Raw genomic sequence first — 112,886 nt, forward strand, 5'->3', positions numbered from 1 at the left:
GAAGGTGTCCGCGTCGATCATGGTGCCCGAGCAGACCCAGTCGACCCGGTCGGGGGTCGCGGGGTTGTCGTCGTTGTCCCAGGTGGCGACGAGAGCGCCGACTTCCGTGCGCTCCGGCGCGGGCGTCGCGTTGTACGAGTTGATCGCTGAGGACGGCAGAGCGGCGCCGAACACCAGGGCGCAGGCCGCGGCGGTGACGGTACTCAGGCGTACTGGAACGGCAGTCAAGAGAAGCCCTTCGGTATGAGGGAACTGGGTTCTCCTGTGGGGGTGAGCGACAGTGAAGCGCGCGGGTGGCCGATGCGGCAAGAGTGCCGGGAATCCTTGGCTGTTGCTTGACGGATCTCCTGTTGCGTACGGGGTGTCGCAGCAAGGTTTGCGCTGACCGGTACCGGCCCAAGCGGACGAGCGCCGTGCCCTGGTGAGGGCCCGGGCGCCCGGACTCCGCAGGGCATTACGGGACGGGGGAGGCCGCCTTCTCCAGCGGTTCCGGTTCGGGCGCCCGGCGCAGCGCCTGACGGGCCGACCACACGACGGACACCAGCGGTACGGCCACCACCGCGCCCAGGATCCCGGCCGCGATGGCACCGCCGATGACCGTGAGCGCGACCACCACCGGGTGCAGCCGAACCGCCCAGCTCATCACGATCGGGTGCAGGAGATGGCCCTCGATCTGCCCGATGATCACGATGAGCGCGATGACCAGCCCCGCGATGAGTGGACCTTTCGCGGCCAGGGCCACCACGGCGGCGACAGCCAGGGCGATGGGCGAGCCGATGAGCGGAATGAAGGCCGCGAAGAACTCCAGCAAGGCCAGCGGGAGCGCGAGCGGCACGCCGAGGATGAACAGGGCCACCCCGACCAGGACGGCATTGGTCGCGGCCACCAGCACGATGCCGTGCGTGTAGCCGGTGAAGGTCCGCCATGCCGCACGGCCCGCGATCGAAACCCGTTCCCGGGCGGCCACCGGAAGCTGCTCGCAGAACCAGCCCCACTGCCGGTCGCCGGAGTGAATGAAGAAGACCGAGCAGAACAGGGCCAGCGCGAGCACCGTCAGCACCTCGACCAGCCTGTGCGCGCCGCTCATCGCCGTACTGATGAGGGTGGAGCGGTGGCTCGACAGGAACTCCCCGATCCGGGACTGGAGGTCGGTGAGTGCGTCGGGGTTGAGCCGGAACGGCGGCTTCTCGAGCCAGCGCTCGATCCTTCCGATGCCTGCCTCGAACTCCCGTTGCAGTCCGGCCCGCTCTCCCGCCACCGACTCGCCGATCAGGACCAGCACCCCGAGGACGATGACGATGCTGCCGAGCAGGGACACGGCGACCGCGAGCGGTCGCGGCATCACAAGCCCCAGCAGGTCGGCCACCGGCCGCAGCATCGCGGTGACGACCAGGCCGAGAAAGACGGCCACGGCGATCTCGTGGAACCGTCCCAGCACGGAGAAGACGGCATAGACGAGCCCGCCCACCACAAGGATCCGCCAGGCGTACGAGGCTGCCGTCTGCAGGGCGGGATGCACCGGCAGCCGGTCGCCGGGCCGGGACCGGGACAGCGGCCCCCCGCCCGGGTTCCCGGCCGCGGGGCGGCTGACGCCGTGCAGGGCTTGACGCGTCGCAGTGCGGATCCGGCGCCGGCGCCCGACGGAGGGCCGGCCGGGGTCCGGGCTGCTGGACTGCGGATCCGATGGCCACATCCACAAGCACGTACCACCAGGGGCGCGCCCTGCCACGCCGCCGGAGCGGTATTCGCCCGAAGGCACCCCGATCCATGGCACCCGGATCCCTGCCCGGCAGGGGTCGTGGCGCCCGGTCCCGCATCCCGATGGGGCAGGGCCCTGCCGGGTGGCGCCCGAACACGAGATATCTTGATGTCGAGCAATGTTGCAGACGTGGAGTGGAGTATCCGGTGACTGACTCGACCATCATCTATACGCACACTGACGAGGCCCCCGCCCTGGCGACCTATTCGTTCCTGCCTGTGGTCGAGGCGTACGCCGCGACGGCCGGTGTCAGGGTGGAGAGCCGTGACATCTCCCTGGCCGGCCGGATCATCGCGAGTTTCCCCGAGCGGCTGGAGGAGGGGCAGCGGATCGAGGACGCCCTCCACGAACTGGGCGAGCTCGCCAAGACTCCCGGCGCGAACATCATCAAGCTGCCGAACATCTCGGCTTCGATTCCGCAGCTGAAGGCCGCGATCGCCGAGCTGCAGCAGCAGGGCTACGCGCTGCCCGACTACCCGGACGACCCGAAGACCGACGAGGACAAGGACGTCCGCGCGCGGTACGACAAGGTCAAGGGCAGTGCCGTGAACCCGGTGCTGCGCGAGGGCAACTCCGACCGCCGTGCCCCGGCATCGGTGAAGAACTACGCCAAGACCCACCCGCACCGGATGGGCGCCTGGACCGCCGACTCGAAGACGAACGTCGCGACCATGGGCGCCGGTGACTTCCGCTCGACCGAGAAGTCCGCGGTCATCGCCGACGCCGGCTCGCTGCGTATCGAACTCGCCGGTGACGACGGCAGCACCACCGTCCTGCGCGACTCGGTGCCGGTCCTCGCGGGCGAGGTCGTGGACGCGTCCGTCATGCGCGTCGCCGAGCTGCGCGAGTTCCTCACCGCGCAGATCGCCCGCGCCAAGGCCGAGGGCGTGCTGTTCTCCGTGCACCTGAAGGCCACGATGATGAAGGTCTCCGACCCGATCGTCTTCGGTCACGTGCTGCGTGCCTTCTTCCCGACGACGTTCGCCGAGTACGGCGAGACGCTGGCCGCGGCCGGTCTCAGCCCGAACGACGGTCTCGGCGCCATCTACCAGGGCCTGGAGTCGCTGCCCGAGGGCGCGAAGATCAAGGAGTCCTTCGAGGCCGAGCTCGCCGCCGGTCCCGAGCTGGCCATGGTCGACTCCGACCGCGGTATCACCAACCTGCATGTGCCGAGCGATGTCATCGTCGACGCCTCGATGCCGGCCATGATCCGCACCTCCGGTCACATGTGGGGCCCGGACGGCCAGGAGGCCGACACCCTCGCGGTCCTGCCCGACAGCAGCTACTCCGGCGTGTACCAGGTCGTCATCGACGACTGCCGCGCGAACGGGGCCTTCGACCCCTCGACCATGGGTTCCGTACCCAACGTCGGTCTGATGGCGCAGAAGGCCGAGGAGTACGGCAGCCACGACAAGACCTTCGAGATCCCCGCCACGGGCACCGTGCGGGTCGTCGATGGCAAGGGCGATGTCGTTCTCGAGCAGACGGTGGGCGCCGGCGACATCTTCCGTATGTGCCAGGCCAAGGACCTGCCGATCCAGGACTGGGTCAAGCTCGCCGTCACCCGCGCCCGCGCGACCGGCGCCCCGGCGGTGTTCTGGCTCGACGAGAGCCGCGCGCACGACGCGCAGCTGATCAAGAAGGTCAAGTCCTACCTCGCCGACCACGACACCGACGGTCTGCAGATCGAGATCATGTCGCCCGTCGAGGCGACCAAGTTCTCGCTCGAGCGCCTCCGCCGCGGCGAGGACACCATCTCGGTCACCGGCAACGTGCTGCGTGACTACCTGACCGACCTGTTCCCGATCCTGGAGCTCGGCACGAGCGCCAAGATGCTCTCCGTCGTCCCGCTGATGAACGGTGGCGGTCTGTTCGAGACGGGTGCCGGCGGCTCGGCGCCCAAGCACGTCCAGCAGCTGGTCAAGGAGAACTACCTGCGCTGGGACAGCCTGGGCGAGTTCTTCGCCCTCGCGGCCAGCTTCGAGCACCTCGCGCAGACGACGGGCAACGCGCGCGCCCAGGTGCTCGCCGACACCCTCGACCGTGCGACGGCCACGTTCCTCAACGAGGACAAGTCGCCGACCCGCCGCGTGGGTGGCATCGACAACCGTGGCAGCCACTTCTACCTGGCCACGTACTGGGCCCAGGAGCTGGCCAGGCAGACCGACGACGCGCAGCTCGCGGGGGCGTTCGCGGCTCTCGCCAAGACGCTCACCGAGCAGGAGCAGACGATCGTCGGCGAGCTCCTGGCGGTGCAGGGCTCCCCGGCCGACATCGGCGGCTACTACCAGCCCGACGCGGCCAAGGCCGCGGCGGTCATGCGTCCGTCGGCGACCTTCAACCAGGCCGTCGCGACACTCGGCTGACGCGAAGGCCGCGGCACGGAGAGCCTCCGTCCGCACCTGTTCCGCCCCGGTCGGCACTCATGCCGACCGGGGCGGCTTCGTTGTCCGAGCCGTGGAGCCGAGCTGGGCGGATGCGCTGTCCAGCAGCATGTCGAGTGCCGTGGGATACGCGCTGTGGTTCATGCGGGCGACGAGCAGGTGCGCCGTGGCCGCGATGTGGGGATGCGTCGTCGCGGGCAGCCGGGCGTAGGTGGCCCGCCAGACCTTCTCGTCCGCCTCGCGCGCCGCGGCAGGCAGCGCCAGTGAGGCCGCGTCCAGCGCGGCGAAGGCCAGGGTCTGGTCGATGAACGCCTGATAGATCCGGACGGCATCGGCGTCCGTGAAGCCCGCCGTACGCAGGACCCCGAGGATCGTCTCGTCGGCCGCGACTTCGTGCGCCCTGCCGGACACCCGGCTCGCGGTGAGGACGGCCGCCTGCGGGTGCCCGAGGTACGCGGCGTGGATGCGCAGCCCCAGTTCCCGCAGGTCGGCTCGCCAGTCACCGGTGCTCTTCCAGCCCGCCACGGCCCGCCCGACGAGCACGTCCCCGATGGCGAGCGTCAGGTCGTCGATGCCGCTGAAGTACCGGTACAGGGTGCTCGGGTCCGCGCCGAGGGCAGTGCCCAGGCGGCGCACGGTCAGGCCCGCGCTGCCGTGCTCCCGCAGCATGCGCAGGGCGGTCTCAATGATCAGCTGCTCGGAGAGCACCGCGCCGTTCTTGGTGGGACGACGGCGTCGCCGGGCCTCTTCCGGCACGACGGGCTTGGCCACAGCACGCTCCTTCCACGGTGACCGTCCGGACCACGGCGAGCTTATGCCAACACCATTGACGTGAAAAGGGGCGCGAGCGTTGGATCGATGACAACGGGCGCCGCGACCGGAGCGGCATCCTGCCCGTTATGCCCGTATCTGCTGTGCCTGCTGTGCCTTGGAAACGGAGTTCTGTCATGCGTGTTCTGCTCGTGGGCGCCGGTGGCGTCGGTACCGCCATCACCCGGATCGCGGCCCGCCGATCCTTCTTCGACCACATGGTCGTCGCCGACTACGACCTCTCCCGCGCCCAGGCCGCCGTCGCGGCCCTGGAGCCGGACGGCCGCTTCCGTGCCGTGCGGATCGACGCGAGCGACGAGGGAGCCGTCACCGCTCTGCTGAAGGAGCAGCAATGCGACGTGCTGCTCAACGCGACCGACCCACGCTTCGTGATGCCGCTGTTCCAGGCGGCCCTGGCCGCCGGGGCGCACTACCTGGACATGGCGATGTCGCTGTCCCGCCCGCACCCGGAGCGCCCGTACGAACAGTGCGGGGTCAAGCTCGGCGACGCCCAGTTCGAGCGGGCCGGGGACTGGGAGAAGGCCGGAGCGCTCGCCCTCGTCGGCATCGGCGTCGAACCCGGCCTGTCCGACGTCTTCGCACGGCACGCCGCCGACGAACTCTTCGACGAGATCGAGGAGATCGGCATCCGCGACGGGGCGAACCTCACAGTCGACGGCTACGACTTCGCGCCCTCGTTCAGCATCTGGACCACCATCGAGGAATGCCTCAACGCACCCGTCGTCTACGAGGCGGGCCGCGGCTGGTTCACCACCCCACCCTTCAGCGAGCCCGAGGCCTTCGACTTCCCCGAAGGGATCGGACCCGTCGAGTGCGTCAACGTCGAGCACGAGGAGGTTCTGCTGGTGCCGCGCTGGGTGGACGCGGGACGCGTGACCTTCAAGTACGGCCTCGGTGAGGAGTTCATCCGTACGCTTCAGACCCTGCATCTGCTGGGCCTGGACCGCACCGATCCGGTGCCCGTGCCCGCGGCGGACGGGTCGGGCACGGTCCTCGTCTCCCCGCGCGACGTGGTCGCCGCCTGCCTGCCCGACCCGGCAACCCTCGGGGAGCGCATGCACGGCAAGACCTGCGCGGGCACCTGGGTGAAGGGAACCAAGGACGGCCGTCCGCGCGAGGTCTACCTGTACCACGTGGTCGACAACCAGTGGTCCATGCGTGAATACGGCTGCCAGGCCGTCGTATGGCAGACCGCGATCAACCCGGTCGTGGCCCTGGAACTGATGGCCGCGGGCACCTGGACCGGCAGTGGTGTGCTCGGCCCCGAGGCGCTCCCCGCCCGGCCCTTCCTGGACCTGCTGACCGAGTACGGATCGCCGTGGGGCATGCGGGAGCAGTGAGGGCGCCCGCCGGCGTTCTTCGGTCCGCGCCAACGCCCCGCCGAAGCCGTACTCCTGACCCGTAACAAAACAATCTCGGTTCGAACTGAGCAGAACAGTCCCCGTCTCCGTATCCCTGTGCGTCGTGCTGTGCCCTCCGCCCGAGCGGGTGAGGGCGCGGTCCGACTCGGCCGAGGGCACGAAGTCCCGGCACGACGACCACAGAGGGGCGGCCCAGTGAGGTACAGGCAGAGACACAAGCGGTCCAGATGGATCGGCATCACGGTTGCCGGAGTGGCGGCTCTGGCCGTCGGGGGCGGGGCGCTGCTGATGACCGACAACAACGCCTCGGCCGCGCGCAGCTCCTGGGGCGGGCAGGCCGCACAGGCGCCGATGACCATCAACTGCCCTGACGTCGCGGTCCGTTTGTCGAACGTTCCGGAGCAGGCACGGCCGGCCGTGGACAATCAACTGGCCCAGCTGGACACTCAGGTCGCGGATGCCTACGAGCAACTCGCGGCGGGCGCCACGCAAACCGATCGGAACTGGGTGCGCACGCGCGTGCTGGACCCGCTCTCGTCCCAGCGCCGCAGCACCCTGGACCGTATCGCCACCGAGATCGAGCGCGTCTCGAACCGGCCCGAGGGTCTGGACTCGATGGCCTCCTGCACCGTCAAGAAGGACGACGTGGCCCCCGCTGCCGCACCCGCGTCCGGCTCCGCGGCTCCCAACGCCCCTGCTCCGAGCGCCTCCGCCCCCGCCAACGGCGACAAGGCGCAGACCGGCCCCCGCAGGTCGGACTTCGTGGACATCCGCAGAGTGCGGCCCAATGTCGCGGCGCCGCGCCTCCAGGCCAACGCCTCGCGCGGCACGTTCAAGTCCCGCTGCGGGCGCAACGAGAACAAGCACTTCAACCCCGACAACGTGATCGTCGCCCCCGGCGTGAGCAACGGCGCCCACCACATGCACGACTACGTCGGCAATCTCGAGACCGACGCCTTCGCCACCAACGACGACCTCGCCGCGGCCGGGACGACCTGCACCAACGGCGACCGCTCCACCCACTACTGGCCGGTCCTGCGACTGCGCAACGGAAAAGTCGAGAGCGACGCGAACCTCCCCGGCGGAGGCCAGGACGGCAACGTCGGACGCATTCTCCAGCCCGCTTCCGTACAACTCACCTTCCGCGGCAGCCCCGTCAGCAAGGTGACGGCGATGCCCACGTTCCTGCGCATCATCACCGGCGACGCCAAGGCGTTCACCAACGGAACGGCCAACGCCAACGCGTCCTGGAGCTGCACCGGCTTCGAGAACCGGCAGCTGAAGGAGAAGTATCCGCTCTGCCCGCAGGGCAGCGATGTGGTGCGTACGTTCAACTTCCAGAGCTGCTGGGACGGCAGTAACACCGACAGCGCGAACCACCGCACGCATGTGGCCTTCGCCCGCCCCAACGGCACCTGTCCCAAGGGATTCAGGGCCATACCCCAGCTGGTCCAGCGGATCACCTACAAGATCGCGCCCGGCTCGGTCTTCGCCGTCGACAGCTTCCCCGAGCAGTTGCACAAGCCCGGTACGGACCACGGTGACTTCATCAACGTGATGTCCTCGTCGCTGATGAGGAAGGCGGTGAGCTGCATCAACAGCGGCCGCAGGTGCGGCTGAGGCCGGGTGGACCCGGCACGGCGAAGCGCGCCGCTGCCGGGTCCACGGCGGGCCCGCATTCGTAAGCCCCGGCGGTTTCAGAGTCCGCCGGGCGGGAGGGGCAGTTGCGGGTCCGTGATTCCGCCCGGAGAGGCGAAGTGGCCGACGTCCCAGCCCGCGCGCCGGGCACCGCCCTGGTACGCGCTCTCGTAGAAGGCGAGGACGACGGCACGAGGATCGCTCTCGGCGCGTGCCGCGTCGTAGGGCAGCACGGCCAGGTGGGTCTTGTAGCGCGGTGCCCAGTACGCCGACGCGGGTTCAAGGGGTTCCTCGGTCAGTCCCGCGGGTTCGGGCGCCGTGTAGGAGTAGAACGCCGGCTCGGGAAACATCTCGTCACCGAACCAGAATCCGAAGCTGATCAACTCCCGCGAGTACGCCTCTCGCGTCACCGGATCGACTTCCGGCGGCTGGTCGGTGTGCCGCCCCGAGAACCGGGTGTGGGCGATGTCGAGCGAATGCCAGAAATGATGGACGGGGCTGGCCTTTCCCGCGAAGCCGGCGGCGAACTCCTCCAGTACAGCGGCCACCTGGCTGAGGAGCCGCCAGTAGCCGTTGGCCAGAGCGGGATCGTAGGCCGCGTGCTCGGTGTCCTCGGCGAACGGCCGGCCTGAATCGGGCAGCCCGTAGGGCCTGGGAAGGCTGATTCTCACCCCGAGGCCCAGGGCGGCCAGAGCATCGAGCGTGTTGTCGTAGAAGGACGCGACGGACTGGCCCACGAGTGGGAACGACCTCGCTCTGCCGTCCAGCGTCGACACGACGAGTAGGTGGTCGACGAAGTCGAAGTCGACGGTGAAGACCGAGGTGCCGTCGACGTCTCTCATCGGACGTGTGGTGATGCCGCGACCGGTGAGATGGAAGGGAACGTTCCACCAGTGGTTGCGCCGGGGACTCGCGGCGAGGCGGATCTTGCCGACGATCTGCTCGAATCGGTGCAGAGTCTCCTTGGTGTCCTGCCACTGACTTAGCGGCATCGGCGGGAACAGCTCCATCGCGGCACCCTTCCTGCCCGGCGCGCCCGCTGGCCAGGCCCTCCCATCATGACCACGCCCGGCACGTACGGCATCCTGCCGCACCGCGAGACACGAACCTAGGGGCGCTCGAAGAGCTGCAGTACGCCGCCGACCGAGAAACATGCAGCGCCGGTCATGGTCCCCCAATTGGCGACGGCGGCGTTGATCACATCCCCGGTGCTCGGGTTGGTGAAGTCGGCCAGTGCCGCGACCAGGAACAGCACCGAGCCGAACTGGTTGACGGCGACGATCCACCAGCCGAGGTTCCGTACGCGCAGGCGGGGAGGGCCGTGGCTGATCTCGACAAGGGCGAGGTGCCCGGAGATGAGGAAGAGCAGGCATCCGATGAGGTCCGGCGTCCAGATCAGCCGGTTCACCTGCTGGGAGGAGAGCCCCTTGAGGAAGGAGTCCAGAAGGTTGACGCCGAACACCAGCGTGCCCGCGAACAGGACGAACGTGCTCAGCCAGTCGATCTGCAGGGGCTCGTAACTCCACCACCGCCACCGATGCGTGACCAGGGTGCCGGCGTCGCCGCGGCGCCTCGGGGCGTTGACCGTCTGCAGCAGGGAGGCGTACGCGCCGGCGGTGAAGAACAGGCCCCCGACGAGGTAGACCGTGGCGCTCAGCGTCGGATCGCCGGACCCGAACTGGGCCAGTGCGGCGCCGAGGACGAACAGCGCTCCACCGATCGTGAACGACACCGCGGCCACCGCGTTGAGGACGCGAAGCCGGTGGAGGGCTTCCTCGTCGGCGTACTGCGTGACGGCCTCGGCTCCCTCGGGCCGGACCGTGAGCGTCCCGCGTTTGCGGGCCGCGCGTGATTCCCAGACCGCAGTGCCGCCCTCGGCGAAGCGCCAGGTGAGACGCGTGGTGAACGGTCCGGCGCCCTCGGCGCGCACTTCGCTGTGAGTCACGTGCCGAGCCTACGAGCGAGTGCACGCCGGGACGTGGACCCCTTGGCTGGTCCGGGTGGCGGGGGAGTGGGACCCTATGAGTGGGGTGTCTGCCGAGGGGACTCGGGAGGGCCGATGGGACGAGACGTCCCGGCGCTGGTATTCACCCGTGACGACCGCCGCCGGTACCGGATCAAGATGCAGGAATGCCTCGATGCGTTCGCGCAGATGCTGCGTGAGTCGCGATTCGAGTTCGAGCGCCCCCAGGTGGGTCTGGAGATCGAACTCAATCTGGTGGACGCGAGCGGCGAGCCCACCATGCGCAACACCGACGTGCTGGAGGCGATCGCGGATCCCGCCTGGGCGACCGAGCTGGGCAGATTCAACCTGGAGATCAACATTCCGCCGCGGCGTCTGACGGCCGGTGGTCCCGACGCGTGGGAGCAGGAGATCCGGGACGCGCTCAATCACGCGGAGGGCCGCGCCGCGGAGGTCGGCGCGCATCTGATCATGGTGGGAGTCCTGCCCACGCTGCGCCAGCCGGACGTGAGTGGGGCGGCGCTGTCGGAGAACCCGCGGTACCGGCTGCTGAACGAGCAGGTGTTCGCGGCCCGGGGTGAGGATCTGCGGATCGAAGTGGACGGCGTGGACCGGCTGCGGACGTACGCGGACACCATCACGCCGGAGGCCGCGTGCACCAGTACCCAGTTTCACCTGCAGGTCTCGCCCGACGAGTTCGCGGGCTACTGGAATGCGGCACAGGCGATCGCGGGGGTTCAGGTGGCCCTGGCCGCGAACTCGCCGTTCCTGTTCGGCAAGGAGCTCTGGCACGAGACGCGTATCCCGCTCTTCGAGCAGGCCACCGACACCCGCTCGGAAGAGATCAAGGTGCAGGGGGTGCGACCACGGGTGTGGTTCGGAGAGCGCTGGATCAACAGCGTCTTCGATCTCTTCGAGGAGAACGTGCGCTACTTCCCCGCGCTGCTGCCCCTGTGCGACGAGCAGGATCCCCAAGACACCCTGGACGGCGGCGACACTCCTGAACTGGCCGAACTCACGCTGCACAACGGCACGATCTACCGCTGGAACCGCCCGGTCTACGCCGTGGCCCACGACAAGCCACACCTGCGGGTGGAGAACCGCGTGCTCCCCGCCGGCCCCACGGTCGCCGACGTCCTCGCCAACGGCGCCTTCTACTACGGGCTCACGCGCGCCCTGGTCGACGAGGAACGGCCGGTCTGGTCGCGGATGTCGTTCTCGGCCGCGGAGGACAACCTGCACGCCGCGGCCCGCAACGGGATCGACGCGCGGCTGTACTGGCCCGGGATGGGCGAGGTGCCCGCGTCGGAACTCGTACTGAGACGCCTCCTGCCGCTGGCGCACCGGGGACTGGAGCAGTCGGGAATGGATGCCGCGTGGCGCGAGCCGCTGCTGGGGATCATCGAACAGCGGTGCGTCACCGGCCGCAACGGCGCGGTGTGGCAGAAGGAGATGTTCCACCACATCGATGCCACCGCCCATGTCAGCCACCATGAGTCGCTGCGGCGGATGACACGGCAGTACATGGAATACATGCATCTCAACGCGCCTGCGCACACCTGGCCCGTCGAGTGATGCAACTGCGCTGTGCCACTTCGGCTACCGTTTGTCACTGAAATGCCCGCATTTCGGGCATGGTGACTTCACGGCGGAAGGACGCACGCATGACTCCGATCCTGGCCGGCGCTGTGGTCGGCGCGCCCGGTTCCGTGCCGGCATGACGACACCGGACCCGGACCCGGAACCGCGAGGCGGCGCCGTCGAGCAGAGCACCGCCGCCACCGCCGCCCGCGCCGGCGACACCGCGGCCGCACGACTCAAGGAACGGATCTACGCGACCATCACCCTGACCGCGGTGGTGGTGACTCTCTCGGAGGCAGACACGCACGACCCCGAGGAGGCGGCGCTCACCGTGGCAGGGGCAGCTCTCGGGGTCTGGCTGGCAACGCTGGTCGCCGATGAGCAGGCGCACCGTGCCGTGAGCAAGCGCGGCGCGAGCCGGGCGGAGATCCGGACGGCTCTGTATGTCTCCGCTCCGTTGCTGCTGAGCGCGGTGGGGCCACTGGTGCTGATCGGTGTGTCGGCGCTGGGCGCGATGGATCTGGGCACCGCGCTGCTGATCAGCGCCGGGGTGGAAGTGGCGACCCTCTTCCTGTGGGGCTGGCGAACCGGCCTGCGAATGGGCAACGGGCCGCTGAGCGCACTCGTCTCAGGTTTGCTGGACACGGCGATCGGCGTAGGGGTCGTGGGCGTGAAGTTCCTCGCGGGCCACTGAGCCGGGCGGCGATGTCCGTCAGGGCTGCAGGCGGGTGGCGCTCCAGCCGTTCGGTGTGCGGTCGTAGCGGAGTCTTTCGTGCAGCCGGTCGGTGCCGTTCGCCCAGAACTCGACGGCGTGCGGGACCAGTTCGAGGGCGATATAGGTCAGCGGGCGTGGCTGCGGTCCGGCCTGGGCGAGCGTGTGGGCGCGGGCGCGCAGGGCGGGCACGTCGTCCAGGGGCTCGCTCTGACGGGATGCGGTTGTCATCGCGTGGGTGAATACCGGCCTCTCGGCCCACAGGGCTTCGGTATCGGCGTCGGACAGCTCTCGCACCGGGCCGCCGAGGCTGACCTGCCGGCTGGTCTCGCGCCAGTAGAGCAGGCCGGAGGCCCAGGGGTTCGCCCGTAGTTCGCGAGCCTTGCGGCTGGTTCGGTGGGTGGTGAAGACCAGCCCGCACTCGGTGAGCCGATTGACCACCACAGTGCGAAGGGAAGTCCGGCGCTGGGTGTCGGCGGTGGCCAGAGCCAGAGCTCTCGGTTCACGTACACCGTGAGCGTGCGCGTCATCAAGCCAGCTGTGCAGCAGAGCGATCGGGTCGGGCGGCGGCGCCGCGTACTCGGGGAAGGCGATGTTGATGGTCGCCGTAAGGGATTCGGAGCCGGGCTGGATGCCGGGGCGAGCGTTCATGGGCAGGTCAGACATGGAGGGTCCCCTGGGCCGTGATCACGCCGTCGCCGCCGACCTCGACCGACTCGATGTGGGTTCCGATTCCTTCGGCGCGGGCGAGCATGCGGGAGGGGCGGCCCATCTCGACGCCCTGCATGATCTCGATGCAGCGGCCGCGGGTGAGAGCGCCGTGCCGCAGAAGGTGGACGACCAGCGGGCCCGCGGCCGAGCCGGTGGCCGCGTCCTCGGTCACGCCGTAGGCGGGCGAGAACATCCGGCTGCGCCAGTGCGCGCCGTGGCCGGCGAAGCAGTTGGTCGCCATGTCCTCGAAGGCGGCCAGCGCGCGGTGGTCGGGATTCAGCGCGGACAGTGCGCTCACGCTGTCCAGACCGACGAAGACGTGCCGGGGCCCGTTGTGGTAGATCTCCACGGGCAGCGTCGAGGCGGCCACACCCAGCGCGTCGAGAAGTTCCTCGGTCCGGTCGAAGGGTTCCCAGGTGGGCAGCGGCTGTTGCATCCGGGCGGTGACCACCCGCCCGTCCTTGCGGTCCAGTTCGAAGGGGATGACGCTGACGGCGGTCTCCAGCTGGAGGCGGTCGCCCGGGATGCGGCGGGCCAGTGCGAGGGCGGTGCCCAGCAGCGGATGCCCGGCGAACGGCAGCTCGTTGACCGGCGTGAAGATACGGATCCGGGCGTCACCGCCCTGACGCGGGCGCAGGACGAAGGTGGTCTCGGAGAGGTTCATTTCGCGGGCGATGCGCTGCATGAGCTCGGGGCTGAGGTCGTCGCTGTCGAAGAAGACCGCCACGGGGTTGCCGAGCAGGCGTTCTCGGGCGAAGACGTCCACGACGACGTAGGGGTGCATCCGATGTCTCCAATCACCGCTGGGAGCAGTGGCTTCGGGGTCAGGCAGGCACGGCGGCCGGGCGCCCGGTATTGCCGGCGGGTGCGAGGGTGGGGCGCATCGCCCGGCGTACGGCCTGTACGACGAGACGGACTCCGTGCTGGGTGAGGACGGACTCGGGGTGAAACTGCATCGACGTGAAGTGAGGGCCGCGCAGCGCGTGGACCTCGCCGCTCGCCCGGTCGCGGGAGACGTCCACCCTGCCGACACCGTCGATGTGTGCCGTGTCGTGGCGGCTGTGTGCGGCGTACGTGTTGTAGAAGCCGACCCGGACCCGGTCGCCGAAGAAGTCGATCTCCTGTTGCGCGCCCTGGTTGGGATGGTCGCGGCGCTCCAGACGGAAGCCGAGCCGCAGACTGAGGACCTGATGGCTCAGGCAGACGGCGAGGAACGGCCGCCGCCGCGCCAGCAGCATCTCCACCGCCGAGCGCAGGGCGTCCATGCGGGGGTGGCTCCCCTCGCCCGGGTCGCCGGGTCCGGGTCCCAGCACCACCAGGTCGTAGCCGTCGAAGGTGTGTGCCTCATCGAACCGGCGGACGGTCACCACCAGCCCGAGGGACCGGAGTTGATGGGCGATCATGGAGGTGAAGGTGTCCTCCATGTCGATGACCAGCACGCTGCGTCCGGTCAGGTCGGGCGGGGACCCCTCCCGCGGCGTGTCAGGCCGCAGCCAGAACGACGCGAGGGTGTCGTTACGGCGCTCCAGCGCGGCGCGGACACTGGGATGCGCGGCAAAACGGGCGACTGCGCCGGTGTGTGTCTCGCGCGGTGCGGCGGGTCCGGATTCCAGGGCGGCGATCAGTCCGGCCGCCTTGGCCCGTGTCTCGGCCGCCTCCGCACCCGGGTCGGAGTGGCGTACGAGGGTCGAGCCGGCCCCGATCCGCACGCGCCCGGCCGGGCTGATGTCGGCGGTGCGGATGAGGATGGCCGAGTCCAGGGTGCGGCCCCCCTGCTCGTCGCGGCCGATGAGGGCGGCGATTCCGCTGTAGTAGCCGCGGCCCTGCCGCTCGTGCCGGGCGATGACGCGGCAGGCGCTCTCCAGCGGGCTGCCGGTCACGGTCGGCGCGAGCAGCGTCTCACGCAGGATGCTGCGCACATCGCGGGTGGTGCGCCCCCGGATGTAGTACTCGGTGTGTGCGAGCCGCGCCATCTCCTTGAGATACGGGCCGGTGACGCGGGTGCCCGGCTCGCAGATCCGGGCCATCATCTTGAGTTCTTCGTCGACGACCATGCACAGTTCGTCGCTCTCCTTGGGGTCGGCGAGGAAGTCCATGACGCCGGTCAGGCTGGGGCCTGCGGCCGGGTAGCGGTAGGTGCCGCTGATCGGGTTCATCACCGCCGTCGCGCCTCGTACGCTGATGTGCCGCTCCGGCGAGGCCCCGACGAAGGTGCGCGAGCCGGTGTGAACGACAAAGGTCCAGTACGCGCCGCCCTCGCTCTCCAGCAGTCGGCGGAAGAAGGCCAGGGCGCTGTGGGGCCCGTAATCGGTGATGTCGGCCACGAAGGACCGCTGGATGACGAAATTCGCCCCGGCGCCCGTGCCGATCTCGTCCGTGATTACCTGCTTGACGGTCTGTGCGTACGTGGCGTCGTCGCTGTCGAAGCGCCCGCCGGACAGGGAGGTCGCCACGCGCGGCAGCAGGCCGAGCGCTGCGCCGAGCGGCAGGGTCTCCTGCTCGGTCACCGTCATCGAGATCAACGGGGAGTGGTCGTCGTGGCAGGCGAATCCGCGTTCGGTGATCTGCCGGTAGGGGATGAGCACGAGTGTTTCGTGGCGGCCGGGCGTGGCTGTGCGCGGGAGCGGGATCCGGTCGAGCGTCGCGGGGTGCGTCACGCTGCCCCTGAGGATGTCCAGTTGGCCCGGGCTCGTGCTGTGGGGGCGGTGGAGGATGGCGTACGCGGGTGGGGGATCGCGGAGGATCCGGTCCAGCAGGATGGTCATGCCAGGGCCTCCTTGGTGGTGATGACCATGGCGCAGCACCGGGCGGCGTAGCTGAGAGCCATGCGGTGGTCTTCGAGGGAGAAGTCGGCGACGGCGTCGGAGACCAGGAAGGTCTGAATGTCGTGGCTGAACGCGTCGGCCGCGGTCATGAGGACGCCGATGTGGGCGTACACCCCGCACAGGATCAGCTGGTCGCGGCTCAGCCGGCGCATCCACTCCAGCAGCCGGGAGCGGTGGAATGCGCTGTAGCGCCACTTGGTGAACACCATGTCGGCGCCGGTGGGCGCCAGTTCGCCGGTCACGCTCTGCTCGCCGGGTGTGGTGCGCATGCCGGGACCCCAGAAGTCCCTCAGCAGGCCCCGCTGTTGGTCGTCCATGCTGCCGGGCTGGGCGGTGTAGGCGGTGGGGATGCCGCGGGCTCCGCAGTGTGCGCGCAGGAGTGCGGCGTTGTGGACGAGTTCGCTGCGCAGTGGGTGGGGGAGTGGTGCGAGGAAGTAGCGCTGCATGTCGTGGATGAGCAGTACGGCACGGTGGGGATCGACGCTCCAGCGGGCGGTGTTGGCGGGCGGCTCGGCAGCGGCTGCCATGAGGTAGGGCCCGGTGGGCGCCATGCCGGTCACGGGTGTCCTCATGCCGGGTCCTTGTCCGGGTCCTGGTCCGGGTGGGAGCGGCCGGGGGAGAAGGCGGAGACGACGGACAGGGCCTGGTCGAGGTTGAGGCGGGGGTCGCACAGGCTCGTGGAATGGCGCTCGCCTGTCCTGGCCAGGTCTCTCTCCTCGCTGACGCACTCCAGGACATCGTCCGGAGTCGTCTCCGGGTGCAGTCCCCCGGCGATGCCCCCGCCGGCCCGGACCGCCTGCCGGAACGCGATGACCTCGCGGACCGCGTGCTGGACGACACGGGTCTTGGTGCCGTTGGCCGTCTGCACGGTATTGCCGTGCAGCGGGTCGGTCAGCCAGCTGACGGGGTGGCCGGCGGCGCGGACCGCTGCGACGAGGCCGGGCAGACGATCGGCCACGGTGTCGGCGCCCATCCGGGCGATCAGGGTGAGCCGGCCGGGCCGGCGCTCGGGGTCGAGGCGTTCGCACAGGGCGAGGAGCTCGCCCGCGCCGACGGTGGGGCCGACCTTGCAGGCGACCGGGTTGGCGATGGCGGCGAGGAGGGCGACATGGGCGCCGTCCACCTGACGGGTGCGCTCGCCGATCCAGGGCCAGTGGGTGGAGCCGAGATACAGCCGGCCCGCTTCGTCCCGGCGGAGCATGGGCACCTCGTAGTCGAGGAGCAGCGCTTCGTGGCTGGTCCAGACGGACGCATCGATACGCGTGCTGCCGGGCGGTGCTGTCCAGCCCAGGTGGGTCATGATGTCGCTCGCGGCCATGTAGCCGGTGAGGATGCGCAGGGGGTCGGGCCTGCGGCTGTCCGGCGTCGGCTGTGGCCCGTTGACCATGTGCCCCTGGTAGGAGGGGAGTTCGAGGTCGCCGACCTGCTCCGTCCGGTGCGTACGCGGCTTGGCGAACTGTCCGGCGATCCGGCCGGCGCGCAGTACCGGCCGGGCAGTGGCCATACGCAGGGTTCCGGCGAGCAGTTCCAGTACGGCGATCTTGCGGCTGACGTGGACGGGCGTGCACTCGCCGGGGTCTTCCGAGCAGTCGCCGCACTGCACGACCAGGCACTGTCCGGCCGCGACCTGGGCCAGCAGACCGGAGAGGGTACGAAGGTCCTGGGGCCGTACGAGTGCGGGGCGGGCGGCGAGGGCGTGGCGCAGCCGTCTTACTTGTACGGGGTCGCTCCACTGCGGCTGGTGCAGCGCGTTGTCGAACCGGGTCTCGCTCAGCAGGTCTTCCATCACATCGCCCCTCGATCCCGGCCGGCCTTCAGGTGGGAAGTCCTTCGCGCTTGACCTGGGGCACTGGGATGCCGAGCGCGCGCAGTTGCTCGCAGGGGTTCATGAACTCGCGGTTCTGCCTGATCTTTCCGTTGTCGAGCAGGAAGGAGTGGAGGAAGCGGTTGTGGTAGTAGCCGTCCGGATAGCCCGGGAAGAGGATCTTTCCGCGGCCTTCGCACTCGACCCAGAAACGGTTCGGGTCCTGCGTCTCGAAAATCTGGATGTTGTACCACTCCCAGTCCGGGAAACAGGCCAGCGACCAGACGGCATGCTCGGCCAGCCGGTCCCGGCCGCTGATGACGATCGGCTCCCCGGTGTCGGTGGTCCACAGGCCCCCGCTGCCGTCGGCGGTGAACAGCTCGTGCCGGCGCAGCCGGTCGGGTCCTGTGGTGTGCATGTACTTCTCGACGGTGGCGCGGTTGGTGCGGCGCAGTTCGGCCGCATCGGTGAAACCGTGCGTCACGACGGCGTCGGACATGGCTCTTCCCCCTTGAGGCGTGGACGGGCGCAGCGAGCGGTCGGTCATCGCGATCGTCCAGGTGCGCGCTCGGGATCTGCTCGGCGCCGGCTCGGAGCTGACCTGAGGAGCGCTGGATTCCGGCCCGCTCGACGCGTGCCACCGGGCCCTGGTCGCAGACAGACGGCAGAGGGCCCCGACCGTCTGGCGGTCGGGGCCCTCAATGCTGTCCGGTCCGGGTTCGCGCCCGTCCCGCTGTCGGTCAGATGCGCGTCGCTGTGCCGAGCTGCACGGACGCCGATTCGAGCGGGGTGAGGACGGGGGGAGCGACGGGTGCCGGGGTGGCATGGCAGGTGAAGCCGAGGCGCGTGAGCGCCCTGGTGACTTCGCCGGCGGTGAAGTCACGGCGGTCCTGGCCGGTGATCACCTCGCCGACCTGCTTGACGGGGAAGACGCGGCGGCCGATGGTCACTGACTCACCCGTGACGGGTTCGGGCTTGATGCCCTTCATCGATTGCTGCACGTCACTCTTGACCAGGTCGAAGGGGAAGCGGGCGATGACGCAGCGCATAGTGCCTCAACAGGGTTGGAGGGAAGGGCGGACACGGATGCCGACCAGGGGGAGATCAGTTTCTGAGAGCGAGGACGCCGAGGATGTACCCCTCTTCGTCGACCACGGGCGAGGAGCCGAGGGATCGGGCCCGCATGGCGTATTCCGCCTCGGGCAGCGAGGTCTCGGACAGGGTGAACGGTCCTCGGTCGTGGACGATGTCCCGCAACCGAGTGTCCTCGGTGTACCACGAGCCGCCGCGGTACGCGGTGAGCTGGGCGCGAGAGACAAGACCGGCACAGCGGTCGTCCTCACCACGGATGATCAGGTGCCCCACGCCGGCGCCGATGAGGACGGAGAGGGCGACGTCGACGATCATGTCGTCGCCGACCTGCGGTCCGGGTGCGGTCATGGCGTCGGCGGCAGTCAGCCCGATGCGGTCCGTCTGCCGTGGCTGCGTGAGAATCAGCGTCAAAGGACACCTTTCGTGTTCTGCGGGTCGACCGGCAGGGTGTGACTGCCGGCTTGCGGTGTCATACGGCCCTCTTGAACGAGGACTGGCGCTGCGAGGTGCCTGCTCGCCCCTGGGACGCGGTGCGGGAGCGGCGGGCCTGGGAGGGACGGCTGCGCTTGCCGCGGGAGGACGAGGAGCCGCCCTTCGCACGCTCGGCCACCGGTGCGGTGATGGTGACGGGAACACCCGAGGGCGCCTGGGCTCCGGTGATGCGGCTCAGTTCGGCCTCGCCGGAGCGCACCTGTGCGACGTGCGGGGTGATGCCGGCGTCGGCCATCAGGCGGGTCATTTCGCGGCGCTGATTGGGCAGGACCAGCGTGACGACACTGCCGGACTCGCCGGCGCGGGCGGTGCGGCCGCCGCGGTGCAGGTAGTCCTTGTGGTCGCTGGGGGGATCGACGTTGACGACGAGGTCGAGGTTGTCGACGTGGATGCCGCGGGCCGCGACATTGGTGGCCACCAGCGCCGTGACATGGCCGGTCTTGAACTGGGCAAGGGTGCGGTTGCGCTGGGGCTGGGACTTGCCGCCGTGCAGGGCCGCGGCCCGTACGCCGCTGCTCAGCAGGTGCTTGGTGAGCTGGTCCACGGCGTGCTTGGTGTCCAGGAACATGATCACCCGCCCGTCGCGGGCTGCGATCTCGGTCGTGGTCGCGTGCTTGTCGGCGCCGTGGACGTGCAGTACGTGGTGCTCCATGGTGGTGACCGCGCCGGCCGACGGGTCGACGGAGTGGACCACCGGGTCGTGCAGGTAGCGGCGCACCAGAAGATCGACGTTGCGGTCCAGGGTGGCGGAGAAGAGCATCCGCTGGCCCTCGGGGCGTACCTGGTCGAGCAGCTCGGTGACCTGCGGCATGAAGCCCATGTCGGCCATCTGGTCGGCCTCGTCCAGCACGGTGATGCCGACGCGGTCCAGACGGCAGTCGCCGCGCTCGATGAGGTCCTTGAGCCGGCCGGGGGTCGCCACGACGACCTCGGCCCCGCCGCGCAGCGCGCCGGCCTGGCGGCCGATCGACATACCGCCGACCACCGTGGCCAGCCGCAGCTTCAGCGACCTGGCGTACGGAGTGAGCGCGTCGGTGACCTGCTGAGCCAGCTCGCGGGTCGGAACCAGGACCAGGGCCAGCGGCTGACGGGGCTCGGCGCGCTTGCCCTCGGTCCGCGCCAGCAGCGCCAGGCCGAAGGCGAGTGTCTTGCCGGAGCCGGTGCGTCCGCGGCCCAGTGCGTCCCGGCCGGCCAGTGTGTTCGGCAGGGTGGCCGCCTGGATCGGGAACGGCACGGTCACGCCCTCGGAGCGGAGCGCCGCCAGCAGGGGTGCGGGCATCTCCAGATCCTCGAAAGCCTCGACAGCCGGCAGCGCCGGGGTGATGGTGGTGGGCAGGGCGAACTCTCCCTGGCGCGCCGCGGGGCGGCGCCCGTAGCCTCCGGAGCGGCTGGGGGCCGCCGAGCGGCCCGGGGCGCCCTGGCGTCCCTGCGACTGCGTACGGAAGCCGCCGCTCCTGCCGGAGCCGGCGTTGCCCCTGCGGGAGTAGCGGTCGTTCGTGCGAGCTGTGCGGTTCATGCAGAACCTTTCCTCGATGCGGCACGTATCGAGGGGTTCCCGGCAGCAGAAATGAGCAGCCATGAGAATCGCAAGAACGAGCCGGAATGAAAACGAAGACGAAGTACGGCCGCCGGCGAAAGCGGAGGGCCGATACGTCAAAATGAGTGACATGCGCCGGAGCGGCTGCGATGCCGAATCATGGGGGATCGGGCGGACGTGAGTCCGGCAGGGGCAGGGGGGCGGATCGACCGCCCTGCGGCGTGAAAACGTATGACGTCCCGCCGCGTATGACGTCACTGCGGCCTTGCCAAACCCGGAAAAAGCAACGAGCCGGGGCCCGCACCCCAAGGTGCGGGCCCCAGCTGCGTTGTGCGTTTCAGCCTCAGGCGGGAACGATGTTCTCGGCCTGCGGGCCCTTCTGGCCCTGCGTGACGTCGAAGTTCACCTTCTGGCCTTCCTGAAGCTCACGGAAGCCCTGGGTGGCGATGTTCGAGTAGTGGGCGAAGACGTCGGGGCCGCCACCCTCCTGCTCGATGAAGCCGAAGCCCTTTTCCGCGTTGAACCACTTGACGGTGCCAGTAGCCATGTCTTATCTCCTTCGGGGCAGTGCCGGGGCCCGCACTGTGCGAGCTCCGCGTCGCCTTGATGATTGCCCCGTCCGGAAATGCATCCGGAAATACATAAGTGCACGATCCGGCATTGATACCGGTCCGGGCACTTGAAGTCTTTGGGAACCACAACTGCAACTGAGAACAACGGTAGCACGACGCAAGCGGCCGGGCGCGGCGAGTAATATCACTCCGCCCGTCGCATCATAAACCCTCATCGCCCGTTGCTCGAATATCTATGCCTGCCGCGACAGATATCGGCTGTACGCCGAGCTTGGGGGGCGCCGTCAGGAGTCGGCCGCCCCGCTCGAGTCCGCCGTGGACCGTCGCAGTTCTTCATTGAGTCGCAGGGCTTCCTCGAGCTGGTCCTCCAGAATGACGATGCGGCAGGCCGCCTCGATCGGCGTCCCTCCGTCGACGAGCTCGCGCGCCCGGGCGGCGATGCGCAGCTGGTAGCGGGAGTAGCGGCGATGGCCGCCCTCGGACCGCAGCGGGGTGATCAGCCGGGCTTCGCCCACGGCCCGGAGGAAGCCGGGCGTGGCGCCGATCATTTCGGCGGCGCGGCCCATGGTGTAGGCGGGGTAGTCGTCATCGTCGAACCGGTCGGCGGCGGGCGAGGGGGTTTCTTGGGGCATTCGCACCTCTTCTGAAACGCGTCGAGGGGCCCCGGTGCGTACACACCGGGGCCCCGAGGGGTATCAACACCATCTGCCGGCGCTGTGCGCTGGCTTTCGTATTCCGCTGGTCCGTCGTTGAGACCGGACGTGCGGGGATCGCGGATGCGTGACCGGGGACCACCTTCCAATCGGGGTCTGCGGTACCCGGGCGAACCGGAGTCTCGCCCGGGCGATCTTGATGGCGCCTGCTCCTCTCTTTCTTCGGGGTGTGCTGCTCTGAACATCTGGTGCCGCACACGGCCTCGCGTGCGCTGGCGCCGGTCGGCTGTGTTGCGTATCGCCGACGTGATCGGCTACGCAAGAAACTTTAGCCGCGTGGCCATCCAATTTCTACCTTGACGGCCATAGATTTTGGGGACTCGGAAGACTAGGCGGGCAGGGCGACGCCGATGGACTCGGCTCCCATGGGCTTGGGCGCACCCTTGTCGTAGAACACGTCCAGTTCCGAGATCGTGAACCCCGCGCTGGTCAGCATGTCGACGATGGGCCGGGTGAGGTGACAGCCGCCGAAGAGCCGCTTGTTCACCGGCTCGAGGCGTCGTTGCCAGCGGCGGACGTTCTCGTCCCCTTCAGGAGCCAGCCCGTGTTCGACGAAATGCAGGGTCCCACCGGGCTTGAGGACGCGGCGTATTTCGCGCAGGGCGGCGTCGGCATCGGGAATGGTGCACAGCGTCCACGTGGACAACGCGGCATCGAAACTGTCGTCCTCGAACGGCAACGACTGCCCGTCAAGCCCGGCGCGCCGCACCGGGATCCGTGACGCCCTGACGCGCTCGCCGGCAATCCTCCACCCGACATCGGAGGGCTCGACCGCAGCCACGCCGGTGACGGTACCCGGGTAGAAGGGAACGTTGTGCCCCGTCCCGAACCCGATCTCGACGACTTCGCCCTTCAGGCCCTCGCAGACTCGGCGTCGCAGCGGCTGGGCGGTCTTGGCTCCGCAGGCGACGTTGACAACCCGCGGCAGGACCCGCTCGGCGTAGAACCCCATGGCGACCTCCGCCTGTCTCGTCCAGCATCGCACCGGAGCAGCTCGGACGCAGTGCCGGGCGGGCTGTTCGCCAGCCTCGGAACGGCGCCCCAGCGAAGCATGGGCGGGATCGACTGCTTCCCGCCGTGGCGGGCGAGTTGAGAGTCAGGGGTCCGTCTCGCCGCGAGCAGCGACTTACCCGCGGAAACACCTTTCGCTGACGTGCCGACTGCCTCACTATGGGCTCTTGTTTCTTGCCGGTAACACTGGCGCGTTTTCCACTGGGCAGCGGGTCGCTCGCGCTGTAGTGAACGAGGAGTCAAGAGGGTGCCAGAGCTCCACCAGATCGGTCCCGGTCCCGCGGACGAGAAGCGGGTCTACGCCGTCCTGTCGGACGCGGAGCTCACCGAACACATCCGCGCCGGTGCCCCGGCCGCCCATCCCGCCGCCCAGGAGCTCAAGCGCCGCCACCTGCCCGCTGTCCTCACCTACGCCCGGCTCTGCGGACGCCATCAGGCAGCCGGGTACCAACTGGCCGTGCAGGCCTTCGACCTTGCCGTTCAGGAGGCGTGCCGGGGCATCGAACCCCGGGGGAACTGGCGGCACCATGTGCTGATGCTCGTTCAGCGGGTGGGGCTCGCCTGGGCCGTCGGCAGCCGCCGGGACCGGCTCGAACCCGACTTCGCCGCATGGATCGACGAGACGGCCGACTTCACCGCACCGGATGTGCCCATCTCCCGGCTCCGGTTCGAGGCGTCGTCCGCGATGCTCACCGGCTTCTACCGGCTGCCGGAGCTGACTCGGGGCATCCTCTGGTACGCGGTGGTGGACTCGGAACCCGACGCCACGGTCGCCACCTTCCTCAGCGTCAAGCCGGAGTTCGTACCGGAGCTGCGGGAGAAGGCACAGGACGCCATGCGGCAGGCCTATCTACGGGCCTATCTGGAGCGTGGCGGGGACAGGAAGTGTCTGGGCTTCCGCCGCATCATCGAGGCGGCGGCGCGGCCGGGGGACCGGCGGTACAGCGAGGATCTGACGCTCCACCTGGCGGAATGCCCCAGCTGCACCCGGCTGCTCGCGGAGCTGGCGCGGATGGGTGACGGCCCCCGTACCGTGTTCGCCGAAGGGCTGCTCGGCTGGGGCGGATCGGCGTACGCGGCCCGCGGTCCGGTGCGCGGGCTGCTCGATGCCGTACCGGCGCAGCTCGACCGGTCGAAGGCCACAGCCACCATGCCGGCCTACGCCGCTCCCGGGATGCTGCCGCGGCGCGACGGGGCCTCGCGGAAGGGCGTGAGCCGGCCGTCGCGGACCGTCGTCCTCGTCGCTGTAGCGGTCGCGGGCGCCGTCGTCGCCGGCACTCTGCTGGGATACGCCTCCGAGGATTCCGATCCGGCACGCGTGCGCGCGCAGGAGCCCCCACCCAGGGAGAGCTGGCCGGCGTTTGCCGCGCCCGCCCCCGCCCCGACGAAGAGTCCCACCCGGCAGCCGTCGAAGAAGCCTTCCCCCTCGCCGAGCCCCACCGCCTCGGCCGCCGCCCCCAAGACCCCGGCACCCACCGCCTCGAAGAAGCTCCCGCCCCCGCCGTCGCCGATCGTCGCAGGGGGCGGCTTCACCCAGGTCGTGAACGCGGATTCCGGGCTGTGCCTGGACATCGTGAACGGCGTGATGGAGAACCGTACCGACGTCGTCACCGCCCGCTGCAGTGGCGCCCCGACCCAGAAGTGGAGCCTGGACTCCATCGGACTCCTGCACAGTAAGGAGGACCCCGACTACTGCCTGGACTCGCGCGGTGACACCGACCGTGGCGTCGGCATCTGGTCCTGCGCCTCGGTCGACGGCCCGAACGGGCTGAATCTGCTCTTCACCGTGGATGGATCGGGAGCCATACGGCCACGCATCGCGGGTGACTTCGCCCTTGAACCCCTGGGCGGCTCCGTGGGCGCTCCCCTCGACTTCGACCCCGCGGACGGAGACAGCGACCAGCGCTGGACCACGGGTGTTGCCTGAGCGACGGGCTGGTCAGCTCCGGCAACAGGAGGACCCCGTCAACCAGTTCGCCCTTCCCGCGTACGCTTCCCGCGCGGGCGACCCCGGTGCTTGAACACAAACCGCAGGCGGGCCGTACACATGGGCGCGGCCCCGGCCTCACGAGCCTGGTCCGCCGTGTCACCACCCGGCTTCGTACGGAAGGACCTCCGGCGTGTCGCTCTTCACGCGCTCCAGCCAGCTGCCGCCCGCGGATACGGCATCCGCAGAGGAGGGCCCGGCGCCGGACGGCCCCTCGGAGCGCACGCCGGACGAGGACGCCGCGGGTGGGGACGCCACCGCAGTCGATGCCGTCGGCGACGACCGGGACGAGCCCTTCGCCGACGGCGGCCGGCGGGGCAGGCGCCCGGCCGCGGCGCGTGCGGTGGCGTGGACGACCACCGCCCTGGCCGCCCTGCTCGTGTTCTTCGCCCTCCTCATGCCGCAGGACGCCGCCCGCCTCACGCCCGGCACGTTCATACGCATACCCGTGGAGGGGATACTCGGCGCCGCCGTACTGCTTGCCCTGCCGACGAGGGCGAGGCGTGCGGCGGCGGTTCTCGCCGGGGCGGTCCTCGGCATGCTGACCCTCCTCAACTTCCTCGACATGGGCTTCCACGAGGTCTTCGGCCGAGGGTTCAACCTTGTGCTCGACTGGATCCTGCTCGACGACGGCGAGTCGTTCCTCCAGGACTCGATAGGCCGGGCGGGCGCGATCGGTGTCGTCGTCGTGGTCGTGATCCTCGTGCTCGCCCTGCTCGTCCTCATGACGCTGGCGGTCGTCCGGCTCAGCAACCTCCTGGCCCGGCACAGCGCCGTGGCGACCCGTACGACTCTGGTCCTCGGCACGGCCTGGATAACCTGCACGGCGCTCGGCCTGCAACTCGCCGGTGCGCCGGTCGCCTCCAGGAACACCTACGCGCTCGTGCACAACCGTGCGGCCCTCGTGAAGGCGACCCTGAAGGACGAGAAGGCGTTCGCCAAGGAGGCGGCTGTCGACGCCTTCCGCGACACCCCGCCCGACCAGTTGCTGACCGGACTGCGCGGCAAGGACGTCATCTTCACCTTCATCGAGAGCTACGGCCGCAGCGCGGTCGAGGACCCGTCGATGGCGCCGCGAGTCGACGCGGCACTCGCGGACGGGACCAGGCGGCTGCGCGCGGCCGGGTACTCGGCAAGGAGCGGCTGGCTCACCTCTCCGACGTACGGCGGCGGCAGCTGGCTGGCCCACTCCACCTTCGCGTCCGGCCTGTGGATCGAGAACCAGCAGCGCTACCGCACCATCACCGCAGGGGACCATCTGACCCTCCCCGGCGCCTTCGGGCGCACGGGTGCCTGGCGGACGGTCGGCATCATGCCGGGCGTCACCAAGAACTGGCCGGAGGGCAAGTTCTACGGCTTCGACAAGGTCTACGATTCGCGGCATCTCGGGTACGAGGGCCCGGAGTTCAGCTGGTCGACCATGCCCGACCAGTACGCCCTGAAGGCCTTCGAGCGCCTGGAGCACGGCAAGAAGCACGACAAGCCGCTGATGTCGGAGATCATCCTGACCTCCAGCCACAACCCCTGGGCGCCCCTGCCCAAGACCCTCGGCTGGGACGAGATCGGTGACGGCTCCGAATACGACGCCATCGAGAAGGCGGGCAAGGACCCCGTGGACGTGTGGAAGGACTCCGGCGAGGTGCGCGCCGAGTACGCCAAGTCCATCCAGTACTCGCTGGAGAGCCTGATCTCCTACGTGGAGAAGTACGGCAACAAGAACACCGTGCTCGTCTTCCTCGGCGACCACCAGCCCGTGTCGAAGGTCTCCGGCGACCACGCCAGCCGGGACGTACCGATCGCGATCGTCGCCCACGACCCGGCCGTGCTGGACCGGATCTCCGGCTGGGGCTGGCAGGACGGCCTGAAGCCCGACCCGAAGGGCCCGGTCTGGAAGATGGACGACTTCCGCGACCGCTTCCTGACCGCGTACGGACCGAAGCCCGGCCCCAAGCCCGGCCCCAAGCCCGGCCCCAAGCCCGGCCCTACGCCGTCCCCGACGGTCCGGTGACGGGACTCTGGGGACCCGGCCTGGTGCGCCCCGGTGATCAGAAGTCCGGCTCTCCGATGCCCAGCATGTTCCCCTCGCTGTCGCGGAACCAGGCGCCGCGTTCACCCCGTGCGCCCTTGCTCGGGTAGTTCCCGTCGATCTCGGCGATCCCGCCACTCGTACGCAGTCCGGGAAGGTCGACCTCCTCGAACACCACGCCGCGTCTCCTGAGTTCTGAAACGACGGCCTCGATGTCGTCCACCTCCCACCCCATCTGGGTGAAGGTGCCGGGTGACGATCCCGCGGACTGGAACAGGGCGAAGTCCACGCCCCCGCAGCGGTACAGCAGCCCGCCGGGCCGCTCGTCGACCGGTTCGAGCCCGAGCGTCCCGGAGTAGAACTGCCGCGCCCGGTCCAGGTCCTGGGCGGGAAGCCTGGTCGCCACGCGTGCGTCGGCGAGAATGCTCGTTTCGTTTGCGTTCATACGTCCCACTGTGCCGTGAGCCATGGCGAAGGGGCAGCTGCGACGAAGGCCGTCCGCCTGGTTTCTTGTGGCGGACGGCGCGTCGTGATGTTCAGAGATCAAGATCGGCGACGGCACGTAAGTGTCCTTGGCCGCTGGACGACACCGGCGCGAGCCGGCGGCGGGATTCGAACCCGCGTTTCCCTCTTGACAGGAGAAGTAGCCGCAGCCTGCGCACCTGAACGAGCATCACAGTAGCTCCGGAGGGGCCGCGCGAGCACGCGAATTATCGTCAGGCCAGCAGGGGCCGGTCCGTCGGGGCGACCGGAGCCGGGAGCACGGTGGAGCCGGTCAGATAGCGGTCCGTCGCTGCCGCGGCGGAGCGCCCCTCCGCGATGGCCCACACCACCAGGGACTGGCCGCGTCCCGCGTCGCCCGCCACGAAGACTCCGTCCCTCCTGGTGCGACCCGTCGCCCCGGCAGGCTCCGTCGCTTCGGCCGCGAAGGCGGCGTCCCGCGCGAAGTTCCCCCGCTCGTCCAGCCAGAGCCCCAGCTGCTCCATCAGACCTGTGCCCCGTTCCGGACCCGAGAAGCCGAGGGCGAGCAGGACCAGCTCCGCCGGGATCACCCGCTCGGTGTCCGGCCGCGGCTTTCTGTGCCCGGGTTCTACTTCCGACAGGCGCAGCGCGCGCACCTGTCCGGCCGGGTCTCCTTCGAAGCGGAGTGTGGCGGAGGCGAAGACCCTTGGATCCGTGCCCTCCCGCCCCCGGGCCTCCTCATGCGCGTGGGAGATCCGGTAGACCTTCGGATACGTGGGCCAGGGCTCGGCGTCCGGCCGGGAGCCGCCCGGCTCCGGATTGATGTCCAGCTGCACCACGGAGGCCGCGCCCTGGCGCAGAGCGGTGCCCAGACAGTCCGAACCGGTGTCCCCGCCACCGACGATCACCACGTGCTTGCCCTCGGCGGTGACGGGGGGCGAGGCGTAGTCGCCTTCCCTGACGCGGTTGCCGAGGGTCAGGTAGTCCATGGCCTGATGGATGCCGTACAGCTCGCGGCCGGGGACGGGGAGCTCCCGCTGCTGCGTGGCTCCGACGGCGACGACCACGGCGTCATAGCGCCTTCTGAGCTCGGTGGCGTCGAGATCGCTGCCGATGTCCACCCCCGTGCGGAACTTGGTGCCCTCCGCCCGCATCTGCTCGATGCGGCGGTCCAGGTGCCGCTTTTCCATCTTGAACGCGGGGATGCCGTAGCGCAGCAGCCCGCCGATGCGGTCGGCCCGTTCGTAGACGACGACGGTGTGACCGGTACGGGTGAGCTGTTGCGCGGCGGCCAGTCCGGCGGGTCCGGAGCCGATGACGGCGACGGTCTTCCCACTGAGCCGCTCCGGCGGCTGCGGGGAGGCGTACCCGTGCTCCCAGATCTGGTCGGCGATGGCCTGCTCGACGTTCTTGATCGTCACCGGATCGGCATTGATGGCCAAAACGCAGGCGTCCTCGCACGGCGCCGGACACAGCCGCCCCGTGAACTCGGGGAAGTTGTTCGTCGCGTGCAGCCGTTCGGCCGCGGCCCGCCAGTCACCGTGCCTCGCATACGCGTTCCACTCGGGGATGAGATTTCCCAGCGGGCAGCCGCTGTGGCAGAACGGTATGCCGCAGTCCATGCAGCGACCCGCCTGCTCGGAGACGAGCGGAAGCAGGACCTGCCCCGCGTAGACCTCGTTCCAGTCGCTCAGCCGCTCCTCGACGGGGCGCGCGGGGACGGGTCGCCGGGGGGTCTTGAGGAAGCCGAAGGGGTCGGTCATGCGCCGCGCCTCCATCGTTCGTTCGCGGTGCAATGGGGCGTTCTGGCCAGCCTACGCCTGCTTTGTTCCGCCTCCGTCGGCCGTCCGTCGAGCGGGAACGGTTCGGCTGCGGGTGAACCTCGCTGCGGCGACCGGACCCCTCACGTAGGTTCCGGCCATGGTTGATCATCATTCCGTCGACGTCGGGGGCACCCGGCTGAGCTTTCAGGTCTCGGGTCCGACGGACGCTCCACCCGTCGTCCTGCTGCACGCGCTGGGCGAAGACGCGACCGACTGGGATCTCGTCGCTGTCGCGCTCGCGGCCGGCCGGCGTGTCTACGCCCTCGATCTTCGCGGTCACGGCCGGAGCGACTGGCCGGGGGAGTATTCGCTGGAGCTCATGCGGGCCGACGTCATCGGCTTCCTGGACGCGCTCGCGCTCGACCGGGTGGACCTGATCGGGCATTCGATGGGCGGGATCGTGGCCTGTCTGCTCGCCGAGGACCATCCGCGGCGGGTGAACCGGCTCGTCCTGGAGGACGTTGCGGCTCCACGTCCGCGCGCGAAGACGACCACGACGAGGCCGGAAGGCGAGCTGACCTTCGACTGGGACATGGTGCTCGCCATCAGGAAGCAGATCGACGAGCCTCCCCGTGCGTGGCTGGAGCGGCTGGGTCTGATCACCGCGAAGACGCTCGTCGTGGGCGGTGGTCCGCGCAGTCATGTGCCTCAGGACGGCGTGGCCGAGTTGGGCCGGCTGATCCCCGGCGCCCGGGTTGTCACCATCGCGGCCGGGCACCTGATCCACAGGGTGGAACCGAAGGCGTTCACGGAAGCAGCCGAGACGTTCTTGCGATGTGCCGTCAAGGAGGACCAACAGTCATGGTGAGCAAGCGAGTTGTTCTCGTCACCGGCGGAGGTACGGGGATCGGCGCTGCCACGGCCCGTCTGCTGCGCGAGGCCGGGCACCACGTCGTTGTCTCGGGACGCCGGCCGGAGCCGTTGGAGCGGCTCGCGAAGGAGACCGGAGTCCTTGCCCACCCGTCCGACATCGGTGATCCCGACGCCGTGCGGGATCTCGTCGCGGCTTCCGTGGCCGCCTACGGCCGACTCGACGGTGTCGTGCTCAATGCCGGCGTGGGGAGAGGCGGAGCGGTCGGCGACCTGTCGGTCGAGGACTGGGACACCGTTGTGCGGACCAACGTCACCGGCCCCTTCCTGCTCCTGCGCGCCGCACTCCCGCACCTGCTGGAGGCCCGGGGCTCCGTCGTCGCCGTCGCCTCGGTCTCCGCGCTGCGCAACGGGTCGGCCAACGCCGCGTACGCAACGTCCAAGGCGGCCCTCCTTCAGCTGTGCCGCTCGCTCGCCGTCGACTACGGGCCACAGGGGCTGCGCGCCAATACGGTGTGCCCCAGCTGGGTGCGCACCGAGATGGCTGACCGGCGGATGGTGCGCTTCGCCGAAGAGGCGGGGCTGGGAGAGGGCGGCGCCGATAGGGCGCACGGCGTCGATGCGGCGTACGAGGAGGCAACCCGGCTGCTTCCCGCAGGCCGCCCCGGAGAGCCGCGCGAGGTCGCCGAGGCCATCGCCTGGCTGCTCTCGCCCGCCGCGTCGTTCGTCAACGGGGCGGTGCTCACCGTCGACGGCGGGGCGACGGCGCTCGACCCCGGGACCGTCGCCTTCAACTTCCGTGTCGAGCCCCGTGCCGAAGGCAGCTGATCTCCCTCGCTGATCGTGAACCGGCGGCACCGGCGCGCGATGATTCCGTGCCGCAGGGGGAGTCTTCCTTCCGACCGCACTCTCGAGAAGGTGGACCGATGACCAACCTGCACGACACTCTTCAGGCAAGCGTCAGCAACGGATCGGTGCCGGGCGCGGTGGGCCTGGTGGCCCGCGGTGACCGCGTCGAGGTGGCGGCCGTCGGTTCCGTCGACGTCGACGGCACCGCACCGATGGCCAGGGATTCGATCTTCCGTATCGCTTCACTCACCAAGCCCGTGGTCGCCGCGGCGGTCATGATGCTGGTAGAAGACGGCCGCATCGCCCTGGACGACCCGGTCGGCCAGTGGCTGCCGGAGCTGGCGAAGCCGACCGTCGTCCGCACGCCCGGCAGTCCGGTCGACGACGTGGTGCCTGCAGCGAGGCCCATCACCGTCCGCGATGTGCTCAGCTCCCGCGCCGGGCACGGCTTCCCGTCGGACTTCTCGCTCCCCGCGGTCCAATTGCTGTTCAGTGAACTGAAGCAGGGACCGCCGCAGCCCCAACTCGTCGCGGCGCCGGAGGAGTGGATGGCGGCGCTGTCCCGTATTCCGCTGCTGTACCAGCCGGGGGACGCGTGGCTCTACAACACCTCCTCCGACATTCAGGGCGTTCTGATCGCCCGGGTCTCGGGCCGTCCGCTGCCCGAGTTCCTGGCTGAGCGGCTGTTCGAGCCGCTCGGCATGACCGACACCGGATTCGAGGTCCCGGCCGACAGGCTCGACCGGTTCACCAGCTACTACCGAGCGGATCCGGCGGGCGCTCTCGAACTGGCCGACGCCCCCGACGGACAGTGGAGCAGCGTCCCGGCGTTCCCGTCCGGCGCCGGCGGTCTGGTCTCGACGCTCGACGACTGGCACGCATTCGCCCGGATGCTGCTCGCCGAGGGGACCGCCGGTGGCCGCCCGCTGTTGTCGCCCGAGTCGGTGCGGCAGATGACCACCGACCAGCTGACCCCGTCCCAGCGTGCTGCGGGCACGTTGTTCCTGGAGGGCCAGGGCTGGGGCTTCGGCGGCTCGGTCGACGTCGAGGCCATCGACCCCTGGAACGTCCCGGGACGCTACGGATGGCTGGGCGGCACCGGAACGGCAGCGCACATCACGGCGTCCACCGGCGCGGTCACCATCGTGCTCAGCCAGCGTGCGATGTCCGGGCCGACTGCGCCGGATCTGATGCGGGACTTCTGGCGGTACGCGGCCGCCGCCTGAGGCCGCCCGCGAGTGCCCCGGACGCGAGGCGTAGCTGCTGGTCGGCGGGCCTGTTTGCCTTCACTTAGCTAACGAATCAGCGCCGTTGCTATCTCGTTAGGATTGTACTTCTTGACGCTTTTATGGGGCTGGAGTTGACTTCCAGCCACCTCGGCCGTAGTGACGCGGTCGGTCAGGGAGGTTGAGTTCCACAGATGAACGCACTACTGCGTCGTTCCGCCGTTGCTGTCGCCGTATCCACCATGGCTGTCTCGCTCGCTGCCTGTGGCGGCGAGGAGGGCTCGGGCGTGAGGATGAGCGACGACATCACCGTCGGTCTGCTCCTTCCGGAGAACGAGGCTGCTCGCTACGAGAAGTTCGACCTGCCGGTCATCAAGGAGAAGATCGGACAGCTGACGAACGACAAGGGCAAGGTGGTCTACGCCAACGCGAAGCAGGACGCGGCGCTGCAGAGCCAGCAGGTCGAAACGATGGTCGCCGACAAGGTCGATGTACTGATCGTGGACGCGGTGGACTCCAAGGCCATCGCGGGCTCGATCAAGAAGGCTCACGACGCAGGCATCCCGGTCGTCGCCTTTGACCGCCTCGCCGAGGGGCCGATCGACGCCTACACATCTTTCGACAACGAAGAGGTCGGCCACGTCCAGGGCAAGGCGCTGCTCACCGCACTCGGCGCCAAGGCCAAGGACGGCCGGATCGTCATGATGAACGGTGCCGTCACCGACCCGAACGCCGCCATGTTCAAGAAGGGCGCGCACACGGAGCTCGACGGCAAGGTCGACATCGGCGAGGAGTACGACACCAAGGACTGGAAGCCGGAGAACGCCACCGCGAACATGGAGGCGGCGATCGACTCGATCGGCAACGACAAGATCATCGGTGTCTACTCCGCCAACGACGGCATGGCGGGCGGCGTGATCGCCGCCCTGAAGTCGGCCGGAATCTTCCCGATCCCGCCGGTCACCGGCCAGGACGCCGAGCTCGCCGCCGTGCAGCGCATCGTCGCGGGCGAGCAGTACGCCACCGTCTACAAGCCGTACGCACCGGAGGCCGCCGCCGCCGCCGAGATGGCCATCCTGCTGGCCAGGGGCATGGAGCTCGGCATGGCTCAGACGGACGTCGACAGCCCGACCACCAAGGCCATTCCCTCGGTGCTGGTCCCTGTCATCTCTGTGACCAAGGAAAACATCGGGGAGACGGTCATCAAGGACGGCGTCTACACGGCCGCCGAGATCTGCACCCCGAAGTACAAGGCAGCCTGCGCCGAACTCGGTCTGAAGTAGGAACCTCACCCGGCAGCGGCACCGCGACTCCAGCGGTGCCGCGGGCCGGGGCTCAGTGGGCCGATCTGCCCTCAGCCTGTGTCGCCGGATCCTTCCTGGTCGCCGCTCTCTCTGTCGGCCGCGCTGTTGAGCACCTTGAAGTCCTTGTCCAGATGGACATCCGTCTGCTTGCCGTTGGTGAGCATGACCTCGACCTCGTAGTAGCCCTCTTCGTCGCCGACCTCGGTGCCGGTGACCTTGCCGCCGCCGGTGTGGGCGAGCGCGGCGCTGCTTGCCCTGCCGAGGGCGGGTCCGGTGATGGCCGGTGTGCTGTCGTCGTCCCCGGAGCCGGCCACGGCAATGCCCGTGCCCGCGCCGATGAGGGCGGCCGCGGCCGTCGCGCCGACGATCCACATGGTCCTGCGGTTCATGGCTGCTGCCTCTCGCCGAGGGTTGCCGTGCAGAGTCATGATGCGCCGGCCCACCTGAAGGGAAGCTGAACCGGCCGACGCCGGTGGGCCCGCCCAGTTGGGCATTCGCATCGCTTTCGTGATCGATGCGGCGCATCATGGGGGGCATGGCGAAGCCGACCATCCTGACCGTCGATGACGATCCGGGAGTCTCCCGAGCCATCGCCCGTGACCTCCGACGCCGGTACGGCGACCGGTATCGGGTTATTCGCGCGCCTTCGGGCGAAGAGGCGTTGGACGCCTTGCGCGAGGTCAAGCTGCGGGGCGAGCCGCTCGCAGTGATGATCGCCGACTACCGCATGCCGACGATGAACGGCGTGCAGTTCCTCGAAGCGGCCATGGACCTCTTCCCGCTGGCCAGACGGGTGCTTCTGACGGCGTACGCCGACACGGGCGCGGCCATCGACGCGATCAACATCGTCGATCTCGATCATTATCTGCTCAAGCCGTGGAGTCCCCCGGAGGAGAACCTCTATCCGGTGCTGGACGCACTGCTGGACGTGTGGGCGAGCGCACCCGACCCGGGGGTGGGAGAGACAAGGATCGTCGGCCACCGCTGGTCGGCGCCGTCCTTCGCGGTACGGGAATTCCTCGCCCGTAATCTCGTCCCCTACCGCTGGATCGCCGCCGACGAGCCCGAAGGCGGGCGGCTCCTGGACGCGGCCGGCCTCAGCGCCGATGACGTGCCCCTGGTGATCACGGCCGACGGCAAGACCCTGCAGGCGCCGACCGAGGCCGAACTCGCCGCCCAGGTGGGGCTGAGCACCACCCCCGCGGCCGACTTCTACGACGTTGTCGTCATCGGCGCGGGCCCCGCAGGTCTCGGCGCCGCCGTCTACGCGGCCTCCGAGGGCCTGCGCACAGTGCTGGTGGAGCGGAGTGCGACCGGCGGGCAGGCCGGTCAGAGCAGCCGTATCGAGAACTATCTGGGCTTCCCCGACGGAGTGTCCGGTGCGCAGTTGACGGACCGGGCACGTCGGCAGGCCACCCGTTTCGGCGCCGAGATCCTCAGTGCGCGGGAAGTGGTCTCGCTCGAGGCGGCAGGGGCAGGCCGGTTGCTGCGCTTCAGCGACGGGACCTCGATCGGGGCGCACACCGTCGTCCTGGCCACGGGCGTCTCCTACCGTCGGCTGGAGGGGCCGGGCCTGGACGAGTTCACCGGAGCGGGCGTGTTCTACGGCTCGGCATCCTTCGAAGCGGCCAGCTGCATCGGGGAAGACGTGTACATCGTCGGAGGAGCCAACTCCGCGGGCCAGGCCGCCGTCTACTTCTCCCGCTACGCCGACCGCGTCCATCTCCTCGTGCGCGGCCCCGACCTGACCCGGGCGATGTCGCACTACCTGATCCAGCAGATCGACAGCATCCCCAGCATCCAGGTGCACCCGCACACCGAAGTGGCGGGCGGCGAGGGCGAGTCGCATCTTGAGCGCCTGGTACTGCGCGACAACCGCACCGACGCTCTCACCACGACCGCCGCCTCATGGCTCTTCGTCTTCATCGGCGCCGAACCGCCCACGCAGTGGCTGGAAGGCGTCGTTTCCCGTGATGAACGGGGCTTCGTGCTGACCGGCCCCGACCTGCTGTCCGAGGGGGCGCGCCCCGCGGGATGGCCGCTGGCACGGGACCCGTACCACCTCGAGACCAGCGTGCCCGGGGTCTTCGCCGCCGGCGACGTACGGGCCGACTCGGTCAAACGGGTCGCATCCGCGGTGGGGGAAGGCGCCATGGCCGTCTCCCTGGTGCACCGCTACCTGGAGGCGCAATGAATGCCCCGATCCGCGACAGCCTCAGCCCGGCCGAACTGCAGACCCTCTTCCTCTTCGACGCCCTCGACGACAAGCAACTGGCCTGGCTCTCCGAGCGCGGCCGCGTCGAAGCACGTCAGGGCGGAACGCCCGTCTACTCCCAGGGCGAGCCCGCCACCTGCTTCTTCGTGCTTCTCAGTGGCACGGTCGCCGTCGTGCGCCGCCTCCACGGCGACGACATCGAGTTCGGCCGTACCGACCAGGTGGGCGTCTACAGCGGAGCCACTCAGGCCTACCTCGGGGACCGGGTTGACCAGGTGTACCCCAACACGCTCAAAGCCGTCACCGACGTCGAACTCTTCGTGCTGCCCGCCGAGGAGTTCGCCCACGCGATCCGCACCTGGTTCCCCATGGCCCTGCATCTGCTCGAAGGCCTCTTCTTCGGCACCCGTGCCAGCAACACCATCATCGGGGAACGCGAACGCCTGGAGGCCCTCGGCTCACTCACCGCCGGACTCACCCACGAGCTCAACAACCCCGCGGCCGCGGCCGTACGAGCCACCGACACCTTGCGCGACCGGGTCACCAAGATGCGCCACAAGCTCGCCCTCATCGCCGACGGCCGGGTCGACGGCACCCGTCTGCACCATCTGGTCGAGATGCAGGACGAGGCCGTCAAGCGCGCCTACAACGCCCCCAAGCTGTCGGCGATCGAGGCCGCCGACGCCGAGGACGAGGTCACCGACTGGCTGGAGGACCACGACATCGACCGGTCCTGGGACATCGCGCCCGTCCTGGTCGCCGGTGGCATCGACCCCGCATGGCTGTCGGCGGCCACCGACAGCCTGGGCGACGAGAACCGGCAGGCCGCGGTGGGCTGGCTCATGTACACCATCGACACCGAACTGCTGATGGGGGAGATCGAGGACGCCGTCAGCCGCATCTCCGGGCTCGTGGAAGCGGCACGCCAGTACTCCCAGCTCGACCGCGCCGCTCAGCAGCCCGTCGACGTCCACGAACTCCTCGACGCCACGCTGGTGATGCTGCAGGCCAAGATCCCCTCGGGCGTACGGGTGGTGAAGGAGTACGACCACGACCTGCCGGCCGTCCCGGCGTACGGCGCGGAGCTCAACCAGGTCTGGACGAACCTCATCGACAACGCGCTCGGCGCGATGAACGGCGACGGCACCCTCACGATCGCCACTTGGCGCGACGGCGAACACCTCTTCGTCGAGGTCCGCGACACCGGTCCCGGCATCCCGGCCGATATCCGTCCGCGGATCTTCGAGCCCTTCTTCACCACGAAGCCGGTCGGCGAGGGCACCGGCCTGGGCCTCGACATCTCCTACCGCATCGTGGTCAACAAGCACCACGGCGACATCAGAGTGGACTCGCAGCCGGGCGACACGAGATTCCGCGTATGCCTGCCGATCACACCACCCGCGGACGCCGAGGAACCGCCGCCTGCCGCTGCCGACACGTCCGGCGCGTCCCCGACTTCCCCCACTTCCCGAACCGAACCTGCCTCCGGATGAGCGAGGAGAGAACTGATGGCACACGACCAGATTCCGGGCATCGACCTCGCAGCCAGGCCGAGCGGTGACGGGTGCGCCGAGTGTCTGGCCGGTGACGGTCCAGGCTGGTGGTTCCACCTGCGGCGCTGCGCCGAATGCGGGCACATCGGCTGCTGCGACTCGTCGCCCTCGCAGCACGGAACGAAGCACGCCAAGCAGGTGGGGCACCCGTTCATCACCAGTTTCGAGCCCGGGGAGAGCTGGTTCTGGAACGTGAACACCGAGGAGTACTACGAGGGGCCGGAGTTGGCTCCCCCCACCTCGCATCCGATGAGGCAGCCGACACCGGGCCCTCAGGGCGCGGTTCCCGCGGACTGGGAGCGGCACCTGCACTGACACGCGGGCCGAACCGGCCTCGTCCGCCTCGTTGGTGTCCCGGACGCGGCCCAGGGGCGATCATGACCGGTCGGCCGGAGAATGGGGCGTGGCGGCTTCGCCGTCAGGCGATGGCGTGCCCCGAGGTTTTGGGGTCTGGAGGTCGTGGGCCATGCAGTCTGTGACAGTCCGGAGCGCAGCACGGGCCTCGACCGTGCGCGTCCGGAAAGCGCAGGGGGAACAAGGGATGGTCGGGCTGCCGCCCCCAGATGCCGGGCCGGCGTGGCCATGACCGCCGAGTCCTTCGAAGAAGAAAGTCGCTCTCCCGGCCTGGTGGACGGTGGGCGTCCGGCTCCCGGCCTGGTGGACGGCGGGCGTCCGGCAACGCAACCGAGCTTCGCGCCACGCTCCTCGCAAGACGAACTCGTGGCCATTCAGAACGTGGCGGCGCGCCTGATAGCCGCCTACCCTCAGGCCGACGCGGCCACTGTCGAGGCGACGGTCGGGACCGCATACGGCTCATTCCGCCAGGCCAGGGTGCGAGCTTTCGTCCCGATCCTGGTCGAACGCCGAGCCCGGACGGTTCTCGGTGCCGCTGCCCGTGCGGCGGTGGTGGAAGCGACGACGCTCCGGCCCCCGCCGGCGGCGGGGAGCGGGCCGTGACCGTGGCGGGGTCTCGGGACGTGCTGCGCTCGCCCTGAACGGAAAGAGGGGCTGATCGGTGATGGCGGACGAGAGAGCCGAACGTATCGGGGAGTTCATCAAGCCGCTGCGGGTCAGACCGGGGTCGAAGGTGAACCTGGGCCGGGACTTCGATCCTCGCTTCAAGGCCGGCATGAAGAAGCGGGACGGGGTCGAGCTGCTGGAGACCGGGGTGTCCCTGCTGGCCGAGTACCAGGAGCGGCTGGCCGCCCAGGACACGTACGGTGTACTGCTCTGTCTCCAGGCACTCGACGCCGGGGGCAAGGACGGGACGATCCGCCACGTCATGAGCGGCGTCAACCCCCAGGGCGTGCGGGTCAGCAGCTTCAAGGTGCCCTCCAGCGAGGAACTCGACCACGACTACCTGTGGCGATACGCCCGTCGGCTCCCCGCGCGCGGAGAGATCGCCATTTTCAACCGCTCGCACTACGAGGAGGTTCTGGTGGTGCGCGTGCACGCCGAGAACCTCGTCCGGCAGAAGCTGCCGGACGACGCGCGCGGGCCAGGGGTGTGGGACCGCCGCTACCGGGAGATCAACGACTGGGAGCGCTACCTCACTGACAACGGGTTCAAGGTGGTGAAGATCTTCCTGAACCTCTCCAAGGAGGAGCAGCGCACCCGCTTCATGAAGCGGATCGACCTTCCGGAGAAGAACTGGAAGTTCTCCGCGGCCGACGTTCGGGAGCGGCGCCGGTGGGACGACTACCAACACGCGTTCTCCGAGATGCTGTCGGCCACAAGTACGAAGTGGGCGCCCTGGTACGTCGTGCCGGCGGACCGGAAGTGGTTCGCTCGGATCTGCGCGGGGGCGGTGCTGGCGCACACGCTCATGGACATCGATCCCCAGTACCCCGAGGTGGGGGAGCAGGCGCGGAAGGATCTGCTCGTCACCAAGCGGGAGCTGGAGCAGGAGGCCCCCTCGGGGGCCCCGGCCGATCCGTACGCAGCCCGGCATCCTGGGGCCGTTCGGGCCGCCGGCGGGCGGTCGGCGAAGAAGAAGCGCGGCTAGGTGCCGTGCCCGGGCGCGCGAGCCCGGCACGATCGGCCGGACAGGACCTGGGTCCCGGCGGACCGGCGCGGAACGGCCAGGATCGGAGGCACGACGATGGCGGTGCAGTCGGACCCCGGTGGAGAGCAGCCCCCGGCTCGGGAGGACGGCTGGTACACGCGTTCTCCCGAGGAGGTCGTAGCGGCGTTCGGTGTGGAGCCGGCAGACGGTCTCTCCGCGGCACGGGCCGCGGAACTCCTCGCCGAGCACGGACCGAACGCTTTGCCCGAGGAGAAGCGGACTCCGGCCTGGCGCCGGTTCATCGAGCAGTACCGCAGCTACATGCAGATCGTCCTTGTGGCCGCGGCGGTCGTCTCGCTGCTCATCGCGGAGTGGACCACCGCGATCCTGCTGCTCGTGCTGACGCTGCTGAACGCGGTCGTGGGCCTGCGCCAGGAGGGCAAGGCCGAGAGCGCGATGAACGCGCTGAAGTCGATGATGGAGGCGACGGCGCGGGTGCGCAGGGACGGGACGGAGTCGGAGATCCCCGGGGAAGACCTCGTCGTCGGCGACATCGTGCTCATCGCCGCCGGGGACCAAGTGCCGACCGACGGACGCATCATCGAGGCCAACGCCCTGCAGATCGACGAGTCGGCGCTCACCGGCGAGAGCGTTCCCGCCGCGAAGGACACCGGGACGCTGCCGGGCCGCCGACCGGCGCCCGGCGACCAGACCAACATGGCGTTCATGAACACCCCGGTCACCCACGGCAGCGGCGTACTCGTCGTCACCGCGACCGGCGCCGGCACCGAGCTCGGCAAGATCTCCGGGATGCTGTCGGCCACCGAGAAGGAGGAGCCGCCGCTCACCAGGGAACTCAACACCCTGACGCTGTGGATCACGGGGGCAGCGGGCCTGACCATGATCGTGATGTTCGCGCTCGGCCGTGGCCGGGACCAGGCCTGGGACGTCCTGTTCGTCAGCGCGGTCTCGCTGGCAATCGCCGCCATTCCCGAGGCCCTGCCGACCGTCACCCAGGCGATCCTGTCCGTCGGCAGCCTCAATCTGGCGCAGCGGAACGCCATCGTAAAGGAACTGCCGTCGGTCGAGACCCTGGCGTTCACTTCGGCGATCAACTCGGACAAGACCGGCACGATGACGATGAACCAGATGACCGCCGTCGAAGTGGTGAGTCCCACCGACCGGTACACCGTCTCGGGAACGGGCTACGGGCTCGAGGGGAGGATTCAGCATGCCGCGGGTTCATCCGCCGGCATCGAGGACGCGATCCTGCCGTACGTGGTGGCCAGCGACGCGAAGCTGGTGGACGGTGAGGTGGTCGGTGATCCCACCGAGGGTGCGCTGCTGGTGCTCGCGCACAAGGCGGGCTGGACATCGACGCCACCAGGGAGGGCCTTCCCCGGCTCGCCGTGCTGCCCTTCGACCCGGGCTACAAGCTGATGGCCACGTTCAACTCGGCGGTCGATGCAGCCGGGCGGCGAGTGGTCCGATGCTTCGTCAAAGGCGCGGTCCCTGCGGTGGTGGAGCGGGCCGCCACGGCGCTCGCGGCGGGCGAGACCGTCCCGTGGGACGCCGAACTGCTGCGGCGTGCGCAGGCGCAGACCGAGCGAATGGGCGGCGAGGGGCGCCGGGTGATGGCCGCGGCCACGCGTGATCTGGACCCTGCCGACTTCGAGCCGGACGGCGATCTGCTCGCGTATGTCGCCGAGTTGCGGATGACCAGTCTCGTCGGCATGGTCGATCCGCCCCGACAGGAGTCCAAGGCCGCCGTGGCCGGCGCCCGGGCGGCGCACATCCGGGTCCGCATGGTGACCGGGGACGACGTCACCACCGGGGCGGCGATCGCCCGGCAGCTCGGCATCCCCGGCGAGGCCGTCCTCGGTGCCGACTTCGCTGCCATGACCGAGGACGAGCAGCTGGCCCGCATCGACGGGATCGGGGTGGTGGGGCGGGTCGCGCCGGAGCACAAGGTGCTGCTCGCCGAAACGCTCAAGAAGAAGGGCGATGTCGTGGCGATGACCGGGGACGGCGTCAACGACGCGCCCGCCATCAAAGCCGCCGACATCGGCATCGCCATGGGCAGCGGCACGGACGTGGCGCAGAACGCCGGACGCATGATCCTCTCCGACGACAACTTCGCGACCATCGTCTACGCCGTGGAGCAGGGCCGGAAAATCTACGACAACCTCACCAAGTACATCCGGTTCGTGCTGCTCCTGCTGGTCACCTTCGTGCTGACATTCCTCGGAGCCACCGTCTTCAACATCGCCGCCGGTGAACCCTTCACCCCGCCGCAGGTGCTGTGGATCCACTTCGTCGTCAACGCCTCCTTCGGGTTCGCGCTCGGCTTCGACCAGGCGAGCCCGGGGCTCATGCGGCGCAGGCCCCGTCCACGAGGGGAGTCGGTGCTCACACGGCCCGTGCTGGTCACGGTCGGGCTCGGCGGGCTGGCGATCACCATCTTCCTGCTCGGACTGATCAAGCTGGGCGAGGCGCATTTCGACAGCGTCGCGATCGGTCAGTCGATCGCGTTCACCGCCTTCGCGCTCTGCCTGATCGTGGCCGCCTTCGAATGCCGCAGCGAGACGGATTCGGTGCTCACGACATCCACCTTCGACAGCAGGCAGATGAACTGGGTGGCGATAGGGCAGTTCGTGCTCGCGGTGGCGGTGACCCAGATGGACGGGTTCCGCCGCATCCTCGGGACGACGCAGATCAACGCGCGGCAGTTCGGCTGGGCGTTGTTGTTCGCCCTCGTGCTCCTGGCCGTGTGGGAACTGGGTAAGCTCGTTGCCCGCCGGTCGAGGGGCATCGGATGAGTTGGCGCTTTCCCGTGCCCGTTGCTCCGGGCCTCGTTGTCCTCAAGGGATACCGGCGTACCTGGCTGCGAGGCGACCTCGTGGCCGGGATCACCGTCGCGGCCTATCTCGTGCCGCAGGTCATGGCGTACGCGAGCGTCGCCGGTCTGCCGCCGGTCGTGGGGCTGTGGGCGATCCTGCCCGCCATCGTCATGTACGCCCTCCTCGGCTCCTCGCGGCTGCTGTCGGTGGGCCCCGAATCGACGACCGCGCTGATGACCGCCACAGTGGTGGGGCCGCTCGCCGGGGGTGATCCCGCGCGGTACGCCGTCCTGGCCTCGGCGCTCGCCGTTGCGGTCGGCCTCATGTGCCTGGTGGCGTGGGCTGCGCGGCTCGGCTTCGTGGCCGATCTGCTGTCGCAGCCCATTCTGATCGGCTATCTCGCCGGCGTCGCACTGATCATGATGGTGGACCAGCTGACCAAGCTCACCGGTGTCCCGACGGAGGGCTCCGGCTTCTTCCCGCAACTGCTGTCGTTCGTGCAGAACCTGGGCGAGGCGCAGCCGGCGACGGTGATCTTCAGCGCCGTGGCCCTGCTCTTTCTCTTCCTGGCGACCCGCCTGCCCCGCACGGTTCCTGGTCCCTTGCTGGCCGTCGTGCTCGGTACGGCCGTGGTGGCGGCTTTCGGCCTGGAGGACCACGGCCTCGCGGTGATCGGGGAGATCCCGGCCGGGCTGCCGGGCCCGAAGCTCCCGGCGCTGGGTGATCTGCCCGAGCTGCTGCTTCCGGCGGCCGGTGTCCTGCTCGTCGGCTACACCGACTTCATCCTCACCGCGCGCGCCTTCGCCACCGACGACAGCGGGCCGCGCCTGGACGCCAACCAGGAATTCCTGGCCCTGGGCGCCGCGAATCTCGGTGCCGGCACGCTGCAGGGATTCCCGGTGAGCAGCAGCGCCAGCCGAACCGCGCTCGCGCAGTCGGCCGGCGGACGCACCCAGGGGTATGCGCTCGTCGCGGGCGCGGCCGTTCTGGCCGTGCTCCTCTTCCTCAGCCCGCTGCTCCACAGCACACCCACGGCCATTCTGGGCGCACTGGTCGTCTACGCCGCCGTACGGATGATCGACCTGTCGGGCTTCCGACGGCTGGCCTCGTTCCGGCGCAGGGAACTCCTGCTGGCCGTCGGGTGTCTCGTCGGGGTTCTGGTCCTGGACATCCTTTACGGGGTGCTCGTGGCCGTGGGCCTGTCGGTCGTCGAGCTGCTGAGCAGGGTGGCGCGACCGCACGACGCCGTCCAGGGCGTGGTGCCCGGCCTGGCCGGCATGCACGACGTCGACGACTATCCGCAGGCGCGGATCATCCCCGGGCTGCTGGTCTACCGCTACGACTCCCCGCTGTTCTTCGCCAACGCGGAGGACTTCAGACGCCGAGCCCTGGCCGAGGTGGCCGCGCAGGAGAGTCCCGTCAGGTGGTTCGTCCTCAACGCCGAGGCCAACGTGGAGGTGGACATCACCGCACTGGACGCGCTCGACGCCCTGCGAAGGGAACTGACCGGACGCGGCATCGAGTTCGCGATGGCGCGCGTCAAACAGGACTTGCACGACGAACTGGAGGCGTACGGGCTCACCCGGTCCGTGGGCGAGGTCCGGATCTTTCCCACCCTGCCCACGGCGGTGGCCGCGTACCGCGCCTGGTGCGGGGAGAACGAGAACGGTGGCGGCAGCCACCCGGCCGACGGGTCGCCCTAGGTCCGGAGGTTGCTGAAGAGTTGTTCCAGGACGACCGCCACCCCGTCCTCCTCGTTCGACGCGGTGTGCCGCGGAACCGCCGCGCGTACTGCCGGATGCGCGTTGGCCATGGCGTAGCCGGTGCCTGCCCATTGCAGGAATGTCAGGTCGTTCGGCATATCGCCGAACGCGACCACTTCCGTGGCGTCGATGCCGCGCGCGGCGCACAGTGCGGCAAGGGTGCTTGCCTTGCTGACACCCGGCGCGCTGATCTCCAGCAGACCCGTCCCGCCCGAGTGGGTGAACTGCGCCACTCCGCCTGCCGAGGCTTCCGCGGCTGCGAGCAGGAAGTCCGCGTCGAGCTGCGCCGACCAGGCGAGCAGCTTGGTGATGGGGACATCGGTCAGCCACAGGTCCGGCAGGGACGCCACGGCGATCTCGGTGTCGGCGGCTCCGGGGAATCGCAGCCCGAACCCCGGCTCGTACAGGACCTGGTGGCCGGTTTCCACGGCGAAGCCCAGTCCGGGTGCGGCCTGCGACAGCGCGGTGGCCACGTGGCGCGCGGCGGCTACGGGCAGGGCCCGTGTTTCGACGACGGTACGCGCCGTGGCGTCGTAGACAAGGGCACCGTTGCTGCACACCGCCGTTCCGACCAGCCCGCCGGCTGTGGTGAGCATGTCGACGAAGCGGGGTGGCCGGGCGGTGACGAGGACGACCTCCGCGCCGGCGTCGACCGCGCCGCGCAGGGCGCGAACGGTGCGCTCCGAGAGAACGCCGCCGCTGCGCAGGAGGGTGCCGTCGAGATCGGTGGCGATCAGCCGAGGAGGATGCATCGCCCGATGTTACTGAACTGCCGGGCGCCCGCCCTGTCTTGAGCTACCCGGAGGCCAGTGCGGGGGCTCAGCCATTGCCGAGGGCGAGCTTCCCCAGCCGCCGCCAGTCCATCGGCGGCCTCGTCGGCGGCACGCCCGGCCGGTTCCGGGGAACCCGTACGCGCAGGGCCTGCGGCTGGATCCGGCAGTGTACGGGCGCCGGCAGGGTAAGAGCCTCACCGTCGACGCCGACCTGAACCTCGGGCTCGTTGGCGTCGACGACCACATCACGCCCGGTCAGCACCGTGAGTCCGCGCGCATGCTTGCCGCGGAGCATGCCCGCCGCCTGCGCCGCGTTGTCGACCTTGATGCCCAGGATGCCGAGGATGCCGGAGTCCAGGCGGTCCCGGCGCCCCAGTCCTGCATGATCGCCCACCTGGTACGGGTTGTTGCTCACCAGTACGGCCTGGGGCTCGCGTACGGATTCCTGCTCGCCAGTCTTCTCGTTCAAGGCACGCAGGACCAGGCGGGGGCCGCTCCGGTAGGTCAGCAGGTCCGGAAGCATCCGCAGGATGGTGCCCACCTTGTCGTTGCGGTAGGCGGGGCTCTGCACCACTGCCGCGTATGTGCCGAAGGACGCGTTGTTGACGAAGGCGAGTTCACCGATGTATCCGAGGTCGACGTGGAGTTCGACGCCGTCGGTGAGTGCGTCGAGGGAGGTCGACGGGTCGTCGCGGTCGAGGCCGAGGTCCAGCGCGAAGTGGTTGCGCGTTCCGGCCGGGACGACCAGGAAGGGAATTCCCTCTTCCGCGGCGACCGCTGCCACCTGGGCCTGTGTGCCGTCGCCGCCTGCGACGCCGAGCAGGTCGGCACCTTCGCTGACGGCCCGGCGCGCGAGTTCTGCGACATCCTGTTCAGGGCCCGCCTCCAGCACCAGGACATCGGCGCCCAGTGCCTCGGCCTTTTCCTTCAGCCGGAACTTCTCCACCTTTCCCCCGCCGGACCAGGGGTTCATGATCAGGAACGGCCGCTTCGGGGGCGGTACCCGGAATTCAGGCGTGGGCGCGGGCCCCGGCTCCCTGAGGGCGGCGCGCCCCGCTGAGCCCGCCGCCGCGCTCAGCGCGAGGGAGACGACGACCACCCACAGCAGCCCGGACAGCGCGTAGAGCACGAGCACGCCCACCGGTGCCGCCACACCCACCACGAAAGCGACGATGCGGCCGAGTCCCCTGCGGCTCAGTGCCCACCACGCGCAGGCCGCGCTCAGGGCCAGTGCGCCAATTCCCAGGCCCACCAGGGCGATGCTCTCGAGTTCCGCGAACACCAGCAGTACGACTACGGCCGCGACCCCCGCGACGATCGCCGAACGGGCGAGCCAGCGTCTCGCCCGGGCGCTGCGCGCTCCGGCCACGATGTTCATGGACCCTCCCGCCGCTGCCTGTGGGTCATTGCACCGCCGCGAGGCGGCTCACGCATCACCCTTCACGGGTGGGGGCTCGTCGCGTCCTGCGGATGACTCTCATGGTGCGTGCGTTACGTCCCTTTCTGCCAGGCGGGAGGCGGACTGCCCAGGTGACGGGCAAGGAGCGGTTGCTGGGCCGCCACGGCTCCCGCGGTGATGCCGATGGAGATCGCCACGCAGACCACGATGAGCCACGAGAGGATGACGAAGACCGCGCCGACCGACCCGTACTCGGACAGCGCGCGATTGAGTGCCCGCGGCATGTAGAACTGCGCCCCGATCGACAGGCCGGTCACGCCGATCGCCGTGAGGAGGGCACCGGGCAGGAGGGGCGCCCAGCGGATCAGGCCGCCGAGCAGGAGGTGCTGGCTCCACCACCACAGCCCGGTCTGGGTCAGCACGGTGACCGGGACGGCGAGCCAGAGCCCTTCGCCGAAGCCGTCGCGCAGTGGCGCCTGCACGATCAGGACGGCCAGCCAGATGCCGATCCACGCCAGCCACCGCCAGGGGGCGACCCCGGTGCCTGTCCTCGGCAGCTCCCAGGCCCGTTTGCACAGCCGCTGCATCGCCCGGCTGACAGCGGTCACGGAGATCAGCAGCATGAGTGCCCCCGCCACACCGGTGGCCTCCTTCAGGCTGCTTTCACTGGACTGGTACACCTTCGCCAGCTCTTCGTTCGCCGCGCCGTTGAGCCCGAAGACCGTGCGTACGGAGGTGATCAGCTGGTTGCGTACGCCCTCCGGGGCGACGGCTGCGACCACGAAGAGCAACGGGATCGCGGTCAGGAAGCACTGCGCCGCCAGCCGGGTGGCGGAGTCGAAGATGTTCACGGACACCATGCGCGCGGCGAGATGACTGATGACCGGGAAGCGCGTCTCGGCCTGCTTGTGCAGCCATTTCGCGGTGGTGACCCACTCCTGGGACCGGACCCGCCACCAGGACGGCCGGAAGATCGAGCCGACGCGGCGGCCGAAGGCGCCCTTTCCCCCGTGCCGCCCCTTGCTCGGCTGCGCCCGGAGGTCGTCGGGCTCTCTGCCGGGCATCAGCCGGCCAGTACTGCACCCGGGCTCTGCGGACGGCCCATCACCCGCGACGGAACCCGTCCCCAAGGCGTCATGGCGTTGCTCCTTCCCTGCGTCCAGCGTGGGGGACGCGGCGCGGGGCGGCATCTCGGGAAGGGCGGCAGCACGACGGCCAAAAAGTGCCGCTCTCTTGATCTTTGCGTAGTCTCGTGACATCGCTGCTCGATTGGGGCGCCATGGTCCTCGACCTCCTCCTCATCGCGCTGGCCATCACGCTCGACCCACTGCCGATCATGGCTTTCGTCCTGGTCGTGTCGTCCACCAGGGGCGTGTGGAAAGGGCTGGTCTTCATCCTGGCCTGGCTCGCCTGTCTCGTCGCCGTGATGGCTCTGGTGCTGACGCTGACCGGCGGAGAGCCGCCGTCGCCCAGATCCGCGCCGTCGACGGCGGGGATCGCGGTCAAGCTCGCCATCGGCGTCGCGCTGGTCCTCTACGGCGAACGCCGGCGACGGCGCCTGCGATCGGGCCGCGGGTCGGACTCCTACCGCTCCACGTCGTCCGCTTCGGTGACCTCCCTGATGGACCGCAGCTCGATCTGGGCGGCGGCAGGACTTGCCGTATTCCTGCAGCCTTGGGGCATGGTCGCTGCGGGCGCTGCCACGGTCCTCGAGGCCGACCTGTCGCACTCCTCGTCGTTCCTGGCGCTGTTCGGATTCGCGATCCTGGCCACCGCGAGCCTGCTGGCCGCCGAGCTGTACGTCGTGTTCGCGCCTGAGGCTGCTCAGGCGCGGCTGATGAAACTGCGCGCCTGGATGCAAGGCCATCAGGAACAGGCGATCGTGGTGATCTGTCTCCTGCTCGGCCTGTGGCTGACCGGGAACAGCATCTACCAGCTCACCAGTTGACGTGCGGCACTGTGCGGACTGTCGTGCGGCGCCCTGCGGAAGTGCGAAGCCCTGTCCAGGGTGCTGCAATGGTTGAAAGGGCCGCTCGTCGCCGTCTCGCGGCGAGCGCCGCCGGACATGAGCGGTGGGCGAGGCCCGGACCCCGAACCGCTCGTGAGGAGTGGCCATGAGCGATGACGTGGAACAGATGGGACCGGTCGACTACGTGGTCATCGAGTTCCCCGGCAACCGCATGACGGGCGAGGGCTTCCCGATCCTCCTCGACCTGGTCGAACGCGGCATCATCCGCATCCTCGACCTCCTGTTCATCCGTAAGGAAAGTGATGGGTCTGTTGCGGCACTGGACCTGAAGGATTTTGGGGACGAGGTCGATCTGACCCTCTTCGAAGGCGCCTCCTCCGGGCTGCTGGGCGAGGACGACGTCGAAGAGGCCGCGAACGCGCTGGAGCCGAACAGCTCCGCCGGAATTCTGATCTACGAGAACGTCTGGGCGGCGCCTTTCGCGCGGGCCATGCGGCGCAGCGGTGGGCAGTTGGTGGCGAGCGGGCGCATTCCCGTACAAGCACTGCTCGCCTCGCTGGACGCGACCGAAGCGACCGCGTGAGCCACACACCTGGGAGATGAGTGAACATGCCCGGACTTCTTCGTGGTGTCGCCCGCACCGCCGTCGTCGCCGGAACCGCCACCGCGGTGTCCAACCGTGTGTCGCGTCGGCAGGGCGGCCGATGGGCACAGCAGGAGGATCAGCAACAGGCGAGCCAGCAGGCGGCGGCGCCCGCTCCCGCCGCGCCGCCGCCTCCCCCCGGCGATGACATGACCGCCAAGATGGATCAGCTCAAGCAACTGGGTGACCTCAAGGCGCAAGGGGTACTGACCGAAGAGGAATTCGCGGCACAGAAGGCCAAGATCCTCGGTAGCTGACACCGACGTGGTGGGGTATGCCTGTTCCAGGAGACGGGAGCAGACATGCGTACCGAGATGTGGGTTGTGGTGGTGGTCGTCGCGGCTCTGATCGCCGCCACCGTGGTGCTGGCGGGCGTGCTCCTGGTCAGACTCGTGAGGGCACGGCGGCAGCTGCGGGACGCCGGAATTCCGGTGGAGAACAAGGTGATCTTCTGGGGCGCCCTGATCTATCTGGCGAGCCCGGTCGACCTGCTGCCCGACCCGGTGCTTCTCGACGACATCGGCGTCCTGCTGCTCGCGCTGCGTTCCCTGCAGTCCGCGGTGGAAAGCGCAGGCGTCGCCCGCCGGCCCTGAAGCCGCGGCCGGCATCTGTCGAAGCGCCGGGGACCGGGATGTCAGACCCCTCCGCTACGTTGCCACCATGACGGAATTCGTACTGGTTGCAGGCGCGTGGCTCGGATCGTGGGCGTGGGACGAGGTGGTGCCGCAGCTGCGTGCGGGCGGTCACGGCGCCCACCCGTTGACGCTCTCCGGCCTCGCCGACAGGCAAGGTGTTCCGGCCGGGCAGCAGACCCACGTCCAGGACATCGTCGACGAGGTCGAACGCCTCGATCTGCGCGATGTTGTCCTGGTCGGTCACAGCTACTCGGGCATCCCGGTCGGTCAGGCCGCCGAGCGGATCAGTGACCGCCTGGCCCGCGTGGTCTTCGTCGACTCCAACGTTCCGGCCGACGGCGAGTCGTTCGTGTCCGGCTGGTGGGAGGGCCCGGCGAAGCTGGAGGCTGCGATCGCCGGGAACGGCGGCTTCTGGGCACCGCTGACCGCGGCCGACTACGACGGCCAGGGGCTCACCGATGACGAGATCGCACGGATCGTGGGCGGCTCGACGCCGCACCCGGGTGCCTCTCTGGCCGAGCCGGCCGTGCTGGCACGCCCGCTCGGCGAGCTTCCGGCGACATACATCAAATGCCTGCTCGACGGCCCCGAACCGAACCCGGATGTGGCCGAGCTGCTGACGAGCGAGCACTGGCGGCTGGTCACGATGGACACCGGCCACTGGCCCATGTTCTCCCAGCCGCGCGAGCTGGCACGGATCCTCCTGGAGGCGGCCGGGTAGCGCGTTCGAGTCGGTAGGTCCGTCCGCAGGAGCCGTATGTGGAGTTGCTATGCCGGTGTTTCTGCCGACAGCAGTCTCTCCAGCTTGTCCAGAGCTTGAGTCCAGCCTGCCTCGTGCAGGGCGTAGCGCTCCTCAGTGGCGAAGTCGCCCTGCGTGAAGACCAGCTCCGTGGCCGTCCAGCCGAGATCATGGAGGGCGAGCGTCACCACTGTCTCCCGGTCGTCCGGGGTGGGGGGCTCCCAGCGGAAGGTGTACGACAGGTGAGCCGGCGGGTCGACATCGAGGAACTGGCCCGTCAGGTGGAAGAGATCACCTTCCGGAGGCTGCATGGCGATGCGATAGCCGCCGCCGGTCCGGAGGTCGCTCTCCACACGGGGAATGGCGAATCCGTCCGGGCCGAACCACTTCGCCAGCTCCTGCGGTTGGGTCAGGGCCCGGAACACAGCCGCGCGCGGCGCGCGCACGAGGCGCTGCAGATGCAGGGTCGGACGGGCTCTGTTCGACATCACGGACCTCCTCGGGTCAGGGGCCGCAAGGGTGGCACTTGGCTTCAAGCGACGGAGTTGTGGTGCGCCTGGCCCTGCGGCGTGGGCCGGGCGTCGAGGGCGCGCAGGAGGTGCTCGACCAGGCGGTCGAAGTAGTCGGGCTCCAGCTGCGCGTGGCGGACGCTCAACCGCCAGTAGACGGGGGCGGCGAGCAGGTCGAGGGCGAGCTCGAGTTCTAGGTCGGCGGGCAGTTCGCCGCGCTCGACGGCCCGCAGCAGTACGGCCGTGCCGAGTGCGCGTCTCGGTTCGCCGATGGTGGTACGTATCGCCTCGGCCAGCGCCGGGTTGCGCACGGCCTCGGCGGTCAGGTCCGGCAGGATCGTCGCCACGTGGGGATCGGTCAGCCAGTCGTGCAGCGCCTGCAGCACGGACTCAAGGTCCTCGCGGAGCGAGACACCCTCGGGGACGTCGGCGAGCGGGACGCTGAACTCCGACAGCACCGCGATCACCATGTCCTGTTTGGACGGCCAGCGGCGGTAGAGGGCGCTCTTGCCGACCCCTGCGCGTCTGGCCACCGCCTCCATCGCCAGTCGCGCATAGCCGTGCGCGGCCAGTTCCTCCAGGACGGCCTCGGTGATGGCGGAGGTGATCCGCGGCCGGAAGAGGGCGTTGCCGGTCGGGGCGCGCCGGGGGACTTCGGACATGTCTCAAGGGTACCTGTGGGCGGGACGGTACCGTCCCGTTTATCGCCGCTGAGGCAGCGGCAACCGGGCATCGCCCAGCGCTGCCGCCGCCTCCAGCGTGCCGTCGCAGGCCTACGGCTTGGACGGCTTGCCCTTCGTGCCGATCCACGTGTGGAACAACTGGTCCAGGTCCTTGCCGGACTGCCGCTCCGACAGGCGGATGAACTGGGCGGTGGTCCCGTGTCCGTCGCGGTGGTCGGACGCCCACGTGCGCAGGATCCGGAGGAACGTCCTGTCGCCGACCGCCGTGCGCAGCTTGTGCAGAGCCATGGCCCCGCGTGAGTAGACGGGCGCATCGAAGATGTGCGCCCCGCTGCCGGGGTCGGCGGGCGGGAATGCCCACAGGTCACTGCTCGCCGGGCTGGCGTAGAGCGCGTCGAAGGTCTTCTGTGCGCTCTGGCCGCCGTGCTGTTCGTCGTAGAGCCACTCGGCGTAGGTCGCGAAGCCCTCGTTGAGCCAGATGTCCTTCCAGGTGGTGAGGGAGACGGAGTTCCCGAACCACTGGTGTGCGCTCTCGTGGACCAGCGTGCTCAGGTCCGGTGCCCGGTCGTACACCGGCCGTGCCTGGGTCTCCAGGGCGTATCCCGCCTGCGGGGCACGGTCCACGATGGCTCCGGCGCCCTTGAAGGGGTAGGGGCCGAAGAGCTTGCTCTCCCACGCCAGGACCGACGGCAGCTTCTTGAGGACGGGCGCCGAGGCGGCCGCCTCACGGGGGTCGACGGCGTTGAAGACCTTGAGGCCGCCGGGGGCGGTGTACTGCTCGACCTTGAACGTGCCCACCGTCGCCGTGGCGAGGTAGGCCGCCATCGGCTCGGACTGCCGCCAGCGGAAAGTGGTGCGTCCCTTCGCCGTCTTCTGCCCGCGGAAGACACCGTTGGACACGGCGGTGCGCCCCGCTGGGACGGTGATCGCGAAGTCGTAGGACGCCTTGTCCTTGGGGTGGTTGTTGGCGGGGAACCACGTCATGGCGCCCTGCGGCTCACCGGCCACGAACGCCCCGTCATCGGTGGGGATCCACCCGTCGAGGGATCCGTCCGGATCGGTGACAGGCCCGGGAGTGCCCGCATAGGTGACCGTGGTGCGGAACTCCTGGCCCTTGCGAAGGGCTTTCCTCGGAGAGACCACGAGTTCCTGCCCGTCGCGGCGGAAGGCCGCCGTGGCGTGGTTGACCGTGATGCTTGTGACCTTGAGCCCCTTCAGGTCGAGGTCGAAGCGGGTCAGCCGCTCGGTGGCGCGGGCCGTGATGACAGCCCGTCCTTCGAGGTGACGGGTCTTCGGGTCGTATCCGAGGGTGAGGTCGTAGTGGTGGACGTTGTAGCCACCGTTGCCCGCCAGGGGAAAATACGGGTCCCCCACACCCGACGAGCCCGTCGTGGCGGCCGCCGCGGGCCCGGCTGCCGCGGCGAGCAGCGCCACGACGGCCGCGGGGAGGCCTGCCGCGACAACGGCGCCTCTCCGGCGGGGAGTTGGGCGCCTGGCGGGCTGCTGCAGGGGTGGCGTCACAGGGGCTCCTCTGGCTCGGTAGTGATCATTCGGGGCCCACCCTATGGGTCTCCTCCGTCCCGAAACTCCCTCGAATCAGTCAAGTCACGCCCAATGCCCGGCGCAGGGACAGTACCTGGCTGCCCATCAGGTCTCCTCTTCCATACGGATGGCCTTCCTGAGGTCCTCGAACGCCTCGCCGGGTTGGTTCTCGTGCATCTCCAGCAGCGCCGCGGCGATGGCATCGAGCTTGCGCTGGATCGCATGCTCGGCCCGCCGCTCCGAGTTCTTGAGCAGGGCCAGGAGCAGCAGAGTGACGGCAGTCATCGATTCTCCGGCGAGGAGCAGCCACTCCTCGGAAAGCTTCAGGGCGTGGACGATGGCGACGAGTGCCACCAACGCCAGACACCCCCCGAAGAACACGGGTGAGCTGGTGAAGTTCGATACCCGCTCCGCCAGCCGGGCGAACAGTCCGCGCTCGTCGCCACCGCGGTCGGCGGGATGCTGAAAAGTCATGCGACGTGCCTACCCCACAGCGTCGTACGCGGCCGCCGGGGCCGCGCATGCCTAGGCACCGAACCGCCGGGTGGCCGTCGCCATGTCCGCTTTCGGGTGACCCTCGTGGCCCGGCGCCGCCATCGCCGATCCGGCGTACTCGACGATCACAGGCGGCCAGGGAGACCCCTGCCTGAGACGTCGACCGCTGGGAGGCCCGCCATGCACATTCTGCTTGTCGCGACGGCGTTCAACAGCCTCACGCAGCGCCTCCACGCCGAACTGAGGGATCACGGTCACAGCGTGGCGGTGGAACTCGCAGTGCACGGCGAGTCCTTGACCGACGCCGTACGCCGTCACGAGCCCCAGCTCGTCGTCGCGCCGATGCTGAAGACGGCGATCCCGCGCGAGGTGTGGACCGCGTACACATGTCTTGTCGTCCATCCGGGTCCCGTCGGCGACCGCGGGCCCTCGTCCCTCGACTGGGCGATTCACCAGGACGTCGGCGAGTGGGGTGTGACGGTCCTGCAGGCCGACGCGGAGATGGACGCGGGCGACGTCTGGGCCTCAGTCGCCTGCCCGGTGCCGCCGGTGGCCAAGAGCGACCTCTACCGCGGCGAGGTCGCCGACGCGGCCGTGGCTGCGGTGCTGCTGGCGGTGCAGCGGTTCGCCACCGGGACGTACTCCCCGCGGGCACAGACCGAAGGCGGTGCGGGCCGAGCCCGGCCGTATCTCGATCAGAGCGTCCGGCGGATCGACTGGGCTTCGGAGTCCACCGAGACGATCCTGGGCAAGCTGCGGGCCGCGGACTCGCAGCCCGGCGTACTGGACGAACTGCTGGGCGCCGAGTGGTACTTGCACGGGGGCCACCGCGAGTACGAGCTGCGCGGCCATCCCGGCGACCTTCTTGCGACCCGGGCCGGAGCCGTCTGCCGGGCGACGACGGACGGCGCGGTGTGGATTCCCGAGCTCCGGGCCCGGCGCCGGCCGGGGCAGCCCCCCACGTTCAAGCTGCCTGCCGTCACGGCGCTCGCCGGCCGGCTGCCCGCCGTGCCACAGAGCCCGGCGCCGTCGCGTCCGGACGGTCAGCGGCGTGTCTGGAGCGACATCAGCTACCGCGAAGAACGCAATGTCGGCTTCCTCTCGTTCTCCTTCCCCGGCGGCGCGATGAGCACCACGCAGTGCCGGCGCCTGCTGGCGGCCTATCGCGAGGCCTGCTCGCGCCCTACGTCGGTGCTGGTCCTCGGCGGCGGCCGGGTCTTCTCCAACGGCATCCACCTCAATGTCATCGAGGCAGCCGAAGACCCCGGCGCGGAGTCCTGGGGGAACATCAACGCCATCGACGATCTGGTCGAGGCGGTACTGAAGACCACCGACCGGCTGGTGGTCGCCGCCGTCGGCGGGTACGCCGCCGCGGGCGGGGTGATGCTCGCACTGGCGGCGGACGAGGTGTGGTGCAGAGCGGGTACCGTGCTGAACCCGCACTACCGGCTGATGGGGCTGTACGGCTCCGAGTTCTGGACGTACACGCTGCCTCGCCGAGTCGGTCCGGCAGTCGCCGAGCGACTGATGCGCCAGGCTCTGCCCGTCAGCGGGACGGCCGCGCAGCGGCTGGGCCTCGTCGACCGTCTCGTCGAGTGCACCCCACAGGAATTCGCCTCAGAGGCCGCCCGGCTCGCCGGACATCTCGCTTCCCTGCCGGCCGTGCAGGAACGGATCGCCGCGAAGAAGGCCGAACGGGACCACCAGGAGAGCCTCAGGCCGCTCGCCGCCTTCCGGGAGGAGGAGCTGGCCCATATGCGGCGGGCGTTCTTCGACCCGTCGGCCCCGTACCACGCGTTGCGTCGCGCATTCGTCCGCAAGGAGAAGCCGCTGCGAACGCCGCCGCATCTGGGCGTTGCGGTGCCGGGAGCGCGCGTGACGGATCAGCTCCGCTCCGAGCCCCTTGTCACTGGACCGGCCCCCGAAAACTCGGCCCCGGAGCCGAATGCCTGTTACCAAGAAGGCTGAGACCGAAATGCCGACTTTCCTGCCATACCTCCCCGAGGGGGCATCCTGATGAATGCAGCCACGCCGACCGCGGCCCAGGACACGGACGCCGCCGGGGGACCTGCCGACGAAGCCTCGCCGATCCATATCCTCTGGATCAACGCCGGGCTGAGCTGCGACGGCGACTCGGTAGCCCTGACAGCGGCCATGCAGCCGAGTATCGAGGAGATCGTCACCGGAGCGCTTCCCGGCCTGCCCAAGATCGCTGTCCACTGGCCCCTGATCGACTTCGAATGCGGTCCGGTCGGGGGAGCGGACACGTTCATCGAATGGTTCTTCAAAGGCGAGCGCGGCGAGATCGACCCGTTCGTCCTGGTGATCGAGGGATCGGTCCCCAACGAGTCGATCAAGCCGGAAGGCTACTGGTGCGGCTTCGGCGACAACCCCGAAACAGGCCAGCCGATCACCACCAGCGAATGGATCGACCGGCTCGCGCCCAAGGCGCTGGCCGTTGTCGCGATCGGCACCTGTGCCACCTACGGCGGGATCCACGCCATGGCGGGCAATCCGACCGGCGCGATGGGTGTGCCCGACTATCTGGGCTGGGACTGGAAGTCCAAGGCCGGCATCCCGATCGTGTGCGTGCCCGGCTGTCCGATCCAGCCCGACAACTTCTCCGAGACCCTGACCTACCTGCTCTACCAGGCGGCGGGCTCGGCTCCGATGATCCCGCTGGACGACAAGCTCCGGCCGACCTGGTTGTTCGGTGCCACCGTGCACGAGGGGTGCGATCGCGCGGGCTACTACGAACAGGGCCAGTTCGCCGAGACGTACGACTCACCCAAGTGCCTCGTCAAGCTCGGCTGCTGGGGTCCCGTCGTCAAGTGCAACGTGCCCAAGCGGGGCTGGATGAACGGGATCGGCGGCTGCCCGAACGTCGGAGGCATCTGCATCGCCTGCACGATGCCGGGATTCCCGGACAAGTTCATGCCGTTCATGGACGAACCGCCCGGCGCGAAGATCTCCAGCGCCGCCAGCGGGGTGTACGGCACGGTGGTCCGCCGACTGCGGTCCATCACTGCCAGGACGGTGGACAAGGAGCCGAAGTGGCGCCACACGGGGGAGAAGCTGACCACCGGTTACCGGCAGCCCTGGTGATCCCCTGCCCCATCCGCATGAGACCTCCCAGCGCGACCCAACTCCAGCTTGAAGAAGGGCACGGCACTCACGATGGCACCGACGACGAAGGCGGCCGGCGACGGCAGTGGCCTGATGGAAATGTCCTGGGATCCGATCACGCGGATCGTGGGCAGTCTCGGTATCCACACAAAGATCGACTTCAAGCAGAAACGGGTCGCGGAGTGCTACAGCACCTCGTCCGTCTTCCGCGGCTACAGCGTCTTCATGCGCGGCAAGGACCCCCGGGACGCGCACTTCATCACCAGCCGGATCTGCGGGATCTGCGGCGACAACCACGCCACCTGTTCGGTGTACGCGCAGAACATGGCGTACGGCGTGAAGCCCCCGCATCTCGGTGAGTGGATCATCAACCTCGGCGAGTCCGCGGAGTACATGTTCGACCACAACATCTTCCAGGAGAACCTGGTCGGGGTCGACTACTGCGAAAAGATGGTCCGCGAGACCAACCCCGGCGTCCTCGAACTCGCCGAGCGCACCGAGGCACCGCACGCGGGAGAGCACGGCTACCGCACCATCGCCGACATCATGCGGTCACTCAACCCCATCGAGGGCGAGTTCTACCGCGAAGCCCTCCAAGTGAGCCGCTACACCCGGGAGATGTTCTGCCTGATGGAGGGCCGCCATGTGCACCCCTCCACGCTCTACCCGGGCGGAGTCGGCACTGTCGCCTCCGTACAGCTCTTCACGGACTACCTCAGCCGCCTCATGCGCTACGTGGAGTTCATGAAGCGCGTCGTCCCCCTGCACGACGACCTGTTCGACTTCTTCTACGAGGCCCTGCCCGGCTACGAGGAAGTCGGCCGCCGACGAATCCTGCTCGGCTGCTGGGGAGCCCTCAACGACCCCGAGTACTGCGACTTCACCTACGCCAACATGACCGGCTGGGGGCGGCGGATGTTCGTCACCCCCGGCGTCATCGTCGACGGCAAGCTCGTCACCAACGACCTCACCGAGATCAACCTCGGCATCCGCATCCTGCTGGGGAGCTCGTACTACGACGACTGGCAGGGCCAGGAGCAGTTCGTCACCCACGACCCGCTCGGCAACCCCGTCGACCCGCGTCACCCGTGGAACCAGCACACCATCCCGGCCCCGCAGAAGCGGGACTTCAACGACAAGTACAGCTGGGTGATGTCGCCGCGCTGGTTCGACGGCAAGGACTATCTGCCGCTGGACACCGGCGGCGGCCCGATCGCCCGCCTGTGGTCGACGGCATTGTCCGGCCTCGTCGACGTCGGCTACGTCAAGGCCACCGGAAACAGCGTCGTCATCAACCTGCCGCGCACGATGACCAAGCCCGAGACCACCTTCGAGTGGAAGATCCCGCGCTGGAGCAATGCGCTGGAACGCAACCGCGCCCGTACCTACTTCCAGGCCTACGCCGCGGCCATCGCCCTGCACTGCGCCGAGAAGGGCCTGGAGGAAGTGCGGGCCGGCCGCACCCAGACCTGGGAGAAGTTCGAGGTGCCGGACCAGTCCATCGGCGTCGGCTTCACCGAGGCCGTACGTGGTGTCCTCTCCCACCACATGGTCATCAGGGACGGGAAGATCGCCAACTACCACCCGTACCCGCCCACTCCGTGGAACGCCAGCACGCGCGACACGTACGGCACACCCGGCCCGTACGAGGACGCCGTGCAGAACACGCCCATCTTCGAGGAGAACTCGCCGGAGAACTTCAAGGGCATCGACATCATGCGCGCGGTTCGCAGCTTCGACCCGTGCCTGCCCTGCGGCGTTCACATGTACGTCGGCGGTGGTAAGACCGTGAAGTCGATGCACGTGCCCACCGGCCTGAGCGGTCTGGCCGGATGAGCGCGGCAGCCCGCACCACGGCCCCGCCGAAAGACGGCGCCACCGGGGTCATGAACGCTGAGCAGGCAGGACGGCGCGTGGAACAGGTCCTCGACAGGCTGGCCGCCACCGGTGACGAATCGGCACGTGCCGGGGCCGAGGAACTGGTCCGGGTCCTGATGGACTTCTACGGAGCCTCGCTGGCCCGGATCGTCCGGCTGCTCGACGCACCCGGCGCCGACAGCCGCCTGTCCGTCCTGCTCGAAGACGAACTCGTCTCGAGCCTGCTCCTCCTGCACGACCTGCATCCCGAGAACGCAGGCACGCGCATCGCCCGTGCCCTGGACGCGGCCGGTGACCATGTATGGGAGGTGGTGGGCTTCGACGACACCTCCGGAACGCTGCGCCTGCGGTCCGCCGGTAGTGGAGGCTGCGGATGCGCCGCCACGAGCGCGGCGGCACTACAGGCCGTCGAGAACGCTCTCACCTGCTTCGCGCCCGAAGTGACCGCTGTGGAAGTGGAGACGGGCGCCGCCGCCGGGGAGCCCGCGCTTCTCCAGATCGGAACGCCTCCCACCTCCCGCAACGGGTCCGGACCGGCCGGGGGAAAGGCGCGGTGAGCGCCTCTCGGCTCCGGCCGCGGCCTCCTGCGCCGCTGGTTGGTGAAGTCCGCGGACTGCGCCGGTTTCTGACGGAGCGTCCAGTACCGCAGGCGAGTTGCGAACTGTGCGGAGCGGTGGTCGCCGAAGACAGCCACCGCCACCTGGTGGACACGGACAAGCGTGCACTTGCCTGCGCCTGCGTCTCCTGTGCCCTCCTGTTCGAGCGGCCCGGCGCCGCGGGCGGCCGCTTCCGCGCGGTCCCGGACCGCTATCTGGCCGACCCTGACCACCGCCTGGACGACAGCGCGTGGGACGTTCTGCAGATCCCGGTCGGTGTCGCGTTCTTCTTCCGCAACGCGGCGCTCAACCGCCTGGTGGCGCTCTACCCGAGTCCCGCCGGCGCGACCGAGAGTGAACTCGAACCCTCGGCATGGCAGACCGTGCTGGGCAACAGCCGGCTGGCCGCGCTCCTCGAACCCGACGTGGAGGCGCTGCTGTTGCGCCGTACACAGGGCGGTGGCCGGCCCGAGTGCTACCTCGTCCCGATCGACATCTGTTACGAACTGGTGGGCCGCATGCGCCTGTTGTGGCAGGGCTTCGACGGCGGAGCCGAGGCCCGGGCCGATCTGGAGGCATTCTTCGAGCAGGTCGGCCGCCGCGCCCGGGCGGTGCCGGGGGAGGGCCGGCCATGACGGAGTTCGCTTTCACGTGTACGGGCGTACGAGCCGACCCGTACGCGGCCGGTCCGACGCTCGTCTTCAGGCTGCGCATCACCGCGTCCGACAACGCCCGCGTTCACGCCCTGGCCCTGCGCTGCCAGATCCGCATCGAGCCCGCGCGGCGCGGCTACGAGCCGGCGGAGGCCGATGCGCTTGCCGACCTCTTCGGCGACCGCTCGCGCTGGGGCAGCACGCTCCAGCCGGTTCAGTTCGCCCAGGTCTCGCACATGGTTCCCGGCTTCACGGGGGAGACGGAGACCGACCTCGCCGTGCCCTGCACGTACGACATGGACGTCGCCGCCACCCGGTACTTCAACGCCCTGGAGGCGGGCGAGGTGCCGCTGCTCATGCTGTTCTCCGGAACGGCATTCACGGGAGCCGGCGGCTTCCGCGTCGAGCCCGTGCCCTGGGACCGGGAGGCGGCCTTCCGGATGCCGGTCGAGGTGTGGCAGGAGATGGTCGAGCAGCACTTCCCCGGCTGCGGCTGGATCCGGCTGCCCCGCGACACCGTGGACGCACTGCTCGCCTTCCGGTCACAGCGGGCACTGCCCTCCTGGGAGGCGGCCGTACGGGCCCTATTGGCCGAGGCCGAAAGGCCGGTGCCCCTTCCGGGGCACGGCCCGGACCGGGCGCTGCTGCCACACGCGACGGGGAGGACGGCGCGGTGACGACAACTGCCTTCGCACCGGAGACGGAAGCCAGGCTGGCCCATGCCCGGCAGGTGGCGGACGCGGTGCTGTTCGAGGGCTATGTGCTCTACCCGTACCGTGCCTCGGCCGCCAAGAACCGGCTGCGCTGGCAGTTCGGTGTGCTCGTGCCGCCCGCGTGGGGCGCCGAGTGCGAGGAGCACGACTTCCAGCACACCGAATGCCTGATGGAGCCGAAGACGGGCGCGAGCCTCGCGGTCGAGGTGCGCTTCCTGCACGCCCAGCGCCGGACCGTACAACAAGCCCTGCCGGGCGGCGGCTTCGAGACGGTGGCGGAACTCCCCTTGGAGGACCGCGTCCTGGTGCCCTGGGACGAGGGCGTCGAAGAGCGAGTCGAAGTGCTCGTCCCGGTGGAGAGTCTGACAGGAGACGGCGTCACGGTCCCCTTCACCCGCCCGGCCCGCGAACAGACCGAGCCCGTCGTGGACGCGGTCGGCCGGACGGTCGGCCGGCTCATTCGCCGATGCGAGGAGATCAGCGGCATCGTGCGGCTGTCCGCGCGTGAACTCGACGGGCCCTACCGGGTGATGTGCCTGACCGCTGTCGTGGAGAACACCAGCACCTGGAGCCCGCCGGACGGCTCGGCCGACCGGGACGCCGCGCTGGCGTACTCACTGCTGGCCGCGCACCTTCTGATGAGCCTCAGCGCCGGATCGTTCCTGTCGATGACGGATCCGCCCCAGTGGGCCAAGGGCGCGATCGCCTCCTGCCGCAACCTGCACACCTGGCCGGTCCTCGCCGGGGAACCCGGCCGCGGGGACCTGGTGTTGTCCTCCCCGATCATCCTGGAGGACCACCCCGCCATCGCCCCCGAGAGTCCAGGAACCCTCTACGACTCCACCGAGATCGACGAGATCCTGGCCCTGCGCACCGCGGCCCTCACCGACGAGGAGAAGCGCGAGGCCCGCGGCACCGACGAACGGGCCGCCGCGGTGATCGACCTGGCCGACTCGATGCCCCCCGAGGTCCTCGAGCGCCTGCACGGCGCGGTGCGTTCGCTGCGGGAGGTGACCGGCTCCGACACGGCGGACGAGGTGCGGCGGCCGGACACCCCCTGGTGGGACCCGGCGAGCGACTCCGGCTTCGACCCGGCCCACGACCGGGTCCTCGTCGACGGCCGGCCGCTGGGCGCCGGGAGCCGCGTACTACTGCGCCCTGGCCTGCGCCGCACCGACGCACAGGATCTGTTCCTGCATGGCCGCAGTGCCAGGGTCGAGGCGGTGCTGCACGACGTGGACGGTGCGGTGCACCTGGCGGTGACCGTCGAGGGCGATCCGGGAGCCGACATCCGCCGCGAGCAGGGCCGCTTCCTGTACTTCCAGCCCGACGAGGTCGTCCCCCTGGAGGACGGATGAAACGGCCACAGGACAGCAGCGCCCGGACTCTGGTCGCCGGGGTCGGCAACATCTTCCTCGGCGACGACGGCTTCGGCGTCGAGACCGTACGCAGGCTGGCCGCGCAACAGCTTCCGGAACACGCCGAGGTCGTGGACATCGGCGTACGGGGCGTCCACCTGGCGTATCAACTCCTCGACGGCTACGACACCCTCGTCCTGGTCGACGCCACGGCACGCGGCGGCGCCCCCGGCACGGTCTACCTGATCGAAGCCGAGCGCTCCGGCGACATCGAGCCCCGGGGCGCCCTGCTGGACGGCCACCGGATGTCCCCCGACGCGGTCCTGGCCCTCCTGGAAACCCTCTGCGCGAGCACCGACGCCCAGCCACCGCGGCGCACCCTGGTCGTCGGCTGCGAACCAGCCGGCGTGGAGGAAGGCATCGGCCTCAGCCTGCCGGTGGCTGCCGCGGTGCCGGAGGCCGTACGGCTGATCCTGGGCGTGCTACGGGACGGCGAGCGGGAATCGTCCGCGCCACCTGCTGCGGTCGGCGAGGCCGCGAAGTGAGGAGACAAGCATGAAGAAGACAATCATCGGCGGCGCGGCCGCCGCGGCTGCTCTGGTGGCCGCTGTGAGACAGTTGCTGCCGGATCTCGCGCGGTACCTGCGTATCCGCAAGATGTGAGCGACGGACTCATAATCCGTCGGCCGTGGGTTCGAGTCCCACCCGCCCCACTCCAGTAGCGCCCTGACCTGCAGAAACGTCCCTCTTGGGGCGTTTAGGGCGCGAACTCGGGCTCAACGGAGAGAATCCGCTGCTCACGGCTTTGGAGCGTAGTGCAGCTCCTGTTGCCCGCGGAGCAGAGGATTTCTCTGACCTGCGGTGATGTCGGCGATCAAGGTCGTTGCTGGCTGGAGGGACTGCCTCTGTCGGGCGCGAACTCAAGATCGAGGGGACGTACAGGGGACACTGGGTGTTGGTAGTGGACCCGCGACCCCGTCTCGTGTGCCCGTTCTGGGGCTGTTCCGGTGGGTGCGGTGTGGTCACCTTGAGATGCCGTCGAGCAAGATCACCTTCGCGGGGCTGCTCGCCTCCGGCATTGGTACTCAAGCGGGAGCAGACGAGGGGGCTGGGCCTGAAGCGGCGGCCCGAACTGATTTGTGCCAGATCCCGGCCGTGAGTGCGAGGACGCGCTGCAGGACGCCGACGATGACACCGGCGGGGGTGCCGCCCTGGTGGCGTTCGAGCCGGTCTGAGCTGCGTGGCCAGGAATGACCATCCCAGTCCACAATGGATTTGGTGAACATGCGCGACGCGGCGTCCACCTCCGCACGCCCAGCGTCGAATCGTCGAACGACACGACACCAAAGAGGAGGGCCCCATGTACGTCGTGGCCCAGCACAAGATCTTGAACCCGGAGATAGCTTTTCCCCGCGGCCAGGCCCTTATCGACGGCATCGGAGCGCCCGATGGCACCCGGGTGCTGCAGTTCTACCCACATGTCGAAGGATCCGCCGTGACGTGCCTCTGGGAGACAAAGTCCGTTGAAGACGTCCAACGCTTCGCCGACACAACTCTCGGGGACTCGAGCATCAACGTCTGCTACGAGGTCGACTCGGAGAAGGCATTCGCCGACCGTCCACTCGGCCTCAGGCCGTCGTCGGCTCCTGCCGCCTGAGATGAATGATCCGAGGAGTTAGTGGTCGTAGGCGGTCAGCGAGCGCATGAAGGGTTGGCCGGTGCGGCCGTTGTGCCAGATCCCGGCCGTGAGTGCGAGGACGCGCTGCAGGACGCGGACCATGACACCGCCGGGAGTGCGGCCTTGGTGGCGTGCGAGGTCGAGTTGGGCTTGAAGGTCTGCTTGACCGACTCGATGGTCTGCCGCAGCGGCCTGAATAGCTCGGACCCGGCCCGCGCGGGCTCGCCTTTGCGGGCCAGCCGCAGCAGTCGGATTCCCCACTGAGTGAGTTCGCGTTCGAACGCGGCGCCGTGGTAGTGGCGGTCGCTGATCAGGGTCTGCCCTGGGTGGGAGCCGACAAGGTGCAGACGAGAGGGCTGGGCCTGAAGCGGCCCGAACGAAAACGGCCCGAACTGAAAACGGTCCGGCTGGCCGTCGCTGACGCGCAGTTCCCCCCGATCGCTCAGGTTTTGGTGGCAGGCTCTCATCGCGGGGTTGCCCGGTGATTGGCTGGAGGCGTACAGGAAACAGCCCGAATTGATAACGGCCCACCTGGGTCGAAGCTGCCCGGATGTCGTCCAAAAGACTCTGGGACGTCGCGAAGACCGGAGCCCGTGGGGCCGCTCGCCGGATCAGCAATGGCGCGTCTGCGGGGCCGATCCTGAGGCCTCATGAGTCGGGTCTGCCCGCGCGAGGGGTGTGCTGGGGCGGTTTCTTCCACCGGTTTGGCTCACCCTGTGGTCACGGCCTGGTCGCCATCCGGCAAGCCTGGGACCGAACTCATCCTCGCCCGCGAGTGGCCGGGCTTGCCGCGGATGCTGGTGGTGATCGGCGCCTCGCTCCTGCTGTCGTTCGGCAACGGCATGCTCAGCAGGGGCCTGCAGCACTTCGACGACTTCCCGGCCCGCGGAGCCGTACTCATACCCACGGGCATGACCGTGTCCTTCATCGCGTACGTCATCAAGGACGCGGACACGCCCTGGCACCGCATCTTCAGCCTGGTGGGGTTGGCCGTGCTCCTCATCGCGACCGTCAGCTTCGTCGGCCTGCGCCAGTTGGCGGCCTCCATGGGTGAGTCTGCGCCGGGCGGCGGGCACGGCCACGGAACAGAGGAGGAGACGAAGCAGGACGAGCACGCTCCCGTCCACCAGGAGCCCTCCCCGCCTGCCGCGCCGAGCCCCGGCGCACCCCCGCCTGACGGCAGCGCAGCAGAAGAACCGGGTCACGACGATAGCCACGCCCACTGACTGAACGGGATCAGCTCGCCGGGCGTACTACACAGCGCCTCGGATATCGTCGCCAGCGGAGGTAAGCGTTCATGGTGCACCGGTACACACGAGCAGTGGGCGTGGCAGCGCGCATCCTGCTTGTCGTCGTGCTGGCACTCGGCGTGTTCATCATGCACACCGTCGGCCACCCGAGCAGCGGCTCCGGCTCCCATATGTCAGCCGCGCCTCATGCGGTGGGCGCTCACGGGGGCGGCACGGTCTCCATGCACGGTGAGCGAGACGGTGGCACCCACGCGGCAACGCCCAGCATCGCCGACCGCCCTGCACACAGCTCCGAGCCGGCCAACGCTGTGTCGGCGCCGTACAACCCCGGTCTGGGGATGGACATGACGTCCCTGTGCTTGGCGGTGCTCGGTGGCTGGGCGCTGGCCTCTCTGCTGTACGCGGCGTTCGCCGCACGGCGCGATGGGCTGCCCGATCTCGGCGCCCGGGTGTTCATGCTCGTACGCCCCGATCCTCCGCCAAGACCGCCTGACCTGGCGCAATTGTCGATCCTGCGGATATAGGCCGACCCGCCCGCGCGGGCGGGCCCGTGAGGGCTGCCCGCCGAGACGACGACGCATCTATCCGCAGAATCGACCAACGAGGTACACAGCACATGACCGTCTGCAAGCGTTCCTTCCGCATGCCCCACCAGCGCGGTGTCGCGGTAGTGGCAGCCGTCGCTGCCGCGACCCTGCTGCTCGCCGCTTGCGGCGGCAGCGACACCTCCGGCGCCGGGCACGAGGGCCACAACTCCGCCGACACTCAGGAGTCGACGAAGTCGCCTGCCGTGGGCGCATTCAACGACGCGGACGTGACGTTCGCCCAGTCGATGATCGTCCACCACCAGCAGGCCCTGGAGATGTCCAGGCTGGCCGACGGCCGGGCGTCCGATCAGGAGATCAAGACCCTGGCTGGGCAGATCGAGAAGGCTCAGGATCCCGAGATCAAGACCATGCATTCCTGGCTCAAGACATGGGGCAGGTCGGAGTCGTCCGGCATGGACCACGGCGGCATGAATCACGGCGGCGGCTCGATGCCCGGGATGATGTCCGAAAAGGACATGGCGGACCTCACGGCCGCCAAGGGCAAGGACTTCGACCGCAAGTTCGCCGAGCTGATGATCGCCCACCACAGCGGGGCGATCGACATGGCGAAGGACGAGCAGAAGAACGGCGGCGACGCCGCAGCCAAGAAGCTCGCCGACGACGTCATCAAGAACCAGTCCACCGAGGTCAGGCAGATGCAGGGCATCCTCGACCGGCTCTGATGCGCCCCATGCTCAACACTGTTCCGGGCCTTCCGCACGAAGGCCCGGAACAGCGGCGGAAACTCGACTGCGTCAGTGGTGGCGCGGACGACGGCGTGCCCCCTGCCGAAGCCGATCATCCACTCGGCGAGGGGCGGTGAGCAGGCTACAACCTGCTCATCGACGACGAGCTGGAGGACTGTCAGTACGACAAGGCTCCTGCCGGCATCCGGTGGGAGCCTTGCGTCAGTCCGCCGCGTCGGGATCGGCCTCTGTCGCAACCGGGCGCATCCCGGCCAGGGTGACCGCGACGAGCCGGTGGACCGCCGCCTTGGAGGGCAGGCTGCCGGCTGCGGTCAGCGCGTGCAGGCAGTAGTTTGCGAGCTCGCCGGGCGCGATGTCGTCCCGGAGGTCGCCCGCCTGGGCGCCCTCGGCCAGCAAGCTTTGGATCATGCCGTGGAGTTGCTGCTGTGCGTGGGTGACGTGCGGGTCTCGGTGCAGGAACGCCGCGAGTTCGGTCTCGCGGTGCCCACGGGACTCGTAGGCGATGAGGGCGAACGCCTTCAGCACGGCTTCGAGCCGTTCGCCCGAGTCGTTGGCCTGGTCCCGGACTTCGGCGAGCAGACCGAGGTGCTCGGTGATCTGCCGTTCGTGCCAGGCGAGCAGGATTGCTTCGACGTCCGGGAAGTACTTGTACAGCGTCGCACGCCCGATGCCGGCTTCCTTGGCGATCTGCGACATCGTCACGGACGTCGGCCCGTGCTCGGTGACCAGTGCCGCGGTGGCGTCCAGGACCGCGGCACGCACCGCTGCGCGGTGCGTATCGATCGTCTCGTTCCACAGCTTCGGCACGGCCTCAGTGTACGACCCGACGACATAGAGACAGTATGGGTTGACAGTGACAAAGTGTATCGATAAAGCTGGTGTCGTCACGGGGTCCGGGACAATCGCGGCTACGGGAAGGACACGAGCATGGATGGCTCCCCTCGCCGCCGCGGATGCTGTCCGCGGCCGGATGCTGGACGTGAGGTGCGGAACCGGCGAGCACACACTCATGGCGGCCGGTCTCGGCCTGGATCCGACCGGCATTGATCTCGCTGCCCGGGCGCTGCGCACCGCCGGGACAAGGCGCGCGACCGGGGCCGTACCGCGCGGTTCCTCCTCCACGAGGCCCGGCAACTGGCCGATCTCCAGGAGCCCTTCGGCACCGTTCTCGACTGCGGGCTCTTCCACATCTTCGACGACGACCGCGCGACATACGTCGCCGGCCTGCGCTCCGTGGTCCGGCCGGAGGGCCGCTACTTCATGCTCGGCTTCAGCGACCGACAGCCGGGCGAGTGGGGCCGGGTGCGAAAGCTGACGCGGGACGAGATCGAAGCGTCATTCGGCGACGGGTGGCGCATCGACTCCATCGAGCCCGACACGATCGACATCGCCACCGACCCGGACGGCGTTCGGGCCTGGCTCGTCGCCCTCACCCGCATCTGAACACGAATCAAAGGAATGCCATGCTGACCGCCGAAGCCCACGTCGAGACCGAACGCCCGAGCCGGTATCTCGTCCAGCTCTGCAAGCACTTCAACAACAAGGGCCGACACCTGGGCCACCGGCCCCGCGCCCATCAGGGCGGTGACGCGCAGGCGCTGCGTGAGATGCAGGCGGTGGCCGCCCAGGCAGTCGTCGAATCGTCGGACACGCACGGAAGTGTCAGGCTTCCCTGGGGCCGGTGCACCATGCAGGCCACCCCGAACGTGCTGACACTGCGCGTCGAAGCTGCCGACGAGGAGAACCTTCGGAAGCTGCAGGACCTTGTCGGCGGGCATGTCGAACGCTTAGGCAGACGCGAATGGCTGAAGGTGACCTGGCAACGGCTTGAAGCATCCACACCCCCACCCGGCAAAATCATCAACACGACACCCGTGCCTGAAGAGGGAGCCGTAGGGCGCCGACGACACGTCGGGACGATAGGCCTTGTCGCGGCCGTCGTGCTCGTCATAGCCGTGCACCTGGGACTGGCTGGAGCACTGCTGGCGAACTGGCGATGGACTTGGGCAGCCGGCATCGTCCTGGCGATCGTCCTCGTCAAGGTCATCGTCCTCGCTGGCCTGGGCCGCCTCGCCTTCCGCCGCGCCTCCAAGTCCCGCTGAACTTCCGGCACCTCCACCCGCCCGGCACGGCCGCCGCCTCGGACGAGGCGTTCCTCGTACTGCTCCGAGCGGCTGCCACGTATGTGCTGGTTCAGGGGACGACGTCGTAGGTGAACAGGGCGGTGTTGTCGAGTGTCTTCCGAGGAGTGACGCCCGCGCCCAGGGGCGAGACCAGCGGGTCGTCGATCCGCTGGCCCAGCAGGATGTTCGCCGGCTCGGACATCGTGGGCAGATAGGTTCGCCCCTGACGATTCATCCAGCCCTCCCACAGCCGGTCCACGTTGGCGTGGTGCAGGAAGAAGACCGGATCGTTCGGTGACGAGGCCGGCGCCATGTCCCCTCCGATCCACCGGTGCACCTGGTTGTGGAGCCCCGTTCCGGTGAAGCCCTCGAGCCGGCTGCGGAACCCTCGCGAGTTCGCGAGCCAGGGATCGAAGTCGTACGTGGCGAGGTCTGGGTCGCCGAGCGGTGCCGGCAGCGAGTTGAAGGCGGCCCCCACGTCCAGGGCGTTGGGGAGAGTGGGGAAACCGCTCCCGAACGCGCGGCGCAAGCCCCTGTCCGTCTGGCGGAGGTTGACGGTCGGGCCTGCCTCCACCCGGACCCGGAAACCGTTCGGGTCGCCGGCGTTGAAGGCGAACGGCCCGTCGGTCACCGGAATGCCCTGCCCGCCCATGAAGTCCGGCTTCCAGATCAGCGCGGTCTCGGGGGCGGGCAGCGATCCGTCGATCGACCAGTCCCAATACGGGAGCCCGAAGCTGGAATCGTTCAGGACGCGTTGGAGGTGTGCTTCCAGGAGATTCAGCATGAACCGGTGCCACGGCAGGAAAACCGGGCCCCGATGGGCCGCGTTGCGGATATTGATGTCACCGTTCGGGGGGACGGGGGTCATCATCGCCTTGAAGTGCCAGATGACGAACAGGTCATAGGTTCGGACCGGTGCGGGCGGCCCGGGAATACCGAATGCGGTTGTCTTGAGTGTCGAGTCCTCGCGCTTAAGGCGCCGGACACCTTCGACGTAGGCGTCCCGGGCGTCAGGGCTGGTGATGATGTTCCTGCGTACGACGGCCATGTCAGACGCTCCCCTGGTGGTCGGTCCGGTGGGCGTGGTGATCCGGGTGACCTCCGTTGTCGCCACCACCAGGGCCGTCGCCGCCTGGGAAGTCGTCGGGGAAGTTCTCGATCAGCGACCGGATGGTGTCCATCGCGGACAGGAACTCGTAGGTGGGTAGGGCGTGGCAGTGGACGCGACCGTCGTTCGACACCATGAGAGGAACGGCGATCGGCGCGCCGTCCACCGTGACCTCGTAGGTCGTCTTGATGACGATGCTGTGCCCCTGGAATTCGTCCTGGCGGGTGCTCGTCAGCGGGCCGTGATGGTGCGGCTGCTGAGGCAACTCCGCCAGGTAGTTTCCAAGGATCGTGGGGTCGGCAGCCGTAGCAAGTTCCTCGGGAGTCACAAGAGTCCCTTCCTGGGCACAAGACGTTCGGGGCCGGCGGTACGAGGATTCCTGGTGCCAGTGTTCGAGAGTGCGGGGCGGGCCGCAGGCCGAGTGCGGCAAACGGGTGTGTCCGCGTGCGCGTTCCGCAGACGGGAGCGCCTGGGGGTCCCAGCCCTGAGACGAGGCCGAGGAGCAGCGCGCCGAATTCGTCGAAGGTGCGGTGACGGCGGCATCGATGAGGACGCGGCCGGGGCCGTAGCCGGGTGGCCTGCCCAGCGGCGGGTGCAGATGTTGCGCGCGGCCTCGGCCGCCGACCGCCGTTTCAGGCGGCATGGCGGCCGGTGTCCGCCCAGGCGTCCTCGCCGGTGCCAAGGACCGCCGGACCACTGGGGGGTTGATCGGCGGGCGACGATTCGGCGACCGGTAGCCGCAGCCGTTTCAGCGCCAGGGCGTTGACGGCGACGATGATGCTGGACCCGGACATGGACAGCGCGGCGATCTCCGGTCGCAGCACCAGACCGAAGGCGGGCTCGAACACGCCTGCGGCGATGGGCAGGGCGATGGCGTTGTAGCCGATGGCCCAGCCGAGGTTCTGTCGCATCTTGCGCAAAGTGCCGCGGCCGATGCGCAGCGCGGTGGGCACGTCGAGGGGGTCTGAGCGCATCAGGACGAGGTCGGCGGTTTCGATGGCCACGTCCGTGCCGGCGCCGATGGCGATGCCGAGATCGGCCTGAGCGAGAGCAGGGGCGTCGTTGACGCCGTCGCCGACCATGGCGACTTTACGGCCACCGCGTTGCAGCTCGGCGACCTTGGCTGCCTTGTCCCCGGGCAGTACCTCGGCAATGACGGTGTCGATGCCCAGATGATCCGCGATGCGCTGGGCAGTGGCCTGGTTGTCGCCGGTGAGCATGACCACCTCGACGCCCAGGGCATGTAGTTCGGCCACGGCGGCGGCCGAGGTCTCCCGGGGCGCGTCGGCGATGCCGATCAGCCCTGCCGCCCGGCCGTCGACGGTGGTGATGACGACGGTGCGGCCAGTGGAGGCCAGTTCGTCTCGCCGGGCGGCTAGTTGGCCCAGGTCGACGCCTTCGCGCATGGCCAGTCTGCGGTTGCCGACCGCGACCCGGTGGCCCTCGACAACGGCGGTCGCACCGTGGCCGGGGACGTTCTCGAAGTGGCGCGCGCTGGTTGCATCCACGGTCCGGCTCTCGGCGTAGCGTACGACGGCTTCGGCCAGCGGGTGTTCGGACTCGCGTTCCACTGCCGCGACCAGCCTCAGCAGTTCTCCCTCGTCCTGTCCCGGGAAGGTGATCAGGTCGGTCACTTCCGGTTCGCCCTTGGTCAGGGTGCCGGTCTTGTCCATGACCACGGTCTGGATCCCGGCCGATGCCTCCAGGGCGACCGCGTTCTTGAACAGCACCCCGCGCCGGGCTCCCAGTCCTGTGCCGACCATGATGGCCGTGGGGGTGGCCAGGCCCAGGGCGTCCGGGCAGGTGATGACGACGACAGTGATGGCGAACAGCATCGCGGTGCCCAGCGAGCCTGTGGCCAGCAGCCAGACCGCCAGCGTCGCGGCACCGCCGATCAGGGCGACGAGGACCAGCCAGAACGCGGCCCGGTCGGCGAGACGTTGACCCGGTGCCTTGGAGTTCTGGGCTTCCTGGACGAGCTTGACGATCTGTGCCAGCGCGGTGTCGGAGCCGACCCTGGCGGCGCGCACGCGGAGCGTGCCGTTGGCATTGATGGTTGCGCCGACGACCTGCGAGCCGGGGGCTTTGTGTACCGGCAGGCTCTCCCCGGTGACCATCGACTCGTCGACCTCGCTCTCACCCTCCTCCACGATCCCGTCGACAGCGATCTTGGCTCCGGGGCGAACCAGCAGCAGGTCGCCGACAACGACCTCGGCCGTGGGAACTTCGACCGGCTGACCCTCACGCACGACGAGTGCCTTGGCAGGGGCGAGGTCGAGCAGGGCGCGGATGGCGTCATTGGCGCCGCCCCGGGCGCGCATCTCGAACCAGTGGCCGAGCAGCACGAAGGAGGCCAGCACGGTGGCCGCCTCGTAGAAGACGTCGCCGCCCCCGGTGAGCGTGATGATCAGGGAGTACAGCCAGCCGGAGCCGACGGCGACCGCGACCAGCACCATCATGTCCAGAGTGCGGGCACGCAAAGCCCTTATGGCGCCGACGAAGAAGATCGAGCACGCGTAGAAGATCACCGGCAGGCTCAGCAGCAATGCCCACACGTCCTGGCGCAGCCCGAAGGGGACCGGCACGTCCAGACCGAGAACGTCCTCGCCGATCGGCGACCAGATGACGATGGGGATCGAGAACACCAACGCCACCAGGAAGCGGTTGCGCATGTCGGCCACCATCGCCGTCATCGACATGGCCTCGTGCCCGCCGTGCCCCATCAGCTCGTGCGGCGACGGCACCTGCTCGGCCTCGGTGGGGGCCTCGGGCGCGGCGCTCTCGACGTGCTCAGCGCGTTCCGGTGGCGCGGTCGGCGCGGCCTCCCGCGCAGTTCGGCCCTCCTGAGCCACATGCCGGTCCTCCGCGACTCCGACCACGTCGGCGGGAGGGTCCGGCTCGGCCATCGGGTCACAGACATGGGACGGCACCGACTGGCCGGCGCAGTGGTAGCCGCAGTCCTCCACCCAGCGGCGCAGCTCGGCCAGCGACGTACGCCGCGGGTCGAAGGCCACGGTCGCCGACTGCGCGACCGGGTTGACCTCGACCTGAAGGACGCCGGGACGCCGCCCAAGCACGGCGGCAACGGTGCTCTGCTGCGACGCCCACACAAGGCCGCGCACATCCAAAACCGCCGTGCTGCGCTCCTTGCTAAGACCCTCGTGCTGAGGTGCGTCGTGATCGTCATGTTCTGGGTAGTGATGCACGGTCACTCCTCCTTCGACGAGTGAGACCGAGATGACCGACGGGAGAACAGCCTCTGGTGCGCCTGTGACCGAACGCCGCCGGGCCCTGGGGTCAGGCAACGGGGAGGCGGGGCGGGCTGTCGAGCACGGCCAGGATCCGCGCCGCATGAACGGCGGAGGCGATCAGCACCAGGGAGTCGGCCAGGACGAGGATCCCTCTTGCGGGCCAGGAGCCGACCGCAGCCCGTGATCCAGTGTGCGCATCGCCAGCACCGCCGTAGCGGTGAGGGCCCAGAACCAGTGTCACGCGCTACGTGGCGGTTGCGGCCATCAGCGTCGCTCCGAGTTGGCCACCCACACCTGGACCGTGAGGGCGACCCGCGCGAGCCCCGGCCGGTCACGGCTCGCTCCGGGTTCGGGACGAAGCCCGCGGGCCTGAGACATCACGCAACGTGTCGGCGGCCGCATAGACGAGGGCAGCGGCGATAGTGACGGCACCCCACGAGCCCCAGGCTGCCGCGGGCGCGTCGACGGCAAGGAGAACGGGCAGGGGAAGGAGACCGGCCGCGAGGAGGGCGGGGGCCGTGGAACGTAGGGCACGAGCCAGCCGCGAGGCGTCGCGCCGGTGACGCCGGGTGAGATGGACAGCGCAGGCTGCCGTGGTCAGTGCTCCAAGGGCGATCAGCGTCCAGGCGAGCACTTCCATGTCCGGTCACCTCCATACCGACGGGCGGAGCTCGGGTGCCTGCGGAGTACCGTCGCGCGGCCCGGACGGCACCCAGTGGGAGCACGCCGACCAGGATCGCCACCAGCCCATGCATGCCTCCCGTCGCCGTCCGTCTCAGAGGAAGGGCTTGTGCTCGTGTGGATCGCGATCCTTGGGTGCGTCGTCGTGGCCACGTCCGCGTCCTTCCATGTCATCGCCGCCGCGCATGCCGCGCATCATGAAGAACATCATCAGCGGGCAGGCGAGCAGAACGAGGATGATCGCGAGGTTGCCCAGGGGCACTCCGAGCGCCAGTGCACCGACAACGGCGATGGCGACCGCGATCGCGTACAGGCCGTAGTTCCTGTTGTTCCTCATGGCCGGTCCTCCTTCTTGGGCGAGCGTCAGTGTTTGGTGAGGGGACCGGAGGAGCGCAGGGCGGCGAGGCGCCGCTGGTATTCCTCTTCGTCGATGTCGCCGCGGGCGAACCGCTCGGCGAGCAGCTGCTCGGGCGAGGGCCCGGCGTGCATGTGGGTGTGCTCGGGGGCACGGTTCAGGGCCCGGAAGAGCAGGACGGCGGCGGTGATGATCAGAGCCCAGAAAAGGATCATGCTGGCCGACATGGCGAACCAGCCCCAGCCGCTGACGTCGTGGTCGTACCAGAACATCATCTCGAGTCACTTCCTCGGGCTCCGGGGCTGCGGGCACGGGCCACGCCGTCCAACCGGCCTTCTCTGTCACTGCCACAGTCGCCCCCGCCGGGTCGCATGCACAGGCCGCCCGGTTCTGTGCACCGGGCCGTTCGGCCTCTGCCTGACAGGGGTAGCCGAGAGCGACGCTGAGGGTGTCACATTGCAGAGAGGACGGTCCGCCATGGTGTCGCCGGGTGGTCGTGGTGATCTTCGCCGCCGTGCTGATCGCCGGTCTGGGGTGGTTCTTCTTCGAGCCGCGCCGAGGCCCTCACCGCACGACTCGAGGGCGGGGGTAGTTGCCTGCGGCGGCAACGGCCGTCAAACTCCGCCCCGGTATCTCGGGCGGAGTTTGCGCGGTGGAAGGGAAATCCGCTGCACGAGGGTTCGTATCCCACATGTGAGCTGGAGCGGACCGCCTGCCGTGGCAGGGAACGCGTGCCCTGGGAACGTCCAGGGGACGGCGAGGGGACACAAGGATCTGCATGGACCGAGCAGGGCTGACAGGAAGTATCAAGATGCACTGCCTCTGACCTGCCTAAACTTCACACACTGGGCAAGACCAACAAGGGCCGTCACGATCATCAAAGGACTCATAATCCGTCGGCCGTGGGTTCGAGTCCCACCCGCCCCACCAGAGCAGTTCTCTGACCTGCGAAAACGTCTTTCCTGGAGTGTTGGCACGCGAAGTTGGGCTCAACGGAGAGAATCCGCTGCTCACGTCTTTGGGCCCTTGCATAGCCCGCTCCGCCCGAAGCACGGCCCACTCCTCTGACCTGCGGTGATGTAAGCGATCAAGGCCTTGGCTGGCTTACGCGGCGGCCGCTGTCGGGCTTCAACGCAAGATCGAGGGGACGCACAGGGGACGCAGGGTGTCGGCAGCGGTTCCGCGACCCCGTCCCGTGGGATCCAGTGCGTTGTCGGGGTTGGCTGCCTTCTTCGGTCCTTAGGCGGGCGCCGTCTGGTCGTCTTGGGGTTGCAGACCCGGCAAGACCCCCTTCGCAGGGCTGCTCGCCTCGGCGTTGGTGCGCGACGGTTCGGTCGGCGAGGGTGCTGGGCCTGGAGCGGTTCGAAGCGAAAACCGCCCGGCGGGGATACAAGTAGCGATGTGGGCTCAGTTCGCGAGGGGGCAGGAACGGGGCCGGCGCCCGTGTAACGCAACTCTCTTGCCCACGTGGGCTGGGCGAGCCCGTCGGCCGCTTCCTTCGGATGGATGTGGGAGGGGTGCAGTGCGCGCTGGAATGCTTTGGTCGTCGCCGCTGGACGCGCTGGTCGCCGGTACCAGGGTGAGTCATGCTCGGCGGCAGGCGGGCAAGGGGTTGGGGGCGCTGGCGGTGGTGTCTTGTCAGGAGTTGTCGTCGGGATCGATGAGGTTGGCGAGTTCTCCTGCGGGGGCGAGTTCGCGGTTGTGCCGGGCGAGGGTGCGGAGGCGGATGGCGTAGGCGCGGCGCTGGACGTCGGTGCCGTGCCCGGCGATCAGCTCTGCTTGCTGGCGGGCTTGGTCGGTGTCTCCATCTGCTGTGGCGACCACCGCGGCGAAGAGCGCGGTGCTCAGCCTGGCTAGCGGCCGCGCGTGAGCGGCCAGAATCTGGCGCAGCTGTGGGACATCTGCCTGGTCCATTGCATGGAAGGCGTATTCGCTGGCGGTGTCCTGGTCAGTGACGATCTCGTAGACCGTGTCGTGGGGCAGGCGGTCGGTGAGTTGGAGGATGGCCAGGTGGTGGTGGGCGACCGGGGCATCCATGTCCGCGATGAGAGCTCGGATCTCGGGCGCGTGCAAGGCGGTGCTGTGTTCGTTGAGGAAGGCCTTGGAGTCCATCCAGGACGGGGTGTTGATCCATGCCTCAAGGAGGAGACGTTGGTTGTGGTCGCGTCGACCCTGCTCCAGGACGGTCCCGAACCCTCGGGCATCGGCTTCGGCCAGGAGGGCGGTGAGGTGGTCGATGGCCTGGACACCGGGGAAGAGGGCCGCGGCCAGGCGCAGGTGGTGGCGGAAGTCAGGTTGCTGGAGCCGGTCGGCGTGCGTGCGCAGGAAGGCTTCGGTGGCGGGCCAGTCGGAAGCTTGGGCCCATTCATTGAGGAGTTCCAGCGATTCATCGGGCAAGGGGTGGATGGCCCAGTCGGGCAGTCGCGGGTCGTCGATGCTGTGGCTGATCGCGACGCTGCGGATCCGGTGGCGGGCACGGCGCAGCGGCTGTGGGCTGCCAGCGACTGCCCCGCGGGCTGCGTGAATGAGTTGATCGACGGCGCGTTCGGGGCCGACGTGTTCGGCGAGATAGCTGGCGTAATGGGCCCGGAGTTCCGCCTGCGCGAGAGTGTGCGCTTCCAGGGCGATGATGGCGTTTTCCCAGACGACAGAGGGCATGGTCGTGTTGCTCTGCTGGACCGAGAGGTTGTTGAGGGAGGCGGCGAGGTTGGGGAGGAATGCGGCGGGGTTGGTCTGGGCGAGGTTGCGGTAGTGGTCGACGGCTTCGTTGATGGAGGCGAGTGCTTCCTCCGGGTTTCCGTTGTCGCTCTGCTGGTTGGAGAGGTTGTTGAGGGACAAGGCGAGGTTGGGGAGGAATGCGGCGGAGTTGGTCTGGGCGAGGGTTCGGTAGTAGTGGACGGCTTCGTTGATGGAGGCGAGTGCTCCCTCGCGGTCTCCGGTGTCGCTCTGGCATCCGGAGAGGTTGTTGAGGGACAAGGCGAGGTTGGGGAGGAATGCGGCGGGGTTGGTCTGGGCGAGGTTGCGGTAGTGGTCGACGGCTTCGTTGATGGAGGCGAGTGCTTCCTCCGGGTTTCCGGTGTTGCTCTGCTGGTTGGAGAGGTTGTTGAGGGATCCGGCGAGGTTGGGGAGGAATGCGGCTGGGTTGGCTTGGGCCAGGGTGCGGTGGATCTCGACGGCTTCGTTGATGGGAGCGAGTGCTTCCTCCGGGTTTCCGGTGCCGCTCTGCTGGTTGGAGAGGTTGTTGAGGGAGGTGGCGAGGTCGGGGAGGAATGCGGCGGGGTTGGTCTGGGCGAGGGTTCGGTAGTGGTCGACGGCTTCGTTGATGGAGGCGAGGGCTGCGTCCCGGTTTCCGTTGTCGCTCTGCTGGTTGGCGAGGTTGTTGAGGGATCCGGCGAGGTTGGGGAGGAATGCGGCTGGGTTGGCCTGGGCGAGGGTGCGGTGGATCTCGACGGCTTCGTTGATGGAGGTGAGGGCTGCGTCCCGGTTTCCGTTGTCGCTCTGCTGGTTGGAGAGGTTGTTGAGGGACAAGGCGAGGTTGGGGAGGAATGCGGCGGGGTTGGCTTGGGCGAGGTTGCGGCGGATTTCGACGGCTTCGTTGATGGAGGCGAGTGCTTCCTCCCGGTTTCCGGTGCCGCTCTGCCGGGTGGAGAGGTTGTTGAGGGAGGTGGCGAGGTTGGGGAGGAATGCGGCGGGGTTGGCCTGGGCGAGGGCGCGGTGGATTTCGACGGCTTCGTTGATGGAGGCGAGTGCTTCCTCCCGGTTTCCGGTGCCGCTCTGCCGGGTGGAGAGGTTGTTGAGGGAGGTGGCGAGGTCGGGGAGGAATGCGGCGGGGTTGGCCTGGGCGAGGGTACGGCGGATTTCGACGGCTTCGTTGATGGAGGTGAGGGCTTCCTCCCGGTTTCCGTTGTCGCTCTGCCGATTGGAGAGGTTGTTGAGGGAGGTGGCGAGGTTGGGGAGGAATGCGGCGGGGTTGGCCTGGGCGAGGGTTCGGTAGTGGTCGACGGCTTCGTTGATGGACGTGAGGGCCACGTCCCGGTTTCCGTTGTCGCTCTGCTGGTTGGAGAGGTTGTTGAGGGACAAGGCGAGGTCGGGGAGGAATGCGTCGGGGTCGGCTTGGGCGAGGTTGCGGCGGATTTCGACGGCTTCGTTGATCGAGGTGAGGGCTGCGTCCAAGTCTCCGGTGTCGCTCTGCCGGTTGGAGAGGTTGTTGAGGGACATGGCGAGGTTGGGGAGGAATGCGGCGGGGTTGGCTTGGGCGAGGTTGCGGCGGATTTCGACGGCTTCGTTGATGGAGGCGAGTGCTCCGTCGCGGTCTCCGGTGTCGCCCTGCCGGTTGGAGAGGTTGTTGAGGGACATGGCGAGGTCGGGGAGGAATGCGGCGGGGTTGGTCTGGGCGAGGTTGCGGTAGTGGTGGACGGCTTCGTTGATGGAGGCGAGTGCTCCGTCGCGGTCTCCGGTGTCGCTCTGCCGGTTGGAGAGGTTGTTCAGCGACATGGTGAAGTCGGGGAGGAATGCGGCGGGGTTGGTCTGGGCGAGGTTGCGGTAGTGGTCGACGGCTTCGTTGATGGAGGCGAGTGCTCCGTCGCGGTCTCCGGTGTCGCTCTGGCATCCGGAGAGGTTGTTGAGGGACATGGCGAGGTCGGGGAGGAATGCGGCGGGGTTGGTCTGGGCGAGGTTGCGGTAGTGGTGGACGGCTTCGTTGATGGAGGCGAGTGCTCCGTCGCGGTCTCCGGTGTCGCTCTGCCGGTTGGAGAGGTTGTTGAGGGACCCGGCGAGGTCGGGGAGGAATGCGGCGGGGTTGGTCTGGGCGAGGTTGCGGTAGTGGTGGACGGCTTCGTTGATGGAGGCGAGTGCTTCCTCCCGGTTTCCGGTGTTGGACTGGCGGTGGCTGAGGCGTTGGAGGAGTTCGGCGAGGTCTGCGGGTGCTGGCCCGGCGATAGAGCGCAGTGCGGTCAGGCGGCGGGTGTCGGCGTGCAGCGCGAGGTCGGGCAGGCCGAGGGTGGTGAAGGGGATGGCCTGGGAGAGGCCGTCGAGCCAGGGGGGCGCGGGGGTTGTGTCGATGAGCTGGCGGAGGGCGGTAAGAGCGGTGCCGCGCTGCTCGGCGGCAATCTGGAGCATGGGCCGCCAGCGGTCCGGCTCTTCGCTGATCCATATGGAGACCATGTCGGCGGCTGTGTCCGGGTTGGCTGCTGCGGCGCGGTTGAGCTGGCGCAGTGCGTCCAGCAGGGGCTCGGGGTCCAGGCCGTCCAGGGCACGGTTGAGGAGTTCAGGGTCGGCGGCCAGCTCGTGGAGGGTGAGTTGGTCGGCGATGGGGTCAGGTCGCAGGACGAGTGGTTCGCCGGGGCCTGGCTGAAGGCAGTCGGTGAGGGTGATGCGGATGGCCTCGCGCCACTTTGCGTCGTCGGCGAGTTCTTCCACCGCGCGGAGCGTGGCGATGCTCTGGGCCCTGGTGATGGGGGCTCGTAGGGTCAGGCAGGCGACCGCGCGGTTGAGTACGTCCACGGGGGCGTCACCGGTGCTGCCGGTGACCCTCTGGTAGGTCTGGGCCCAGTAGCCGCGTTCGTGTTCGAGGACTTCCTCATACAAGTGCGCGCGGGTCTCAGGGAGCCTGCCAGGGCTGCGGGCGGCGAGGAAGGCCAGCAGGATGTAGTCCAGGGTGGTCCATTCCTCCGGGGTTGCCCTCTCGGCCGCCGACAGGCCGACGGAGTCAGGCTCGTCGCGGAATGCCTCGACGGCCCGGCGGAAGATCGCGGAGCCGTCGGGGTGCTCGGACGGGAGCTCCAGGGATGGGAGTTCGCGGCAGAGGTGTCCGTCGCGTTGCCATGCCTTGCGCAGGGTGGTGAGCCACTGGCCGGCGGCGGATCGGGCCGTCATCACCACGACGGCCGGTGCGGCGCCGCGTTCGGTGCGGCGTTTGAGGATGGCCAGTAGATCCTGGGCGTCGGCTGCACGGGCTTCGGCATAGTCGAGGACGATCAGGGTGGGGGAGACCACGGCACCGACCCAGTCGCGTCCTTCGCTGCCTTCCCGGAGGTAGCCGGTGTACCAGCCCTCGCGGGTGGCCATGCGCTCGGCGAGTTCGAGGGCGAGCCGGGTCTTGCCGGCGCCGCCGACGCCATGTATGAGGGCGATCCCGGTGTGCTGTCCCGCGGCGACGGTGCGGCAGAAGTGCGTGAGGACCGTCAGTTCGTCGCGGGCCTGGAAAGGCACCACCGCGTGCTCGGCCTTGAGGACCTCCAGTGGCCGGTGCACCTGCGGATCCAGCTCCACGTACGGGCTCCGCAGCGGCTGGTCTTTGGGGTGACCGGCAGGAGTGTGCGTGTCCTGCTGGCGCCAGGTGCGGCCGATGTCGACGGCCAGCCGCCAGTCCCATCCGGCGGCGTACTCGGCGCCTGCGCGAACAGCTTCGGCGAATGGGGCGCGGGCACCGCGGATCGGGGAGGTGGGCAGAGCGTGAGCGATACCGATGGGGTCCAGCAGGAGCAGCGGACGAGGAGGTCTGTTCACGTCCTGCTGGACGAGGTCCAGCCAGCCTTCTGGTGCCGTGTCCCACACGCCTGTCTGTGGCATCTGGGGGCCATCGGGGCGCGGATCACCGATCCACACCCCGAGCAGTGCGTGAGCCGCTCGCCCGGCCTCGGGCGGGTCGAGGATGAAGACGAGGGGGTGCAGGCTGGCGTGGAGGCAGGCTCCAGCCATGATCAGGGCGAGGTCGAGGCAGGTGGCGTGCCTCGGAGACCATAGGACCTCGCCGGGTTCCCGGATCACCTGCCGGTCCGGTTCGTCGGAGGGTGCCTCGTGGGAGTAGGTGATCCTTGCATCGGCCAGGGCTTCGTAGACGGCCCGGGTCTGGGCGATGCGGCTGCTGGCCGGTGGCCCCGGCAGGTGCACCAGCGCGGCCACGTCGTCGGGCAGAACGTACTTGGCGAGCGCGGCGGGCTCGCCCTCCAGGGACCAGCGGGGCCAGATGCTCACGGCGCCACCACCGCGACCGTGTCCGAAACTTCCAGGTCGCCGACGCCGGGCACGGCCTGCACCGCCACCTCGATGTCGTACAGACCCGGCGGTTGCTCGGGGAGTTCGGTGACGTAACTGCCCGTGGCCTCCTCCCAGTCCAGCCGGACCTCTGCCATCGGCGCTCCCGCGCCTTTGGCCGCGCGCATGGTGGCCCACAGCGCGAGCGAAGCCGGAGTAGTGGAGATTTCGTCCGGCAGGCTGTCGCCCCGCAGTCGCACCCGCAGCGGGACCGGTTCACCCGCGCCGTGCAGTTCGTCCAGATCCATCCCGAGAGCGGCTTCCCGCTCGTCGCCGCGGGCGGCCAGCAGCGTCTTCCTGGTTTCGTAGACCTGTGCCAGGCCGGGGATCCATTCGGCCGCGGCGATCGGCCCGTGCCGGTCGCGGGTCCGCCAGTCGCGGCTGGTGTCGTGGCCGCTCAACTCCACCGGCACCGCCGAGATCGCGGGAACTGTCCCGTCCCCGTGGTCCTTCTCCCACCCCTCAAGGTCCAGCCAGAAGGGCAGGTCTTTGTTCACGGTCAGCTTGCGGCCGTCCCACGTGGCGGAGCCGGCCGTGTCGTGACTCCATCCCAGCCGCGGCACTACCTGCGGCTCCGCCCCTGTACGGGGCATCTGACGCCAGGCCTCTTCGATTTCCCGATGCATCGCGAAGCCCGCCTCGGCTAGCCTGCGCAGCCCGTCCATTGGCAGCTCGTGCGGATATCGGGCGGTGTCGGCCTTGGTGTCCCAGATCATCGGGTAGCGGGGCAGCAGCTCCGCCACCGACGGCCACTGGCGCAGCAGATCACTCGCCCCGCCCAACCGCATCCCCGCCACGCGCACACCATTCGCCAGGAGCTGCAACGCCTTGGGGGCTCCGCGGTGCGGGGTGCCCAGGGTCACCAAGGCCCGGCACAACGGCCAGCCCTCCAGCGGGCCCAGCCAGTACCGTGCCACCAGCCCGCCCATCGAATGAGCCAGGATCACCACCCGCCCCGCCCGCTCAGCCTCGCTGTAGTCCTTCAGCCGCTCATGCACATCCGCGGCCAGCAGCTTCGCAGCATCCGCAACCCCGAGGCGGAAGTCGTAGGGGAACAACACCACGTTCGCATTCGGGTTGCGGTGATCAGGGTGTCCCATGTCCATCACCACCCCGGGCAAGGCCTGAAGCGCCGCCCACTGGCGCTCATAGCCCGGAACAACGGTCCACCCGGGCAGTAACCGCTTCGATCGGACCAGCCCGACCGGTCGCAACGGCTCGTCCACCGCCAGCCGGCCCGGCCGCAACAGCAGGCCAGCAATGTCGCCGAACCCCGCATCCCACACCGTCTCGGCGGACTTCTTGCCCAACGTCGGCCGCTCCAGCACGCTGCCACCGATACCCGGCAGCACGTACACCAGATGCTTGCGCCCCATCCCCGCCCCCGCTCTCCTCTCGTCCCGAAGCCCGAGCCGAACGCTTCCCCTGCTGCCCCACCCCTGGGCGAGTCCACGGACAGGCTCCACCCAACAAGCCCACGACGCGCCGCCAATCACCGAACGGGCAGACATACAAGGGGAGTTCCGGGAATATCATGCATTCGAACACCGCGACAGCGTTCCGGGCTCAATTAGCCCGAATAGGTGGCGACGCCTGGCGTGAGCACCCGTCGGTCCACGACCTGTCGTCGATTCGCAGTATCGGCTGCACTGCTCTGCGCTGCGGCCTCCGCCTACCCCTGGGTCCGCGACCACGTCGGCAAGAGCGTCCAGCTCCCCTCCGTCAGCGGCGGCACAGACGTCGTCTCCGGCTTCGCGGGCGGCGTCCCGACCACTCCGATCTGGGCGGGGGAGTCGTCCGCACCCCACCTTGGCGTCGCGCTGGCCGCGTACGACATAGGCCCTCTGGACGACGCCAACAGCGCCTGCCATGTTGCTCTCATGACGTCGCGGGGGAGCGATCAGGAAGCCTTGGCCCTTGCTCTTGACCACGCATGGCGGTGGTCTGAGAACCGCCGCGGACGGGCGTACCAGGTACTCAATGCACTGTTGATCTGCATCGCGATCATGGCTACGGCTTATGCCGCGGCTCTCACCGCCGACATGCATGGTGTTGCCGGACTGATCAGCTTGTTGAGTGGCGCGAGCCTCGTTGGGGCGTATGCGGAGAGCGAGCGGCTTCGTGCCTCCGCCACCTTGGCTGACGATGTCATCAGGAAGATCGAAGAGCGCCTGGCGACTACTCTCGCGCTCGAATCACTACGCCTGGTAGAACGCGAACAACCCCTCTACGCAGTGCGCAGGGTGGCCTGGCCCTGGTCGGTGTCGAAATCTTCGGTGAGTATTGGTGCGCTTGTGTCACTCGCTGGAGCCATCTATACCTGGGTGGCAGCTCCTTACTGATCGTTTCAGAATGAGGTTCGGAGTCGTCTCAAGCAGATGATGCTGCAGGCGAGTTGGAGCAGTCCGAGGTGGAGGTCGGCGCGTATCTCGTAGCGGATCCGGAGTCGCTTGAACTGGTGGAGCCAGGCGAAGGTCCGCTCGACAACCCAGCGGGTCTTCCCCAGTCCGGAGCCGTGCGCGGTGCCTTTCCGGGCGAACTTCGGTGTGATGCCGCGGGCCCGGACAAGACGACGGTACTTGTCGTAGTCGTAGCCGCGGTCTGCGAACAGCTGGCCTGGTCGGTGACGTGGCCGACCTCGAACCCCGCGGATGCGGGGCATCGCGTCCAGCAGGGGCATCAGCTGAGTGACATCGTGACGATTCCCGCTGGTCAGCGAGACGACCAGCGGGGTGCCATGCCGGTCGACTATCAAGTGGTGCTTGCTGCCGGGCCGAGCCCGGTCGACCGGCGAAGGTCCGGTGTGAGCCCCCCTTTGAGCGCCCGGACGTGCGAGCCGTCGATCGCAGCGTCGTCCATGTCCAGCAGACCCGCGGCCCGCAGCTCCGCCAGCAGCACCTCATGCAGTTGCGGCCAGACGCCGGCTTCGGTCCAGTCCCGCAGACGCCGCCAGGCCGTCACACCGCTGCAGCCGACCTGTTCCGCCGGAACGTCCCGCCAGCTCACGCTCTTGCACAACACGTAGACGATGCCACGCAGGGCAGCCCGGTCATCTGCGGGCAACCGCCCGGGATACCGGTGCCGCCTGGGCGGACGAGCAGGCAACAACGGGGCCACACGTTCCCACAGGTCATCAGGCACAAGATCAGCGGACACCCAACAGATCATGTCGGCACAACACCCAACTTCCAAGATCCACGCAGCAGTTCATTCTGAAACGATCAGTTAGAGCCAGGCACGAGATCCCTTGGGATGACGGATCAGTCATCATGCGGGGCAGGTGGACGTGGAGGTGCTCGATTTCGACCTCGGGGCCCTGTCCGCGGAGTGCTAGGGCAAAGAGTTCTGTGAGTCCGCTGGCCCGCCATGAGGCTCCGCCCCGGGCGAAGGGGCAGAGCCTTATGGACATCGGTAAGGCTCTCCGCTGCGCAGAGATTTGTAGTCCATGTCCCGAAGTGGAGTGACTGGTCAACTGTGCCTGGGCACACGTCCCCTGGGGACCTCCAGGGGACGGTGAGGGGACGTAAGGATCTGCACGGATCGGATAGCACCGGCAAGGGATGCCAGCGCACACTAACTTTGACCTGCAAGAACTCCACAGACTGAGCAAGACCAACAAAGGCCGTCACGATCACCAAAGGACTCATAATCCGTCGGCCGTGGGTTCGAGTCCCACCCGCCCCACCACAGGAGTTCCCTGACCTGCGGAAACGTCTTTGCTGGAGCTTTGGCGCGCGAAGTAGGGCTCAACGGAGAGAATCCGCTGCTCACTTCATTGGGCCCTTGTGCAGCCCGCGCCGGGCGGGGACGGGCCAACTACTCTGACCTGCGGTGATGTAAGCGATCAAGGCTTGGTTGGCTTACGCGGCAGCCGCTGTCGGGATTGAATGCAAGGTTGAGGGGACGTACAGGGGACGCGGGGTATCGGCAGCGGTTCCGCGGCCCCGTCCCGTGGGACCCTGGCGTTGTCGGGTCGGCTGCCCTTTTCGGTCTTTAGGCGGGCCCCGCATCGTCGTCTTGGGGTTGCAGGCCGGGCAAGACCCAGCAAGGGCCGCCACGGAAGCCGTGGCGGCACTCACTGCATACCCGGGCCAAGATCGAGTGACGGCACAGTGGACGGTCGATGCCGGGACCTATCTGGTGATCAGGAGCGAACCAGCGCGAAGTACGGCCGCTGGGCTTCGGGGTACTGGTCGTTGAAGTTCTCGACTCGCAGAATCTCGAAGCCGTTGCTGGCACAGTGACTCCGTATCCACGTCAGCGCAGCGTCCGATGCGTGCTCCTGGCCGCGACCGACTGCCGTTATCTCCCCGAGGAGGTCGCCGTCAGGCCGGATCTGCGCGCCGATGGCCCAAGTGTCGCCGCCGCGGGTCCCGTGGGCGAAGAGCACAGCCACTTCGCCCTGGAAAGTGTCGGAGGGGACTTCCAGGGGGCGGTGTACGCCGGGAAGCCCACAGCGGGACTGCAGCGTGCAGCCTTCTGACCTGCGAAAACAAGGAGATCGGGGCAGGAGCGGCGAGCTGGCCGACGTCCTTCACCACGCCATCAACAGCGGCGCCAAGCCCGAGGGACTCTCACAATCGCCTGCACGTCCCGAGACGAACGGATGGCACGCGCCCGCCACCCGGACTCCAAGGCGAACTGACCATGGTCGGCGGCCCTGGCCCACCGGCTGGGGCCACCTCCCCATGACCGCACCTGTCCGCGCTGTCGTACGCCACTCATGGTGCCGAACTTCACGTCCTGCGTGCAGACAATCAAGACTCCGCAGAGCCGTCCGCCGCGGGACCTTGACCGTGCGGGAGGCGTCCTTGTGGGAGCGCGATCTCCGCGCTTCGGACCTCGCCCGGGGCTGTCCGGTGGGTCATGGGTAACTCAGCGGACACGCCCAAATACTTACGTTCATCAATCGCAGCGGTCCTTCATGGCGGATAGTGGGGCCATGAGCCGGGGGGACCAGGCCGGGCAAGTCCGGCGGATGCGGGCGGGAGTAGCCCATGTAGCGCGTCGTGCGGGGGGGCGAATACGCCTGGCATCCCCGTCGGCGCTGGTGGCGCTGTTGTGTGCTGCCGCATTGGGTCCTGTTGTGGCGGCGGGGGCGGGGCTGAGCGGCGCAGTTGTGGTGGCGGGTATCGGCGTTTTGGGCTCGGTCGGGGGCAATGTTCTGACTGATGTCATCAAGCACGTGGTCGACGGCTTGCGTGGTGATGACGGTTCAATGCCGCAGGACGACTTCGAGCGGGAGTTGGCTGCGCGGATCCAAGGCGTGCTGGGAGCAGGTGGGGCGCCGGCGCAGAGCCTGCGATCCGAGATCGCTGCGGTGTTGCGTGCGATCGACGCAGGTGGGGCCGCAGTTGATGGCGTACTCCAGGTTGGCGACCGGGATGCGCAGAGTTGGATCGTAGAGGCCTTTACCTCTCTCATCGCTGACTTCGATGAGTTTGCATTCCTGCTCGTCGATGTGCGGGACGCCGCTATTCAGATCCAGGAGACGCTGTTTCGCCAGGACGCCGAACACCGGGTGGATCGCGACCGGTTGCGCCAGCAGTCCACGCAGCTGCGCATGCTGCGTGAGGAACTGGCCGTCATCGAGGAGCGCACCCGACCATCCCAGCGTGTCCGGGATGACGCTTCTCCTGGGAGACGACCCTCCCAATGGTCCGATGCATGCCCGTATCGCGGGCTATGGTCTTTTGGTGAAGATCACGAGAGGATCTTCTACGGGAGGGAGCAACTGACCGCGGAGCTAGTCGGGCAGTTGGCTGAGAGTCTGACGGGCAGTGGCATGGTCGTGGTGACAGGTCCCTCTGGGGCTGGGAAGTCCTCCCTCTTGCGGGCTGGCCTGTTACCCGCGTTGGCGCGCGGTTCCCTGGTGGATGGGTCATCAGCATGGCCTCGGCTCTTCATGACTCCAACTCGGGCACCGCTGGATGAGCTGTCCACGCACCTAGCTGCACTCGGCGGGCTGGAGGCGGCAGGGGTGCGTCGTGAGCTTGCTGAGCACCCACAGCGGGTGCACCTCATCGCGCGGCAGGTGTTGCTCAGCCATGCGGCTCGCGACAGGTCCGCAGGATTGATGCGTCGTGCAGGTCATGAGCGGCTAGTCCTCATCGTCGACCAGTTCGAGGAGATCTTTACGCCTAGTGGACCGGAAGATGATCCCGCCGCCGAGGCAGAACGCGAGGCGTTCATAACCGCGCTCCGCACGGCCGCGCAGACGCCCAGCGGGGCGTGCGACGAACCACCGGCTCTCGTGGTGCTTGGGGTGCGCGGGGACTTCTGGGACCGTTGCGCCTCCTATCCGCAGTTGGCCGCTGTTTTGCAGGAGGGGCAATTCGTCGTCCGGCCAATGACCGAGCCCGAACTGCGCCGTGCAATCGTCGGCCCGGCCGCAGCGGCCGGCCTTGACATCGAAAGCGGCCTGGCCGAGGCCGTTCTCCAGGAGTTGCGCTCTACTGCACCTGTCACCAGGTATGAGACGGGAGCCTTGCCGCTGCTGTCTCAAGCCATGCTTGTGACGTGGGAGAACCGTGAAGACAACCGACTAACCCACCGGGGCTATGGCATGAGCGGAGGAGTCACCAAAGCTGTTCAGCGAAGTGCCGATGCGGCCTTCGACGGGCTGACAGAGCGCCAGCAGGCAATCACTCGCGAAGTTTTCCAGTTCATGACCGTCATCACGCGCGATGCTGGGATCGCTCGTCGACGGACGACCCGCAGACTCTTGCATGCAGGCCGCCCTCTGGATCAAATCGCCGACATCAACGCCGTGCTCGACGCCTTCGAGGCCAAACGCTTGATCGTCTTCAACAACGGCACGGCCGAGATCGCTCATGATGCTCTGCTGCATGCGTGGCCCCGATTGCGTAGATGGCTCGCAGGCGATGAGGCCGACCAGGCTCTCTGCAGTCGGCTGATCGGTGACGCTGCCGAGTGGGATACCCACCAGCAGGACTCATCCTTCCTCTACCGGGGCACCGAACTGGCCGCCTTCCGGCAGGCTGCGGACCGATGGCAGGCCGCCACGGACCGCTACCCGGCACTGACCGGCACTCCGCGCGAGTTCCTCAGCGCCAGCAGCCGAGCCTCGGCCCAGAGCACCCTTCGAAGGCGCTCAGCCGTGATAGGACTTGTCCTCCTGCTCATCGCTTCCACCGTCTCTGCTGTCACCGCCATCAGTGAGGCCTCCCACGCAAAACACCAGCGCAGCCTTGCGATGTCCCGCCAATTAGCCGCGCAAAGCCAGGCTATGGGCGAAAGTGACCCGGCACTGTCCAGGCTCCTCGCAGTTACGGCATGGCGCATAGCCCCAACCACAGAAGCACGCCAAAGCATGCTGACCGGCCTTGAACTGCCCCACCGGGCGATCCTCTCCGGCCATGGTGCGAAGGTAAGCGACCTACAATTTCATCAGGACAGCAAGACTCTCGCCACCTTCGGCGAGGATGGGAAACTGCGCCAGTGGGATATCGAGGACCAACACCAGATCAGTCGCCATCAACTGACCGGTGAACTCTGGTCGGCTAAGGGTGCCTTCAGCCCCGATCGCAAACTCTTAGTCACGATCAGCGGCCATACCCTGCGATTGTGGGACGCGAGAAGCCGTCGTCCAAAAGGTCGCCCAGCAAACCTCCCGGAAGTTACAACGAACGCAATTTTCAGCCCGGACGGCAAAGTGGTTGCCACCGCACACGGTAGCACCGTGCAGCTTTGGGATACGAAGAACTGCCGGAAACAGGGTGCGCCACTAACCTTTCCGAGGAATCAGAAGAATCACTATGAGTCAGTCGGAGATCTAGCGTTCAGCCCGGACGGTGAAACGGTCGCAGTAAGCTATAGGAACACCGTGCAGTTGTGGAGTGTGAAGAGTCATCGAAAGCAAGGTTCCCCGCTGATCGTTCCCGACAGCAGCGCGCCGTTTAGATTCTCCGACGACGTCAGCAGCCTCGCGTTCACTCAGGACGGCAAGGCAATTGCTACAGCTCAAAAGAACGTCGTGCAGCTGTGGGACGTCAACAGTCACCACGAAATCCGCTACAGATTGGAGGTGAATGCTGACAGTGATTCGCGTGCGTCCCCTCGCATTGCCCGCTTGGTACTGAGCCCTGACGGCAAGGTGCTCGCCACGGCAGGCCATGACGGAGCTGTGCGACTTTGGAACTTGGAAACCCGCGAGCCGATCGGCCTTCCGCTGACAGGCCACTCTCAGTCCATCGACGCTGTGGCATTCAGCCCGGACAGCAGGCTGTTGGCAACCGCCAGCGGCGCAACTGTCCGCGTATTCGATGTGCATAGGAATCGCCAGATCGGTGCCCCACTAACCGGCCACTTCAACTACAGCGGCAAATTGGGTGTGTGGTGGGATTCGGGTGTGAAGGTGTCGTTCAGCCCGGACGGAAGAAGGCTGGCCACCGGAGGCGACGACAGGACTGTGCGGCTATGGGATGTCAAGAGCCTTCAGCAGATCGGCCCCCCGCTGAGCGGCGCTGCTGGCGCGCTCGACGCGCTGAGGTTCAGTCCCGACGGGGAGGTGCTGGCCACCGTAGAGGACGGCGATGGAACCTCATCTCTTGTGCGCTTATGGGATGTGAAGGCGCGTCGCGAGATCGGCTCCCCATTGAGCCTACAGGACCTCCGGAGCCTGAGTTTCACTTCGGATGGCAGAACGCTCGCCGTGGCCTACGGAAATGCAGTGGGACTATGGGACGTGAAAACGCAGCGCCAGGTTGGCTCTCATTGGACCGTGGAACGCAGCAAGCGCAAATTGTTCGGACGCATGGGCCTGGCGTTGCGCCTGAGTCCGGACGCGAAGGTTCTGGCCTCCTCTAGTGGCGACGGGATTGTTCGGCTATGGGATGTGAAGAGCCGTCGGCAGATGCTGCCCCCATTGACTGGACACGGCTGCGTCGGCTCCATGACGTTCAGCCTCGATGGAAAGACTATTGCTGCCTGGTGCGGCGAATCGGCGCGGCTGTATGACGTGGATAGCCACCGGCGGATCGGCCCCCCGTTTGAGCCCCGAGACTATTTCGTAACGAGTTTGGCGCTCAGCCCTGATGGCCAGGTGATCGCTGTCGTCAGCGGCCGGACTGTGCGACTACATGACGCGAAGAGCCACCGGCGGATCTTTCCCTCACTATGGGGCCACACCGATGTGGTTACAGGTCTGGCGTTCAGCCCGGACGGCAAGGTCCTTGCCACCGCCAGTGGCGACGAGACGGTGCGGCTGTGGGACGTGGACGTGAGCCCCAGAAGCTTGTCGTCGAGTCTCTGCCTCGCAGCAGGCCGCTCACTCAACGAAGATGAGTGGGAAGACTACGTACCGAACGAACCCTTCCGTGAGGTTTGTCCCCCAGTCGGGACCCACTCGCAGGAGTCCATGCGGCAGCAGTAGCCAGGCCCGTCCCGTGCGGAAGGCCGATGCTGCGGCGTCCGAGTTCGTGTCGAGGTCCAGGACTCGCTCGCGCGAGGCCTGCGATCACACGGGCTACGCCCGGATCGGTCTCACGTGGACGGCCGTGGCCGCGTCGGAGGCCGCCAGGTAGTGCGCGAAGCGGCGGTCGGGAATCAGGCGGCGTCGCGCGTGCACGTGCGAGCGAAGGCTGTTGGGCATGAGAAGCCGCACGGGAGGGGCGACCCGCCCCGGCTCTCGGCGGCCTGCAGCCAGGCGACGCGGCGGACGAGATTGCGGCCCTGGGTCCAAGGGGCGGTAAGGATCTCCGCTGCGCCAGGGTTCGTATCCCGCCATGCGAGCTGGAGCGGACCGCCTGCCGTGGCAGGGCACGCGTCCCCTAGGAACGTCCAGGGGACGGGGAGGGGACACAAGGATCTGCACGGACCGAGTAGGACTGACAGAGAGTGTCAAAATGCACCCACGCTGACCTGCGAAAACTTCACAGACTGCGTCAGACGAACAAAGGCCGTCACGATCATCAAAGGACTCATAATCCGTCGGCCGTGGGTTCGAGTCCCACCCGCCCCACTCCAGTAGTGCCCTGACCTGCAGGAACGTCCCTCTTGGGGCGTTGGGGCGCGAACTCGGGCTCAACGGAGAGAATCCGCTGCTCACGGCTTTGGAGCGTAGTGCAGCTCCTGTTGCTCGCGGAGTAGAGGACTTCTCTGACCTGCGGTGACGTGGGTGATCAAGGTCGTTGCTGGCTGGCGGGACTGCCCCTGTCGGGTGCGAACTCAAGATCGAGGGGACGTACAGGGGACACGGGGCGTTGGTAGTGGACCCGCGACCCCGTCTCGTGTGCCCGTTCTGGGGGTGTTCCGGCGGGTGCTGTGTGGGCGTCTTGAGATGCCGTCGAGCAAGATCACCTTCGCGGGGCTGCTCGCCTCCGGCATCGGTACGCAAGCGGGAGCAGACGAGGGGCTGGGCCTGAAGCAGCCCGAACGAAAACAGCCCGAACTTAAAACGGTCCGGCTGGCCGTTGCTGACGCGCAGTTCCACCCGCCCGGCACGAAAATCGCCGCTCCTACGTCAGCCGCCTGGCCACTCTCCACGGGCTGGACACCCACGCCCTCTGGATCGCAGTCACCCGTTCGGAATCGCCTGGTGCCGCCCGCCGGGTTCCCATCCCCGAACGACTCGCCGCGCTGACCGGCCGCGGCGTTCACGCCTCGCCGGAGCCTTGAGGAACTGCGCGACCCGCCACCGGACTGGGCGATGTTCCGCCACGCGACGCAGGTCGGCTGCCACCTCTGCGATGCCCGTCACCGCGGCCGGGTGGTCCGGCTCCTGCCGCACCCCACTTACGTCTGTCCGGCACAACACCTGGATCGGCCCGCCCGACATCGACCAGCCCGCCGTCGATCTCGCTCAACTTCCGGAGGTCGTCGACGCCCAGCGCCGGCACCGGCGCATGCGGCGTTACGGCTGGGAAGCGACCTACGACGCGGTGCTGACCGCCTCATAATCTGCGGGCGCATCTGGGCCGACGGACGTCTGCCGGGCGAGACGTTCCACTCCTGGTACAGCTGGGACAGCCCAAATCCCGGGCGCTCTGGCGTGCGCCGGCGACGGATGTCGGTAGCGGACGGTTGCGCCGTTGACGCTCATCGTGTCCATCAGCTCAACCTGGTCTCTGGATCGTCAATGCCTGGTCCTGTCTGCCTGGTGCTTGCGCCCCGGCCTGCGGCGCGTTAACCGCACGAAGCCCCAGCTGTGGAGCGTGCCTAACCGATCTCCCATGCAGTCAGACGGAGAGGCTGTGGTGCTCGCGGAGTCGAGGCCGGCGTAACGGCGCTGCTCGGAGCGAGTGCCCCGGCCGGAGTGGGTCCGCCACGTGTCCCTTCTGTGGTCGAGGACGACTATCTCTCTGACCAGCGGACAAAAATCTGTGTCGGCCGGAGTAGACATTGAGCGGTGGTGTGGTTATGGTTTCTCTCGTAGCCGAGATCAAGCAAGGCCCGGCAGAGACGAACTGCCGGGCAGCAGTACACGCAGTTCGCAGGACGGTGCGGTGGTGGAGTTTCGAAGCCAGGGTTGTTGCAGAACGGCGACGGGACTGGCAACCGGACCGGGTGGCCCGCAGTGATCAGGGGGCGCCGTGAGCAGTACCGCAGTGGCAATACCCGTAAGTGCAGTTCGCAGTACCCAGCAGTGAAGTCAGTGATCAGCACCTCGGTGAAGGCGTCGGCTGCGGACGCGCGCACCGGGAAGTTCGGCAGTGGGGTTCTAAGCCAGAGCAGATGAAGGACGGGCGACGGGGCTGGCTGCCGAAGAGTGGCGCTGTTCGAGGCCACGAGCAGTTCGCAGTACCAGCAGTACGCAGTTCCGCAGTTCCGCAGTTCCCGTTTGGTAAGTAGCTCATCCAGAGGGAAGAACGGAGGAGTTGAGCGCCATCAGGATCGCCCGGGCGGAAGTCTTGGGCCCGGGTACCGCAGGACATCGATAGTGAGGTGGTCTCCGGTCAGGCAACCGCGATCCCCGCATTCCCCGCCCTCTCCCGGGTGGGCGTGCGGAAACAGAAGGCCGGCGCAGTACCAGGGCCGGCAGATGGTGTAGCAGTTCCTTCGGGGCCCTGGTGCCATATGGCACCAGGGCCCCTCCACGCGTTCCACAGAGAGGTGCAATGACAGCAGACGACTCGTTCAGCCGTCTCGATGACGACGACTACCCCGCCTACACCATGGGCCGGGCAGCCGAGATGCTCGGCACCACCCAGGGTTTCCTCCGCGCCCTCGGCGAAGCCCGCCTGATCACCCCGCTCCGCTCCGCAGGCGGACACCGCCGCTACTCCCGCTACCAGCTGCGCATCGCGGCCCGCGCGCGTGAGCTCGTCGACCAGGGCACCCCCATCGAGGCTGCCTGCCGCATCGTCATCCTCGAAGACCAGCTCGAAGAAGCCCAGCGCATCAATGCCGAATACCGCCGTGCCGCCGAGTCGGTGAATTCACCGCCCGCGGTCTGAGGTGGCGCGCGCCCGCGAGGTACCGGCGGGTCCCGCACAGGTGAGGGTGTGGCGCATGGGTCGCTTTCCTGTGGTGACAGGGTGTGCGGACTCGTCGGGCTTCCGTGCCGGGTGGATCAATATCTATGACCGCGAGGTGAGGGTTTAACGCGCCACGCGGGGAGTGTTTTTACCGCAACTAACAGAGTGGAATTATTTATCGTACACGGGCCGCTACCGCATGCTACTGTCGATCTCAGTTGCAGTTGTGGTCCCAAACTTCAAGCGCCTTCGCCGGTATTTTCAGCCACTGGAAGCGTTTGCGTATTGCCGGTCATTTTCCGGACGGGGCATCATCGCGGCGACCCGGTATCCGTGCATCGCGGGTCCCGGCGTACTGCCCCAAAGGAGATATGACATGGCGTCAGGCACCGTGAAGTGGTTCAACGCAGCCAAGGGTTTCGGCTTCATCGAGCAGGACGGTGGCGGCCCTGACGTGTTCGCCCACTTCTCGAACATCGCCGCCCAGGGCTTCCGTGAGCTGCTTGAAGGCCAGAAGGTCACCTTCGACATCGCGCCCGGCCAGAAGGGCCCGACGGCCGAGAACATCGTTCCCGCCTGACGATGACGCGCACTTTGTACTGGGGCCCGCATCCCTCGGGGTGCGGGCCCCAGCTGCGGGCATTTCCCTCAGTGGTGTCACCCGTGGGACAACACCGCCCGCAGCCCCTTTCCCAGGGATGCGCGCCTCTACTAAGCTGCACCCGTCGACGTCCGGGATTTTACGTCCACATGACGTCACCCATTTCATCGCATGCGCCCCGCACTGGATTCACTGCAGTCCAGATTCGCTTTCGAATTCTATTCGGCCCGTTCTTGTGATTCCCCGCGCTGCTCTTCCGCTGCGGGAATTCCTTGATGTGAGGGCCCGATCGGCATGCGCCGGTCGAGCCCTCACCGCATACCGGCGGCTTCTCGACGCGGCGGGGGTCAGTGGTCGGAGTAGCTGAAGTCGCCCATGGTCCAGGCACTGACGTCCTCGATCGCCACGCGGTACATCCCGCCCGTCTCCGGGATACCCACCGTGCCCTGCAGAATCCGCGCCACATGGAAATGCAGATGCGTGGGCGGCCCCTCCTTGCACGTAGTGGCGGTGAAGACGGCGGAGAAATCGCTCAGGCGCGCCGAGTCCGCCAGGACCTCCGACACCCGCTGCCTCCAGACGGCTTCGGGAGCCAGTCGACCCGTGATGACAGCACCACCGGCGACCACGGTCAGAGACATCTGATTGCTGTGCCCGGACTCCACCAGGGCGGCGACGTCAACGAGCAGTTCGTCAGGCTTCGACATGAGAGGCGATTCTAATCACCGGCCGTCCGGTCAGCTTAAGCAGTGCTGCTCATGGAAAATGCAAGATCGAACTGCGCAGACGAGGGCGCCGTGGACCACTGCGTCACTCGGCCTCGGGCGGCGAGTCCGTCGATGACGCGGGGATCCCAGTTGTCCAGGACCGCGGCCAGGTGGTTGAGGAGGATCAACGGTACGCCGTCCTTGGGACCGAGCTACCGCTAGACGAAGTCCCCGCCGTGCACGGACACGGAACGGACCGGCGCGCTCTTGTACGACGACGGGGTGGGGGTGGGGGAACTCCGGGGTGCACTCATGACGGGTCCTAAGTGGGGGTGCGGGTTCTTCTCGTTGCCCGAGGAGGTCTTCACCAGTCGTCCGGCGAGGGCCTGCCCTCACGTCATCGTGACGACGACCTTGCCGGCCTTCGCGCGGCCCTTCTCGACGTACTGCATGGCCTCCCGGGTCTGATCGAACGGGAAAACACGGTCGACGACGGGACGGATCTTGCCGGCGTCGATGAGCGGCGTGAGTTTGCGCAGCTGGTCGCCGCTGGCCTTCATGAACAGGAACGAGTACGTCACGTTGCGGCGCTTGGCGCGGCGCCGGGTCTTGAAGCTCAGGGCGCTCATCGCCAGTCGGAGGATCGCGTTTGCCCCCAGCTCGCGGGCGAAGGCCGGGTCGGGAGGGCCTGCGATGCTGATGACTTTTCCGCCGGGCTTGAGTACCTGCAGTGACTTGTTGAGCGTCTCGCCGCCTAGGGTGTCCAGGACGACGTCGTAGCCGTGAAGGACCGTCTCGAACGCCTGCTGCTTGTAGTTGACGACGACGTCCGCGCCGAGCTCCTTCACCAGGTCGACGTTGGCCGTGCTCGTGGTGGTGGCCACGTGCGCGCCCAGCTGCTTGGCCAGCTGGATGGCGATGGTGCCGACGCCGCCGGAGCCCGCGTGGATGAGGACCTTCTGGCCTGGCTGCACCTGTGCCCGCTCGACCAGCGCCTGCCACGAGGTCAGGGCGACCAGGGGAAGGGAAGCGGCCTGCGCCATGGTGAGCGTGGCCGGTTTGGTCGCCAGGTCGTCCTGGTGGACGGCGATGAGTTCGGCGAACGTGCCGATGCGGTCCTTGTCGGGCCGCGTGTAGACCTCATCGCCCACCGCGAACCGTGTGACGCCCGATCCCACCTGGACCACCACCCCGGCGAGGTCGTTGCCCAGGATGAGCGGGAGACGGTACGGCAGGATCGCCTTGAAGTCCCCGTCGCGAAGCTTGAGGTCGAGCGGGTTGATGCTCGCCGCGTGGATCCGGACCATGATGTCGTCGGCGCCCACCTGCGGGTCGGGCATCTCGCCGGCGCGCACGCCGGCCTTGTCGCCGTACCGCTCGATCATGAAGGTCTTCATCGTCATCTCCGTTTCTCGTCCGCGAGGGGACGGGATCTCTGTTCATCCTGGGCTTCTCCCAGTACGAGCCACTTTGTGGCGTCTGCTGCGGTCTCCTGGAGCCCCTCGCCGATGCGGCGGGCGGCAATCACCGACGCGGCATCGGCGAGGGGCTCCAGAAAAGCGCCGCTACCGGCACCCAGCCGATCGGGCGTCAGGCCACCAGCGCGGTGGGGGCGATGACGCGGCTGGAATCGCCTCCCTGGATGCCGCCCAGAGATCCGGCGATCGCCTCATGGGGAACTCCGAGCGGCGCCTCGCTGACGTCCGACAGGCGGGCGAACTGCTCGGGGGGTCAGCTGGACGCCGCCACGATGTCAGGCAGTTACGTCCTGGTGTTCCAGGTCTACGTCGCCCTGCCGCTGCGCGCCCGTGAACTCTTCGGTGCACAGGCCGGGATGGTGACCGGCGCGATGTTCGCCGTCTCCGCCCTCGCCGCAAGAAAGTGGCGTTCTGCCCCGCCGGACGCGGTCCTCCCCCGAGCGGCCCAGGTACTCGCCGTTGACGAGCCGCAGCCCTGCCGGGCCCGGTTCAGCGGATGCGAGGCAGGGTCTGTCTGGTGGCGGCGTGTACGTACTTCACGGCGATGGCCGCGTGGATGCCGAAGAGGACCCGTGCGTACCCCAGTTATGTAGTGCGCGGGACGCCGGTCCGCCAGCTGGCGCGCCCGCGCCCCCGCCCGCGCCGCGCCGGAGCCAGGCCGGGTTGAAGCGCGCAGGTTCGCAGAATCCGAGACGGGCACGAGCGCGAACCTGCTGGTCCGTCCCTCATCCAACGGTTGTACGGGGCGAGTTCGGGCAGTCCCGTTTGAGCACTCGTCGACAGAGCCGGGAAAGGGCCATTCAATAGGCGAATGCGTCGATTGAGCACGGCCAGCGACTCCTGGCGGAGCGGCGGGAGACGGCAAACAGACATACGGAGAGATCGTCAGGGCACTCCGGGACTCGCAAGCATCCCAAGAGAACAATCGTGACACCGTGGCGATCGTCGCCTATGTACGCGGTACGCAGGCGGGCTTGTTTGGGGCACCGCGGTCCTGCGTTGCTGCGCGTACACGGTCACGGTCGAGCCCCAGCGGCCCCACGTCCAGGCGCGGGAGATCGATAGCTGCGCCTGACCGGCTCGCGCGTGCCGACTCGCAGCTTCGGGCACCACCCGCGCGTCCCACATGTGTCGGCGACGGCTGAAATGGGGGCCTGTGGTGGTGGGTGTGGGCGGAGTCTGCGGAGGAGATCGTCCGTGTCTGCGCCGAGGTCGAGGTGGTCACAGACCCGGAAGCCGTCGAACGCGCGGAGGAATGGGCATTGGAGGAGGTCCACCTCGACTCACCGGACCCGAACCCGCTGTCCAGTTTCCGTGCCCAGCGAGATGCCCAGCGCGGTCAGCCTGGTTTTGGCGTCTTGGCGGGACGGGACCGTGTGCAGCGGGAGGAGAAGAACAGCGTCGCGATCGCTTCCAACGAGTCGTTTTCCGGGTGAACCAAGACGTTCACCGACCCCAGGCTTTGCGCGGCCATCGTCGACCGGCTGACCTTCAACGGCGCCATCATCCAGACCGGCACCGAGTCCTACCGCCTCGCCCATACCAAGGCCCAGACGGAACGAGCCGAGGCCGGCTGAACGGGCTCAGCCTGCGCGAACCTCCGGCGCTGTGAACCGTGTCTTCGCGATCGCCAGCAGTTCGGTGGCGGTGTTGCTGCCATCGACCGGAGCGGGGGTGTTCATCAGCCAGGCGGCAGTGCCGGCCTCCGTTGCGGGAGGAATGACGAGCAAGGTGCGAGACCCCTCGCGATAGGAGCAGAGCAAGATCTCGTTCTGCTCGTGACCGGACACGAACCATCCCGCGGTCACGAGGTTCTTGCCCACGGCGACTTGGTGCGGGACTTCGGGCCACAGCTCGATCCCCAGAGTGACCCTGGTAAAGCTGCCTGCCCCCTCCATCGCTTCCACCAAAAGGGGTAGTTCGTCGATGAGACTGTGGGAGTGCGGCCACCAGGCACCGTCGAGTCCGCCCGGGACGGCTTCGTACGGCGCCAGCGAAAGCCGGACCTGCGGTGGTGAGGAGGGGCGCATCGCGGTGGTCGCGGAATGATCGGCAGTCGGTTCCATGGCGTGAACCTGCCTCCAGGCGCGGTCTCACCGGCCTGGCATTGTCGTTCACCGAGAACGGCGCCAGCACGGCCACCGGCGCACGCAATGCCCTCGGTAACTGCACCCTACTGCCCACGGGACTCGCCACTGCCTGGCTTGTTCGGCACAAACAGGCACGCGACCACCCTGCACCGATCAGGGAACCACGGGCGCTGGAATGTCCCTGATCAGGGCCTGTGAGCGCCTGACCAGGGACACACAGACGCCTGTCTCCCCAAAGAAGGCTCTGCCGCCCCGGGGCCGTGTCCGAGGCGTCCAACGGGTCGGGTGCTTCTGAGAGCGTCCCGAGCTCCTGCGGAGCACCGCTGGGGTCTATGTCATGGATACGCCCTCGGCCCTCTCCCCATGAGGGCCGACAGGGCACACCCCGGCCCTGACCGGCCTGTTGCGCTATCCCCTACTCGGGTCGGCCAGTCCACAGGGGCCCGGGCGGCGAAGAGCAGCACGGTCTCCATGGAAACCGGCCCGTGAGGCCGGCAGAGAGCCAGAATGCCCACCGTGTTGGGAAGCCTCGACTCCGCGAGTGACATCAAGACTCGCTGACATTGATCACAGCCATCTCGCCACAACGACTCCCGAAGTCACCGTGAAACGACTCCCACGGAAAACTGACACAGCCGCCACGCTGATGACCAGGTCGGCGTGTTGCTCCCGCAGCCGGTCGGTCCATTCGTACGGGAGGCGCTCCCGCTGCTTCGTGAGGTCGCCCCGCCCGGCGTGATGACTGCGCCCCCTGTGGGGCAGCGGGACGGCGCCGCGCTGTGGGCTGTGAGACCTCCAGGATGTGCAGCGGCAGCGCGCGCATCCGGGCCTCGCGCGCCGCCCATTGGGCGGCGGCGCGCGATTCGGCCGAGCCGTCCACCGCGGTGATGACGGGACGTGTCATGGTCTCCTCCGAGGAGTTGTGAGGTTGGGGCCCGGAACGACGGCCAGGCGTGGGTATGGGGGCGCCCACCCGCCCTTCCGTGGCCGGGACGGCCGTGTCCGAGGCGGCTGTGAATCGCGCGGTGGGGCAGTCGGCCGCCTCACGCCGAAGGCGGTGGGAGCACGGCTGCGGAGGGCGACGCTGCGGTGTGGCTGCTGTTTCGCGGGGGTTCTACCGGGTGGGAGTGATCAACCCGTAGTGGCCGTCGTACCTGTGGTAAAGCACGCGTCCCCGGCCGGTGGCGGAGTCGGCGAAGAAGACGAACGGAAGTCCGGTGAGACGCATACGCTGGACGGCCTCGTCGACGCTGCACTCGGGCACCGGAGCCGAACTCACACTCAAAAGGGGTCCGGCTTCGTGTGCCGGGCTGCCCGCGCCGACCGAAGCCACGCGATGCCGACCGGTACGGCCGTCGCGGTAGACGACGCTGTCACGTCCCGACGTCATGTCGGTGAACAACCAGAAGTCGTAGCTCATGGACTCCAGGTCGATGACGGCGTCCTCGGGCGTCTGCCAGCCCAGACTGAACGACTTGTGCCGCACGATGCGACGTTCCTCGGTCGGCGGCTGCTGCCGGTCGGGGTAGTGCCCGTGACGGCGGCTCTCCCGCGACGTCCCCTCGGTGGCCGGGCCGCCGCGGTGCTCCGGGCCGATGTGCCGCCGGGTACGGGCCAGTCGTGCGGTCAGCCGGTCTTGCAGGAGGTCGACCGCCTCGAACATCGTGTCCGCGGCAACGTGAGCGCGCACCGGGTGCCCGTTCACGTCCACCACCGCCTGCGCTGTGGCCGGACGGCTGGCCGACGGATTGGCCGCCTGGGTGAGCTGCGCCCGAACGGCCAGGACCGGCGAACTCACGTGCGCGATCGCCGCAAGCACCTTCTCCTGGGCGTAGTCGGATGCGCCCTCGGGTACTGGCCCACGGCTGTTCACCAGGACATCGACGATCGGACTGGACTTGAGACGGTTCATGGAAGACTCCTTCTTGGTCGTCCCCAGCCTTGCTTCCGCCCGCCGTCCGAGGTCAGTGCCGTCCGGCCCCAGCTCCGGGCCCACCTGTACCTGGCCACCTGGGTTTCGCGGGCTGTTCGGCCACTCAGGAGGGACCTTCGGTCCACAACGCGGGACACATGCACGCCCCTTGGTGTGGGTCTCCACCGCTCTCGCGGGCGACGGAACCCCAGGTCGCAAGGTGGCCGGGCGATCATTGACCATGTGCCGGCCACTGCCTGTAGCCCTGCCGCCCACGCTCCACTGCAGCCGGTTTGCCGCGCGAACGTCGCGGTCGTCGACGGCGCGGTCAGTCCGTAGATGACTGGCCGCCACGCCGTCGACCCACTCGGTCATCCGAAAGGCGACCGCCTTCTCCCTCCGCCGTCTCGCCGGACGGAGTGATGACACCGTGCGCGACGGACACATCGATCGCCTGGGGGGCGATTCAAAGACTGTCCTCGATCACGTCCTTGACGATCGCCCGGCCGATGGCGTCATCAGGCGGTTCGGAAATCGTGGCGTCCACCCGCACGGTGACGGCGGGAGCGGTCAGCAGCGCGCTTGCCATGCGAGCGTGCGCTTTGGTTTCGGCCTTGCGGCCGGACGCCACCGTCTGCGCAAGAGACGCCGGATCCCGTGGCGCGGCGAGGCGTGGACCCGGGTACGTGGCTCGTGAGGAGCGTTCGGCGATGTCCGCCGTGGGTGGTCCGCACCCACGTCGAGCATGCTCAGGGCGATTTGCCCGTCCCGCTGCCCTGGCGGTCCGCGCTCGTGGCGGCAACGAGCGCGATGGCCCCGACGGCCATCATGATCAGTCCGACGAGCGGCCGGTCGGCGCTGCGCCATTGCCAGTCCACGGCGAAGGTGAGGATGGCGCCGAAACCGATCGAAGTGATGGCGCCGATGGAAAGCAACCCCGCCATGGCACACCTCCTTTGTCTGTCGTCCACGGGGCTCCGTGCCCAGTGCCGCCTTCACTGTTCCGAAGGCTCCGGGGTGCTCCCAGGGGCCTGTTGGCCCCTGTGCGCGCCATCCAGCCCTCGTCGGCGGCAAGGGCGAACTGCACCGGCTTTGCCCCCTGCCGCTGTTCCCGGGAACGGATATGAACAGCCGGATCCCGAAGGACTGTTGGCGGCGCGGAGTGGTCCGTTCGCCCCCATGGCCCGCGCCGCCCGCGCATGACTCCGTTCACCTTCCTGTGGGCCTTCGGTGACAAGACGTTCGGCTGGGGATACGCGACGCCCGCGGGCAAGGGATGGATCGACGGCGGGTCACCCACCAAGGGCTTCCTGAGCCATGTCGCCGCCGGACCGATGGAGGAGACGCTCCACTCCTGGGCCGGTGCCGCCTGGGCGGACTGGACCTTCATGCTGGGTCTGCTCGGCATCGGTGTCGCCTTGGCGAGCGGCATCGCCCTGCGCGTCGCCGCAGCAGCGGGCACCGTGATGATGGCGCTCATGTGGGCTGCCGAGTGGCCGCTGGCCAGGCACCTGTCGGACGGCAGCCTCAGCATGTCGACGAATCCTCTGGTGGACTACAACGTCCTGTACGCGGCCATCCTGGTCACGCTCGCGGCGATCGGCGCCGGCGGTCCCGGGTGACTCGGCCGACGCTCTGTGCGCCGCCGGAGACGAATCAGAGCTGCTTGTGCTGGGCTCGCCCGGCCTGAGTGGACTGGCCAGTTTCCTCGCCGGGTCCGAATCCCTGGCGGTGCTCGCCCGGATGCGGCGTCCGGCCATCCTCGTACGTGCTCACAACGCCCCGGTGCCCGGGAACCTCGGCCGGCCGGTGATGTCCTCTCCTGGGACTGGACGTGTACTCGCCGAGCGACGAGACGATCTAGTTCTCCTTCACCGCAGCCGAACGATACGGCTGCCGCCTGCACGTGCACACAGCCGGCAAATGCCTGCTGTGCACGGGCCCGACATGGCGGGCCTCCTGCCGACGTTGCTGGCCGACATCGGGCAGGAGCGGCAGCAGGCGCTTGATGACGCGCTCGCGCCCTGGACGGAGAAGTACCCCGCCGTACCCGTCTTCCGTCAGAGCAGCCAGGGACGGGCGGCGCAAGATCTGGCCGAGGCCTCCCGCGACGCCCGGCTGGTCGTGGTGGGACGCCAGAACCGCCGCGCGCGGATCGACACCCACATCGGCGCCGTCACTCACGGGGTTCTGCACCACTCCGTGGCCCCCGTCGCGGTCGTACCGCACCACTGATACGAACCGCCGTCGGTGCGGCCGGAAATCTGCGTCGCGGGGAGCTGGCACCCACGGATGAGACGGGCAACCTGCAAGGAAGCGCGACCATGCGAGGCCACCAGTCTCCCGAGGGTCGGGCAGGCCCGGAGGGGCGGGAGTTTGAAGACAGGGGTAGCTAGCCCTGTCGGGTGGCGGCGAGGTGGGCGTCCACGGCGACGACGCCGTCGACGCCCTGGCAGAGGCCCACGACTACTGGGACGAGACGCGGTTCCGGAACGTGGCCCCGCAGGGTGACGACCCCGTCGTGGACCTCGACCGCGACGGTGCCTTCGTCGAGGCCGAGGATGCGTCCCAGGACGTCCTGCTCGACCTCGCTGCGGATCTCGACGTCTGAGCGGATGAAGGCGTCGAGCAGGTCGCTGCGGCTGACGATGCCGGTGAGGAGCCCGTCGTCGCCGACCACCGGCAGTTGCTTGACGTGCAGCCTGCGGAGTTCCCGCGCGGCCCGGGGGATCGTCCAGTCGGCGCGGGCGGTGAAGACGGGGCTGCTCATGAGCGCGCCCGCGGTCCGGGCCCGGGCCTTGCCCCAGGCGCGCTCGTCGTTCCCGTGCTGCCCCTGCGGATCGGGCATGCCGGCCTCGTGCCGCAGCATGTCGGACGCGGACACGACGCCGACGGGGGCGCCGACCTCGTCGACGACCGGGGCCGCGACGATGTCGTTCGCGTCCAGCAGGGCGGCGACCTCCTGGATCGGTGTGTTGGGGCGAAGGGTGACGACCTCCTCGGTCATCACGTCGCCGACCGTGCGGCGGTGCAGCATGGCATCGGCCCTCCTCCGCATTGCGACGGGGCAGCCGCGGTCGGACCGCCCGGGCGGACGACGCGGCGCGCCGGCCTCCGCGGCCTGCCATGCTCGCCCACGCCGTCTTCCCTACCCATGACAACACTGCGCCGCGCCGGCGACCAGTGACGTTCGGCCTGGCGGGGAGGGCCGGAGGTCCCACAGCCAAAGGGTGCGGCCGAGTGCGCGGTGGATGCCGGCGACGCTGGGCGCCTTGCCCTTGCGTTTGTCGAGGGGATGATCAGGTCGCCCCTTGACTGCTCACTCAGCGTCATTGAGCTGCGGGCTTCAGCCGCGAATGGGCACCTCAGCATGCGACCTCAACAGTTCCAAGGCTGATGTCGCTTTGGGCCGTGGGCATCATCTGACGCCCCAGATCGTGGACGGCGCGGCTCGCGGCCAGTTCGTCGCCGAAATCCGGCATGTCTTGGCCCGCGGAATCGCAGTGCGCGACCTGCTTGGCCGGTGAGCACGGTCGTTCCCGTGTCGGCACGACGCCGGCCTTCGTCGTCCCGTCCTCCTCGAACGGATAGAGGCGGATCTTCCACTCGGCTATGCGTGTCATGACGTCTTTCCGTTCGGATACCGCAGGGGATTCAATGTGGGACCTGCATCACTCCGCTGCCGTGGGGGCGTTGCGGTCGAGGAGGCGGATCCGGGTGACCTGCAGCCCGTGGGCGACGACGTCCAGTACGCGGCGGGTCAGTGCGAGGCCGAATGGGGGACCCACGTCGCACAACCCGCGTACGGCCTTGGCGTCGAACTCGTGGGCCCGTACCAGGCTGAAGGCCTCAGCCCCCAGCCGCCAGGCGTACGGGGGTACCAGATCACCCGGCCATGATTCACCAACCAAGATCACATTGACGACGGATGTGCTTCGCTGACGGGCGAGCGTCAGATCGACGCCGCGCAGCACTGGCATCCGACGCCTGGCCGGCCACAGGCCGCGCCGGTACGCCTTTTCGATCCCGGCCGCCGCCAGCACCGTACGGTCGGTGTCGGTGTGTGGCCCGTCTTCGTGGCGGGCATCGGCCCTCGTCACGGGTTCACTTCCCCAGGTCAGGCGGGTTCGCCGCCCCCGGCAGGCCGGGGGCGCCCCAGAGCGGGAACCAGCGGCTCAGGTCCTCTTCCATGCGCAGGTCGTCCTTGACCGTGGCGTTGACCTGGAGTTCTAGCGGGTTGTCGCGTTTCTGGCCGGGCAGCGGCGCGAACGGGTAGAAGGTGCCGCGCTTGTAGAGGTAGACCAGCGAGAGGGGGCGCGGCTCGGTGTCGTGGAAGGTGGCCAGGGAGCACAGGAGCTGCGGGCCGAAGCCGCTGTCCTGCAGGGCGGTGTTCACCGCGTGCAGGTCGTTGACCAGGGTGGGCAGGTCGCCGGGGTCGCGGCGGGAGAGCAGCCACGAGTATCCGTACGCGTCGCGGCTGAACTCCACCGGTACGCTGGCCCGTTCGGAGTCCGCGTCCAGGAGGGCTCGTACCTCCTGCTGGACTTGGGTGAATGCCCCGCCTTCGATGGCGGCGAAGCACACCGCGCCCTGGCCGGTCGGGGTGAAGCCGATCGCGGCCTGGAGGGTGATCGCTGCCGATGGCAGGCCGAAGAGCTGGTCCAGGTCAGGCTTGACCGGCTTGGTCCGGCCGAGCAGGACGTCCAGGAATCCCACGGGTCCTCAGCTCCTTCTCGTCATGCCTCGTCGCGCGGTTTCCCGCCTGCCTCGCCCAGCTGCGCGGAGATCTCCGCGAGGGCCTCCAGCCGGCGTTCCAGGCTGGGGTGGGTGGAGAACAGGCTGGCCAGCGCCGTGCCGGGCCCGAGGGCCGGGGTGAAGAAGAACGCGTTGAACGCCTGGGCGGTGCGCAGATCCTGGGTGGGGATGCGGGCGATGTCGCCGCTGACTTTGGTCAGCGCCGAGGCCAGGACGGAGGGTTTCCCAGTGAGCATGGCCGCGGCGCGGTCGGCGGCCAGTTCGCGGTAGCGGGACAGCGCCCTGATGAGCAGGAAGCTGATGGCGTAGACGAGGGCGGAGACCGCCATGACGATCGCGAGCAGGGCGGCAGTGTTCTGGTCGCGGTTGCGTCCGCCGAACAGCTGGGAGTAGAAGGCGAAGCGGACGATGAGACCGGCGATCACGCCAAGGAATGAGGCGATGGTGATCACGGCGACGTCGCGGTGTGCGACGTGGGAGAGCTCGTGGGCGAGGACGCCCTCGAGTTCCTCGGTCTCCAGGCGGCGCAGCAGTCCGGTGGTGACGCAGACGACGGCGTGGTCGGCGTTGCGGCCGGTGGCGAATGCGTTGGGCAGGTCCATGTCCGAGATGGCCACCCGGGGTTTGGGCATGTCCGCGGTGGCGCACAGCCGGTCGACGACCCCGTGCAGCCGTGGCTGTTCCTCGGCTGTGACGAGTCGGCCGTGCATGGCGTAAAGAGCGATCCGGTCGGAGAACCAGAACTGCGCAACCAGCAGCCCGGCGGCGATGACGACCACCAGGACGACGGACTTGAGCAGCACGATCAGCGCGGCGACGAACGCCACGTACACCAGCCCGAGCAGGAACATCGTTACCACCATGCGGGCGGTCAGCTGCCGGTCGGGCTCGAAACGGCTGCGCATCGCCATCACCCCGGGATCAGACCCTCGTCGGAGAGCAGTTCCCGCACCTGCGTGAGGCTGGTGTCCCCGTCGGGCAGCACCAGATCGGACGGCGTGATCCTCTTGTCCGGCAGCGGCGTGCCGAGGCTGCGCACCGCGTCCAACAGGGCCGACAGGGCGGCGGTGAACGCCGCCTCGTCCCCCGCGTCCGCGGCCGACTGCACGTCGGAGTCCAGCTCGTTGAGCCGGGTCAGGTGCTCGTCGGTGATCTCGTACTGGCCCTCGCCGAGAATCCGCATGATCATGACGTCTCCTTCCGGTCCGGCGGGTCCTTCGGGAGTTCTGCGCCCTCCACCGCCGGCGGGGTGGCAGAGGCCGGGAGCTGGGCCTTCATCCGGGCCAGCTCGATCTCCACGTCCTGGCCCACGGTGACGGCCTCGAGTTCGGCCTGGATGTCGTCACGCCCGGCCGGAAGGGTGGCGTCCTCCAGGGCGCCGGAGGCGATCAACTCGTCCAGCGCACCCGCGCGTGCCTGCATCTGCTCGGTCTTGTCCTGGGCACGCTGCATAGCCAGGCCGACATCGCCCATCTCCTCACCGATGCCGGTGACGGCCTCGGTGATACTGGTCTGCGCCTCGGCCGCGGTGTAGGTGGCCTTGATGGTCTCCTTGCGGGTGCGGAACGCATCCACTTTCGCCTGCAGGCGCTGCGCGGCGAGGGTGAGCTTCTCCTCCTGATCCTTCAGTGATGCCTGCTGGGTTTGCATGTCGGTGATTTGGGAGGCCACGGCCGTGCGGCGGGTGAGCGCCTCACGGGCCAGGTCCTCCCGCCCCGCGGCGAGCGCCTGCTCGGCTTGGCCCTGCAGCTTCCCCGTGGACTGCTGCAACTGGGTCACCTGCAGCTCGACGCGCTTGCGGCTGGTCGCCACATCGGCCAGGCCGCGCCGCACCTTCTGCAGCATCTGGAGTTGCTGCTCGTAGGAGTAGTCCAGGACCTCGCGCGGGTCCTCAGCCCTGTCCAGTGCCCTGTTCGCCTTGATCCGGAACAGGGCGGTGATGCGGTGAGTGATGCTGGTCATGGCGACCGCCTTCCTTTCAGTCGGCTTGATCGTGTTGCGCCAGACCCGTGGACGGTCGGGCTCGGGAGGCCGCCTGCGGGCCGGGGACGTCGCTCAAGGTGTCGGCGGCGGAGTAGACCAGGGCAGCAGCAATGGTGACGGCGCCCCACAGGCCCCAGGCTGCGGCGGGCAGGTCGCCGGTGATGAGCGCGGGAGCAGGAAGCAGACCCGCCGCGAGAAGGGCGGGGGCGGTGCGGTGGATCGAGCGGGCCAGTCCTGATGCGTTGCGCCGGTGGATCCGGGTGAGATGGACGGCGCAGGCGGCGGTGGTCAGGGCTCCCAGGGCGATCAGGGTCCAGGCCAGTACTTCCATGTCCGGTCACCTCCGCGCCGACAGGCAGAGTCCGGGTGCTGTGAAGTACCGCCGCGCGGCCCGGAGGACGTCCGGTGTCAGCACCGAGAAGGATCGCCACCAGCGCATGCATGCGCACGTCCCTGCCGTCGGCGTCTGTCTCAGCGGAAGGGCTTGTGGTCGTGTGGGTTGCGGTCCTTGGGTGCGTCGTCGTGGTCATGCCCGCGCCCTTGCATGTCATCGCTGCCGTGCATGCCGCGCATCATGAAGAACATCATCAGCGGGCAGGCGAGCACGATGAGAAGGAAGGCGAGGGTGCCCAGGGGCACGCCGAGAGCCAGTGCGCCGACGAGGGCGATGGCGGCCGCAATCGCGTACGGGCCGTAATTCCGGTTGTTCCTCATGGCCGGTCCTCCTTCTTGGGCGGGCGTCAGTGTTTGGTGAGGGGACCGGAGGAGCGCAGGGCAGCCAGGCGCCGCTGGTACTCCTCTTCGTCGATGTCGCCGCGGGCGAACCGCTCGGCGAGCAGCTGCTCTGGCGAGGGCCCGCCGTGCATGTGGGTGTGCTCGGGGGCACGGTTCAGGGCGCGGAAGAGCAGGACGGCGGCGGTAATGATCAGAGCCCAGAAAAGGATCATGCTGGCCGACATGGCGAACCAGCCCCAGCCGCTGACGTCGTGGTCGTACCAGAACATCATCGCGATCTCACTTCCCCGGGTTCTGGGGCTGCGGGCTCGGTGCCCGCCGTCCTGCCTGCGGTCTCTGTCACCACCACACTCGCGCTCGCTGGGGTCGCATGCACAGGGCCGCACGGTCCATGCACCGGGCCGTTCAGCCTCTACTTGGTAGTGGTGGCCGGGAGCGAGGCTGAGGGGTCACCGTGCAGAGAGGACGGTCCGCCATGGGTGTCGCTGAGGTGGGCGTGGTGATCTCCGCCGCCGTGCTGATCGTCGGCTTGGGGTGGCCAACTCCGGGCCTGCAGGCGGCGGAAGGCACCATGAACGATGGAGGGAGGGCTGGGCTCTGCCGGACCAGGTCGGGGAACTCGTCGATGACCACGGGGAGCGGCCCTGGCTCCCCGAGGGCGAGCAGGGCGTCGACAGCGTCCACCCAGCCGTGCGGGCCGAGCGCGGGTGATGCCCCGGTGTGCAGGGCGAGCTGGTCGGCGAGCTGGCGGAGCGATTCCGCCTCGGTGACTTCCTGCGCCCCGAAATAGAAGCCGCCCGTGGCGCTGGTGAGCGCCTTCAGGAGGTACGTCTTGCCCTGTCTGCGCCGTCCCGAGATGACGCCGACGGCAGGACCCTGCTGAGGTGCGCACGCGAAGGCCACAAGTGCCTTCCACTCGGCCGCGCGGTCGAACATCCCGTCCGGCCGAGGGTGGCGTACGGCATCGGACTGTGGCACGGACCGCTCCCCTCATCGGTAGCTGTCCTCGTCTCCCGGTACACCCCCGAAGGCACCCGGACCGCTCGACGTACTGTTGCTGTCGCCTCCTCGGCGGGGCCTGGCCCCCGCCGAGGTCCGCCGGCTGCAGCGGTTTTCCGGTCTGTCCGCGACAGGTAGGCGGCCGGCCCGTCGGACCGTGGCTCGACGCCGGGATGTCTCATGTGCTGGTGCGGAACTCCGGGCATCCACCAGGACCAGATGACCATGGCTCGCGAAGATCGCCTGCCCGTGCCGCCCGGACACCTCGCGGTCGCTACCCGCCACATCGGCGACAGGGGCCACGGTGGCAGTGTCGGCACCCTGCTCGGCCAGGTCCTCGCGCAGGTGCCGTCGCCGTAGCCCGATCGCTGTCTCCGGGGCATCGATGCGTGGCCCCATTCGCCCACGTCCGGTGTCAGCCCCGCATCGATGGCGCGGATGGTGGGCCGCCCGATGTGGGCGTACACCAGCCGCCGTACGCCGTGTCGTGCGGCTTGGATGCCGACCTCGCGGACGCTCGCGTGACCGCCCACGCCGCCACGGAAGCAGATCGGGCGGTTCCATGAGGCGGCTTCGGCGAACAGCAGGTCGGCGTTCGCCGCCCAGGGCGGGAACTGCCAGAGCTCCGGTGCCCACACAGCCAGCAGGCCGCCGAGTTCGATCCGATAACCGCAGGTGGAGTGCGACGTGTGGACGACCGGACACGCGCGCACGCTCAGCTCGCTCTCCGGGAACAGATCGCCGATGTGCGGTACGAGGCCGCGGTCGGCGGCCATGCGCCGGAGTTCCGAACGGAGTTCGGCCCGTTCATCGGTGACGAGCCAGGCGCCCAGATGCCGGGGCGGATCGGCGCCGGGCCCGCCGTCGAAGGCCACCCGGTAGCGGCCGTACCGCAGCAGCAGTCCGGCGGGCGCGAACCGTGGTGAGTTCATCGCCCCGACACCGGGCAGCGTCAGCCGCAGCCTTCCGGATCCGGAGGCGGAGGCGGCGCTCATGTCCGGTCTGTGGGACACGTCAAAGTCCTTCGTGGCGGCTCCACATAGTCGGCGTCGGTGTTACCTGACGCCTGGCCGCACGGGTGGTACAGGCGAGGTCCCTCTGGGCGAGGCGGGGCTGTCAGGCAGTGGGCTCGGGGCGCGGGCGGACGACCGCCAGCGGGCACTGGGAGAACTGCAGGAGGTGGTGGCTGACGGAGCCGAGGGCCAGTCCGCGGAAACCACCACGTCCGCGGGAGCCGACGACGAGGAGGTCGGCCCTGTCCGAGACACGGGCCAGTGCGAGGACCGGGTCTTCATCAGGAAGTTCCTCCACGACCTCCACCCCGGGATACTCCTTGATCAAGGGGGCCAGCCACTCCTCCAGGGCCTGTCGGCGTTCCTGGGCCGCCGCGTTCTGAGCGGCGCTGACCAGTGCGTGGGGTCCCGGGTGGCTCCAGGCGTGAACGGTCCGCAGCTGGGAGCCGTGCAGTGATGCCTGCTCGAAGGCGTACGCAAGGGCAGCCCGGGAGTGCGCTGAGCCGTCGGCGCCCACAACGATGCGACCGTGGCCCGTGGTGACGTGGTTGACGACCACCACGGGGCTCACCGCGTGTCCGACGACTTGCAACGCGACCGAGCCCAGCAGCAGGCTGCCGAAGCCGCCCAGGCCCTTGGCACCCAGCACCAGCGTGTGAGCCCGCTCGGACTCGGCCAGCAGCACGGCCGGTGGGGCACCGGAGGGAAGCGCGGACGTCACATCCAGGTCCGGATGGGCTTCCCTGGCGATCGTGGTGGCCTCGGCCACCACACTCCGGTCGCGGTGGCTCTCTTCCCACGCGCGGCCCTCAGGGGTGCTCGCGTATTCGTGTTCAGGCGGTAGAACATGGATGATGCGCAGTGCGCAACTGCGTAGTGCCGCCTCGCGGGCGGCCCACACCAGGGCGCGCAGACTGCGCCCGGAGCCGTCGACTCCGACCATGATCGTGTCAGTCATTGCCTCTCCCTCGAGTGGGGGCCATCAGCGTTCACCGCCCCCGGCTCCGCGGAGTTCGTCAAGGTCACGGCGGACCCTGGTGAACTCCTCCCCAAGCTGTCGCCGGTGATCTGTCAGCTCCTCCGCCTCGGGTGTCCGGGCGGCCCGGGCGGTCCGCTCCGGCGGGGCCGGAGCACTCCGGCGGCGGGTAGGGGTGCACGTAGTCCCATGTCCACACCAGCAGCTCCGGGACGTTCCCTTCCTCTCCTCCCAGGCATACGGACCACCGAGGCAGCTCGGCAAGGGCCTGCCGGCCCCCGGGCCGGGCTGTTCGGCCGGGCCGTTCGGACCGGCCGCTCGTCCGCGTGTACGAGGCTTGGCGGCGCCTTTCCGGAGCGGTGCCTTCCGTGCCGCCCATTGGGCAGCGCCGGCGCTGCCCGGCATCCCGCTCCGGACGCGGCGGCCCCACCAGGAAGGGCCGAGTGGCCCTGCGATGTACCCCTCGTGGACCTGTGCCGCACAGCCCGGTGGCGATTGACTGGAGTTGACGAGGAGGACGGAACGAGGACACGGAGCAGCGGAGCGAAACCGCGCACCGTGCAATCAGGATCCACGAGAAGTGGGTTGTCCTCCCCGCCGTTTGCTGTGCCGACACGGTCGAGCTGGGAGTACGCGGTGCGTGCGACGTTTGCGCTGGGACGCATGGCCGGTGTCCGGATCGGAGTGCACTGGAGCGTGCTGCTCGTCTTCCGCATCATCGCGCTCGGTTTGGCCGAGGGCCGGCTGCCGGGAGACGCAACTTGGGCACGCCCGGGTCCTGTACTGGCTGACCGGGCTGGCAACGGCCCTGGTCTTCCTCGCCTCATTGCTCGCCCACGAGCTCGCCCGTCGTTGTGGCTCGCCGCAACGGCGTGGACGTCGACGACATCGTGCTGTGGCTTCTGGGCGGAGCCGCCTCCTCTGCTCGCGGTGGGGGCCGAGCTTCGCGCGGAGCGCCATGCGAGGGCACGGCCTGCCCGGATTCAGGGCGCGGCCCGCGTGGCGGCGGCTGGCGCCGACTGCCTGGTCGGCAGGGCCTCCAGGTCGCCGTAGGCCGCGATCATCAGCTGACGCCCGAGGTCGTGGAGGGCGCGGCTCGCGGACAGTTCGTCCCCGATCTCCGGCACGTCAGTGTCCGCGGGGTTGCAGCGGGCGGCACCGTGGCCGGTGAGTACGGTGTTTCCCGTGTCCAGCACGACGCTGGCCTTCGTCGACCTGTCCTCCTCGAACAGGTAGAGCCGGATCTTCCACTCGGCTATGCGTGTCATGACGTCTCTCCGTTTCGGATACCGCAGGAAATTCACTGCGGGACCTGCATCACGCCGCTGCCGTGGGGCGCGTGGAGGTCGAGGAGGCGGATCCGGGTGGCCTGCAGCCGGTGGGCGACGACCTCCAGGACGTGGCGGGTCAGCGCGAGGCCGAATGCGGGATCCAGGTCGCACAGGGCGCGCACGGCCGTGGCGTCGAACTCGTGGGCCCGCACCAGGCTGAAGGCCTCGGCCCTCAGCCGCCAGTCGTACGGGGGCACAAGCCAGGACCAGCCGAGCAGATCGCCGTGGCCCAGCGTCTCGACGGTGGCGCGGCGGCCCTGTGCCTGGAGGTCGAGGGTGACGGTGCCGGTGCGGATGATCCAGAACCGGTCGGCCGTGTCGCCCTCGTCGAAGATCCGTGTGCCGGCGGGGAACGAGACCTCGTGCGAACATGCCATCAGACGGTCATGGCCCTCCGAGGGCAGTCCGTGGAGAAAAGTGCTGTTCATCGGTGTCCTCCCGAGTCCCGACCCCGGCGGTTGCTCCGTGCGGGTGCCAATCGTGTCCACGCCTCCAGGCTGCCTCGGCGGCACGCCGCCCACTTGGGCCGAGAGGTCCCAGCTGTGTGCCCATGCGGCCTCGTTGCGTGGCGCAGGTCGGGCCATGTCGCACCAGCCGCACAGTGACGTGGCTGATCACGTCAGCCGTGGAACAGCGGTCGCGCGCCCCAGCGAAGACAGCCGGCTTCATGACGGGTGTTTCGGGCCCGGTACATCAGCCGGAGAGACTCCGCACCCGGATCGTCCGTATCCGGCGCCTAGTGTCCTCAATAGCGGAAGCTGCGCGCCTGGCCCGCTGTACACCCTGGTCGCCTGACTCATGCAGTCGTTCTTGGACGACACCGTCTCGCCCCCGTGTGCCTCGATTCCGCGCCTCCGGTCGTGTATCGCAATCCTCCGTCGGCCCGCCATGGCCGGCATGAGCGGGGAAAGCCTCGAATCAGTCGGGCAGGTCGGGAAGCGGGATTTTCTGCTTGCGTGCGTTTTCAGCCATGACCGGGCTCCTCGGAATCGCAGTTTCAACATCCAGTCCACCGCACCAGATTCACGATCGCAGGAGCCGAACAGGCAGGATCGGGGGTCGAAGGTCCCCATGCTTGCCGATTCACGGACGAACGGCTCCATCGAGGGGGCCCACTCGGTCCTGCCGCGTCGACCGTTCCTGTGCGTAGCGTTGGACCTGAGCTGTGGTCGCGGCCGGTGGCCGCCGCCATGTGCGGATGCAGAGCGGTGGAGGAATCATGACATCTGCCCGTGAAGTACGCCCGGTCGTCTTCGGCGTCGACACCGAAGATCAGGATGCCGCCCTGGTCTGGGCGACCGATGAAGCCGCCCGCCGCGGAGTCCCCCTGCAGTTGGTCCACGCGGTGCTGCCCGTGACCCATCGCGTGCGCGGTGTCGAGGAGACTGCCCATCACAGGGCCTTGCGACAGCTGGGGGACGAGGAGCTCGACAAGGCCATGGTTTGCGCCCATGAGCGTCAGCCGGGTCTGGAGGTGACGACGTTGATCACGGATGCCAATCCGGCGCAGGCGCTGGTACGGCAGTCCGCGCAC

General features: G+C 68.7%; 105 protein-coding genes and 4 pseudogenes (2 of these 109 only partly in view). 50 read left to right on the forward strand and 59 right to left on the reverse strand.

Annotated elements, in window-relative coordinates; all coding sequences use genetic code 11:
• Both OHA61_RS36785 and OHA61_RS36790 read right to left on the reverse strand, forming a co-directional pair.
• Positions 1 to 228, reverse strand: partial view of a trypsin-like serine protease gene (locus tag OHA61_RS36785; RefSeq protein ID WP_406306690.1) — the 5' end (the start) only. 651 nt of this gene lie to the left of the window's left edge; only the first 228 of its 879 coding nucleotides appear in the window; the start codon lies at positions 226 to 228; its stop codon lies off the left edge, out of view.
• A 226-nt stretch (positions 229 to 454) separates the two neighbouring features.
• Positions 455 to 1,693, reverse strand: coding sequence for an AI-2E family transporter (locus tag OHA61_RS36790; RefSeq protein WP_406306691.1), 1,239 nt, complete (start codon positions 1,691 to 1,693; stop codon positions 455 to 457).
• Between the two features lie 212 nt (positions 1,694 to 1,905).
• Here OHA61_RS36790 and OHA61_RS36795 point away from each other — a divergent pair, with 212 nt between their 5' ends.
• Entirely contained in the window at positions 1,906 to 4,125 is a 2,220-nt protein-coding gene (locus tag OHA61_RS36795; RefSeq protein WP_406306692.1) for an NADP-dependent isocitrate dehydrogenase, read from the forward strand.
• Positions 4,126 to 4,182: 57 nt separating this feature from the next.
• Here the strand turns inward: OHA61_RS36795 and OHA61_RS36800 are convergent, their stop codons facing one another.
• Positions 4,183 to 4,914, reverse strand: a complete 732-nt coding sequence (locus tag OHA61_RS36800; RefSeq protein ID WP_406306693.1) for a TetR/AcrR family transcriptional regulator — start codon at positions 4,912 to 4,914, stop codon at positions 4,183 to 4,185.
• Positions 4,915 to 5,090: 176 nt separating this feature from the next.
• Between OHA61_RS36800 and OHA61_RS36805 the strand changes: the two genes are divergently transcribed.
• Positions 5,091 to 6,314 carry a saccharopine dehydrogenase family protein gene (locus OHA61_RS36805; RefSeq protein ID WP_406306694.1) on the forward strand — a complete coding sequence of 408 codons (1,224 nt, stop codon included), beginning with the start codon at positions 5,091 to 5,093 and terminating at the stop codon, positions 6,312 to 6,314.
• A 273-nt stretch (positions 6,315 to 6,587) separates the two neighbouring features.
• Positions 6,588 to 7,955 (forward strand): DUF1996 domain-containing protein, encoded by a 1,368-nt coding sequence (locus OHA61_RS36810; protein WP_406306695.1) that lies wholly within the window; start codon positions 6,588 to 6,590, stop codon positions 7,953 to 7,955.
• A 77-nt stretch (positions 7,956 to 8,032) separates the two neighbouring features.
• Here OHA61_RS36810 and OHA61_RS36815 read toward each other — a convergent pair whose 3' ends face one another.
• Both OHA61_RS36815 and OHA61_RS36820 read right to left on the reverse strand, forming a co-directional pair.
• Entirely contained in the window at positions 8,033 to 8,983 is a 951-nt protein-coding gene (locus tag OHA61_RS36815) for a DUF5996 family protein (RefSeq protein WP_406306696.1), read from the reverse strand.
• A 98-nt stretch (positions 8,984 to 9,081) separates the two neighbouring features.
• Entirely contained in the window at positions 9,082 to 9,918 is an 837-nt protein-coding gene (locus OHA61_RS36820; RefSeq protein ID WP_406306697.1) for a hypothetical protein, read from the reverse strand.
• Positions 9,919 to 10,032: 114 nt separating this feature from the next.
• Here OHA61_RS36820 and OHA61_RS36825 point away from each other — a divergent pair, with 114 nt between their 5' ends.
• Both OHA61_RS36825 and OHA61_RS36830 read left to right on the forward strand, forming a co-directional pair.
• Positions 10,033 to 11,511 carry a glutamate--cysteine ligase gene (locus OHA61_RS36825; protein ID WP_406306698.1) on the forward strand — a complete coding sequence of 493 codons (1,479 nt, stop codon included), beginning with the start codon at positions 10,033 to 10,035 and terminating at the stop codon, positions 11,509 to 11,511.
• 142 nt (positions 11,512 to 11,653) lie between these two features.
• Positions 11,654 to 12,211 (forward strand): hypothetical protein, encoded by a 558-nt coding sequence (locus OHA61_RS36830; RefSeq protein ID WP_324971683.1) that lies wholly within the window; start codon positions 11,654 to 11,656, stop codon positions 12,209 to 12,211.
• Positions 12,212 to 12,229: 18 nt separating this feature from the next.
• Here the strand turns inward: OHA61_RS36830 and phzG are convergent, their stop codons facing one another.
• The 12 genes from phzG to OHA61_RS36890 form a co-directional block, all read right to left on the reverse strand.
• Positions 12,230 to 12,895 (reverse strand): phenazine biosynthesis FMN-dependent oxidase PhzG, encoded by a 666-nt coding sequence (gene phzG / locus OHA61_RS36835; protein ID WP_406306699.1) that lies wholly within the window; start codon positions 12,893 to 12,895, stop codon positions 12,230 to 12,232.
• Positions 12,888 to 13,724, reverse strand: coding sequence for a PhzF family phenazine biosynthesis protein (locus tag OHA61_RS36840; RefSeq protein WP_361906716.1), 837 nt, complete (start codon positions 13,722 to 13,724; stop codon positions 12,888 to 12,890). Before OHA61_RS36840 ends, phzG begins: the two co-directional genes overlap by 8 nt.
• A 40-nt stretch (positions 13,725 to 13,764) precedes the next feature.
• Entirely contained in the window at positions 13,765 to 15,705 is a 1,941-nt protein-coding gene (locus OHA61_RS36845) for an anthranilate synthase family protein (protein ID WP_406306700.1), read from the reverse strand.
• Positions 15,702 to 16,325 carry an isochorismatase family protein gene (locus OHA61_RS36850; RefSeq protein WP_406307598.1) on the reverse strand — a complete coding sequence of 208 codons (624 nt, stop codon included), beginning with the start codon at positions 16,323 to 16,325 and terminating at the stop codon, positions 15,702 to 15,704. The genes OHA61_RS36845 and OHA61_RS36850 overlap by 4 nt, the downstream gene beginning before the upstream one ends.
• 8 nt (positions 16,326 to 16,333) lie before the next feature.
• Positions 16,334 to 17,551, reverse strand: a complete 1,218-nt coding sequence (locus OHA61_RS36855) for a 3-deoxy-7-phosphoheptulonate synthase (RefSeq protein ID WP_406306701.1) — start codon at positions 17,549 to 17,551, stop codon at positions 16,334 to 16,336.
• 28 nt (positions 17,552 to 17,579) lie between these two features.
• On the reverse strand, positions 17,580 to 18,068 hold the full coding sequence (locus OHA61_RS36860; RefSeq protein ID WP_324971669.1) for a PhzA/PhzB family protein: 489 nt from the start codon (positions 18,066 to 18,068) through the stop codon (positions 17,580 to 17,582).
• A gap of 241 nt (positions 18,069 to 18,309) precedes the next feature.
• Positions 18,310 to 18,618: an SCO5918 family protein gene (locus tag OHA61_RS36865; protein WP_406306702.1), complete on the reverse strand. Its 309-nt coding sequence runs from the start codon at positions 18,616 to 18,618 to the stop codon at positions 18,310 to 18,312.
• A 55-nt stretch (positions 18,619 to 18,673) separates the two neighbouring features.
• Positions 18,674 to 19,072: a CBS domain-containing protein gene (locus tag OHA61_RS36870; protein ID WP_266485221.1), complete on the reverse strand. Its 399-nt coding sequence runs from the start codon at positions 19,070 to 19,072 to the stop codon at positions 18,674 to 18,676.
• A gap of 58 nt (positions 19,073 to 19,130) precedes the next feature.
• The gene (locus OHA61_RS36875) at positions 19,131 to 20,669 is read right to left on the reverse strand and encodes a DEAD/DEAH box helicase (RefSeq protein WP_406306703.1); all 1,539 of its coding nucleotides are present in this window, start codon (positions 20,667 to 20,669) and stop codon (positions 19,131 to 19,133) included.
• A gap of 364 nt (positions 20,670 to 21,033) precedes the next feature.
• The gene (locus OHA61_RS36880; protein ID WP_018536328.1) at positions 21,034 to 21,237 is read right to left on the reverse strand and encodes a cold-shock protein; all 204 of its coding nucleotides are present in this window, start codon (positions 21,235 to 21,237) and stop codon (positions 21,034 to 21,036) included.
• 309 nt (positions 21,238 to 21,546) lie between these two features.
• The gene (locus OHA61_RS36885; RefSeq protein ID WP_266485227.1) at positions 21,547 to 21,894 is read right to left on the reverse strand and encodes a MerR family transcriptional regulator; all 348 of its coding nucleotides are present in this window, start codon (positions 21,892 to 21,894) and stop codon (positions 21,547 to 21,549) included.
• 409 nt (positions 21,895 to 22,303) lie between these two features.
• A complete protein-coding gene (locus tag OHA61_RS36890) occupies positions 22,304 to 22,927 on the reverse strand; it encodes a class I SAM-dependent methyltransferase (protein ID WP_406306704.1) in 624 nt (207 codons plus the stop codon).
• Positions 22,928 to 23,233: 306 nt separating this feature from the next.
• Here OHA61_RS36890 and OHA61_RS36895 point away from each other — a divergent pair, with 306 nt between their 5' ends.
• Complete coding sequence (locus OHA61_RS36895) at positions 23,234 to 24,913, forward strand: ricin-type beta-trefoil lectin domain protein (RefSeq protein WP_406306705.1); 1,680 nt, start codon at positions 23,234 to 23,236, stop codon at positions 24,911 to 24,913.
• Between the two features lie 193 nt (positions 24,914 to 25,106).
• A complete protein-coding gene (locus OHA61_RS36900; RefSeq protein WP_406306706.1) occupies positions 25,107 to 26,981 on the forward strand; it encodes a sulfatase-like hydrolase/transferase in 1,875 nt (624 codons plus the stop codon).
• Positions 26,982 to 27,018: 37 nt separating this feature from the next.
• On the opposite strand, the gene OHA61_RS36905 is transcribed toward OHA61_RS36900, so the two are convergent.
• Positions 27,019 to 27,444, reverse strand: a complete 426-nt coding sequence (locus OHA61_RS36905) for a VOC family protein (protein WP_406306707.1) — start codon at positions 27,442 to 27,444, stop codon at positions 27,019 to 27,021.
• 271 nt (positions 27,445 to 27,715) lie between these two features.
• Positions 27,716 to 29,224, reverse strand: a complete 1,509-nt coding sequence (locus OHA61_RS36910) for a glutamate synthase subunit beta (RefSeq protein ID WP_406306708.1) — start codon at positions 29,222 to 29,224, stop codon at positions 27,716 to 27,718.
• Positions 29,225 to 29,381: 157 nt separating this feature from the next.
• Between OHA61_RS36910 and OHA61_RS36915 the strand changes: the two genes are divergently transcribed.
• The 4 genes from OHA61_RS36915 (at position 29,382) to OHA61_RS36930 (ending at position 33,452) form a co-directional block, all read left to right on the forward strand.
• Entirely contained in the window at positions 29,382 to 30,092 is a 711-nt protein-coding gene (locus OHA61_RS36915) for an alpha/beta fold hydrolase (RefSeq protein ID WP_406306709.1), read from the forward strand.
• On the forward strand, positions 30,086 to 30,922 hold the full coding sequence (locus OHA61_RS36920; RefSeq protein ID WP_406306710.1) for an SDR family NAD(P)-dependent oxidoreductase: 837 nt from the start codon (positions 30,086 to 30,088) through the stop codon (positions 30,920 to 30,922). The genes OHA61_RS36915 and OHA61_RS36920 overlap by 7 nt, the downstream gene beginning before the upstream one ends.
• Positions 30,923 to 31,020: 98 nt before the next feature.
• Positions 31,021 to 32,169: a serine hydrolase domain-containing protein gene (locus OHA61_RS36925; protein ID WP_406306711.1), complete on the forward strand. Its 1,149-nt coding sequence runs from the start codon at positions 31,021 to 31,023 to the stop codon at positions 32,167 to 32,169.
• 194 nt (positions 32,170 to 32,363) lie between these two features.
• Positions 32,364 to 33,452, forward strand: a complete 1,089-nt coding sequence (locus OHA61_RS36930; RefSeq protein ID WP_406306712.1) for a sugar ABC transporter substrate-binding protein — start codon at positions 32,364 to 32,366, stop codon at positions 33,450 to 33,452.
• 71 nt (positions 33,453 to 33,523) lie between these two features.
• Here the strand turns inward: OHA61_RS36930 and OHA61_RS36935 are convergent, their stop codons facing one another.
• Positions 33,524 to 33,862: a hypothetical protein gene (locus OHA61_RS36935; protein WP_406306713.1), complete on the reverse strand. Its 339-nt coding sequence runs from the start codon at positions 33,860 to 33,862 to the stop codon at positions 33,524 to 33,526.
• A 146-nt stretch (positions 33,863 to 34,008) separates the two neighbouring features.
• On the opposite strand from OHA61_RS36935, the gene OHA61_RS36940 reads away from it, so the two are divergent.
• The 7 genes and pseudogenes from OHA61_RS36940 to OHA61_RS36970 all read left to right on the forward strand — a co-directional run bounded on the left by OHA61_RS36940 (position 34,009) and on the right by OHA61_RS36970 (position 43,789).
• Positions 34,009 to 35,667, forward strand: coding sequence for an FAD-dependent oxidoreductase (locus tag OHA61_RS36940; RefSeq protein ID WP_406306714.1), 1,659 nt, complete (start codon positions 34,009 to 34,011; stop codon positions 35,665 to 35,667).
• A complete protein-coding gene (locus OHA61_RS36945; protein ID WP_406306715.1) occupies positions 35,664 to 37,181 on the forward strand; it encodes an ATP-binding protein in 1,518 nt (505 codons plus the stop codon). The genes OHA61_RS36940 and OHA61_RS36945 overlap by 4 nt, the downstream gene beginning before the upstream one ends.
• Before the next feature lie 15 nt (positions 37,182 to 37,196).
• Positions 37,197 to 37,556 carry a UBP-type zinc finger domain-containing protein gene (locus OHA61_RS36950; RefSeq protein WP_406306716.1) on the forward strand — a complete coding sequence of 120 codons (360 nt, stop codon included), beginning with the start codon at positions 37,197 to 37,199 and terminating at the stop codon, positions 37,554 to 37,556.
• A 405-nt stretch (positions 37,557 to 37,961) separates the two neighbouring features.
• Positions 37,962 to 38,198, forward strand: a complete 237-nt coding sequence (locus OHA61_RS36955) for a three-helix bundle dimerization domain-containing protein (protein WP_406306717.1) — start codon at positions 37,962 to 37,964, stop codon at positions 38,196 to 38,198.
• A 61-nt stretch (positions 38,199 to 38,259) separates the two neighbouring features.
• Positions 38,260 to 39,246, forward strand: a complete 987-nt coding sequence (locus OHA61_RS36960; RefSeq protein ID WP_406306718.1) for a polyphosphate kinase 2 family protein — start codon at positions 38,260 to 38,262, stop codon at positions 39,244 to 39,246.
• 96 nt (positions 39,247 to 39,342) lie between these two features.
• Positions 39,343 to 42,065, forward strand: a pseudogene (locus tag OHA61_RS36965) (cation-translocating P-type ATPase).
• Positions 42,062 to 43,789, forward strand: a complete 1,728-nt coding sequence (locus OHA61_RS36970) for a SulP family inorganic anion transporter (RefSeq protein ID WP_406306719.1) — start codon at positions 42,062 to 42,064, stop codon at positions 43,787 to 43,789. The pseudogene OHA61_RS36965 and the gene OHA61_RS36970 overlap by 4 nt, the downstream one beginning before the upstream one ends.
• Here OHA61_RS36970 and OHA61_RS36975 read toward each other — a convergent pair.
• The 3 genes from OHA61_RS36975 to OHA61_RS36985 all read right to left on the reverse strand — a co-directional run bounded on the left by OHA61_RS36975 (position 43,786) and on the right by OHA61_RS36985 (position 47,085).
• Positions 43,786 to 44,601 (reverse strand): Cof-type HAD-IIB family hydrolase, encoded by an 816-nt coding sequence (locus OHA61_RS36975; protein WP_406306720.1) that lies wholly within the window; start codon positions 44,599 to 44,601, stop codon positions 43,786 to 43,788. The two genes, OHA61_RS36970 and OHA61_RS36975, sit on opposite strands and share 4 nt — an antisense overlap.
• Before the next feature lie 67 nt (positions 44,602 to 44,668).
• The gene (locus OHA61_RS36980) at positions 44,669 to 46,000 is read right to left on the reverse strand and encodes a diacylglycerol/lipid kinase family protein (RefSeq protein WP_406306721.1); all 1,332 of its coding nucleotides are present in this window, start codon (positions 45,998 to 46,000) and stop codon (positions 44,669 to 44,671) included.
• Positions 46,001 to 46,113: 113 nt separating this feature from the next.
• Entirely contained in the window at positions 46,114 to 47,085 is a 972-nt protein-coding gene (locus OHA61_RS36985; RefSeq protein ID WP_406306722.1) for a YhjD/YihY/BrkB family envelope integrity protein, read from the reverse strand.
• 215 nt (positions 47,086 to 47,300) lie between these two features.
• Here OHA61_RS36985 and OHA61_RS36990 point away from each other — a divergent pair, with 215 nt between their 5' ends.
• The 5 genes from OHA61_RS36990 to OHA61_RS37010 all read left to right on the forward strand — a co-directional run bounded on the left by OHA61_RS36990 (position 47,301) and on the right by OHA61_RS37010 (position 49,989).
• Positions 47,301 to 47,969, forward strand: a complete 669-nt coding sequence (locus OHA61_RS36990; protein WP_406307599.1) for a GAP family protein — start codon at positions 47,301 to 47,303, stop codon at positions 47,967 to 47,969.
• Between the two features lie 166 nt (positions 47,970 to 48,135).
• Positions 48,136 to 48,573, forward strand: a complete 438-nt coding sequence (locus OHA61_RS36995; protein ID WP_406306723.1) for a DUF6325 family protein — start codon at positions 48,136 to 48,138, stop codon at positions 48,571 to 48,573.
• A 26-nt stretch (positions 48,574 to 48,599) separates the two neighbouring features.
• Complete coding sequence (locus OHA61_RS37000; RefSeq protein WP_406307600.1) at positions 48,600 to 48,890, forward strand: SHOCT domain-containing protein; 291 nt, start codon at positions 48,600 to 48,602, stop codon at positions 48,888 to 48,890.
• A 45-nt stretch (positions 48,891 to 48,935) separates the two neighbouring features.
• Positions 48,936 to 49,226: a YkvA family protein gene (locus tag OHA61_RS37005; protein WP_406306724.1), complete on the forward strand. Its 291-nt coding sequence runs from the start codon at positions 48,936 to 48,938 to the stop codon at positions 49,224 to 49,226.
• A 67-nt stretch (positions 49,227 to 49,293) separates the two neighbouring features.
• Positions 49,294 to 49,989 (forward strand): alpha/beta fold hydrolase, encoded by a 696-nt coding sequence (locus OHA61_RS37010; protein ID WP_406306725.1) that lies wholly within the window; start codon positions 49,294 to 49,296, stop codon positions 49,987 to 49,989.
• 47 nt (positions 49,990 to 50,036) lie between these two features.
• Here OHA61_RS37010 and OHA61_RS37015 read toward each other — a convergent pair whose 3' ends face one another.
• The 4 genes from OHA61_RS37015 to OHA61_RS37030 all read right to left on the reverse strand — a co-directional run bounded on the left by OHA61_RS37015 (position 50,037) and on the right by OHA61_RS37030 (position 53,215).
• Positions 50,037 to 50,495, reverse strand: coding sequence for an SRPBCC domain-containing protein (locus tag OHA61_RS37015; protein WP_406306726.1), 459 nt, complete (start codon positions 50,493 to 50,495; stop codon positions 50,037 to 50,039).
• A gap of 44 nt (positions 50,496 to 50,539) precedes the next feature.
• Positions 50,540 to 51,178, reverse strand: coding sequence for a TetR/AcrR family transcriptional regulator (locus OHA61_RS37020; RefSeq protein WP_406306727.1), 639 nt, complete (start codon positions 51,176 to 51,178; stop codon positions 50,540 to 50,542).
• A gap of 111 nt (positions 51,179 to 51,289) precedes the next feature.
• Entirely contained in the window at positions 51,290 to 52,720 is a 1,431-nt protein-coding gene (locus tag OHA61_RS37025; RefSeq protein WP_406306728.1) for a M1 family metallopeptidase, read from the reverse strand.
• A 126-nt stretch (positions 52,721 to 52,846) separates the two neighbouring features.
• Positions 52,847 to 53,215 carry a low affinity iron permease family protein gene (locus OHA61_RS37030; protein ID WP_406306729.1) on the reverse strand — a complete coding sequence of 123 codons (369 nt, stop codon included), beginning with the start codon at positions 53,213 to 53,215 and terminating at the stop codon, positions 52,847 to 52,849.
• A gap of 201 nt (positions 53,216 to 53,416) precedes the next feature.
• On the opposite strand from OHA61_RS37030, the gene OHA61_RS37035 reads away from it, so the two are divergent.
• From OHA61_RS37035 to OHA61_RS37095, 13 genes are all read left to right on the forward strand, one after another.
• Positions 53,417 to 55,204 carry an enoyl-CoA hydratase-related protein gene (locus OHA61_RS37035; RefSeq protein WP_406306730.1) on the forward strand — a complete coding sequence of 596 codons (1,788 nt, stop codon included), beginning with the start codon at positions 53,417 to 53,419 and terminating at the stop codon, positions 55,202 to 55,204.
• Between the two features lie 48 nt (positions 55,205 to 55,252).
• Positions 55,253 to 56,341, forward strand: coding sequence for a hydrogenase expression protein HypE (locus OHA61_RS37040; protein WP_324978848.1), 1,089 nt, complete (start codon positions 55,253 to 55,255; stop codon positions 56,339 to 56,341).
• A gap of 72 nt (positions 56,342 to 56,413) precedes the next feature.
• Entirely contained in the window at positions 56,414 to 58,198 is a 1,785-nt protein-coding gene (locus OHA61_RS37045; protein ID WP_406306731.1) for a nickel-dependent hydrogenase large subunit, read from the forward strand.
• Positions 58,199 to 58,248: 50 nt separating this feature from the next.
• Positions 58,249 to 58,797, forward strand: coding sequence for a hypothetical protein (locus tag OHA61_RS37050; RefSeq protein WP_406306732.1), 549 nt, complete (start codon positions 58,249 to 58,251; stop codon positions 58,795 to 58,797).
• 56 nt (positions 58,798 to 58,853) lie between these two features.
• Positions 58,854 to 59,471: a DUF5947 family protein gene (locus OHA61_RS37055; RefSeq protein ID WP_406307601.1), complete on the forward strand. Its 618-nt coding sequence runs from the start codon at positions 58,854 to 58,856 to the stop codon at positions 59,469 to 59,471.
• On the forward strand, positions 59,468 to 60,166 hold the full coding sequence (locus OHA61_RS37060) for a DUF6084 family protein (RefSeq protein WP_406306733.1): 699 nt from the start codon (positions 59,468 to 59,470) through the stop codon (positions 60,164 to 60,166). The genes OHA61_RS37055 and OHA61_RS37060 overlap by 4 nt, the downstream gene beginning before the upstream one ends.
• Positions 60,163 to 61,560, forward strand: a complete 1,398-nt coding sequence (locus tag OHA61_RS37065) for a hypothetical protein (RefSeq protein ID WP_406306734.1) — start codon at positions 60,163 to 60,165, stop codon at positions 61,558 to 61,560. Before OHA61_RS37060 ends, OHA61_RS37065 begins: the two co-directional genes overlap by 4 nt.
• Positions 61,557 to 62,105, forward strand: coding sequence for a hydrogenase maturation protease (locus OHA61_RS37070; protein WP_406306736.1), 549 nt, complete (start codon positions 61,557 to 61,559; stop codon positions 62,103 to 62,105). The genes OHA61_RS37065 and OHA61_RS37070 overlap by 4 nt, the downstream gene beginning before the upstream one ends.
• A gap of 10 nt (positions 62,106 to 62,115) precedes the next feature.
• The gene (locus tag OHA61_RS37075; RefSeq protein WP_406263816.1) at positions 62,116 to 62,223 is read left to right on the forward strand and encodes a DUF6893 family small protein; all 108 of its coding nucleotides are present in this window, start codon (positions 62,116 to 62,118) and stop codon (positions 62,221 to 62,223) included.
• A gap of 697 nt (positions 62,224 to 62,920) precedes the next feature.
• Positions 62,921 to 63,217, forward strand: coding sequence for a hypothetical protein (locus tag OHA61_RS37080; RefSeq protein ID WP_406306737.1), 297 nt, complete (start codon positions 62,921 to 62,923; stop codon positions 63,215 to 63,217).
• Positions 63,218 to 63,954: 737 nt separating this feature from the next.
• Complete coding sequence (locus tag OHA61_RS37085) at positions 63,955 to 64,464, forward strand: hypothetical protein (RefSeq protein WP_406306738.1); 510 nt, start codon at positions 63,955 to 63,957, stop codon at positions 64,462 to 64,464.
• A gap of 101 nt (positions 64,465 to 64,565) precedes the next feature.
• Entirely contained in the window at positions 64,566 to 65,012 is a 447-nt protein-coding gene (locus OHA61_RS37090) for a hypothetical protein (protein WP_406306739.1), read from the forward strand.
• Positions 65,013 to 65,104: 92 nt separating this feature from the next.
• Entirely contained in the window at positions 65,105 to 65,758 is a 654-nt protein-coding gene (locus tag OHA61_RS37095; RefSeq protein WP_406306740.1) for a DUF305 domain-containing protein, read from the forward strand.
• A 225-nt stretch (positions 65,759 to 65,983) separates the two neighbouring features.
• On the opposite strand, the gene OHA61_RS37100 is transcribed toward OHA61_RS37095, so the two are convergent.
• Positions 65,984 to 66,589 carry a TetR/AcrR family transcriptional regulator gene (locus tag OHA61_RS37100; protein ID WP_406306742.1) on the reverse strand — a complete coding sequence of 202 codons (606 nt, stop codon included), beginning with the start codon at positions 66,587 to 66,589 and terminating at the stop codon, positions 65,984 to 65,986.
• Between the two features lie 426 nt (positions 66,590 to 67,015).
• Here OHA61_RS37100 and OHA61_RS37105 point away from each other — a divergent pair, with 426 nt between their 5' ends.
• A complete protein-coding gene (locus OHA61_RS37105; protein WP_406306743.1) occupies positions 67,016 to 67,225 on the forward strand; it encodes a hypothetical protein in 210 nt (69 codons plus the stop codon).
• 20 nt (positions 67,226 to 67,245) lie between these two features.
• Positions 67,246 to 67,884 carry a DUF2218 domain-containing protein gene (locus OHA61_RS37110; RefSeq protein ID WP_406306745.1) on the forward strand — a complete coding sequence of 213 codons (639 nt, stop codon included), beginning with the start codon at positions 67,246 to 67,248 and terminating at the stop codon, positions 67,882 to 67,884.
• A gap of 91 nt (positions 67,885 to 67,975) precedes the next feature.
• Here the strand turns inward: OHA61_RS37110 and OHA61_RS37115 are convergent, their stop codons facing one another.
• The 8 genes from OHA61_RS37115 to OHA61_RS37150 all read right to left on the reverse strand — a co-directional run bounded on the left by OHA61_RS37115 (position 67,976) and on the right by OHA61_RS37150 (position 81,693).
• The gene (locus OHA61_RS37115; protein WP_406306746.1) at positions 67,976 to 68,953 is read right to left on the reverse strand and encodes a tyrosinase family protein; all 978 of its coding nucleotides are present in this window, start codon (positions 68,951 to 68,953) and stop codon (positions 67,976 to 67,978) included.
• A gap of 1 nt (position 68,954) precedes the next feature.
• Positions 68,955 to 69,341 (reverse strand): hypothetical protein, encoded by a 387-nt coding sequence (locus tag OHA61_RS37120; protein WP_406306748.1) that lies wholly within the window; start codon positions 69,339 to 69,341, stop codon positions 68,955 to 68,957.
• Between the two features lie 304 nt (positions 69,342 to 69,645).
• A complete protein-coding gene (locus OHA61_RS37125; RefSeq protein WP_406307602.1) occupies positions 69,646 to 72,219 on the reverse strand; it encodes a heavy metal translocating P-type ATPase in 2,574 nt (857 codons plus the stop codon).
• Between the two features lie 376 nt (positions 72,220 to 72,595).
• On the reverse strand, positions 72,596 to 72,904 hold the full coding sequence (locus OHA61_RS37130) for a hypothetical protein (RefSeq protein WP_406306750.1): 309 nt from the start codon (positions 72,902 to 72,904) through the stop codon (positions 72,596 to 72,598).
• 135 nt (positions 72,905 to 73,039) lie between these two features.
• Positions 73,040 to 73,282, reverse strand: coding sequence for a DUF2933 domain-containing protein (locus OHA61_RS37135; RefSeq protein WP_406306751.1), 243 nt, complete (start codon positions 73,280 to 73,282; stop codon positions 73,040 to 73,042).
• A 26-nt stretch (positions 73,283 to 73,308) separates the two neighbouring features.
• Positions 73,309 to 73,575 (reverse strand): SHOCT domain-containing protein, encoded by a 267-nt coding sequence (locus OHA61_RS37140; RefSeq protein WP_406263764.1) that lies wholly within the window; start codon positions 73,573 to 73,575, stop codon positions 73,309 to 73,311.
• Between the two features lie 1,363 nt (positions 73,576 to 74,938).
• Positions 74,939 to 80,275, reverse strand: coding sequence for a tetratricopeptide repeat protein (locus OHA61_RS37145; RefSeq protein ID WP_406306753.1), 5,337 nt, complete (start codon positions 80,273 to 80,275; stop codon positions 74,939 to 74,941).
• Positions 80,272 to 81,693, reverse strand: coding sequence for a lipase/acyltransferase domain-containing protein (locus OHA61_RS37150; RefSeq protein WP_406306755.1), 1,422 nt, complete (start codon positions 81,691 to 81,693; stop codon positions 80,272 to 80,274). The genes OHA61_RS37145 and OHA61_RS37150 overlap by 4 nt, the downstream gene beginning before the upstream one ends.
• 248 nt (positions 81,694 to 81,941) lie before the next feature.
• Between OHA61_RS37150 and OHA61_RS37155 the strand changes: the two are divergent.
• Both OHA61_RS37155 and OHA61_RS37160 read left to right on the forward strand, forming a co-directional pair.
• Positions 81,942 to 82,170, forward strand: a pseudogene (locus tag OHA61_RS37155) (acetoacetate--CoA ligase); the annotation flags it as partial.
• A gap of 45 nt (positions 82,171 to 82,215) precedes the next feature.
• Positions 82,216 to 82,677: a hypothetical protein gene (locus OHA61_RS37160; protein ID WP_406307603.1), complete on the forward strand. Its 462-nt coding sequence runs from the start codon at positions 82,216 to 82,218 to the stop codon at positions 82,675 to 82,677.
• Positions 82,678 to 82,682: 5 nt separating this feature from the next.
• Here the strand turns inward: OHA61_RS37160 and OHA61_RS37165 are convergent.
• A protein-coding gene (locus OHA61_RS37165) for an IS5 family transposase (protein WP_406304764.1) occupies positions 82,683 to 83,491 on the reverse strand; the annotation gives its coding sequence in 2 pieces (ribosomal slippage) (positions 82,683 to 83,152 and positions 83,152 to 83,491; 810 coding nt in all).
• 988 nt (positions 83,492 to 84,479) lie between these two features.
• Complete coding sequence (locus OHA61_RS37170) at positions 84,480 to 84,731, reverse strand: hypothetical protein (protein ID WP_406306757.1); 252 nt, start codon at positions 84,729 to 84,731, stop codon at positions 84,480 to 84,482.
• 663 nt (positions 84,732 to 85,394) lie between these two features.
• Between OHA61_RS37170 and OHA61_RS37175 the strand changes: the two genes are divergently transcribed.
• The 4 genes from OHA61_RS37175 to OHA61_RS37190 all read left to right on the forward strand — a co-directional run bounded on the left by OHA61_RS37175 (position 85,395) and on the right by OHA61_RS37190 (position 93,352).
• The gene (locus OHA61_RS37175; protein WP_406306759.1) at positions 85,395 to 89,729 is read left to right on the forward strand and encodes an AAA family ATPase; all 4,335 of its coding nucleotides are present in this window, start codon (positions 85,395 to 85,397) and stop codon (positions 89,727 to 89,729) included.
• A 1,315-nt stretch (positions 89,730 to 91,044) separates the two neighbouring features.
• Entirely contained in the window at positions 91,045 to 91,254 is a 210-nt protein-coding gene (locus tag OHA61_RS37180; protein ID WP_406263815.1) for a hypothetical protein, read from the forward strand.
• Between the two features lie 1,158 nt (positions 91,255 to 92,412).
• Positions 92,413 to 92,751: a MerR family transcriptional regulator gene (locus tag OHA61_RS37185; RefSeq protein ID WP_327323454.1), complete on the forward strand. Its 339-nt coding sequence runs from the start codon at positions 92,413 to 92,415 to the stop codon at positions 92,749 to 92,751.
• A gap of 397 nt (positions 92,752 to 93,148) precedes the next feature.
• Positions 93,149 to 93,352 (forward strand): cold-shock protein, encoded by a 204-nt coding sequence (locus OHA61_RS37190; RefSeq protein ID WP_020868774.1) that lies wholly within the window; start codon positions 93,149 to 93,151, stop codon positions 93,350 to 93,352.
• A 368-nt stretch (positions 93,353 to 93,720) separates the two neighbouring features.
• Here the strand turns inward: OHA61_RS37190 and OHA61_RS37195 are convergent, their stop codons facing one another.
• On the reverse strand, positions 93,721 to 94,080 hold the full coding sequence (locus OHA61_RS37195; RefSeq protein WP_406263812.1) for a hypothetical protein: 360 nt from the start codon (positions 94,078 to 94,080) through the stop codon (positions 93,721 to 93,723).
• 392 nt (positions 94,081 to 94,472) lie between these two features.
• On the reverse strand, positions 94,473 to 95,477 hold the full coding sequence (locus OHA61_RS37200; RefSeq protein WP_406306762.1) for an NADP-dependent oxidoreductase: 1,005 nt from the start codon (positions 95,475 to 95,477) through the stop codon (positions 94,473 to 94,475).
• A 1,460-nt stretch (positions 95,478 to 96,937) separates the two neighbouring features.
• Between OHA61_RS37200 and OHA61_RS37205 the strand changes: the two are divergent.
• Positions 96,938 to 97,135: pseudogene (locus OHA61_RS37205) on the forward strand (ATP-binding protein); the annotation flags it as partial.
• A 6-nt stretch (positions 97,136 to 97,141) separates the two neighbouring features.
• On the opposite strand, the gene OHA61_RS37210 reads toward OHA61_RS37205, so the two are convergent.
• The 5 genes from OHA61_RS37210 to OHA61_RS37230 form a co-directional block, all read right to left on the reverse strand.
• Positions 97,142 to 97,624, reverse strand: coding sequence for a DUF5994 family protein (locus tag OHA61_RS37210; protein ID WP_406306764.1), 483 nt, complete (start codon positions 97,622 to 97,624; stop codon positions 97,142 to 97,144).
• A 571-nt stretch (positions 97,625 to 98,195) separates the two neighbouring features.
• The gene (locus OHA61_RS37215) at positions 98,196 to 98,552 is read right to left on the reverse strand and encodes a universal stress protein (RefSeq protein ID WP_406306766.1); all 357 of its coding nucleotides are present in this window, start codon (positions 98,550 to 98,552) and stop codon (positions 98,196 to 98,198) included.
• A gap of 210 nt (positions 98,553 to 98,762) precedes the next feature.
• Positions 98,763 to 99,560 (reverse strand): HPF/RaiA family ribosome-associated protein, encoded by a 798-nt coding sequence (locus tag OHA61_RS37220; protein WP_406306768.1) that lies wholly within the window; start codon positions 99,558 to 99,560, stop codon positions 98,763 to 98,765.
• 466 nt (positions 99,561 to 100,026) lie between these two features.
• Entirely contained in the window at positions 100,027 to 100,149 is a 123-nt protein-coding gene (locus tag OHA61_RS37225) for a hypothetical protein (protein WP_406306770.1), read from the reverse strand.
• Between the two features lie 160 nt (positions 100,150 to 100,309).
• The gene (locus tag OHA61_RS37230) at positions 100,310 to 100,504 is read right to left on the reverse strand and encodes a hypothetical protein (RefSeq protein WP_406306772.1); all 195 of its coding nucleotides are present in this window, start codon (positions 100,502 to 100,504) and stop codon (positions 100,310 to 100,312) included.
• 255 nt (positions 100,505 to 100,759) lie between these two features.
• Here OHA61_RS37230 and OHA61_RS37235 point away from each other — a divergent pair.
• Both OHA61_RS37235 and OHA61_RS37240 read left to right on the forward strand, forming a co-directional pair.
• Positions 100,760 to 101,170 (forward strand): annotated as a pseudogene (locus OHA61_RS37235) (hypothetical protein); the annotation flags it as partial.
• Between the two features lie 313 nt (positions 101,171 to 101,483).
• On the forward strand, positions 101,484 to 101,795 hold the full coding sequence (locus tag OHA61_RS37240) for a universal stress protein (protein ID WP_406306774.1): 312 nt from the start codon (positions 101,484 to 101,486) through the stop codon (positions 101,793 to 101,795).
• A 157-nt stretch (positions 101,796 to 101,952) separates the two neighbouring features.
• On the opposite strand, the gene OHA61_RS37245 is transcribed toward OHA61_RS37240, so the two are convergent.
• From OHA61_RS37245 to OHA61_RS37295, 11 genes are all read right to left on the reverse strand, one after another.
• Complete coding sequence (locus tag OHA61_RS37245; protein WP_406306776.1) at positions 101,953 to 102,597, reverse strand: CBS domain-containing protein; 645 nt, start codon at positions 102,595 to 102,597, stop codon at positions 101,953 to 101,955.
• A gap of 328 nt (positions 102,598 to 102,925) precedes the next feature.
• A complete protein-coding gene (locus tag OHA61_RS37250) occupies positions 102,926 to 103,183 on the reverse strand; it encodes a dsRBD fold-containing protein (protein ID WP_406306778.1) in 258 nt (85 codons plus the stop codon).
• Between the two features lie 48 nt (positions 103,184 to 103,231).
• Complete coding sequence (locus OHA61_RS37255; RefSeq protein WP_406306780.1) at positions 103,232 to 103,660, reverse strand: hypothetical protein; 429 nt, start codon at positions 103,658 to 103,660, stop codon at positions 103,232 to 103,234.
• Between the two features lie 4 nt (positions 103,661 to 103,664).
• Positions 103,665 to 104,276 carry a hypothetical protein gene (locus tag OHA61_RS37260; RefSeq protein WP_406306782.1) on the reverse strand — a complete coding sequence of 204 codons (612 nt, stop codon included), beginning with the start codon at positions 104,274 to 104,276 and terminating at the stop codon, positions 103,665 to 103,667.
• A gap of 20 nt (positions 104,277 to 104,296) precedes the next feature.
• Positions 104,297 to 105,220 (reverse strand): zinc metalloprotease HtpX, encoded by a 924-nt coding sequence (gene htpX, locus OHA61_RS37265; RefSeq protein WP_406306784.1) that lies wholly within the window; start codon positions 105,218 to 105,220, stop codon positions 104,297 to 104,299.
• Positions 105,221 to 105,225: 5 nt separating this feature from the next.
• A complete protein-coding gene (locus OHA61_RS37270; protein WP_406306786.1) occupies positions 105,226 to 105,504 on the reverse strand; it encodes a hypothetical protein in 279 nt (92 codons plus the stop codon).
• Complete coding sequence (locus OHA61_RS37275) at positions 105,501 to 106,277, reverse strand: PspA/IM30 family protein (RefSeq protein ID WP_406306788.1); 777 nt, start codon at positions 106,275 to 106,277, stop codon at positions 105,501 to 105,503. The genes OHA61_RS37270 and OHA61_RS37275 overlap by 4 nt, the downstream gene beginning before the upstream one ends.
• 16 nt (positions 106,278 to 106,293) lie before the next feature.
• Positions 106,294 to 106,629 carry a hypothetical protein gene (locus OHA61_RS37280; RefSeq protein ID WP_406306791.1) on the reverse strand — a complete coding sequence of 112 codons (336 nt, stop codon included), beginning with the start codon at positions 106,627 to 106,629 and terminating at the stop codon, positions 106,294 to 106,296.
• Positions 106,630 to 106,769: 140 nt separating this feature from the next.
• Positions 106,770 to 107,012, reverse strand: coding sequence for a DUF2933 domain-containing protein (locus OHA61_RS37285; RefSeq protein WP_406306793.1), 243 nt, complete (start codon positions 107,010 to 107,012; stop codon positions 106,770 to 106,772).
• 26 nt (positions 107,013 to 107,038) lie between these two features.
• Complete coding sequence (locus tag OHA61_RS37290) at positions 107,039 to 107,305, reverse strand: SHOCT domain-containing protein (protein WP_406306795.1); 267 nt, start codon at positions 107,303 to 107,305, stop codon at positions 107,039 to 107,041.
• Positions 107,306 to 107,438: 133 nt separating this feature from the next.
• Complete coding sequence (locus OHA61_RS37295; protein ID WP_406306797.1) at positions 107,439 to 108,011, reverse strand: hypothetical protein; 573 nt, start codon at positions 108,009 to 108,011, stop codon at positions 107,439 to 107,441.
• A gap of 246 nt (positions 108,012 to 108,257) precedes the next feature.
• Here OHA61_RS37295 and OHA61_RS37300 point away from each other — a divergent pair, with 246 nt between their 5' ends.
• On the forward strand, positions 108,258 to 108,392 hold the full coding sequence (locus OHA61_RS37300; RefSeq protein WP_406306799.1) for a hypothetical protein: 135 nt from the start codon (positions 108,258 to 108,260) through the stop codon (positions 108,390 to 108,392).
• 329 nt (positions 108,393 to 108,721) lie between these two features.
• The gene (locus OHA61_RS37305) at positions 108,722 to 108,958 is read left to right on the forward strand and encodes a hypothetical protein (RefSeq protein WP_406306801.1); all 237 of its coding nucleotides are present in this window, start codon (positions 108,722 to 108,724) and stop codon (positions 108,956 to 108,958) included.
• Positions 108,959 to 109,148: 190 nt separating this feature from the next.
• On the opposite strand, the gene OHA61_RS37310 is transcribed toward OHA61_RS37305, so the two are convergent.
• The 3 genes from OHA61_RS37310 to OHA61_RS37320 form a co-directional block, all read right to left on the reverse strand.
• Positions 109,149 to 110,003: a universal stress protein gene (locus OHA61_RS37310; protein WP_406306803.1), complete on the reverse strand. Its 855-nt coding sequence runs from the start codon at positions 110,001 to 110,003 to the stop codon at positions 109,149 to 109,151.
• 1,001 nt (positions 110,004 to 111,004) lie between these two features.
• Positions 111,005 to 111,289: a DUF1876 domain-containing protein gene (locus OHA61_RS37315; RefSeq protein ID WP_406306805.1), complete on the reverse strand. Its 285-nt coding sequence runs from the start codon at positions 111,287 to 111,289 to the stop codon at positions 111,005 to 111,007.
• 32 nt (positions 111,290 to 111,321) lie between these two features.
• Positions 111,322 to 111,780, reverse strand: a complete 459-nt coding sequence (locus tag OHA61_RS37320; protein WP_406306807.1) for a Crp/Fnr family transcriptional regulator — start codon at positions 111,778 to 111,780, stop codon at positions 111,322 to 111,324.
• A 791-nt stretch (positions 111,781 to 112,571) separates the two neighbouring features.
• On the opposite strand from OHA61_RS37320, the gene OHA61_RS37325 reads away from it, so the two are divergent.
• Positions 112,572 to 112,886, forward strand: the beginning of a protein-coding gene (locus tag OHA61_RS37325) for a universal stress protein (protein WP_406306809.1). It continues 552 nt past the right edge of the window; 315 of the gene's 867 nt are visible here — the first part of the coding sequence; its start codon is at positions 112,572 to 112,574; its stop codon lies off the right edge, out of view.

The sequence above is a fragment of the Streptomyces sp. NBC_00885 genome (genome assembly GCF_045207475.1).
Lineage (GTDB): Bacteria > Actinomycetota > Actinomycetes > Streptomycetales > Streptomycetaceae > Streptomyces.

What these genes read in the sequence shown, in the direction of transcription:
- OHA61_RS36790 (WP_406306691.1), bottom strand. Translation starts at nt 1,693, where the DNA reads ATGTGGCCATCGGATCCGCAGTCCAGCAGCCCGGACCCCGGCCGGCCC.
- OHA61_RS36805 (WP_406306694.1), top strand. Translation starts at nt 5,091, where the DNA reads ATGCGTGTTCTGCTCGTGGGCGCCGGTGGCGTCGGTACCGCCATCACC.
- OHA61_RS36815 (WP_406306696.1), bottom strand. Translation starts at nt 8,983, where the DNA reads ATGGAGCTGTTCCCGCCGATGCCGCTAAGTCAGTGGCAGGACACCAAG.
- OHA61_RS36825 (WP_406306698.1), top strand. Translation starts at nt 10,033, where the DNA reads ATGGGACGAGACGTCCCGGCGCTGGTATTCACCCGTGACGACCGCCGC.
- OHA61_RS36830 (WP_324971683.1), top strand. Translation starts at nt 11,654, where the DNA reads ATGACGACACCGGACCCGGACCCGGAACCGCGAGGCGGCGCCGTCGAG.
- phzG (WP_406306699.1), bottom strand. Translation starts at nt 12,895, where the DNA reads ATGTCTGACCTGCCCATGAACGCTCGCCCCGGCATCCAGCCCGGCTCC.
- OHA61_RS36840 (WP_361906716.1), bottom strand. Translation starts at nt 13,724, where the DNA reads ATGCACCCCTACGTCGTCGTGGACGTCTTCGCCCGAGAACGCCTGCTC.
- OHA61_RS36845 (WP_406306700.1), bottom strand. Translation starts at nt 15,705, where the DNA reads ATGACCATCCTGCTGGACCGGATCCTCCGCGATCCCCCACCCGCGTAC.
- OHA61_RS36855 (WP_406306701.1), bottom strand. Translation starts at nt 17,551, where the DNA reads ATGGAAGACCTGCTGAGCGAGACCCGGTTCGACAACGCGCTGCACCAG.
- OHA61_RS36860 (WP_324971669.1), bottom strand. Translation starts at nt 18,068, where the DNA reads ATGTCCGACGCCGTCGTGACGCACGGTTTCACCGATGCGGCCGAACTG.
- OHA61_RS36865 (WP_406306702.1), bottom strand. Translation starts at nt 18,618, where the DNA reads ATGCGCTGCGTCATCGCCCGCTTCCCCTTCGACCTGGTCAAGAGTGAC.
- OHA61_RS36875 (WP_406306703.1), bottom strand. Translation starts at nt 20,669, where the DNA reads ATGAACCGCACAGCTCGCACGAACGACCGCTACTCCCGCAGGGGCAAC.
- OHA61_RS36880 (WP_018536328.1), bottom strand. Translation starts at nt 21,237, where the DNA reads ATGGCTACTGGCACCGTCAAGTGGTTCAACGCGGAAAAGGGCTTCGGC.
- OHA61_RS36885 (WP_266485227.1), bottom strand. Translation starts at nt 21,894, where the DNA reads ATGCCCCAAGAAACCCCCTCGCCCGCCGCCGACCGGTTCGACGATGAC.
- OHA61_RS36890 (WP_406306704.1), bottom strand. Translation starts at nt 22,927, where the DNA reads ATGGGGTTCTACGCCGAGCGGGTCCTGCCGCGGGTTGTCAACGTCGCC.
- OHA61_RS36905 (WP_406306707.1), bottom strand. Translation starts at nt 27,444, where the DNA reads ATGAACGCAAACGAAACGAGCATTCTCGCCGACGCACGCGTGGCGACC.
- OHA61_RS36910 (WP_406306708.1), bottom strand. Translation starts at nt 29,224, where the DNA reads ATGACCGACCCCTTCGGCTTCCTCAAGACCCCCCGGCGACCCGTCCCC.
- OHA61_RS36915 (WP_406306709.1), top strand. Translation starts at nt 29,382, where the DNA reads ATGGTTGATCATCATTCCGTCGACGTCGGGGGCACCCGGCTGAGCTTT.
- OHA61_RS36920 (WP_406306710.1), top strand. Translation starts at nt 30,086, where the DNA reads ATGGTGAGCAAGCGAGTTGTTCTCGTCACCGGCGGAGGTACGGGGATC.
- OHA61_RS36925 (WP_406306711.1), top strand. Translation starts at nt 31,021, where the DNA reads ATGACCAACCTGCACGACACTCTTCAGGCAAGCGTCAGCAACGGATCG.
- OHA61_RS36930 (WP_406306712.1), top strand. Translation starts at nt 32,364, where the DNA reads ATGAACGCACTACTGCGTCGTTCCGCCGTTGCTGTCGCCGTATCCACC.
- OHA61_RS36935 (WP_406306713.1), bottom strand. Translation starts at nt 33,862, where the DNA reads ATGAACCGCAGGACCATGTGGATCGTCGGCGCGACGGCCGCGGCCGCC.
- OHA61_RS36940 (WP_406306714.1), top strand. Translation starts at nt 34,009, where the DNA reads ATGGCGAAGCCGACCATCCTGACCGTCGATGACGATCCGGGAGTCTCC.
- OHA61_RS36945 (WP_406306715.1), top strand. Translation starts at nt 35,664, where the DNA reads ATGAATGCCCCGATCCGCGACAGCCTCAGCCCGGCCGAACTGCAGACC.
- OHA61_RS36950 (WP_406306716.1), top strand. Translation starts at nt 37,197, where the DNA reads ATGGCACACGACCAGATTCCGGGCATCGACCTCGCAGCCAGGCCGAGC.
- OHA61_RS36960 (WP_406306718.1), top strand. Translation starts at nt 38,260, where the DNA reads ATGGCGGACGAGAGAGCCGAACGTATCGGGGAGTTCATCAAGCCGCTG.
- OHA61_RS36970 (WP_406306719.1), top strand. Translation starts at nt 42,062, where the DNA reads ATGAGTTGGCGCTTTCCCGTGCCCGTTGCTCCGGGCCTCGTTGTCCTC.
- OHA61_RS36975 (WP_406306720.1), bottom strand. Translation starts at nt 44,601, where the DNA reads ATGCATCCTCCTCGGCTGATCGCCACCGATCTCGACGGCACCCTCCTG.
- OHA61_RS36980 (WP_406306721.1), bottom strand. Translation starts at nt 46,000, where the DNA reads ATGAACATCGTGGCCGGAGCGCGCAGCGCCCGGGCGAGACGCTGGCTC.
- OHA61_RS36985 (WP_406306722.1), bottom strand. Translation starts at nt 47,085, where the DNA reads ATGCCCGGCAGAGAGCCCGACGACCTCCGGGCGCAGCCGAGCAAGGGG.
- OHA61_RS36990 (WP_406307599.1), top strand. Translation starts at nt 47,301, where the DNA reads ATGGTCCTCGACCTCCTCCTCATCGCGCTGGCCATCACGCTCGACCCA.
- OHA61_RS36995 (WP_406306723.1), top strand. Translation starts at nt 48,136, where the DNA reads ATGAGCGATGACGTGGAACAGATGGGACCGGTCGACTACGTGGTCATC.
- OHA61_RS37000 (WP_406307600.1), top strand. Translation starts at nt 48,600, where the DNA reads ATGCCCGGACTTCTTCGTGGTGTCGCCCGCACCGCCGTCGTCGCCGGA.
- OHA61_RS37005 (WP_406306724.1), top strand. Translation starts at nt 48,936, where the DNA reads ATGCGTACCGAGATGTGGGTTGTGGTGGTGGTCGTCGCGGCTCTGATC.
- OHA61_RS37010 (WP_406306725.1), top strand. Translation starts at nt 49,294, where the DNA reads ATGACGGAATTCGTACTGGTTGCAGGCGCGTGGCTCGGATCGTGGGCG.
- OHA61_RS37015 (WP_406306726.1), bottom strand. Translation starts at nt 50,495, where the DNA reads ATGTCGAACAGAGCCCGTCCGACCCTGCATCTGCAGCGCCTCGTGCGC.
- OHA61_RS37020 (WP_406306727.1), bottom strand. Translation starts at nt 51,178, where the DNA reads ATGTCCGAAGTCCCCCGGCGCGCCCCGACCGGCAACGCCCTCTTCCGG.
- OHA61_RS37030 (WP_406306729.1), bottom strand. Translation starts at nt 53,215, where the DNA reads ATGACTTTTCAGCATCCCGCCGACCGCGGTGGCGACGAGCGCGGACTG.
- OHA61_RS37035 (WP_406306730.1), top strand. Translation starts at nt 53,417, where the DNA reads ATGCACATTCTGCTTGTCGCGACGGCGTTCAACAGCCTCACGCAGCGC.
- OHA61_RS37040 (WP_324978848.1), top strand. Translation starts at nt 55,253, where the DNA reads ATGAATGCAGCCACGCCGACCGCGGCCCAGGACACGGACGCCGCCGGG.
- OHA61_RS37045 (WP_406306731.1), top strand. Translation starts at nt 56,414, where the DNA reads ATGGCACCGACGACGAAGGCGGCCGGCGACGGCAGTGGCCTGATGGAA.
- OHA61_RS37050 (WP_406306732.1), top strand. Translation starts at nt 58,249, where the DNA reads ATGAACGCTGAGCAGGCAGGACGGCGCGTGGAACAGGTCCTCGACAGG.
- OHA61_RS37060 (WP_406306733.1), top strand. Translation starts at nt 59,468, where the DNA reads ATGACGGAGTTCGCTTTCACGTGTACGGGCGTACGAGCCGACCCGTAC.
- OHA61_RS37070 (WP_406306736.1), top strand. Translation starts at nt 61,557, where the DNA reads ATGAAACGGCCACAGGACAGCAGCGCCCGGACTCTGGTCGCCGGGGTC.
- OHA61_RS37075 (WP_406263816.1), top strand. Translation starts at nt 62,116, where the DNA reads ATGAAGAAGACAATCATCGGCGGCGCGGCCGCCGCGGCTGCTCTGGTG.
- OHA61_RS37080 (WP_406306737.1), top strand. Translation starts at nt 62,921, where the DNA reads ATGTACGTCGTGGCCCAGCACAAGATCTTGAACCCGGAGATAGCTTTT.
- OHA61_RS37095 (WP_406306740.1), top strand. Translation starts at nt 65,105, where the DNA reads ATGACCGTCTGCAAGCGTTCCTTCCGCATGCCCCACCAGCGCGGTGTC.
- OHA61_RS37110 (WP_406306745.1), top strand. Translation starts at nt 67,246, where the DNA reads ATGCTGACCGCCGAAGCCCACGTCGAGACCGAACGCCCGAGCCGGTAT.
- OHA61_RS37115 (WP_406306746.1), bottom strand. Translation starts at nt 68,953, where the DNA reads ATGGCCGTCGTACGCAGGAACATCATCACCAGCCCTGACGCCCGGGAC.
- OHA61_RS37130 (WP_406306750.1), bottom strand. Translation starts at nt 72,904, where the DNA reads ATGGAAGTGCTCGCCTGGACGCTGATCGCCCTTGGAGCACTGACCACG.
- OHA61_RS37135 (WP_406306751.1), bottom strand. Translation starts at nt 73,282, where the DNA reads ATGAGGAACAACAGGAACTACGGCCTGTACGCGATCGCGGTCGCCATC.
- OHA61_RS37140 (WP_406263764.1), bottom strand. Translation starts at nt 73,575, where the DNA reads ATGATGTTCTGGTACGACCACGACGTCAGCGGCTGGGGCTGGTTCGCC.
- OHA61_RS37160 (WP_406307603.1), top strand. Translation starts at nt 82,216, where the DNA reads ATGACGTCGCGGGGGAGCGATCAGGAAGCCTTGGCCCTTGCTCTTGAC.
- OHA61_RS37180 (WP_406263815.1), top strand. Translation starts at nt 91,045, where the DNA reads ATGCCCGTCACCGCGGCCGGGTGGTCCGGCTCCTGCCGCACCCCACTT.
- OHA61_RS37185 (WP_327323454.1), top strand. Translation starts at nt 92,413, where the DNA reads ATGACAGCAGACGACTCGTTCAGCCGTCTCGATGACGACGACTACCCC.
- OHA61_RS37190 (WP_020868774.1), top strand. Translation starts at nt 93,149, where the DNA reads ATGGCGTCAGGCACCGTGAAGTGGTTCAACGCAGCCAAGGGTTTCGGC.
- OHA61_RS37195 (WP_406263812.1), bottom strand. Translation starts at nt 94,080, where the DNA reads ATGTCGAAGCCTGACGAACTGCTCGTTGACGTCGCCGCCCTGGTGGAG.
- OHA61_RS37200 (WP_406306762.1), bottom strand. Translation starts at nt 95,477, where the DNA reads ATGAAGACCTTCATGATCGAGCGGTACGGCGACAAGGCCGGCGTGCGC.
- OHA61_RS37210 (WP_406306764.1), bottom strand. Translation starts at nt 97,624, where the DNA reads ATGGAACCGACTGCCGATCATTCCGCGACCACCGCGATGCGCCCCTCC.
- OHA61_RS37215 (WP_406306766.1), bottom strand. Translation starts at nt 98,552, where the DNA reads ATGACACGTCCCGTCATCACCGCGGTGGACGGCTCGGCCGAATCGCGC.
- OHA61_RS37220 (WP_406306768.1), bottom strand. Translation starts at nt 99,560, where the DNA reads ATGAACCGTCTCAAGTCCAGTCCGATCGTCGATGTCCTGGTGAACAGC.
- OHA61_RS37225 (WP_406306770.1), bottom strand. Translation starts at nt 100,149, where the DNA reads ATGGCAAGCGCGCTGCTGACCGCTCCCGCCGTCACCGTGCGGGTGGAC.
- OHA61_RS37230 (WP_406306772.1), bottom strand. Translation starts at nt 100,504, where the DNA reads ATGGCGGGGTTGCTTTCCATCGGCGCCATCACTTCGATCGGTTTCGGC.
- OHA61_RS37240 (WP_406306774.1), top strand. Translation starts at nt 101,484, where the DNA reads ATGCCTGCTGTGCACGGGCCCGACATGGCGGGCCTCCTGCCGACGTTG.
- OHA61_RS37245 (WP_406306776.1), bottom strand. Translation starts at nt 102,597, where the DNA reads ATGCTGCACCGCCGCACGGTCGGCGACGTGATGACCGAGGAGGTCGTC.
- OHA61_RS37250 (WP_406306778.1), bottom strand. Translation starts at nt 103,183, where the DNA reads ATGACACGCATAGCCGAGTGGAAGATCCGCCTCTATCCGTTCGAGGAG.
- htpX (WP_406306784.1), bottom strand. Translation starts at nt 105,220, where the DNA reads ATGCGCAGCCGTTTCGAGCCCGACCGGCAGCTGACCGCCCGCATGGTG.
- OHA61_RS37270 (WP_406306786.1), bottom strand. Translation starts at nt 105,504, where the DNA reads ATGATCATGCGGATTCTCGGCGAGGGCCAGTACGAGATCACCGACGAG.
- OHA61_RS37275 (WP_406306788.1), bottom strand. Translation starts at nt 106,277, where the DNA reads ATGACCAGCATCACTCACCGCATCACCGCCCTGTTCCGGATCAAGGCG.
- OHA61_RS37280 (WP_406306791.1), bottom strand. Translation starts at nt 106,629, where the DNA reads ATGGAAGTACTGGCCTGGACCCTGATCGCCCTGGGAGCCCTGACCACC.
- OHA61_RS37285 (WP_406306793.1), bottom strand. Translation starts at nt 107,012, where the DNA reads ATGAGGAACAACCGGAATTACGGCCCGTACGCGATTGCGGCCGCCATC.
- OHA61_RS37290 (WP_406306795.1), bottom strand. Translation starts at nt 107,305, where the DNA reads ATGATGTTCTGGTACGACCACGACGTCAGCGGCTGGGGCTGGTTCGCC.
- OHA61_RS37300 (WP_406306799.1), top strand. Translation starts at nt 108,258, where the DNA reads ATGGCTCGCGAAGATCGCCTGCCCGTGCCGCCCGGACACCTCGCGGTC.
- OHA61_RS37310 (WP_406306803.1), bottom strand. Translation starts at nt 110,003, where the DNA reads ATGACTGACACGATCATGGTCGGAGTCGACGGCTCCGGGCGCAGTCTG.
- OHA61_RS37315 (WP_406306805.1), bottom strand. Translation starts at nt 111,289, where the DNA reads ATGACACGCATAGCCGAGTGGAAGATCCGGCTCTACCTGTTCGAGGAG.
- OHA61_RS37320 (WP_406306807.1), bottom strand. Translation starts at nt 111,780, where the DNA reads ATGAACAGCACTTTTCTCCACGGACTGCCCTCGGAGGGCCATGACCGT.